Source organism: Methylobacterium sp. E-046 (assembly GCF_022829625.1).
Classification (GTDB): Bacteria; Pseudomonadota; Alphaproteobacteria; order Rhizobiales; family Beijerinckiaceae; genus Methylobacterium; species Methylobacterium longum.
Window position 1 is genome coordinate 1 of sequence record NZ_JAKSYP010000290.1, and the last position, 113,653, is coordinate 113,653.

102 protein-coding genes and 1 pseudogene (1 of these 103 cut by a window edge) are annotated in these 113,653 nt (G+C 70.7%); 59 read left to right on the plus strand and 44 right to left on the minus strand.

Going from position 1 to position 113,653, the window contains the following annotated elements; translation table 11 throughout:
• Positions 1-596: 596 nt before the first annotated feature.
• The 3 genes from MKK82_RS31680 to MKK82_RS31690 all read right to left on the minus strand — a co-directional run bounded on the left by MKK82_RS31680 (position 597) and on the right by MKK82_RS31690 (position 11,101).
• The gene (locus MKK82_RS31680) at positions 597-1,964 is read right to left on the minus strand and encodes an aminotransferase class I/II-fold pyridoxal phosphate-dependent enzyme (RefSeq protein WP_238284518.1); all 1,368 of its coding nucleotides are present in this window, start codon (positions 1,962-1,964) and stop codon (positions 597-599) included.
• Positions 1,961-9,403, minus strand: coding sequence for a type I polyketide synthase (locus tag MKK82_RS31685; protein ID WP_243987950.1), 7,443 nt, complete (start codon positions 9,401-9,403; stop codon positions 1,961-1,963). Before MKK82_RS31685 ends, MKK82_RS31680 begins: the two co-directional genes overlap by 4 nt.
• A gap of 357 nt (positions 9,404-9,760) precedes the next feature.
• The gene (locus MKK82_RS31690; protein WP_243987951.1) at positions 9,761-11,101 is read right to left on the minus strand and encodes a UDP-glucose dehydrogenase family protein; all 1,341 of its coding nucleotides are present in this window, start codon (positions 11,099-11,101) and stop codon (positions 9,761-9,763) included.
• 323 nt (positions 11,102-11,424) lie between these two features.
• Between MKK82_RS31690 and argB the strand changes: the two genes are divergently transcribed.
• The 3 genes from argB to rplS all read left to right on the plus strand — a co-directional run bounded on the left by argB (position 11,425) and on the right by rplS (position 13,842).
• Positions 11,425-12,318: an acetylglutamate kinase gene (argB, locus tag MKK82_RS31695; protein WP_020095286.1), complete on the plus strand. Its 894-nt coding sequence runs from the start codon at positions 11,425-11,427 to the stop codon at positions 12,316-12,318.
• A gap of 135 nt (positions 12,319-12,453) precedes the next feature.
• Entirely contained in the window at positions 12,454-13,203 is a 750-nt protein-coding gene (locus MKK82_RS31700) for a pyrimidine 5'-nucleotidase (RefSeq protein WP_238284848.1), read from the plus strand.
• A 240-nt stretch (positions 13,204-13,443) separates the two neighbouring features.
• Positions 13,444-13,842: a 50S ribosomal protein L19 gene (rplS, locus tag MKK82_RS31705; protein ID WP_238284521.1), complete on the plus strand. Its 399-nt coding sequence runs from the start codon at positions 13,444-13,446 to the stop codon at positions 13,840-13,842.
• A gap of 191 nt (positions 13,843-14,033) precedes the next feature.
• Here rplS and MKK82_RS31710 read toward each other — a convergent pair whose 3' ends face one another.
• Both MKK82_RS31710 and MKK82_RS31715 read right to left on the minus strand, forming a co-directional pair.
• A complete protein-coding gene (locus MKK82_RS31710; protein ID WP_238284522.1) occupies positions 14,034-14,417 on the minus strand; it encodes a RidA family protein in 384 nt (127 codons plus the stop codon).
• Positions 14,414-15,628 carry a lytic murein transglycosylase gene (locus MKK82_RS31715; RefSeq protein WP_238284523.1) on the minus strand — a complete coding sequence of 405 codons (1,215 nt, stop codon included), beginning with the start codon at positions 15,626-15,628 and terminating at the stop codon, positions 14,414-14,416. Before MKK82_RS31715 ends, MKK82_RS31710 begins: the two co-directional genes overlap by 4 nt.
• 171 nt (positions 15,629-15,799) lie before the next feature.
• On the opposite strand from MKK82_RS31715, the pseudogene MKK82_RS31720 reads away from it, so the two are divergent.
• Positions 15,800-16,141 (plus strand): annotated as a pseudogene (locus MKK82_RS31720) (carboxymuconolactone decarboxylase family protein).
• A gap of 55 nt (positions 16,142-16,196) precedes the next feature.
• Here the strand turns inward: MKK82_RS31720 and MKK82_RS31725 are convergent.
• Positions 16,197-16,850, minus strand: a complete 654-nt coding sequence (locus MKK82_RS31725) for a TetR family transcriptional regulator (protein WP_238284524.1) — start codon at positions 16,848-16,850, stop codon at positions 16,197-16,199.
• A gap of 94 nt (positions 16,851-16,944) precedes the next feature.
• On the opposite strand from MKK82_RS31725, the gene MKK82_RS31730 reads away from it, so the two are divergent.
• On the plus strand, positions 16,945-17,616 hold the full coding sequence (locus MKK82_RS31730; RefSeq protein WP_238284525.1) for an O-methyltransferase: 672 nt from the start codon (positions 16,945-16,947) through the stop codon (positions 17,614-17,616).
• 66 nt (positions 17,617-17,682) lie between these two features.
• On the opposite strand, the gene leuD is transcribed toward MKK82_RS31730, so the two are convergent.
• A complete protein-coding gene (leuD, locus tag MKK82_RS31735; protein WP_238284526.1) occupies positions 17,683-18,285 on the minus strand; it encodes a 3-isopropylmalate dehydratase small subunit in 603 nt (200 codons plus the stop codon).
• Positions 18,286-18,353: 68 nt separating this feature from the next.
• A complete protein-coding gene (locus MKK82_RS31740) occupies positions 18,354-19,085 on the minus strand; it encodes a HisA/HisF-related TIM barrel protein (RefSeq protein ID WP_238284527.1) in 732 nt (243 codons plus the stop codon).
• Between the two features lie 9 nt (positions 19,086-19,094).
• Between MKK82_RS31740 and MKK82_RS31745 the strand changes: the two genes are divergently transcribed.
• Genes MKK82_RS31745 through MKK82_RS31760 form a run of 4 tightly spaced genes read left to right on the plus strand, consistent with a single transcriptional unit; the run spans position 19,095 to position 21,801 of the window.
• Positions 19,095-20,144, plus strand: a complete 1,050-nt coding sequence (locus tag MKK82_RS31745) for a hydantoinase/oxoprolinase family protein (protein ID WP_243987953.1) — start codon at positions 19,095-19,097, stop codon at positions 20,142-20,144.
• Positions 20,141-20,341 carry a hypothetical protein gene (locus MKK82_RS31750; protein ID WP_238284529.1) on the plus strand — a complete coding sequence of 67 codons (201 nt, stop codon included), beginning with the start codon at positions 20,141-20,143 and terminating at the stop codon, positions 20,339-20,341. The genes MKK82_RS31745 and MKK82_RS31750 overlap by 4 nt, the downstream gene beginning before the upstream one ends.
• A gap of 23 nt (positions 20,342-20,364) precedes the next feature.
• The gene (locus MKK82_RS31755) at positions 20,365-21,147 is read left to right on the plus strand and encodes a hypothetical protein (RefSeq protein ID WP_238284530.1); all 783 of its coding nucleotides are present in this window, start codon (positions 20,365-20,367) and stop codon (positions 21,145-21,147) included.
• A gap of 33 nt (positions 21,148-21,180) precedes the next feature.
• Complete coding sequence (locus tag MKK82_RS31760; protein WP_243987955.1) at positions 21,181-21,801, plus strand: GNAT family N-acetyltransferase; 621 nt, start codon at positions 21,181-21,183, stop codon at positions 21,799-21,801.
• 81 nt (positions 21,802-21,882) lie between these two features.
• On the opposite strand, the gene hpnH is transcribed toward MKK82_RS31760, so the two are convergent.
• Entirely contained in the window at positions 21,883-23,046 is a 1,164-nt protein-coding gene (gene hpnH / locus MKK82_RS31765; protein ID WP_243987956.1) for an adenosyl-hopene transferase HpnH, read from the minus strand.
• A 617-nt stretch (positions 23,047-23,663) separates the two neighbouring features.
• Here hpnH and MKK82_RS31770 point away from each other — a divergent pair.
• Positions 23,664-26,330 carry an MMPL family transporter gene (locus MKK82_RS31770; RefSeq protein ID WP_243987958.1) on the plus strand — a complete coding sequence of 889 codons (2,667 nt, stop codon included), beginning with the start codon at positions 23,664-23,666 and terminating at the stop codon, positions 26,328-26,330.
• Between the two features lie 19 nt (positions 26,331-26,349).
• Here the strand turns inward: MKK82_RS31770 and MKK82_RS31775 are convergent, their stop codons facing one another.
• From MKK82_RS31775 to MKK82_RS31800, 6 genes are all read right to left on the minus strand, one after another.
• Positions 26,350-27,225 carry a helix-turn-helix domain-containing GNAT family N-acetyltransferase gene (locus MKK82_RS31775; RefSeq protein ID WP_243987959.1) on the minus strand — a complete coding sequence of 292 codons (876 nt, stop codon included), beginning with the start codon at positions 27,223-27,225 and terminating at the stop codon, positions 26,350-26,352.
• 32 nt (positions 27,226-27,257) lie between these two features.
• On the minus strand, positions 27,258-28,100 hold the full coding sequence (hpnK, locus tag MKK82_RS31780; protein WP_243987960.1) for a hopanoid biosynthesis-associated protein HpnK: 843 nt from the start codon (positions 28,098-28,100) through the stop codon (positions 27,258-27,260).
• A 122-nt stretch (positions 28,101-28,222) separates the two neighbouring features.
• A complete protein-coding gene (gene hpnJ, locus MKK82_RS31785; RefSeq protein WP_238284536.1) occupies positions 28,223-29,656 on the minus strand; it encodes a hopanoid biosynthesis associated radical SAM protein HpnJ in 1,434 nt (477 codons plus the stop codon).
• 57 nt (positions 29,657-29,713) lie between these two features.
• On the minus strand, positions 29,714-30,922 hold the full coding sequence (gene hpnI, locus MKK82_RS31790) for a bacteriohopanetetrol glucosamine biosynthesis glycosyltransferase HpnI (protein WP_238284537.1): 1,209 nt from the start codon (positions 30,920-30,922) through the stop codon (positions 29,714-29,716).
• An 84-nt stretch (positions 30,923-31,006) separates the two neighbouring features.
• The gene (locus MKK82_RS31795; RefSeq protein ID WP_238284538.1) at positions 31,007-31,618 is read right to left on the minus strand and encodes a phospholipid-binding protein MlaC; all 612 of its coding nucleotides are present in this window, start codon (positions 31,616-31,618) and stop codon (positions 31,007-31,009) included.
• Positions 31,609-32,721: a flippase-like domain-containing protein gene (locus MKK82_RS31800; RefSeq protein ID WP_238284539.1), complete on the minus strand. Its 1,113-nt coding sequence runs from the start codon at positions 32,719-32,721 to the stop codon at positions 31,609-31,611. The genes MKK82_RS31795 and MKK82_RS31800 overlap by 10 nt, the downstream gene beginning before the upstream one ends.
• A 210-nt stretch (positions 32,722-32,931) precedes the next feature.
• Here MKK82_RS31800 and MKK82_RS31805 point away from each other — a divergent pair, with 210 nt between their 5' ends.
• The gene (locus tag MKK82_RS31805) at positions 32,932-34,107 is read left to right on the plus strand and encodes an amidinotransferase (RefSeq protein WP_238284540.1); all 1,176 of its coding nucleotides are present in this window, start codon (positions 32,932-32,934) and stop codon (positions 34,105-34,107) included.
• 197 nt (positions 34,108-34,304) lie between these two features.
• On the opposite strand, the gene MKK82_RS31810 is transcribed toward MKK82_RS31805, so the two are convergent.
• Together MKK82_RS31810 and MKK82_RS31815 are read right to left on the minus strand one after the other, a co-directional pair.
• Positions 34,305-35,315 (minus strand): alpha/beta fold hydrolase, encoded by a 1,011-nt coding sequence (locus MKK82_RS31810; RefSeq protein ID WP_243987961.1) that lies wholly within the window; start codon positions 35,313-35,315, stop codon positions 34,305-34,307.
• A 170-nt stretch (positions 35,316-35,485) separates the two neighbouring features.
• Entirely contained in the window at positions 35,486-36,280 is a 795-nt protein-coding gene (locus tag MKK82_RS31815; RefSeq protein ID WP_243987962.1) for an FkbM family methyltransferase, read from the minus strand.
• Positions 36,281-36,926: 646 nt separating this feature from the next.
• On the opposite strand from MKK82_RS31815, the gene MKK82_RS31820 reads away from it, so the two are divergent.
• On the plus strand, positions 36,927-37,418 hold the full coding sequence (locus MKK82_RS31820) for a hypothetical protein (protein WP_238284543.1): 492 nt from the start codon (positions 36,927-36,929) through the stop codon (positions 37,416-37,418).
• Between the two features lie 10 nt (positions 37,419-37,428).
• On the plus strand, positions 37,429-38,283 hold the full coding sequence (kdsA, locus tag MKK82_RS31825) for a 3-deoxy-8-phosphooctulonate synthase (protein WP_238284544.1): 855 nt from the start codon (positions 37,429-37,431) through the stop codon (positions 38,281-38,283).
• A 4-nt stretch (positions 38,284-38,287) separates the two neighbouring features.
• On the opposite strand, the gene MKK82_RS31830 is transcribed toward kdsA, so the two are convergent.
• Positions 38,288-38,965, minus strand: coding sequence for a class I SAM-dependent methyltransferase (locus MKK82_RS31830; protein ID WP_238284545.1), 678 nt, complete (start codon positions 38,963-38,965; stop codon positions 38,288-38,290).
• 350 nt (positions 38,966-39,315) lie between these two features.
• On the opposite strand from MKK82_RS31830, the gene MKK82_RS31835 reads away from it, so the two are divergent.
• Positions 39,316-39,657 (plus strand): hypothetical protein, encoded by a 342-nt coding sequence (locus MKK82_RS31835; RefSeq protein ID WP_238284546.1) that lies wholly within the window; start codon positions 39,316-39,318, stop codon positions 39,655-39,657.
• Positions 39,658-40,278: 621 nt separating this feature from the next.
• Here the strand turns inward: MKK82_RS31835 and queF are convergent.
• Positions 40,279-40,731, minus strand: coding sequence for a preQ(1) synthase (gene queF / locus MKK82_RS31840; RefSeq protein WP_238284547.1), 453 nt, complete (start codon positions 40,729-40,731; stop codon positions 40,279-40,281).
• Positions 40,732-40,873: 142 nt separating this feature from the next.
• Here queF and MKK82_RS31845 point away from each other — a divergent pair, with 142 nt between their 5' ends.
• Both MKK82_RS31845 and eno read left to right on the plus strand, forming a co-directional pair.
• Positions 40,874-41,101: a hypothetical protein gene (locus MKK82_RS31845; RefSeq protein WP_238284548.1), complete on the plus strand. Its 228-nt coding sequence runs from the start codon at positions 40,874-40,876 to the stop codon at positions 41,099-41,101.
• 166 nt (positions 41,102-41,267) lie between these two features.
• Positions 41,268-42,557, plus strand: a complete 1,290-nt coding sequence (gene eno / locus MKK82_RS31850; RefSeq protein WP_238284549.1) for a phosphopyruvate hydratase — start codon at positions 41,268-41,270, stop codon at positions 42,555-42,557.
• A 288-nt stretch (positions 42,558-42,845) separates the two neighbouring features.
• Here the strand turns inward: eno and MKK82_RS31855 are convergent, their stop codons facing one another.
• Entirely contained in the window at positions 42,846-44,081 is a 1,236-nt protein-coding gene (locus MKK82_RS31855) for an adenylate/guanylate cyclase domain-containing protein (RefSeq protein ID WP_238284550.1), read from the minus strand.
• An 80-nt stretch (positions 44,082-44,161) separates the two neighbouring features.
• Between MKK82_RS31855 and MKK82_RS31860 the strand changes: the two genes are divergently transcribed.
• The 7 genes from MKK82_RS31860 to lpdA all read left to right on the plus strand — a co-directional run bounded on the left by MKK82_RS31860 (position 44,162) and on the right by lpdA (position 51,040).
• Positions 44,162-44,473, plus strand: coding sequence for an FtsB family cell division protein (locus MKK82_RS31860; RefSeq protein WP_238284551.1), 312 nt, complete (start codon positions 44,162-44,164; stop codon positions 44,471-44,473).
• 138 nt (positions 44,474-44,611) lie between these two features.
• Positions 44,612-45,700 carry a pyruvate dehydrogenase (acetyl-transferring) E1 component subunit alpha gene (gene pdhA / locus MKK82_RS31865; RefSeq protein WP_238284552.1) on the plus strand — a complete coding sequence of 363 codons (1,089 nt, stop codon included), beginning with the start codon at positions 44,612-44,614 and terminating at the stop codon, positions 45,698-45,700.
• 58 nt (positions 45,701-45,758) lie between these two features.
• Entirely contained in the window at positions 45,759-47,201 is a 1,443-nt protein-coding gene (locus MKK82_RS31870) for a pyruvate dehydrogenase complex E1 component subunit beta (RefSeq protein WP_238284553.1), read from the plus strand.
• Between the two features lie 69 nt (positions 47,202-47,270).
• Positions 47,271-47,558, plus strand: coding sequence for a DUF5076 domain-containing protein (locus MKK82_RS31875; protein WP_238284554.1), 288 nt, complete (start codon positions 47,271-47,273; stop codon positions 47,556-47,558).
• Positions 47,559-47,573: 15 nt separating this feature from the next.
• Entirely contained in the window at positions 47,574-48,167 is a 594-nt protein-coding gene (locus tag MKK82_RS31880; RefSeq protein WP_238284555.1) for a Uma2 family endonuclease, read from the plus strand.
• Positions 48,168-48,171: 4 nt separating this feature from the next.
• A complete protein-coding gene (locus MKK82_RS31885; RefSeq protein ID WP_238284556.1) occupies positions 48,172-49,587 on the plus strand; it encodes a pyruvate dehydrogenase complex dihydrolipoamide acetyltransferase in 1,416 nt (471 codons plus the stop codon).
• A gap of 13 nt (positions 49,588-49,600) precedes the next feature.
• Positions 49,601-51,040 carry a dihydrolipoyl dehydrogenase gene (lpdA, locus tag MKK82_RS31890; protein WP_243987963.1) on the plus strand — a complete coding sequence of 480 codons (1,440 nt, stop codon included), beginning with the start codon at positions 49,601-49,603 and terminating at the stop codon, positions 51,038-51,040.
• Between the two features lie 45 nt (positions 51,041-51,085).
• Here the strand turns inward: lpdA and MKK82_RS31895 are convergent, their stop codons facing one another.
• A complete protein-coding gene (locus tag MKK82_RS31895) occupies positions 51,086-51,310 on the minus strand; it encodes a hypothetical protein (protein ID WP_238284558.1) in 225 nt (74 codons plus the stop codon).
• 224 nt (positions 51,311-51,534) lie between these two features.
• Here MKK82_RS31895 and MKK82_RS31900 point away from each other — a divergent pair, with 224 nt between their 5' ends.
• Both MKK82_RS31900 and MKK82_RS31905 read left to right on the plus strand, forming a co-directional pair.
• On the plus strand, positions 51,535-52,518 hold the full coding sequence (locus MKK82_RS31900) for a threo-3-hydroxy-L-aspartate ammonia-lyase (protein ID WP_238284559.1): 984 nt from the start codon (positions 51,535-51,537) through the stop codon (positions 52,516-52,518).
• A 122-nt stretch (positions 52,519-52,640) separates the two neighbouring features.
• Complete coding sequence (locus tag MKK82_RS31905; RefSeq protein WP_238284560.1) at positions 52,641-53,018, plus strand: HesB/IscA family protein; 378 nt, start codon at positions 52,641-52,643, stop codon at positions 53,016-53,018.
• Positions 53,019-53,042: 24 nt separating this feature from the next.
• Here the strand turns inward: MKK82_RS31905 and MKK82_RS31910 are convergent, their stop codons facing one another.
• From MKK82_RS31910 to MKK82_RS31920, 3 genes are all read right to left on the minus strand, one after another.
• Positions 53,043-54,101, minus strand: coding sequence for a GGDEF domain-containing protein (locus MKK82_RS31910; RefSeq protein ID WP_243987964.1), 1,059 nt, complete (start codon positions 54,099-54,101; stop codon positions 53,043-53,045).
• Positions 54,102-54,204: 103 nt separating this feature from the next.
• Positions 54,205-55,710: a DEAD/DEAH box helicase gene (locus tag MKK82_RS31915; protein WP_238284562.1), complete on the minus strand. Its 1,506-nt coding sequence runs from the start codon at positions 55,708-55,710 to the stop codon at positions 54,205-54,207.
• Positions 55,711-55,898: 188 nt separating this feature from the next.
• Entirely contained in the window at positions 55,899-56,297 is a 399-nt protein-coding gene (locus MKK82_RS31920; RefSeq protein ID WP_238284563.1) for a hypothetical protein, read from the minus strand.
• Positions 56,298-56,715: 418 nt separating this feature from the next.
• On the opposite strand from MKK82_RS31920, the gene MKK82_RS31925 reads away from it, so the two are divergent.
• Complete coding sequence (locus MKK82_RS31925) at positions 56,716-57,582, plus strand: outer membrane protein (protein WP_238284564.1); 867 nt, start codon at positions 56,716-56,718, stop codon at positions 57,580-57,582.
• A 189-nt stretch (positions 57,583-57,771) separates the two neighbouring features.
• Complete coding sequence (locus MKK82_RS31930; protein WP_238284565.1) at positions 57,772-58,263, plus strand: PRC-barrel domain-containing protein; 492 nt, start codon at positions 57,772-57,774, stop codon at positions 58,261-58,263.
• Positions 58,264-58,360: 97 nt separating this feature from the next.
• On the opposite strand, the gene parE is transcribed toward MKK82_RS31930, so the two are convergent.
• On the minus strand, positions 58,361-60,421 hold the full coding sequence (gene parE, locus MKK82_RS31935) for a DNA topoisomerase IV subunit B (RefSeq protein ID WP_238284566.1): 2,061 nt from the start codon (positions 60,419-60,421) through the stop codon (positions 58,361-58,363).
• Between the two features lie 373 nt (positions 60,422-60,794).
• On the opposite strand from parE, the gene MKK82_RS31940 reads away from it, so the two are divergent.
• Entirely contained in the window at positions 60,795-60,983 is a 189-nt protein-coding gene (locus tag MKK82_RS31940) for a hypothetical protein (protein ID WP_238284567.1), read from the plus strand.
• A gap of 18 nt (positions 60,984-61,001) precedes the next feature.
• On the opposite strand, the gene MKK82_RS31945 is transcribed toward MKK82_RS31940, so the two are convergent.
• Together MKK82_RS31945 and MKK82_RS31950 are read right to left on the minus strand one after the other, a co-directional pair.
• Positions 61,002-63,581, minus strand: a complete 2,580-nt coding sequence (locus MKK82_RS31945) for an ABC transporter permease (protein ID WP_238284568.1) — start codon at positions 63,579-63,581, stop codon at positions 61,002-61,004.
• Entirely contained in the window at positions 63,581-64,282 is a 702-nt protein-coding gene (locus MKK82_RS31950; RefSeq protein WP_373323234.1) for an ABC transporter ATP-binding protein, read from the minus strand. Before MKK82_RS31950 ends, MKK82_RS31945 begins: the two co-directional genes overlap by 1 nt.
• Before the next feature lie 120 nt (positions 64,283-64,402).
• Here MKK82_RS31950 and MKK82_RS31955 point away from each other — a divergent pair, with 120 nt between their 5' ends.
• The 10 genes from MKK82_RS31955 (at position 64,403) to MKK82_RS32000 (ending at position 75,062) form a co-directional block, all read left to right on the plus strand.
• Positions 64,403-65,098, plus strand: coding sequence for an arylesterase (locus MKK82_RS31955; RefSeq protein WP_373323235.1), 696 nt, complete (start codon positions 64,403-64,405; stop codon positions 65,096-65,098).
• A complete protein-coding gene (thpR, locus tag MKK82_RS31960; protein ID WP_238284569.1) occupies positions 65,098-65,637 on the plus strand; it encodes an RNA 2',3'-cyclic phosphodiesterase in 540 nt (179 codons plus the stop codon). The genes MKK82_RS31955 and thpR overlap by 1 nt, the downstream gene beginning before the upstream one ends.
• 356 nt (positions 65,638-65,993) lie before the next feature.
• Positions 65,994-67,721, plus strand: a complete 1,728-nt coding sequence (locus MKK82_RS31965) for an ArnT family glycosyltransferase (RefSeq protein ID WP_238284570.1) — start codon at positions 65,994-65,996, stop codon at positions 67,719-67,721.
• A gap of 5 nt (positions 67,722-67,726) precedes the next feature.
• Positions 67,727-68,485 (plus strand): glycosyltransferase, encoded by a 759-nt coding sequence (locus MKK82_RS31970; protein WP_238284571.1) that lies wholly within the window; start codon positions 67,727-67,729, stop codon positions 68,483-68,485.
• Complete coding sequence (locus MKK82_RS31975; RefSeq protein WP_238284572.1) at positions 68,479-68,811, plus strand: lipid-A-disaccharide synthase N-terminal domain-containing protein; 333 nt, start codon at positions 68,479-68,481, stop codon at positions 68,809-68,811. The genes MKK82_RS31970 and MKK82_RS31975 overlap by 7 nt, the downstream gene beginning before the upstream one ends.
• Positions 68,808-69,410 carry a pyridoxamine 5'-phosphate oxidase family protein gene (locus MKK82_RS31980; RefSeq protein WP_238284573.1) on the plus strand — a complete coding sequence of 201 codons (603 nt, stop codon included), beginning with the start codon at positions 68,808-68,810 and terminating at the stop codon, positions 69,408-69,410. The genes MKK82_RS31975 and MKK82_RS31980 overlap by 4 nt, the downstream gene beginning before the upstream one ends.
• A gap of 226 nt (positions 69,411-69,636) precedes the next feature.
• Positions 69,637-71,328 (plus strand): methyl-accepting chemotaxis protein, encoded by a 1,692-nt coding sequence (locus tag MKK82_RS31985; RefSeq protein WP_238284574.1) that lies wholly within the window; start codon positions 69,637-69,639, stop codon positions 71,326-71,328.
• 116 nt (positions 71,329-71,444) lie between these two features.
• Positions 71,445-72,341 (plus strand): EamA family transporter RarD, encoded by an 897-nt coding sequence (rarD, locus tag MKK82_RS31990; protein WP_243987966.1) that lies wholly within the window; start codon positions 71,445-71,447, stop codon positions 72,339-72,341.
• Positions 72,342-72,393: 52 nt separating this feature from the next.
• Complete coding sequence (locus MKK82_RS31995; protein ID WP_238284576.1) at positions 72,394-74,784, plus strand: PAS domain-containing hybrid sensor histidine kinase/response regulator; 2,391 nt, start codon at positions 72,394-72,396, stop codon at positions 74,782-74,784.
• Positions 74,781-75,062 (plus strand): hypothetical protein, encoded by a 282-nt coding sequence (locus tag MKK82_RS32000; RefSeq protein ID WP_238284577.1) that lies wholly within the window; start codon positions 74,781-74,783, stop codon positions 75,060-75,062. The genes MKK82_RS31995 and MKK82_RS32000 overlap by 4 nt, the downstream gene beginning before the upstream one ends.
• An 89-nt stretch (positions 75,063-75,151) precedes the next feature.
• Here MKK82_RS32000 and MKK82_RS32005 read toward each other — a convergent pair whose 3' ends face one another.
• Entirely contained in the window at positions 75,152-75,418 is a 267-nt protein-coding gene (locus MKK82_RS32005) for a GCG_CRPN prefix-to-repeats domain-containing protein (RefSeq protein ID WP_238284578.1), read from the minus strand.
• A 106-nt stretch (positions 75,419-75,524) separates the two neighbouring features.
• A complete protein-coding gene (locus MKK82_RS32010) occupies positions 75,525-76,547 on the minus strand; it encodes a P1 family peptidase (protein WP_238284579.1) in 1,023 nt (340 codons plus the stop codon).
• Between the two features lie 108 nt (positions 76,548-76,655).
• Between MKK82_RS32010 and MKK82_RS32015 the strand changes: the two genes are divergently transcribed.
• Positions 76,656-77,522, plus strand: coding sequence for an NAD(P)-dependent oxidoreductase (locus MKK82_RS32015; protein ID WP_238284580.1), 867 nt, complete (start codon positions 76,656-76,658; stop codon positions 77,520-77,522).
• A gap of 36 nt (positions 77,523-77,558) precedes the next feature.
• Here the strand turns inward: MKK82_RS32015 and MKK82_RS32020 are convergent, their stop codons facing one another.
• On the minus strand, positions 77,559-78,422 hold the full coding sequence (locus tag MKK82_RS32020; RefSeq protein WP_238284581.1) for a S49 family peptidase: 864 nt from the start codon (positions 78,420-78,422) through the stop codon (positions 77,559-77,561).
• 218 nt (positions 78,423-78,640) lie between these two features.
• Between MKK82_RS32020 and MKK82_RS32025 the strand changes: the two genes are divergently transcribed.
• Complete coding sequence (locus tag MKK82_RS32025; RefSeq protein ID WP_238284582.1) at positions 78,641-78,973, plus strand: hypothetical protein; 333 nt, start codon at positions 78,641-78,643, stop codon at positions 78,971-78,973.
• A gap of 175 nt (positions 78,974-79,148) precedes the next feature.
• Positions 79,149-81,884, plus strand: coding sequence for a DNA gyrase subunit A (gene gyrA, locus MKK82_RS32030; protein ID WP_238284583.1), 2,736 nt, complete (start codon positions 79,149-79,151; stop codon positions 81,882-81,884).
• A 207-nt stretch (positions 81,885-82,091) separates the two neighbouring features.
• Here gyrA and MKK82_RS32035 read toward each other — a convergent pair whose 3' ends face one another.
• A complete protein-coding gene (locus MKK82_RS32035; protein ID WP_243987968.1) occupies positions 82,092-83,396 on the minus strand; it encodes an RsmB/NOP family class I SAM-dependent RNA methyltransferase in 1,305 nt (434 codons plus the stop codon).
• Between the two features lie 143 nt (positions 83,397-83,539).
• On the opposite strand from MKK82_RS32035, the gene MKK82_RS32040 reads away from it, so the two are divergent.
• Positions 83,540-83,761: a DUF1674 domain-containing protein gene (locus MKK82_RS32040; RefSeq protein WP_238284585.1), complete on the plus strand. Its 222-nt coding sequence runs from the start codon at positions 83,540-83,542 to the stop codon at positions 83,759-83,761.
• A 204-nt stretch (positions 83,762-83,965) separates the two neighbouring features.
• Here the strand turns inward: MKK82_RS32040 and MKK82_RS32045 are convergent, their stop codons facing one another.
• Positions 83,966-84,976, minus strand: a complete 1,011-nt coding sequence (locus MKK82_RS32045; protein WP_238284586.1) for a 2-keto-3-deoxygluconate permease — start codon at positions 84,974-84,976, stop codon at positions 83,966-83,968.
• A 200-nt stretch (positions 84,977-85,176) separates the two neighbouring features.
• Here MKK82_RS32045 and MKK82_RS32050 point away from each other — a divergent pair, with 200 nt between their 5' ends.
• Positions 85,177-85,482: a cupin domain-containing protein gene (locus MKK82_RS32050; RefSeq protein ID WP_238284587.1), complete on the plus strand. Its 306-nt coding sequence runs from the start codon at positions 85,177-85,179 to the stop codon at positions 85,480-85,482.
• A 7-nt stretch (positions 85,483-85,489) separates the two neighbouring features.
• On the opposite strand, the gene MKK82_RS32055 is transcribed toward MKK82_RS32050, so the two are convergent.
• Together MKK82_RS32055 and bluB are read right to left on the minus strand one after the other, a co-directional pair.
• Positions 85,490-85,999 (minus strand): L,D-transpeptidase, encoded by a 510-nt coding sequence (locus MKK82_RS32055; RefSeq protein WP_373323236.1) that lies wholly within the window; start codon positions 85,997-85,999, stop codon positions 85,490-85,492.
• 182 nt (positions 86,000-86,181) lie between these two features.
• The gene (bluB, locus tag MKK82_RS32060) at positions 86,182-86,820 is read right to left on the minus strand and encodes a 5,6-dimethylbenzimidazole synthase (RefSeq protein ID WP_238284589.1); all 639 of its coding nucleotides are present in this window, start codon (positions 86,818-86,820) and stop codon (positions 86,182-86,184) included.
• Between the two features lie 377 nt (positions 86,821-87,197).
• On the opposite strand from bluB, the gene MKK82_RS32065 reads away from it, so the two are divergent.
• Positions 87,198-87,572: a DUF2794 domain-containing protein gene (locus MKK82_RS32065; RefSeq protein ID WP_238284590.1), complete on the plus strand. Its 375-nt coding sequence runs from the start codon at positions 87,198-87,200 to the stop codon at positions 87,570-87,572.
• A gap of 13 nt (positions 87,573-87,585) precedes the next feature.
• On the opposite strand, the gene MKK82_RS32070 is transcribed toward MKK82_RS32065, so the two are convergent.
• From MKK82_RS32070 to MKK82_RS32090, 5 genes are all read right to left on the minus strand, one after another.
• Positions 87,586-88,479 carry a dihydrodipicolinate synthase family protein gene (locus MKK82_RS32070; protein WP_238284591.1) on the minus strand — a complete coding sequence of 298 codons (894 nt, stop codon included), beginning with the start codon at positions 88,477-88,479 and terminating at the stop codon, positions 87,586-87,588.
• A gap of 97 nt (positions 88,480-88,576) precedes the next feature.
• Positions 88,577-89,347: a Bax inhibitor-1/YccA family protein gene (locus tag MKK82_RS32075; protein ID WP_238284592.1), complete on the minus strand. Its 771-nt coding sequence runs from the start codon at positions 89,345-89,347 to the stop codon at positions 88,577-88,579.
• 614 nt (positions 89,348-89,961) lie between these two features.
• Positions 89,962-92,646 (minus strand): type I DNA topoisomerase, encoded by a 2,685-nt coding sequence (topA, locus tag MKK82_RS32080; protein WP_238284593.1) that lies wholly within the window; start codon positions 92,644-92,646, stop codon positions 89,962-89,964.
• Between the two features lie 397 nt (positions 92,647-93,043).
• Positions 93,044-93,976, minus strand: coding sequence for a molybdopterin-dependent oxidoreductase (locus tag MKK82_RS32085; protein ID WP_238284594.1), 933 nt, complete (start codon positions 93,974-93,976; stop codon positions 93,044-93,046).
• Complete coding sequence (locus tag MKK82_RS32090) at positions 93,973-94,836, minus strand: cytochrome b/b6 domain-containing protein (RefSeq protein ID WP_238284595.1); 864 nt, start codon at positions 94,834-94,836, stop codon at positions 93,973-93,975. The genes MKK82_RS32085 and MKK82_RS32090 overlap by 4 nt, the downstream gene beginning before the upstream one ends.
• A 163-nt stretch (positions 94,837-94,999) precedes the next feature.
• Here MKK82_RS32090 and MKK82_RS32095 point away from each other — a divergent pair, with 163 nt between their 5' ends.
• From MKK82_RS32095 to MKK82_RS32125, 7 genes are all read left to right on the plus strand, one after another.
• Complete coding sequence (locus MKK82_RS32095; protein WP_238284596.1) at positions 95,000-95,947, plus strand: aspartate carbamoyltransferase catalytic subunit; 948 nt, start codon at positions 95,000-95,002, stop codon at positions 95,945-95,947.
• Between the two features lie 124 nt (positions 95,948-96,071).
• Complete coding sequence (locus MKK82_RS32100; RefSeq protein ID WP_043356782.1) at positions 96,072-96,395, plus strand: phosphoribosyl-ATP diphosphatase; 324 nt, start codon at positions 96,072-96,074, stop codon at positions 96,393-96,395.
• Positions 96,392-97,381 carry a type I pantothenate kinase gene (gene coaA, locus MKK82_RS32105; protein WP_238284597.1) on the plus strand — a complete coding sequence of 330 codons (990 nt, stop codon included), beginning with the start codon at positions 96,392-96,394 and terminating at the stop codon, positions 97,379-97,381. Before MKK82_RS32100 ends, coaA begins: the two co-directional genes overlap by 4 nt.
• Positions 97,382-97,617: 236 nt before the next feature.
• Positions 97,618-98,121: a pantetheine-phosphate adenylyltransferase gene (gene coaD / locus MKK82_RS32110; protein ID WP_238284598.1), complete on the plus strand. Its 504-nt coding sequence runs from the start codon at positions 97,618-97,620 to the stop codon at positions 98,119-98,121.
• 20 nt (positions 98,122-98,141) lie between these two features.
• Positions 98,142-98,690: a peptidylprolyl isomerase gene (locus tag MKK82_RS32115; RefSeq protein ID WP_238284599.1), complete on the plus strand. Its 549-nt coding sequence runs from the start codon at positions 98,142-98,144 to the stop codon at positions 98,688-98,690.
• A 7-nt stretch (positions 98,691-98,697) separates the two neighbouring features.
• Positions 98,698-99,195 (plus strand): hypothetical protein, encoded by a 498-nt coding sequence (locus MKK82_RS32120; RefSeq protein ID WP_238284600.1) that lies wholly within the window; start codon positions 98,698-98,700, stop codon positions 99,193-99,195.
• Between the two features lie 84 nt (positions 99,196-99,279).
• On the plus strand, positions 99,280-99,738 hold the full coding sequence (locus tag MKK82_RS32125; RefSeq protein WP_238284601.1) for a peptidylprolyl isomerase: 459 nt from the start codon (positions 99,280-99,282) through the stop codon (positions 99,736-99,738).
• A gap of 119 nt (positions 99,739-99,857) precedes the next feature.
• On the opposite strand, the gene mobA is transcribed toward MKK82_RS32125, so the two are convergent.
• Both mobA and MKK82_RS32135 read right to left on the minus strand, forming a co-directional pair.
• Complete coding sequence (mobA, locus tag MKK82_RS32130; RefSeq protein ID WP_279603394.1) at positions 99,858-100,511, minus strand: molybdenum cofactor guanylyltransferase MobA; 654 nt, start codon at positions 100,509-100,511, stop codon at positions 99,858-99,860.
• Entirely contained in the window at positions 100,504-101,652 is a 1,149-nt protein-coding gene (locus tag MKK82_RS32135; RefSeq protein ID WP_238284856.1) for an Mrp/NBP35 family ATP-binding protein, read from the minus strand. Before MKK82_RS32135 ends, mobA begins: the two co-directional genes overlap by 8 nt.
• A gap of 642 nt (positions 101,653-102,294) precedes the next feature.
• Here MKK82_RS32135 and MKK82_RS32145 point away from each other — a divergent pair.
• The 8 genes from MKK82_RS32145 (at position 102,295) to MKK82_RS32180 (ending at position 112,639) form a co-directional block, all read left to right on the plus strand.
• Positions 102,295-102,798, plus strand: coding sequence for a pyridoxamine 5'-phosphate oxidase family protein (locus tag MKK82_RS32145; RefSeq protein WP_238284602.1), 504 nt, complete (start codon positions 102,295-102,297; stop codon positions 102,796-102,798).
• Between the two features lie 125 nt (positions 102,799-102,923).
• Complete coding sequence (pncB, locus tag MKK82_RS32150) at positions 102,924-104,216, plus strand: nicotinate phosphoribosyltransferase (protein ID WP_238284603.1); 1,293 nt, start codon at positions 102,924-102,926, stop codon at positions 104,214-104,216.
• Positions 104,217-104,327: 111 nt separating this feature from the next.
• Positions 104,328-105,782: an MmgE/PrpD family protein gene (locus tag MKK82_RS32155; protein ID WP_238284604.1), complete on the plus strand. Its 1,455-nt coding sequence runs from the start codon at positions 104,328-104,330 to the stop codon at positions 105,780-105,782.
• A gap of 114 nt (positions 105,783-105,896) precedes the next feature.
• Entirely contained in the window at positions 105,897-107,942 is a 2,046-nt protein-coding gene (locus tag MKK82_RS32160) for an AI-2E family transporter (protein WP_238284605.1), read from the plus strand.
• A gap of 93 nt (positions 107,943-108,035) precedes the next feature.
• Positions 108,036-108,824: a histidinol-phosphatase gene (hisN, locus tag MKK82_RS32165; protein ID WP_238284606.1), complete on the plus strand. Its 789-nt coding sequence runs from the start codon at positions 108,036-108,038 to the stop codon at positions 108,822-108,824.
• 76 nt (positions 108,825-108,900) lie between these two features.
• A complete protein-coding gene (locus MKK82_RS32170) occupies positions 108,901-110,061 on the plus strand; it encodes a hypothetical protein (RefSeq protein ID WP_238284607.1) in 1,161 nt (386 codons plus the stop codon).
• Positions 110,062-110,133: 72 nt separating this feature from the next.
• Entirely contained in the window at positions 110,134-111,579 is a 1,446-nt protein-coding gene (locus MKK82_RS32175; protein ID WP_243987972.1) for a YcjX family protein, read from the plus strand.
• A gap of 31 nt (positions 111,580-111,610) precedes the next feature.
• Positions 111,611-112,639, plus strand: coding sequence for a YcjF family protein (locus MKK82_RS32180; protein ID WP_238284609.1), 1,029 nt, complete (start codon positions 111,611-111,613; stop codon positions 112,637-112,639).
• Between the two features lie 18 nt (positions 112,640-112,657).
• Here the strand turns inward: MKK82_RS32180 and MKK82_RS32185 are convergent, their stop codons facing one another.
• From MKK82_RS32185 to MKK82_RS32195, 3 genes are all read right to left on the minus strand, one after another.
• The gene (locus MKK82_RS32185; protein ID WP_238284610.1) at positions 112,658-112,885 is read right to left on the minus strand and encodes a hypothetical protein; all 228 of its coding nucleotides are present in this window, start codon (positions 112,883-112,885) and stop codon (positions 112,658-112,660) included.
• Positions 112,886-113,045: 160 nt separating this feature from the next.
• Complete coding sequence (locus tag MKK82_RS32190; protein WP_238284611.1) at positions 113,046-113,597, minus strand: RBBP9/YdeN family alpha/beta hydrolase; 552 nt, start codon at positions 113,595-113,597, stop codon at positions 113,046-113,048.
• A gap of 46 nt (positions 113,598-113,643) precedes the next feature.
• Positions 113,644-113,653 carry the 3' portion of a UV damage endonuclease UvsE gene (locus MKK82_RS32195; protein WP_238284612.1) on the minus strand. 1,064 nt of this gene lie beyond the right edge of the window, so the window shows 10 of its 1,074 coding nt (coding positions 1,065-1,074); its start codon lies off the right edge, out of view — the gene reads right to left on this strand; its stop codon occupies positions 113,644-113,646.

Sequence of the window (113,653 nt, forward strand, 5' to 3'; positions counted from 1 at the left end):
CTCCCAGGCCTTCCGCATGCGCAACCGGGACCTCGTCTACGTCTCCAACGCCCCCTTCACCGAAGTCTCCAAGGTGCTCGCCGCCTTCAACGGCGTCACAGGACCCCTCGCCTCCGCGGCAACCGCGTACGCCTACGCGAAATAGGCCGCGTCGCCGGTTCCGGGCCGGCGATCAGCGCGGCGCCGGCCCCGCGGGGGCTTGCGCCGCCGCGGCGGAATCGGCCCGCAGCGGGCATCGCCCGGTCATCCCGGCGACGCGCCACCGAGCCCGGGCCTCCGACTGGTGGACGCGCCAGCGGCTAGCCCGACCGCACATCCCCGGCGTGCGGACCCGTCTCCGCTGCTTTTCCACGGCCGGAGTGAGCATCCAGTCCGCGCCAGGTCCTCTCCGACCACGCCGCCCCGGATCACCCGGATCCACGCGCCGCGAGAGGACGCGCTGCGTCGAGCGAAGTTTTCGATCCGACGCCGGTTCGCCGCCGATGCCTGTAGCCTGAACGCAAATCGGGCGCGGATGTCATCCGCGCCCGATCGCCCTGCATCATACTGCTCGGTGGCTCCGGGGCCCGCGGCCCCGGTTCGATCAGAGCCTTCGATCAGACCCGCTTGGCCAGCAGCTGCTCGATCAGCGAGCCGCCCTTGTCGATGGCCGCCAACTCCTCGGCCACCGCGTTCACGGTGTCGCGGATCTGGTCGGGCGTGTGCTCGGAGGTCAGGAAGAAGCGCAGGCGCGAGGCCCGCTCCGGCACCGCCGGGTGGATGATCGGCTGCACGTTGATGCCCCGGCGGAACAGCCGGTCCGACAGGGTCACGGCCTTCAGTGAGTCGCCGACGATGATCGGCACCACCGCGAGCCCGAGGCTGAAGCCGGTGTCGAGGCCGAGCTTCTTGGCGGTGGCCAGGAACAGGGTGCCGTTCTGGCGCAGGCGCTCGACCCGCTCCGGCTCGGCATGCATCACGGCGAGGGCCGCCTCGGCCGCGGCGGCGAGCGGCGGCGACATGCCGACGCTGTACACGAAGCCGCCGGCCGTATGCTTCAGGTACTCGATCAGCGCGATCGGGCCGCAGATGTAGCCGCCGCAGGTCGAGAGCGTCTTCGACAGCGTGCCCATCCAGATGTCGACCTCCCGGGGGTCGACACCGCAATGCTCGAACAGGCCCGCGCCGGTGCGGCCGGTGACGCCGAGGCCGTGCGCCTCGTCGACCATCAGCCACGCGTCGTAGCGTTTCTTGAGGGCGACGAGCCCCGCGAGGTCCGGCGCGTCGCCGTCCATGCTGTAGAGGCCCTCGACCACGATCAGCGCCCGGCGATGCTCGTGACGGGTCGACTGGAGCAGGGTCTCCAAGGCGTCGAGGTCGTTGTGCGCGAAGGAGCGCCGCTGGGCACCCGAGAGCTGCGCGCCCGTGACGATGCTGTTGTGGGACAGGGCGTCGTGGAAGATCACGTCGCCGGCTTCCAGAAGGGCGCCGATGGTCGTGACGTTGGTGGCGTGCCCGCTCACCATCACGATACAGCCCTCGGACTGGTAGTGCTTGGCCAGAGCCTGCTCGAGGCTGATATGGCCGGGCCGCTCGCCCGCCACCACCCGGCTCGCCGACGCGGAGGTGCCGTAGGCGTCGATCGCCTCGCGCGCCGCGTTGCTTACCCGCGGGTGGCCGTTCAGGCCGAGATAATCGTAGGACGAGAAGTTGGTGAAGCTCTTCTGGTCGATCCGCGTCGTGGCGCCGGCCTTGGCGTCATGGACGCGGAAGAACGGGTTGCCCAGACCGATCAGCTCGGCCGCCTGACGTTGCAGCTTCAGTTCGCGGTAGCCGGGCAGGTTCTCGAAGTTCTGCGCCGCCGACTTGCCGGCCGGCGACGCCGCCTTGACGGGGGCCGGGCGCGGCGTCGCGCGCCCGAGCCGGTTGGTCACGAAGCCGGCGAGCGCCGCGCGCCCGCCATCCGGCCGTGCCGTGTCGGTCATGAGTGAGTCTCTTTGATACCGATGGATGTCTGCTCGATGAGTTCCTTGAGAGGCGCGATCATCTGCGCATCGACCTCACCGCCGACATGCTTCGAGACGAGGCTCATCGCGACGCCGGCCGTCTCGTCCATGGGCGCGGAAACCGCCTGAATTAAGGACTCGGACAGTTCGTTGACGGTCATGCCCGACGACAGGCCTGCCGGCGGCGCGTCGAGGGCGAAGCGCTCCTGCAGGCTGGCCCCCAGCTCGACACCCATCAGCGAATCGAGGCCGATCTCCGAGAGCTGGCGCACGCGGCTGATGTCGTCCTTCGGCAGGCGCAGGATGCGGGCGATGTCCTCGACGATCGCGTCCGACACGGTCTTGCGGGCCGCATCGAGGTCGCCGCCCTTGAGCAGGGCGCCGATGTTGATCGCCTGAACGCCGCCGGCCTCGGCCTGCTGGTCCGACCCGAGTTCCGCGTAGCTCGGCGAGCGCATGGTGGCGAGCCGCTCACGCGCCTTGCCCCAGTGCATCGCGGCGATACCGATCACCGCCTCGTCCGGAGACGTGCCCTGGCTCTCCAGCGCCTCGGCCATCAGGTCCAGGCAGCGGCGCGCCTCCATCGGGGTGACGCCGACGCGGCCCGCGAGGCCTTCCATGACGGCCCTGTTGCGGGCGAGCATGCCGACGTCTCCGATCGCGCCCCAGGCCACCGCCAGGGCCGGCAGGCCGCGGCGGCGGCGCTGCCGCGCGAGTCCTTCCATGAAGCCGTTGGCGGCCACGTAGGAGCCCTGGCCCGGATTGCCGATGAAGGTCGTCGCCGAGGAGAACAGGACGAAGTAGTCGAGGCTCCGGTCGCGGGTGGCGGCGTCCAGGTGCTGGGCGCCGATCACCTTCGGGCCGATCACCGCGTCGAGTACCGCGGCGTCGATGTTGGAGATCAGGCCGTCCTGAAGCACCGCGGCGGCGTGGAGCACGCCCGCGAGCTTCTTACCGCCCTGCTCGATGCCGGCGATCAGGCGGTCCACCGACGAGCGGCTGGTGATATCGACGGCCTTCGCCTCGACCGTCACGCCCCGTCCGGCGAGTTCCGCGACGATGGCCTTGGCCTCGTCGGTGGCCGCACCCTTGCGGCCGGCGAGCACGAGGTGCTTCGCGCCCCGGTCGATGAGCCAGCGCGCCGCCTCCAGGCCGAAGCCGCCGAGGCCGCCGGTGAGCAGGTGGACCCCGGAGTCCGAGACCGTGAACGACCGGCCGGTCTCCTTCATGATCGTGCCGGCCTTCGGCGGGCTGATCACGATCTTCCCGATATGCCCGGATTGCTGCATCAGCCGGAACGCGTCCGAGGTCTCGGCCGCCGTGAAGGGCTGGTAGGGCAGCGGCTTCAGGCCGCCGTCGTTGAACAGGGCCATGACTTCGCGGAACATCCGCGCGCCGTCATCGCCCTGGTGCTGGATCACCTGATCGAGGTCGACGCCGAAGTAGCTCAGGTTCCGCCGGAACGGGCGCAGGCCGATATGGGTGTTGGCGACGTAGTCGCGCTTGCCCAGCTCGACGAAGCGGCCGAACGGCCGCAGCGCGTTGAGCGAGCGCTCCATGGCCTCGCCGAACAGGCTGTTCAGCACGATGTCGACGCCGTCGCCGGTGATCGCCCGGACCTCGTCCACGAAGGCGAGCGAGCGGGAGTCGAGCACGTGCTCGGCGCCCAGCGCCTTCACGAGCGCCCGCTTCTCGCGGGAGCCGGCGGTGGCGATAACCCGCGCGCCCTTCAGCTTGGCGATCTGCAGGGCCGCGAGGCCGACACCGCCCGCGCCGCCATGGACCAGCACCCACTCGCCGCGCCGCATCCGGGCGCAGGAGACGAGGCCGTAATAGGCGGTGAGGAAGGCGACCGGCACGGTGGCCGCCGCCATCGGGTCGAGGCCCTGCGGCATCGGCGCGACGACGAGGTCGGGCACGACGATGTGCGTCGCGAAGCCCGACTGGGCGAAGGCGACCACCGGATCGCCGACCTTGAAGCCCTTCACGCCCGGTCCGACGGCCGTGACGCGGCCGGCGCATTCGAGGCCGAGGCGCGGACCGGCGAAGCCGTCCTCCAGGATTTCCTCGGGGAGCATCGAGAGCGCCCAGAGAACGTCGCGGAAGTTGAGGCCGGTGGCCTCGACCGCGATTTCCATCTCGCCCTTGCCGGGGGTGCGGCGCTCGGCCGGTCCCCAGATCATCTCGCTGAGGCCGCCGGTGTTGCTGCGCTCCAGCCGCGCGGCCTCGGCCGGGACGGCGTCCGCCGGATCCCGGTGCTTCGGCCGGCCGGCATGGAAGCGCACCACCTGGGTCCGCTCGTCGTCCAGCACGATCTCGGTCTCCGGCGTGCCGGAAAGGATCAGGTCGCGCAGGCGCTCGGAGGCGCGCTTGGACGACATCTCGGGCGAGAGGTCGATGCGGCGGATGTCGAGGTTCGGGGCCTCGTTGGCGAGCGTGCGGGAGAAGGCCCACACGCCGGCCTCGATGTTGGTGGTCTGGCCACCACGGTCCCGGGTGGCGCCCGGCGCCACGACCCAGAGGCGGGTCTGGCGGGCGCCGAGATGCTCGGTGCAGCGCTTCAGGCTGAGGCAGCGGTCGCGCAGCCGCTCGGCCGCCTCGCCGCCGCGGGTGAAGGCGCCGGCCAGGAACACCACCGTGTCGGGGGTCTCCCGCTCCAGCTCCATCAGGGAGGTCTCGGAGTCGAGGATGATCGAGACGTGCACGCCGCCCGCGACCAGCAGGGTCGCGAGGGAGGAGGCGGTCTCGGCCGCGAACTCGTCATCCGAGCCGATGATGAAGGCGAAGCTCTGCGCCGGCGCGGGTCCGGGCCGGACCGGCGCCTCGGCGGTCAGCAGCAGATCGTTGCCGTTGGCGGACGCGGCCCGCTCGACCTCGACCTTGACGAGGCCATGGGCGCTGAGCGTGCGCTGCCAACCCTCGATATCCTCGAGCCGGCCCACGGGCATGCCGCCCACCGCCTCCTCGAACCAGCCCGCCGAGAGGCCGAAGACGAGGTCGCGGAACAGGGAGGCGCTGGGCTCCACGGCCACCAGGAGGCCGCCGGTGGCGAGTGCCCCGGCGAGCTGACCCGGCAGGGCCCGGTCGCCGCGATGCAGGCTGCCGGAGGCCAGGATCAGGTCGAAGCTGCCGGGCGCCAGCTCATCGGCCGCCTCGATGACGGCGGCGGCACGGCCCAGGGACAGGCGGGCGCGCTCGGCGAGCCTGCGGTCGGTCTCGAACACCGTGAGCCGGGCTTCGGCAGCGGACGCGAAAGTCGCGGCCTGGGCCGAGAGCGGGCCGAACCCGACCTGAAGGATCCGGAGCGCCCGCTCCTTCGGGAGTTGCGCACGGCTCCGTTCGATCAGGTTCGCGACGACGTCGGCGCCGTGGCGCGCGGTGGCCGAGCGAAGCGCGAAGGCGTCGATGGCACCCTGCGGCAGGCTCGGCGCGTCCGTCAGCTCGCCCGCGAGGAGACGGTCGACCATGGCGCCGACGTCGGCGATCAGCACGAGTTCGGCGGAGAGATCCGGGTGGTCGCCCGCGATCCAGCGCATGATCTCGTCGGGCGCCGGCAGGGCGGAGCCGTCGCCCAGCGACCAGTTCTGGCCGACCCGGTCGGCGAGGCCGCTGCTCTCGAGGGCGTAGAGGGCATTCAGCAGCCAGGGACGCAGGGTCTCGGGCACGCGCCGGTCGGCGGACGAGACGGTCTCACCCTCCGCCAGCCCGGAGGCGAGGCGGTAGGCCAGCGAGGTCGCCCAGCCTTCCAGGAGGAGATGCCCCGGCGACAGGGCCGCGTCGGCCGGCCCCTTCGCCTCGGCAGCCAGCGGCCGCAGGCGTGCGGCGACGCTCGGCCGGCGCTCCATCGGGATAGCGGTCGGCTCGGTTGCCAATTCCGGCATCTGCGAGATCGCGAAGGCGGCGAGGTCCCCGCCGGCCTTCGCGCGCAGGGCCTGGAACCGCCCTTCGCGGATCGTCGCGACGATGCCGCCCTCGGCGTCGAGCAGGGTGAAATCCGCCAGGATCGAGCGCTCGTTGCAGCGACGGGTGCGGATGATCGAGCGGGCGATCACGGCGCCGGGGCGCAGCAGGCGCACCTCGCCGAAGCGCACCGGGATATAGGCCTTGCCGCCGTTCTCGCCGAGGAGGTCGGCGAAGAGCAGGATCAGCCCGTGGAAGCAGGCGTCGAGCCGGTTCGGCACCAGGGCGTAGCGGGTGTCGGGCTGGGCCGGCAGCAGGTCGGACACGATGGTGCTGTCATCCAGCCGGGCGCTCATCGCCACCTGCTGGAAGCTCGGGCCGAAGCCCAGGCCGGAGGCGAGGGCGCGGGCGTAGAGCGCATCGCCGGTCAGCACATGGTCGCCGGCGGTCTCGAAGCTGAAGCCGTTCAGGTCGGGCGCCTTCGGGGCGGAGAAGCTGCCCTCGACGATCTTGGCCTGGGCATGGAGTTGCCACGGCGTCTGCGTCAGGCGGGGGCGGCTGAGAACCTGGATGCCGTTGCCGGATCCCGACAGGCGCACCGCGACCTCGCGCAGGGCCTCCTCGGTGAAGACCATCGGCGCCACGATCTCGAAATCGGCCAGCACGACCTCGTCGTCGCGCAGGGCCTCGCGGACGCAGGCGAGGGCCATCTCGACGAAGCCGGCGCCCGGCATGATCACCTGGCCGTCGACCTTGTGGTCCTCCAGCTCGGGCACGGTCGCCGGGTCGACGAAGCCGTTCCATTCCAGCCCGTCGAAGGTCGTGCGCGAGCCGATCAGCGGGTGGTAGGGACGGGCGCTCATGGCACCGACGCCCTCGGTGGTGTCCGCGAGGCGGAACGGGCGGCGCTGCCAGGGATAGGTCGGCAGGCGCACGTCGCCCTTCGGCGCGTCGCCGAACAGCAGGCTCTCGTCGACCTGCGCGCCCTGGACCAGGGCGGCGCTGACCGCCTTGGCGATCGGATCGCCGCCGGAGGCCTTCCGGTGCATCACGCCGACCGTGGCGGTCTCGATGCCCAGTGGCTCGACCGCGTCGCCGACATGGGACATCAGGGTCGCGCGCGGGCCGACCTCGACGAAGACGCGGGCGCCGCGACGGGTGGCGTCCTGCACGGCCTCGCAGAAGCGCACCGGCTCGCGGATGTTGCGCCACCAGTAGCCGGCGCCGAAATGGGTCCCGTCCAGCACCGAGCCCGTGACGGTGGAGACCATCGCGGTGGTGCCGGCCTTGGCCTTCAACCCGGCGAGGTCGCGCAGCAGCGGCTTCTCGGTCGGATCCATCAGCCTTCCGTGGAAGGCGTAGGCGAGGTCGAGCTTGCGGCCGCGGCGGCGCTTGCGCGACAGGGCCTTGAGGGCCGCGTCGATATCGGCCACCGGCCCGGCGACCGTCACGGCCTTCGGGCTGTTGTAGGCGGCGATGTCGAGGGTCGGGAAATCCTTGAGGAAGGTCTCGACCTCCTCCGACGGCATCAGCAGCACCGCCATGGTGCCCTGGCCGTGCGTCGTCTCCTGATGGTGGCTGCGGTAGTAGATGACCCGGACCGCATCCTCCAGGCTCAGGACGCCGGCAGCCTCGGCGGCCGCGATCTCGCCGACGCTGTGGCCGAGAACGTAGGACGGGACGAGGCCCTTGGCCTTGAGCGCGGCCGTGGAAGCGCTCTCGATGGCGAAGATCAGCGGCTGCGAGACGCTGGTGAGCGCGAGGCGCTCGTCCAGGTCGTCGGCGTAGAGCGCGTCCTTCAGCGACCAGTCGGAGTAGGCCCGGAACAGGGTGTCGACCCGGTCGAAGGCGGCGCGGAAGGAGGGGTTCTCCTCGTAGGCCTCGCGGCCCATGCCGGCCCACTGGCTGCCGTTGCCGGAATACACGAAGGCGACTTCTGCGACGCGATCGACCGCCGTGCCGGTGAACGCGTCCTGGCTGTCCTCACCCTCGCCGACGGCCCGCAGGGCTGCGGCGACGTCGGTCTTGCCATCCAGGGAGACGGCGAGGCGGGCCGGCATGCGCTCGCGGCGATGCGCGACGGCGGCAGCCACGGTCGCGACCTGGTCCGGCTCGGCCTCAAGGCGCTCGGCGTAGTCCAGGGCGAGCTCGTTCAGGGCCGCCCGGCTCTGCGCCGAGAGCAGCAGCACCTGCGCGGCCGGCTGAGGAGCCGGTTCGGCAGGCCTCGCCCAGGCGGGCGCGTCGGTGATGACCACGTGGGCGTTGGTTCCGCCGAACCCGAAGGAGTTCACGCCCGCGAAGCGCTCGCGCGCGCCGCGGCTGATCGGCAGGGCCTTGCGCACGACGTGCAGGTTGAGGTCGTCGAAGGGAATGTCGGGATTCAGCTCGGCCGCGTGCAGCGACGGGGGCACGAGGTCGTGCTCCAGCGCCAGCGTCGCCTTCATCAGGCCGGCGAGGCCCGAGACCGGCTCGGTGTGGCCGATATTGGTCTTGATCGAGCCGATCGGCAGCGGCGCCTGCCGGCCGCGGCCGAGCTTCGAACCGATGGCCGAGGCCTCGATCGGGTCGCCCACCGGCGTGCCGGTGCCGTGCGCCTCCATGAAGGCGAGGTCGTCGAGCCCGATCTCGGCCTCGCGGTAGACCTTTTCCAGCAGGGCGCCCTGGGCGTAGCCGGAGGGGAGCGAGATGCCGGTGGTGCGCCCGTCGGAGTTGATCCCCGACGCCGCCACCACGGCGCGGACCGTGGCGCCGTTGCGCCGCGCGGCCTCGGCCGATTGCAGCACGAACACCACGCCGCCCTCCGAGCGCACGTAGCCGTCGGCGTTCTTGGAGAACGCCTGGCACAGGCCGGTGCGCGAGAGCATCTGCGCGGTGGAGAAGCAGATGAAGTTGAACGGGCTGGCCAGCACGTTGACGCCGGCGACGACGGCGGTGTCCACGCGGCCCGACCGGATCGCCTGGACGGCGTTGTCGAAGGCGACGAGCGAGGACGAGCAGGCCGTGTCGACCGTGAAGCTCGGGCCCTTCAGGTCGAAGATGTAGGAGATGCGGTTCGAGATGATCGAGAGCGTGTTGCCGGTGGCCGCGTAGGCGTCGCCCGACGGCGCGTCGAGGATGCGCAGATTGCCGTAATCGAGCGAGGACGCACCGACGAAGACGCCTATGTTGCTGCCGGCCACGCTCGACGGGCGCAGGCCCGCATCCTCAAGGGCTTCCCAGGTCAGCTCCAGCAGCATCCGCTGCTGCGGATCCATCTGCTCGGCCTCGCGGGGCGAGATGCCGAACACCGCCGGGTCGAACGACCAGACGTCGTCGATGACGCCCGCCGCCCAGGTGTAGCTCTTGCCGCGCTCATGGGCGCGGGGGTGCGCGAACCGCTCCAGGGAGAACCGGTCGGCCGGCACCTTGCTGACGGCGCAGCGCCCTTCGGACAGGAGTGACCACAGCCCATCGACGCTGGGGGCTCCGGGCAGTCGGCATGCGCGTCCGACGATCGCAATGTCTGTACGTTGTGTCACGTTCGGTTCGCACACGCTCGTTATCGGAAGTCGGCTCGGCTCGCGACGAGTGAGTACCCTGTCACCCCTTACTGTGGCACCATTGCGGTGTCCAACCGGCCTACACGCGAGGTCATCCCTGCGCAGTGAAATTGCCGTCGGCTGTGACATGTATTCATCAGGCGCTTATCCAGTGCCAACGATTGGATTGCCAGGATTGAACAGCGCGGCGGCCCGCCGAGACGCTGAGACGATCATCAGAAAGCCACAGTTGCGTTCCGGCAGCCGGGACCCGTCTAGGCGCACCCGGAAGGAGATCTTCGCGACGCCGCACGGATCTGATGCGGCAATACCGGTGCGCGGCACTTGCTGCGACGATCAGGACGCGCTCACCGCCGCGTTCTCCTTGCTTCGTCCGACGCCGCAATAGGTGAAACCGTACCGGGCGGCGCTCGCCGGGTCGTAGATGTTGCGCAGGTCGACCAGCACCGGCGCGGATCCCGACGACATGGTTCTGCGCAGGCGGTCGAGGTCGAGGGCCCGGAAGGCGTTCCACTCGGTGACGATGACCAGGGCGTCCGCGCCCTCCGCGCAGGCATAGGCGTTCTCGGCGTAATCGACGGCCGGCATCAGCGCCCGCGCGTGGTCCATGCCCTCCGGATCGTAGGCGCGCACCTTCGCGCCCGCATCCTGCAGCCCGGCCACGATGGCCAGCGAGGGCGCGTCGCGCATGTCGTCGGTATCGGGCTTGAACGTCAGCCCGAGCAGCGCGATCGTCTTGCCCCGCACGGAGCCGCCGCAGGCCTTGATCACCTTGCGGGCCATGGCCCGCTTCCGCTGCTCGTTGACCGCCACCACGGTCTCGACCAGCCGCAGCGGGGTGCCGGCATCCTGGGCGGTCTTGACCAGCGCCAGCGTGTCCTTGGGGAAGCACGAGCCGCCGTAGCCCGGGCCGGCATGCAGGAACTTCGGCCCGATGCGCTTGTCCAGCCCGATGCCGCGGGCGACCTGCTGGACGTCGGCGCCGACCTGCTCGCAGAGATCCGCGATCTCGTTGATGAAGGTGATCTTGGCGGCCAGGAAGGCGTTGGCGGCGTACTTGGTCAGCTCCGCCGTGCGCCGGTCGGTGACCAGGATCGGCGCCTGATTTAGGTAGAGCGGCCGGTAGACTTCGCGCATCACCGCCTCAGCGCGGGCGTCACCGGTGCCGACCACGATGCGGTCGGGGCGCTTGAAATCTGCGATGGCCGCGCCCTCGCGCAGGAACTCGGGATTCGACGCCACCGAGACGTCCGCGCCGGGGTTGGCCTCCCGGATGATCCGCTCGACCTCGTCGCCCGTCCCCACCGGGACCGTCGACTTCGTCACCACCACGGTGAAGCCCGAGAGCGCCCCGGCGATCTCCCGGGCGGCGTCGAACACGAAGCTGAGGTCGGCGAAGCCATCGCCGCGGCGCGACGGCGTGCCCACCGCGATGAACACCGCGTCGGCCTCGGCCACGGCCTCCGGCAGGGCGGTGTGGAAGGCGAGCCGGCCCTGCCTGACGTTCTCGGCGACCAGGGCGTCCAGGCCCGGCTCGTAGATCGGCATGCGGCCGGCGTTCAGGCTCGCGACCTTTTCGGGCTCCCGGTCGATGCAGACGACGCTGTGGCCGAAATCGGCCAGGCACGCTCCGGAGACCAGGCCGACATACCCGGCTCCAATCATCGCGATCCGCATCCGGCCCTCCCGGCAGCCCGATCTGAGCTTGTTGCAACGCAGCATGATCCGGGTCGCACGGTGATGCAACCCGGGCGACCCTGGATCCGGTCCAATCTGTCGCCTGCGAGCAACACTCCGGAAGGGTGACTGTTTTTTGACAGCGTGGCCTTGGCGGCGATCCCGACGCGCGTCCCGAGGCTGGCCCGGTTCTGGCCCGGTCCTGCGCCGCGCGTCGCGCGGCTTCGCAGCGCGGGCGGCTTCCTGTAGAAGCGCCCCCGCCCGACGGGGGGCCGCAGATCCGCCCCCAACGGACCCGACCCAAGGATCGGTGAAGGACCGCGATGACCGAATTGCCGAACGTGCACGTGCGCGCCGAGGTCCTGGCACAGGCGCTGCCCCACATGCAGCGCTACGACCAGGAAATCGTGGTGATCAAGTATGGCGGCCACGCCATGGGTGACCGGGCGGCCGCGGAGGACTTCGCCGAGGACATCGTCCTTCTGGAGCAGTCCGGGCTGAAGCCGATCGTGGTCCACGGCGGCGGACCGCAGATCGGCAAGATGCTCGACCGGCTCGGCATCCAGTCCGAGTTCCGCGGCGGCCTGCGCGTCACCGACGAAGCCACCGTCGAGGTGGTCGAGATGGTCCTGGCCGGTCTCATCAACAAGCAGATCGTCGGCTGGATCTCGGCCGAGGGCGGCCGGGCCGTCGGCCTGTGCGGCAAGGACGGCAACATGGTTCGGGCCAAGCGGGCGATGAAGACCGTCGTCGATCCCGAGAGCCGCGTGGAGCAGACCGTCGATCTCGGCCTCGTCGGCGAGCCCGATCACGTCGAGCGCGGCGTCCTCGACGCGGTGCTGAAGGCCGAGCTGATCCCGGTGCTGGCGCCCGTAGCCTACGGGGCGGACGGGCAGACCTACAACGTCAACGCCGACACCTTCGCGGGGGCGATCGCCGGGGCGCTCCGGGCCAAGCGCCTTCTGCTGCTCACCGACGTCCCGGGCGTGCTCGACAAGGACAAGAAGCTGATTCCCGAACTCACCGTCGAGGATTGCCGCCGCCTGATCGCGGACGGCACCATCACGGGCGGGATGATCCCCAAGATCGAGACCTGCATGTACGCGATCGAGCGTGGGGTCGAGGCCGTCGTCATCCTCGACGGCAAGGTCAACCACGCGGTGCTGCTGGAGCTGTTCACCGATTACGGTGCCGGCACGCTGATCCGGCGCGGCTGACGGCGAGCGGGGCGGCAACTTCCGCCCCGCTCGCACATTGTCGTTCCCCGGACAAGGCTCGCGCAAGCCAGCCTTGCGAGCGTGGCCGTGAAGGTCCAGACTCGGCCGCAGGGGACCACGAGCCAAAGGGATCCTGTGCATCACCCCGGCAAGGCGCAGTTCACCACCGCCGCGGCCCGCGGGTTCGCCGACGTCGACACCTGGGTGTTCGACCTCGACAACACGCTCTACCCGAGCGATGCGCAGGTGTGGCCGAAGGTGGACGAGCGCATCACCCTCTACGTGATGCGGCTCTACGGTCTCGACGGGATCTCCGCCCGGGCCCTGCAGAAGCACTTCTATCACCGCTACGGCACGACCCTGTCGGCGCTGATGCAGGAGGAAGGGGTCGATCCGCACGACTTCCTCGACTTCGCCCACGACATCGACCATTCGTCGATCAGGCTCGACAAGGACCTCGGCGATGCGATCGAGCGGCTCCCGGGCCGCAAGCTGATCCTCACCAACGGCTCGCGCCGCCACGCCGAGAACGTCGCGGCCAAGCTCGGCATCCTCGACCATTTCGAGGACGTGTTCGACATCGCGGCCGCCGACTTCGTGCCGAAGCCGGAGCGCTCGACCTACGAGCGCTTTCTCCGGGCTCACGAGGTCGAACCGACGCGCGCAGTCCTGTTCGAGGATATCGCCCGCAACCTAGCGGTGCCGCACGACCTCGGCATGGCGACCGTGCTGGTGGTGCCCAAGATCGTCGACCCCTACCGGGAGGCGTTCGAGCAAGAGGCGGTGCGCGAACCGCATATCGACCACATCACCGACGATCTCGCCACGTTCCTCACCGCCTGCGTGCTCCCCCAGGCGGAACGCGAGCCCGACGAGCACCGCTGACGAGCATCGGCGCCTCATCGCGGATCGTCCGATGAAGCCGGACGGTCGAGGCGCATCGCTGAGGCACCTGTCCTCGACCCGACCGGATCTGCGAAGCGGAACCGCGGACCGATCTCGGCAACCCAATCGACAAGCCGGCGGTGATCCTGTAGAGACCCGCGCAACTCACAACAGGATCGCCGAAATCCTGGTGCCGATCGCCCATGAGGGGCGGAACGGCGCGACGGCTGGAGCTATGCCATGAACATCATCGAGCAGCTGGAGCGCGAGGAAGTCGCGCGCCTTGCCAAGACCATCCCGGATTTTGAGCCGGGCGACACGCTCATCGTCAACGTCCGCGTGAAGGAAGGCGAGCGCACGCGCGTCCAGGCCTACGAGGGCGTCTGCATCGCCCGCTCGGGCGGCGGCCTGAATGAGAGCTTCACGGTGCGCAAGATCTCGTACGGCGAGGGTGTGGAGCGCGTTTTCCCGGTGCATTCGCCGATGATCGATTCGATCAAGGTGGCCCGCCGCGGCAAGGTGCGCCGTGCCAAGCTGTACTACCTGCGCGACCGCCGCGGGAAGTCGGCCCGCATCGTCGAGCGGACCGATCGCTACAAGGCCAAGGAGGCCCCGGCGGCGCCCGCCGCCGCCGAGTAAGCAGTCCGCCTGCGCCGCAGGATCGACCGCGTCACAGACCGGTCCGGCTCAGCCGGGCCGGTTTTCTGTTTCGGACCACTCGAACGCATCGACGGAGGGGGAGCGAGGCGGCCGGCAGGTCTGTGGCTGGGGTGATTGGGGCCATTTCCAGCGCCTTGGCCGTCGCGCGCGGCCGCAAGGAAGCTCGGCGCCTATCCGATGCGTGCGGTGACCTCGATCTCGACCCGCATCTCAGCACGCAGGAGCCCGGCCACCACCACGATCGTGGCGGCCGGGCGCACGTCGGCCAGCACCCGGCCGCAGACCGCCAGCACGGCATCAGCGTCGGCCCGGTCGGTGACGTAGTAGGTGGCGCGTACGATCCCGGCGAGGCCGGCTCCCGCCTCTGCCAGGACGTCCCGGATCGTCCGCCAGCAGGCCTCGGCCTGCGCGCCGCCGCCCTCCGGCATCGTCATGGCGGCGTAGTCGTAGCCAGTGGTTCCGGAGACGTAGACGAAGTCCCCATCGACCACCGCCCGGGAGTAGCCGTAATCCCGTTCGAACGGCGAGCCGGACGAGATCAGCCGCCGGTTCATCCGCCGCGCAGCGCTTCCAGTACCTTGCCGCCGGGGCGGCCCGTCGGCGCCATGCCCAGCCGGCGCTCCACGTCCTTGATGGCGTCGCGGGTCTTCTGGCCGACCTTGCCGTCCGGTTCGCCGACGTCGTAGCCACGGGCGGCCAGCCGGGTCTGGAGGTCGCGCCGTTCGGCCCGGGACAGGGGCGGGTCGTCGGTCGGCCAAGCGGCCTGGACGCCGGCCTTGCCGCGCAATCGGTCGGAGAGGACCGCGATGGCGAGGCCGTAAGATTCGGCGGCGTTGTACGAGTAGATCGCGTCGAAGTTCCGGGTCACCAGGAAGGCCGGGCCGTCGATGCCGGCGGGCGCGATGATCCCGGTCGGGCCCTCGCCCGAGAGCGGGCGACCGTCCACACGAGTTACACCCAGCGACGCCCAGTGGGCAACCGGCTTCTTGTTCTTGCGCCCGGCGGCGGCGACGTTGAAGCTGCGCGGCAGCTTCACCTCGTAACCCCAGACCTGCCCGTTCTGCCACTTGGCGACGTGCAGGAAGTTGGCCGTCGAGCCGACTGCGTCGGCCACCGAATCGACGACGTCGCGCCGCCCGTCGCCGTCGCCGTCGACGGCGAGGCGATGGTAGGTGGTCGGCATGAACTGGGTCTGGCCGAAGGCGCCCGCCCAGGAGCCGGTCAGTCGCTCCGGCGCGATATCGCCGCGCTCGATGATCCGGAGGGTGGCGATCAGCTCGCCGCGGAAGAAGTCCCGGCGGCGGTTGTTGGAGCAGGCCAGCGTCGCCAGCGACTGCACCAGCGGCATCTTGCCGAGGTTCTTGCCAAAATTCGATTCCACGCCCCAGACCGCCGCGATCGTGTAGCGGTCGACGCCGTAGCGGCCCTCGGCCTGGGCCAGGGCCGCCGCGTGCTGGCGCATGGCCGCGCGCCCGTCCTCGACCCGCTCGTCGTCGACCAGCGCCGCCATGTAGTCCCAGATCGGCGTCTTGAACTCGGGCTGCGCCTGGGACAGCTCGATCACCTTGTCGTCGAAGCTGATGCCGCTCGTGGCCGACCGGAAGGTCTGCGCCGAGACGCCGGCCGCGGCGGCCTGACCCTGGATGCCGGCGAGGCAGCTGTCGAAATCGGCCCGGGCCGGAAGGGCTGCCAGCGGCAGTGCCGCGATGCCGGCGAGAAGCCCGAGCGCGCGCACAGTCCTCGGTCCCGTCGGGTGCTTCGGCATACTGGCGATCCTCACGATGCGGGACGGAGTCTGGGCGCGGATTCAGGCGACATGTGGGTTAACGAAGCATGAGGAAAGCCGCCGCGCCTTCATCCATTTGCCTACCAATCGATAGGTTGATCCGGAGCCGGTCCACCAGCGGCCGGCCCATGGAGTCGGGAGGCGGGACGCATGATGAAGGATTGGACTCAGCACGGCGCCGCGCTCGTCAGCACGCTCGGGCGTATCGGTGCTGTGAGCCCGGACCTCCTCGAAGCCCATGACCAGCTGGCCGCGGCGGCCCCGACCGAGCGCTAGCCGGACGCCAAGACCCGCGAGCGGATCGCCCTCCCGGTCGCGGTCACGACGCGGTGCGACGGCTGCATCGCCGTGCACTCCGACTTCGCCCGCACGGCCGGCGCGAGCAAGGAGGAGGTCGTGGAGGCGCTCGGCGTCGCGGTGGCGCTGAACGCCGGCGCCGCCCTGGTCTACACCGCCCGCGCCTTCGAGGCGTTCAGCGGCGAGTCCGGCTGAACCGGCCGAGCCGGGCCCGCGCCCCGGAACCTCCAGCGGAGCCGGGGGCTGGTTATCAGGACGGTGCGCCAGCCCGGTCTCCGCCTCCCAGGCGGTCCAGATAAGCACAGAGCATGTCGGCCAGGGCGCCCGCGAGGACCTCCACGGCCGCTTCGGTCCGGACCGCCTCCGAGATGCGCTCGCCGACCTCGCCGAGCGTCATCGCGATGATCTCGCCCGCGACCTGCAGCTCCGCTTCGGGAACCGCCGGAAGCGCCGCGCGGAGAAAATCGCGGAACGCCTGCGTGCCGATCAGCTGCGGCTCCGCGGCCTCGGGCGCATCGCGGTAGGCCGGGGCGGCTTCGTCGAGGGCCCGGCGCATCGCGGCCTCGGCGCATTCCGAGCGCACGAAGGCGTGGACGGCGCGGCGCAGACGCTCGCCGGGCGCCGTCTCGGGATCCGTCAGGATCCCGGCCAGCAGGGCGGTCGTGTCCCGCCACTCGTCGCTCTGCAACTCGAACAGGACCGCCGCCTTGTTGGGGAAGTACTGGTAGAGCGAGCCGATGCTGACGCCGGCGCGCTCGGCGACTCGCGCCGTCGTGAAGCGCTCCGCGCCGACCTCCGCCAGAACCTGAGTGGCCGCCTCCAGAATAGCCGCGACAAGGTCGCTGGAGCGGGCCTGTCGGGGCTGCTTTCGCCTGGAAATCCCGAGACTTGGCCGATCAGGCATGGGGTGGTGCTCGGAACGCGAATAGGCGCGGGCAGGGGGCGCCGGTATTCTGCGTCGTGTTCAGTTGAACACGCAAGACGGAAAGCAACACGCCATGTCACGCTCAGCGTCTAAACTCACTGAACCGCGCGTCGCGTCGCTGTTGGACAGTCTCTTCGTGCAGGCGGAGGCATCCTCACCCCTGAACATCGTCGGCGATCTTTCGGCCGGAGAGCGGACGCGTCTCATGGGCAGCCGCACCGGCTACCGAGACTTCTACAGCCGGCTCAAGGACATGCCGCTCGCGGTCTCGCGAGAGACCGGCCGGCTGCTCTACATGCTCGCCCGGAGCTGCCGAGCGCGGACGATCGTCGAGTTCGGCACCTCCTTCGGCCTCTCAACCCTGCACCTCGCCGCGGCCCTGCGCGACAACGGCGGCGGCCGGCTCATCACCTGCGAGTTCGAGCCCTCCAAGGTGGTGCGGGCGCGAGCGAATCTGATGGAGGCCGGACTGGCGGATCTGGTCGAGTTCCGCGAGGGCGACGCCCTGCAGACCCTCGGCCTCGACCTGCCCGACTCGGTCGACCTGCTGCTCCTTGACGGAGCGAAGGGTCTTTATCCGGACATTCTGAGCCTCGTGGAGAGCCGCCTCGGACCGGGTGCCCTGGTGGTCGCCGACAACGCGGAATACAGTTCCGATTATCTGGCCCGGGTGCGCGCGCCGAGCCGCGGCTACCTGTCGGTGCCGTTCGCCGAGGATGTCGAGCTGTCGATGCGGCTCGGATGAGGCAGGGCCCGGTATCCAGGCCGGACCGGCGGTCGCCTCAGCGCGCCGCGACCGCCGTCGGGATGCTCAGGCCCATTCCCGCTGGGCGAGCTTCTGCTCGTAGGCGTCGATGGACGCGGCGCGCGCCAGCGTCAGGCCAATCTCGTCGAGCCCGTTCAGCAGGTTGTGCTTGCGGCCCTCGTCGATGTCGAAATGCAGGGTGCCGCCATCCGGCCCCCGGATGGTCTGCGCCGCCAGATCGATCGACAGGGTGGCGTTCGCGCCGCGCTCAGCATCCTCGAACAGCTTCTCCAGATCCTCGGGCGATACGACGATCGCCAGGATGCCGTTCTTGGCGCAGTTGTTGAAGAAGATGTCGGCGAAGCTCGTGGAGATCACGCAGCGGATGCCGAAATCGGCGAGCGCCCAGGGGGCGTGCTCCCGGGACGAGCCGCAGCCGAAATTATCCCCCACGACCAGGATCTTGGAGTTCCGGTAGGCGGGCTGGTTGAGCACGAAGTCCGGGTTCTCCGAACCGTCCTCGCGATAACGCATCTCGGCGAACAGGCTCGTGCCGAGCCCGGTCCGCTTGATCGTCTTGAGGTACTTGGCCGGGATGATCCGGTCGGTGTCGACGTTGATCGTCCGAATGGGCGCGGCGACGCCCTCCAGGGTGGTGAATTTTTCCATCGTCTGACAGCTCGTGCCGGTGGTCTCTCCGGGAAGCGTTTAGCAGCCGCCGGCCCGGGCCGGAAGCATCACGCGAGGTCGGGGGCCGTCGCCCGGGACAGGGTGCCGTCGTGGAGCGCGGAGGCGACCAGCGCGCCGGCGATCCCGGCTCCGTGAAGCGCCCGCAGGTCGTCGGGGCCGCGCACGCCGCCGGCCGCGTAGAGGCGGCGATCCGGAGCCCGCGCCCGCAGGACGGCGAGGGCGGCGAGGTCGGGCCCGGCTCCGGCGCCCACCCGCGCGAGGGTCATGGCGATCACCTCGGGCGGCCAGAGCGACGGGTCGTCGTGGAGCATCGGCGGCCCGAGGCGCTCCGCGCCGCGCGTATCCAGGGAGAGCACGGCGCGATCCGCGAGGCGCGTCACGAGGCCGGCATCCGCCTGGCTCTCGCTGCCGATCACCGGTCGCCCGAGGCCGGAGACCAGGAAAGCCTCCGCGGCCGCGGCGTCCGCGAAGCCCGCATCCACCCACAGCGCAGTGCCCGGGCACGCGACCGCGATCGCCTCCAGCGCGTCGAGATCGGGCCCGGTCCCGTCCATGATCGCGTCGAGATCTGCGACGTAGAGAATCTCGGCCGGCCACGCGTCGAGGAGCCCGCGCGCCACCGCTCCGGGCGCCGATCCCTTTGCCAAGGGCGTCTCGATCGGGGCATAGGAGGAGCGCTCGCCCCGGCGCGCCCGCACGACGCGGCCACCCCGCAGGTCGAGCACCGGGATCACCGCGAAGCCGGGGCGCCCGATCCTGTGGTCCATCGAGGCGCTCATCGCGGTCCCATGCGCTCACCAACCTCAAAGACCATCGGGTGGGACCTCGGCGGGGTCCACGTCAAGGCTGCGCTGGTTGCGGACGGGCGGATCGTCGCCGCCGCACAGGTGCCGTGCCCCCTCTGGCAGGGTGTCTCGGCCCTCGACCAGGCGCTCGCCGCCGCACCCGACTGGGCGCGCGGCGAGGCTCTCCACGCCGTCACCATGACCGGGGAGCTGACCGACTGCTTCGCCGACCGGCACGCGGGCGTGGCTTCGCTCTCGGAATGGGCGGAGGCCCATCTCGAGGGCTCCGTACGCATCTATGCCGGCCGTTCAGGCTTCGTCGCCCCCGCGGCGGCCGCTGCGGTCTCCGCGGACGTCGCATCGGCCAACTGGCACGCCACTGCGGCGCTCGCCGGATACAGCGTGCCGGACGCGCTCCTCGTCGATGTCGGCTCCACGACCGCCGACCTGATCCCGATCGTGCGGGGTCGCCCCTCCGCGACCGGCTACAGCGACGCCGAGCGCCTGGAGACCGGCGAGCTCGTCTACACGGGGGTGGTGCGCACGCCGGTGATCGCGCTCGCCGACCATGCCCCCTTCGCGGGACGTCGGACCCGGCTGATGACCGAGACCTTCGCCCACATGGCAGATGTCTATCGGATCCTCGGACTTCTCCCCGAGGGCGCGGACCAGCAGGCGAGCGGCGACCGCAAGGGCAAGTCGATCCCGGAGAGCGAGACTCGGCTCGCCCGAATCGTCGGCCGTGACCGGGGGGAGGGGACGGCCAAAGCCTGGACGGCGCTCGCAGACCACTTCGCCGAGGCGCAGTTGCGGCTGATGCACGATGCGGCTTCCCTCCTGCTGACCCGGCCCGACCTGCCGCCGGACGCGCCGCTGATCCTGTGCGGCGCCGGCACCTTCCTGGGCGAGCGCCTCGCCGGGCGGCTCGGGCGCCCGGCGAGGCTCCTGGTATCGCTCCTGAAGAATCGGATCGCCGGCGCGGACGCGTGGATCTCAACCTGCGGACCGGCGGTTGCGGTCGGGCTGATCGCCGCGGAGGATGCACACGCATGAGCGCAATCAAGATTTTGGCCCGGATCCTCACGGCCCGGGTCGGCCCGCATATCGAGCTGGCCATCGAGGCGGAAAGCGGCGAGATCCTGAAGGTGCTCGCGACCCAGGATCAGATCGACCGGCTGGTGGATGAGCTGGAGGACATCCTCAACTCCCCTGCCGAGCCCGAGGATGACGGTCCCCCCGAGGCGGCCTGAAACGCCCGGAGGCGAGAGTCGCCATGAGCCTCATCGCCGCCAAGATCATCGTCACGCCGACGCTGATGTGGGCCGTATCGGCGGCCGCGCGCCGGTGGGGCAGCCTCGTCGGCGGCCTGCTGTCGGGCCTGCCGCTGACCTCGGCACCGATCTCGATCTACCTGGCGGCCGAGCAGGGGGAGCGTTTCGCCGCCGATGCCGCCGTGGGGTCGGTGGAGGGGCTGGGCGCGGTCACCGCCAGCTATCTCGCCTACACGACCTGCGCGCCGCGGCTGGGGAGTCTCGCGTCCGTCCTCCTCGCCCTAGCCGCCTTCGTCCTTGGAGGCGCACTCCTGCACGGCGTGATCCAGCCCAACCTGTGGCTCGCCACGGCGATCGACCTGCCCGCGATGGTGCTGGTCGTCGTCCTGGGCCGGCCGTCCGCCGACGCGGGGGTGACGACGCGCAGGGCGCGACCGCCGCGCTGGGACATGCCGGCCCGGCTCGCGGCAGCCACCGCCCTGGTCCTGGTGGTGTCGACGCTGGCGCCGCACCTCGGCTCCGGCCTGAGCGGCGTGCTGGCGCCGATCCCGATCATTTCCTGGCCGCTCATCGTCTTCGCTCGGGCGCAGGACGGGGTCGACGCCGCGCTCGCCGTGGTGCGGGGCAGCGCCCAGGGCGCGTTCGGCGTGCTCGCCTTCTATGTCTGCGTGCACCTGCTGCTCGGACGGATCGATCCGGTCGCGGCCTACGCCGCGTCCATCGCGGGGTCGGCCGCCTGCGTCCTGCCCTGGCTGGTGGCGCGACGCCGCCCGCGGGCGGCGTGACGAAGCTGCTCCGGAAGGACCTCGGAGGACGCCATGCTGCCGAACACGGGCATCCCGACCCTGGCGCCGGGATACGCGGCGGTGCCGCCCGGCCATATCGCGACGATCGTCACCAGCCTGGAGATGCTCCGCCCACCGCCCCCGCGTCCCGGGCGCCCGTTCCCGCCCGGGCTCGCCCTGGAGCCGCTGCTGCGCCCCGAACCGGAGACCTACCGGGCCCTGTTCCGGGAGGTCGGGGCCGACTGGCTCTGGTTCTCGCGACTCACCCTGGCGGAGGGCGCGCTGGCGACGATCCTCACCGACAGGGACGTCGAGATCTTCGCGCTCCGCCGGGAGGGCCGGAACCTCGGCCTGCTGGAACTGGATTTCCGACAGCCCGGCGCCTGCGAACTCGTCTTCCTCGGATTGACCGGAGACGTGGTCGGAACGGGGATCGGCCGCACGCTGATGGACGCGGCGACAAGCCGGGCCTGGGCGCGCCCGATCACGCGGTTCTGGGTGCATACCTGCACCCTGGACCATCCCGGCGCGCTCGCCTTCTATCGCCGCGCGGGCTTCGCTCCCTTCGCCGTCCATGTCGAGGTCGCCCCCGATCCGCGGCTCGACGGGACCCTGCCGCGGGATTGCGCACCGCACGTGCCGCGGCTCGGCTGACGCGCCTGCGAAGACCTTGAAACGAAAGAGACCCGCGGGCCTCGCGGCCGCGGGTCTCGTGTCGTCAGCGGCGCGCGCCGCTCAGGCGGCGGTGCGCTTGCGGGCTTCCTGCTTCGTGTCGACGCCGGCCGCTTTGATCTCGGACAGCTTCTGCGCGACGTTGCGCGAGAACACGAACTCGGCGGGCCGCTGGTGCTCGAGGCTGACCTCGGGAGCCATCGCGCCCTCGGTCTTGATGCCGCGAATCGCGTGCACCAGCGGCTTCCAGGGCTTGCGGACCGAATCGACCACCGAGGAGGCCTCGTAGCCCGAATGCACCATGCAGTCGGCGCACTTCTCGTAGTTGCCGGTGCCGTAGGAATCCCAGTCGGTGGATTCCATCAGCTCCTTGAAGGTCGCCGCGTAGCCCTCGCCGAGCAGGTAGCAGGGCTTCTGCCAGCCGAACACGGTACGGGTCGGGTTGCCCCACGGGGTGCAGTGATAGGTCTGGTTGCCGGCGAGGAAGTCGAGGAACAGGCCCGACTGCTGGAAGGTCCACTTCTCGCGGCCCTTCTCGTTGCCGTGCCGGAACACGCCGCGGAACAGTTCCTTGGTCGCCTTGCGGTTCAGGAAGTGCTTCTGGTCCGGGGCGCGCTCGTAGGCGTAGCCGGGGGAGACGGTGATGCCGTCGATGCCCATCCGGGTCACGCTGTCGAAGAAGTCGGCGATCTTCTCAGGCGCGGAATTGTTGAAGAAGGTGCAGTTGATGGTGACGCGGAAGCCCATCTCCTTGGCCTTCGCGATCGCCGCCACCGCCTTGTCGTAGACGCCGCGCTGGCACACCGACTGGTCGTGCATCTCCTTGTCGCCGTCGAGATGGATCGACCACGTGAAGTACGGGCTGGGCTTGTACTCCTTGATCTTCTTCTCGAGGAGCAGCGCGTTGGTGCAGACGATCGCAAATTTCTTCTGGGCGATGATGCCCTCGACGATCTGCGGCAGATCCTTGTGCAGGAGCGGCTCGCCGCCGGCGATCACCACCACCGGGGCGCCGCACTCGCGCACCGATTCCAGGGCGTCGGCGACCGGCAGGCGCTTGTTGAGGATCTCGTCCGGGTAATCGATCTTGCCGCAGCCGGCGCAGGCGAGATTGCAGCGGAACAGCGGTTCCATCATCATCACGAGCGGGTAGCGCTTACGACCCGTCAGGTGCTGCTTGAGGATGTAGCCGCCGATCTTCGCGACGTACCGGAGGGGGATACCCAAGATTGCGGCTCCTTCACTTCGTCGACCCCGGGGCGTCGGGGTGCTTAACGCGAAAAAATATCGATTTCCAGCGACCTAGCTTGGAACTAATCTCAAACGACCCCGTTTCGGCGGGATCATGACATCTTATTCCGCGCCTGACGCAACGCTGCCACACGGCCCGCCTGCGCGGACGTGCGGGACGGGAAAGCTCGGTCGCTGAGGTCAGCACGCGCAATGCGTCGGCAATGCGACCGGACATCCATGATTTTGGTCGCCCCGCCGATATCGATGTGCGCCAGCGCACATGGACGAGTGCAAGGACCACGCCGGGGCGGTCGCGTTGCATTCTGGCATCGCTCTCTTTACTGAGCCACGTGGCTGCAACGCAAGAGCGACCCGTGGCGGATCGCGGCGCTGGAGCCCATATCGGTCGCGATTTGCGCGCACAAGCGTGGCGGACGGCCGGAGCGGACGGTACGGCGTTTCCCGAACCTGAGGCGTGTTCGAGCGGAGCGCGGGGCGGCCGACACCGGGGCTTCGGGCCCCGGCCGCGCCGGTCACCGTGGGTCCGCTGAGCCGGATTGGATGAGCCGGATGCGCCGACAGCGCATCCGAGGCGAACAGGCAGGATACTCGTGATCGAAAGTCTCGTCGCGTTCTCGGTGCGGTATCGGTGGATCGTGATTGCCGTCCTGGCGTTCGTCACGGTCGCGAGTGCCGGAGTCGCGGCGCACCTGTTTCGAATCAATACCGACGTCGAGCGGCTGATCGATCCGAAGGAGCCGTGGCGCCAGGACGAGATCAACTACGAGCAGGCTTTCCCTCAGCGCACCAACACGATCGTCGCGGTGATCAACGGGCAGACGCCGGAAGAGACCGAGGAGGCGGCCGCCAGCCTCGCCAAGGCGCTGACCGCTCACAAGAACCTGATCGAGACCGTCTATCGCCCGGACGGCGGACCGTTCTTCGACAAGAACGGGCTGCTGCTGATGCCCCAGCCCGAACTCGACAAGACCCTTGAGGCACTGACCCAGCAGCAGGGGCTGCTCGGGCCGCTTGCCGCCGATCCGTCGCTGCGGGGCGTGATGCGCGTGCTGACGCTGGGCGCCCGTGGCGTGAAGACCGGCGATGCCAAACTGGACGACCTCGAGAAGCCCATGGGGCAGATCGACGCCACGCTGCAGAAGGTGTTGGCGGGCGAGCCGGCGCGGATGTCGTGGCAGGAACTCCTGTCCAATGGCGAAGGCCACGTCACGGACAAGATGAAGTTCGTGATCATCCAGCCCGTGCTCGACTTCAACGCCTTGGAGCCGGGCTACCAGGCGACCAAGCTGATCCGGAACGTCGCCCAGGATCTCAAGATCGATGCGCAGCACGGCCTGCGCATGCGGTTGACCGGCACCGTCGCCGTGGCGGACGAGGAGTTCGCGACGCTCTCAGAGGATGCGGGCCTCAACAACAGCATCATCGTCGGCGCGATCGTGCTGTTCCTGTGGCTCGCCCTGCGCTCGGGCAAGCTCGTCGGCGCAGTCATCATCACGACCTTCGCGGGCCTTGTCGTCACGGCGGCGCTGGGCCTCGTCATGGTCAAGGAGCTGAACCCGATCTCCGTGGCCTTCGCGGCCCTGTTCGTGGGACTGGGCATCGATTTCGGCATCCAGTTCTCGGTGCGCTACCGCGCCGACCGCTACGAGCAGCCGAGCTTGGACAGCGCGATCCGCGCTGCCGCTCGGGGTGTCGGCTGGTCGTTGACGCTCGCCGCCGTATCGCTGGTCGCGGGCTTCTTCGCGTTCCTGCCCACGGCGTTCCGGGGTGTGTCGGAACTCGGCCTGATCGCCGGCGTCGGCATGGTCGTGGCCTTCCTGTTCTCGCTGACGCTACTGCCGGCGCTGATCGCGGTGTTCAAGCCGGAGGGCGAGAAGACGGCCGTCCAGACCGCGTGGCTGGTGGGCGTCGATCCGTGGATCATCCGCCACCGCAAGGCGATCCTGATCGGCGTCGGGCTCGTGACCCTGGCCGGTGCGCCGCTTCTCTGGCACCTGCCGTTCGACTCCAATCCGATGCACCTGCGCAGCGCGAAGACGCAGTCGATCGCCACCTATCTCGACCTGATCAAGAACCCCGAGACCAGCCCGAACGTCATCGACGTGCTCGCCCCGAGCGTCGAGGCCGTTCCGTCGCTCTCGAAGACGCTCACGGCGTTGCCGGTCACTGCGTCGGTCAACAGCATCGACACCTTCGTGCCGCGCGATCAGGACAAGAAGCTCGCCCAGATCGCCGACACGGCGCAGCTCCTCGACCCCGTCCTCAACCCGGGCCGCCGGCCGCCGCCGCCCACCGACGCCGACAACGTCAAGGCGCTCAAGGACGCCGCGACGGCGCTCAACGGCGTCGGGAGCGAGGCGAAGGGCGACGCGACGGGCGCTCAGGCGGCCAAGCAGCTTGCCGGCACCCTGGACAAGCTCGCGACCAGCCCCGTGGCGCAGCGCGAGGCGGCCTCCGTCGCCCTCACGAAGGATCTCGGACCGCTGCTGGCGCATCTGCGCGACCTGCTGCATCCCGACAAGATCACCCTCGACAACCTGCCACCGCAGCTCAAGGCCGACTGGGTGGCGGCCGACGGCCGCGCCCGCATCGAGGTCCATCCCAAGGGGGATTCGAACGACGATCAAGTGCTGCGCACCTTCTCCGATGAAGTCCTGAAGGTCGCGCCCCATGCCACCGGCGCTCCGGTCGCGACCACGCAGTCAAGCTACACGATTCTGGGCGCCTTCGTTCAGGCGGCGGTGACGGCCTTCGTGCTGATCTTCGTCATCCTGTCGGTGGCCCTGCGCAAGCCCTGGGACGTGGCGATGACGCTCGGCCCGCTGGTGATCGCGACCCTCTGGACGCTGATGGCCCTGCGCATCATCGGCATGCCGCTGAACTTCGCCAACATCATCGCGCTGCCGCTGATGCTCGCGGTGGGCGTCGCGTTCCACATCTACTACGTGATCGCCTGGCGAGCGGGCGTGAACGACATGCTCGCGTCGAGCCTGACCCGAGCGATCTTCTTCTCGGCGCTGACCACCGGCAGCGCCTTCGGCTCGCTGGTCCTGTCCAGCCACCCGGGCACGGCGAGCATGGGCAAGCTGCTCGCGCTCTCGCTGTTCTTCACCCTGGTGGCGGCCTTCTTCGTCGTGCCGGCGACCCTCGGCGAGCCGCCGGCGCAGCCCGACGAGGACCGTCCGGAAGCCGAGAAGGCCGCCGGTGCCGCCTTGCGCAAGAGCGTCGCGCAGAAGGATCCTGTGCCGGCCAAGTAACGGCCGGCACCCCGAGGCCCTAGAGGGCCTTCTCGAAGAAATGGTCCGGGTAGGGGTCGTCGTTGAAGCGGTCGATCTCCACCCAGCCCGTGCCCCGGTAGAGCATCAGGGCTTCCGGAAGTGCGCTGTTGGTGTCGAGCCGCAGCATCCGGATGCCGAGCTCGCGAGCGACCCGCTCGGCCTCGTGCATCAGGCGCTTGGAGAGGCCCAGCCCGCGGGCCGCGGGATCGATCCAGAGCCGCTTGATCTCCGCCTCGGGGCCACCCCACCCTTTGAGCCCGACGCAGCCGACCGGCAGAACGTCGGCGACGGCGAGCAGGAAGGCGCCACGCGGCCGCACCATGTCGCCGGCCTCCGGATCGCAGGACCGCGCGACGTCGAATCCTCCGGGAAATCGGGCAGCCAATTCGGCGTAGTAGGCCGCAAGGCAGACCCGCGCCGGCGCGTCGACGGGATCGGCCGCGACGATCGTGATGGCGTCGCGGCCCAGGACGAGAGCGACACGATCCATGGCCTGCAGGAGGGCGTCGGCCCGCGGCGCGCGCTCCAGCAGCGCTGTGGCGCGGGCATCCGACAGGGCTTCATAGGCCTCGAATTCCCGCTGGCCGGCCTCGGTCACGGACGCGATCCGGCGGCGGGCATCCGCAGGATGCGGCGCCGTCGCGACCAGCCCCTCGTCCTCCAGGCTCCGCAGGAGACGGCTCATCAGGCCGGAATCCAGGTCCAGATAGGCGCGAATCTCGGCGATCTCGGTGCGTCCCGCACCGATGGCGTTGAGGACGCGGGCCGCGCCCAGGGGACGGCCCCGGCCGAGGAACGAGGAATCGAGGGCTCCGACCTCGGCGGTGACGGCGCGGGCGAACCGGCGGACGCGGGCGATGTCGGCAGGTCTCATGATATCTGACTAAAGTCAGATATCAACGCCGGTCAACCGAGGAAGTCGGAGAAGCCGCCGCGGATCGCGCCCGACGCGTCGGCGGCAGATCGGGAGGCGGGGGCGATCAGCGCGTCCCGCTCGTCCGCGTAGCGGTAGCCCGGCGCCTCGCCGGGGAAGCCGCCGGCGGTCGCGGGATGGGTGTAGAGTTCGGTCAGACCGTCAGGAAGTTCGGCCAGCAGCGCGGCGACGCGGGCCGGCGTCATGGCGCCGGACCAAGCGAGGCCGAGGGTGCGGTCCGGGATCAGCAGCCCAGCCTGCCGGGCGCGCACGGCCAGCAGCGCCGCCCAGGGGGCGATGTCGAGGGCGGCCGAGGGGCGGGCACCGGGCTCGGCGCGGCGGAGGATCTCCCGCGGCTCCCGAGGCACGCGCAGGGCGCGCATTCCGAAGTGGCGGCCGATGCGCAGCACCGCGCCCGCGATCAGCGGGTGGACGTGGAAGTGCTTGTGGGCGTTGACGTGGTCGAGGGGCAGGCCGGTGGCCCGGTAGGCTTCGAACTGGGCCCGGATCTCGGCGGCGAGCTGACGGCGCGCGGCGGACTTGCGGGCGAAGTCGAATCCGAGACGACCCATGTCGGCGCGCATCAGGCCGGCCGCATCGGTCAGGTCCGGCAGCTGAGTCGCCGGGAGAGTCGGCCATGCCTCCACGAGGACGAGGTGCAGCCCGACCCGCAGGGACGGCATCCGCCTCGCCCGCGCCACCGCATCCGCGGCGGCCGGCGCCGAGACCATCAGGCTCGCGGCGGTGAGGATCCCGTCGCGATGCGCCTGCTCGACGGCCTCGTTGACCTCGGGGCTCAGCCCGAAATCGTCGGCGGTGACGACAAGACGCTTCACTGGGACCTCGGTCACGGGTGTCGAGAGGGCGCGCCCTCTCGCGGGTCCAGGGCGGAGCCCTGGAAGAGGCGCGGGGCTCCGCCCCGCTCCCCGCCGGGGCCGTAGGCCCCGGACCCCTGACGTCAGGCCGCTTTGGCGGTGCCCTGGCGCTCCTTGAGGAAGCGGTAGAACTCCACGCCCTCGCGCAGGCGGCGCTTCATCATGTCGGGCGAGCGTACCATCTCGCTGACGATCGAGGCGATCTTCGGAGCCCGGAAGTAGAACTTCTTGTAGAACTCCTCAACCGAGGTGAAGATCTCGGTGTGCGAGAGGTGCGGGTAGTGCAGCGGCGCGACCTGCACGCCGTTCTCGTCGACGAGCTCGGCGTTCTCGATGTCGAGCCAGCCGTTCTCTACCGCCTGCTTGTACAGGAAGGTGCCCGGGTATGGGGCCGCGAGCGAGACCTGGATCGTGTGCGGGTTGATCCGCTTGGCGAAGGCGATCGTCTCCTGGATCGTCTCCTTCGTCTCGCCCGGCAGGCCGAGGATGAAGGTGCCGTGGATGGCGATGCCCAGGTCATGGCAATCCTGGGTGAACTTCTCAGCGACCTCGACCCGCATGCCCTTCTTGATGTTGTGCAGGATGGCCTGATTGCCGGACTCGTAGCCGACCAGCAGCAGGCGCAGGCCGTTCTCCTTGAGCACCTTCAGGGTCTCGCGCGGCACGTTCGCCTTGGCGTTGCACGACCACGTGACGCCGAGCTTGCCCAGCTCGCGGGCGATCTCCTCGGCGCGCGGCAGGTTGTCGGTGAAGGTATCGTCGTCGAAGAAGAACTCCTTGGTCTGCGGGAACTCCTTCAGGCAGTACTTGATCTCCTCGATCACGTGGGCGACCGAGCGGGTGCGATAGGTGTGGCCGCCGACCGTCTGCGGCCAGAGGCAGAAGGTGCAGCGGCTCTTGCAGCCCCGCCCCGAGTAGAACGAGATGTAGGGGTGCTTCAGGTAACCGATGAAGTACTTCTCCATCTCCAGGTCGCGCTTGTAGACGCTGGTGACGAAGGGCAGCTGATCCATGTCGGTCATGATCTCGCGGTCCTCGTTGTGGACCACGACCCCGTTGGCATCGCGATAGGACAGCCCCTTGATCTCCGACATCGGCACGCCGTCGGCGACTTCCTTGACGGTGAAGTCGAACTCGTTGCGGGCGCAGAAATCGACCACGGGGGCCTGGGCCATCGCGCCGGCGGCGTCGACCGCGACCTTGGCGCCGATCAGGCCGGCGATCAGCTTCGGGTTGGCGGCCTTCAGCGCCTCGATGGTCTTCACGTCGGATTTGAACGACGGCACCGAGGTGTGGAGCACGACGAGGTCGAAGTCGTTGGCCTGGGCCACGATCTCGGCGAGCTTGATGTTGTGCGGCGGCGCGTCGATCAGCTTCGAGTTCGGCACCAGGGCGGCCGGCTGGGCCAGCCAGGTCGGGTACCAGAACGACTTGATCTCGCGCTTGGCCTGGTAACGGGAGCCGGCACCGCCGTCGAAACCGTCGAAGGTGGGGGCCTGGAGGAAGAGCGTGCGCATGGGGTTCAAGGCCTCAGGGCAATGCCGGGGGGAGGGCGGAGGACGAGGAAACCGGGTTCAGCGGAGCGGCGCGCCGGCATCGCGGCCGAGTTCGGCGTCCGGGATCAGGGTGCCATCCGCAACCACGTGATAATCGTGACCTTTCCATGTCACCGCCCCCGACACGAAGGCCCAGGAGAAGTTCAGGAAGGAGAGGATGTCGCGGATCGGCAACAGTCCGTAGGGGTGCGGGGCGAGACCGAAGGCGCGCTCCAGCTGGCGGCAGAGCAGGATCCGGCTGGCCAGCGCGGCGGCGGCGACCCACAGCGCGCCGGTTCCGGCCCCCGGCAGCAGGGCGCCCACGAGGGCGAGGGGGAAGGCGTGGGTGACGATTGAGCCGGCATAGCCGGCGGGATCGACGGTGCGAATCGTGCGGTTCCACCGCAGTTCGTGCCGCCACAGGCCGGAGAGATCGGTGTCGACGCTGGTATGGCCGATGGTGAAGCTCGGGATCACCACCCGGCCGCCGAGGCCGCGCAGGGCGGCGCCGATCGCGTAATCGTCCGCGAGGTCGTTGCGGAAGGTGCGGAAGCCGCCCACCGCCTCCAGGTTCGCCCGGGTGAACGCCACGGTGGAGCCGAAGCACGGCTTGGCCAGTCCCAGGCTGAGGCCCATCACGACGTTCGGCAGGAACTGCGTGTCGATCGCCAGGGCGGAGAGTTGATCGTAGAGGCCCCGGAAGGCGGGAACGCCGTGGTAGAGGCAGGTGACGCCGGTTACCCCCTCCTGCGACAACTCCGCGACGAGGCGCTCCAGGTAATCGGGCCGGACCACCATGTCGCTGTCGGCCAGCACCACCACGTCGTGGGCGATCGCCTCGGCCATGTTGATCAGGTTCGAGACCTTGCGGTTCGAGCCATGCTGGCGGCCATCGATCACGAGGTCGATGCGCGCTTGCGGATAGGCCTGCTTCAGCCGCTGCACGACGGCAATTGCGGGATCACCGGCCTTCTGGACGCCGAACACCACCTGCACCGCGCCGGCGTAATCCTGGCGCAGCACGGTCTCGAGGTTCTCGTAGAGGTTCGGTTCGAGGCCGCAGAGCGGCTTGAGCACGGTCACGGAGGGCGCGGCGCAGCCGGACGCCAGAACCGGAACGTCGCGCGCCACGTAACGGCCCGCGCAATAGGCCGCGGCCAGCCCGTAGAGGCAGCCCGCCGCCGCCAGGATCAGGCAGAGCAGCGAGAGCCACGAGAGGCTGAGCAGTGCCAGCGAGGAGAGGTCCATCCGGTCGGGTCCGTGCGATCGTCCGGCCGCTTCGGGCGGCGATGGCCGCGTGCGGCCGGTTCAGTGGGCCCCTGTCGGCTCGGCTCAGGGCGTCGGCTTGGCGGCGAGCATGCCGTCGGCCCGCTGGCGGAGGAACTTGACGACGCCGTCGGCGCCCCCGGACTTCAGCGGCGCGGACAGCGCATTGCGCTGCGCGGCGATCTCGCTGACGTCGCCGTTGAGCAGGACATCCTGGATGCGGTTGCTGTCGTTCACCACGAAGTCGACCGCGGAATCGTCGCCGTCCGAGGTGGTGACGCGGGTCGGCACCACGCGCTGCGAGCCGCGCTCCTCGATCTTGGGCGTGACCTCGAACTTGCCGCCGGCGGCGCGGGCCAGCCGGTTCGCGTAGGTGACGATCAGGCTGCGCTTGAACGCGTCGGTCACCGCCTCCTGCTGATCCGGGGTGAAGCTCGACCACTTCGAGCCGACGGCGACGCGGGCCATGGCGGGGAAGTCGAATGCCTTGTCGAGGGCCGGCCCGACGGCGTCGACCCGCGCGGGCAGCGGACCGGGACCGTCCTTCAGGGCGGTGGAGAAGGCCGCGTAGAGGTCGCGGACCGTCTGAACGGCGGGGTCGTCCGCGGCCCATGCCTGGACCGGGACGAAGATTGACGCGGCGATGAGGGTGGCCGCGAGGCGGCGGGTCAGGCGCACTTCTTCAACTCCTCGCCGTCGCCGAGCCGCGCGACCATGCGGGGCGGGGCGTAGCTGTAGAACGGCCCGAGAGTCGCGGGCTGGGACACGCGCTGAGCCGTGCGTCCGACCGCGGAATCCGCCTCCCGCTCTTCGTCCTCCGGCGCCTCGGCGCGGAGCTTGGCCTCGATCCGATGCCAGAGCAGCAGGCTCGGCAGCCCGACTCCGAGATCCGCGAAGCGCTTGACCAGGGACAGGGCGAGCGCCGCCTCGGCCGGGATGTCGAACAGGCCGCAGAGGGCGATCAGGCCGCCTTCCTGGGCACCCAGCGCGCCCGGTACCGCGAAGGCCGCGCCGCGCACGGCCTGGGCGAGACTCTCGATCATCAGCGCCTGCGCGAAGTCGATGGGATACCCCATGAACCGCAGACAGACATAGACTTCCAGCGTTCCGATCACCCAGCCCACGAGGTGGACCAGCAACGCCACCGCGAAGCGGCCGTGGTTGCCGTAGAGGCGGCGGAGGCTGTCGTAGAGCTGGTCGATGGCACCGAAGGCCCGCCATTCGCGGCCGGAGGCGAAGCGGCTGAGCAGACCCTGGATGAGCCGGTGCCCGGCACGCCTCTGGATCAGGTAGAAGGCGCCGAGCGCGGGCACCGCCAGGGCGAGACCGCCCTCGACCGTGTGGGCGATCGGTCCGTTGCCGGAGATCATGACCAGCAGGGCGAGGCCGGCCACGGTGAACAGGAGCTGCGTCAGGGCCTGGGTCATCAGGTCGACGAACATGCTGGCACCTGCGAGAGCCCCGGGGACGCTGCGCTTCGCCAGAAGGCGCGCGCCGACGAAATCCCCCCCCACGGTGGCCACCGGCAGCAGCGTGTTGATGCCCTCGCGCACGAACCGGAGGGAGACGCAGTCGCGCAGCTTGGCCGTTCCGGCCGGAAACACGACGTGCCACCCGAGCCCCGCCCAGGCGACCGCCACGATGCGGGCCAGGACCACGAGGGCGGCGCCCCAGCCGGCACTTAGGACGGCGGCCGACACGTCTTCCAGGCCGGAGGACATGAACAGGCCCACGACCGTGCACAGACCGGCGATCAAGGCCAAGGTCGTCAGGCGCTTCATTATCGTCTTTCAAGCTCGCAGAAGGCTTGATGCGGGAAATCGGTCACGGTCGCGGCAGAAATAGGTCCGCCGGGCCGAGAACGTTTCTGCCACGTTGCAGCATGGATTAGCGGTGTCTATCACCCGTTTGACACACCGAGGGCCAAAGCGGCGGCGGAGCTGAACAGCCCGCGTAGAAGGCCGCGCCACGTCGCAGAAGGGGCACACGTCATGGAGCGCGAATCAACGATCACGGCCGTCGAGGCCGTGACGGAGGACACGCATGCCGGCGGCGTCCACGGCGGAGCGGGCCCGGGCGCGCCGGCGCCGCAATCGCCGGTGATGGCCTGGAACGAGTGGGATCCGCTCGAGGAGGTGATCGTCGGCTCGCTGGACGGCGCCACGATCCCGACCCACCACCTGACCGTGATCTTCAACCTGCCGCGCGCCGCGCAGCCCTTCTACCGGCTGGCGAGCGGCTGGAAATATCCGAAGTTCATGAAGAAGCTCGCCCAGGCCGAGCTCGACAACTTCATCACCATCCTGGCTGGGGAAGGCGTGAAGGTCCGCCGCCCGGACACGGTGGACTTCTCCAAGAAGTTCAAGGCACCGCGCTGGACCTCGCGGGGCTTCTGCGTCGCCTGTCCGCGGGACCCGTACCTCGTCATCGGCGACGAGATCATCGAGAGCCCGATGTGCTGGCGCTCGCGCTACTTCGAGGGCGATGCCTACCGGTCGCTGTTCAAGGAGTATTTCCGAGCCGGCGCCCGCTGGACCTCGGCTCCGCGTCCGCAACTGACCGACGACCTCTACAACTACGATTACCGGGTGCCGGACCTGAAGGCCGGCGAGCCCATGCAGTTCACGGTGAACGAGTTCGAGCCGGTCTTCGACGCCGCCGATTTCGTCCGCTGCGGCCGCGACCTGTTCGTGACCCGCTCCAACGTCACGAACCTGATGGGCATCGAGTGGCTGCGCCGCCACCTCGGCCCGGGCTTCCGCATCCACGAGATCGAGAGCCGCTGCCCGCAGCCCATGCACATCGACTCGTCGTTCATGCCGCTGGCGCCCGGCAAGGTGCTGGTGAACCCGGACTACGTCGACGTCGAGAAGCTGCCCGCCGTGCTCAAGAAGTGGGACGTGTTGATCGCCCCGCGCCCCGACCCGGTCGAGGGCTTCATGAGCAAGATCTCGATGTGCTCGCCCTGGACCTCGATCAACGTCCTGGCGATCACCGAGAAGAAGATCGTTGTCGACCAGAGCCAGCCGACGCTGATCAAGGCGCTGAAGGATTGGGGCTTCGACCCGATCCCGGCGCCGTTCCTCAGCTACGGCCCGTTCGGCGGCTCGTTCCACTGCGCGACCCTCGACGTGCGCCGCCGCGGCGTCCTGAAGTCGTATTTCTAGGGGCTGAACCGTCACCCTCCCGCCCGGCTGCGGGAGGGTGAACCCGCGACGGGGCATGCCTGCGCGCAGATCCCGAAGACCACGTCGTGTCGTCCCGGGGCGCCGCACGCGGATCCGGGATGACGAGGCGGGCGTTCGAGCCCCTGCGCGGGCTCGGCCGGTGTGACGGGTCGGATCCACGCCTCCGACCGGGCCGATCAGGGCGCCGCGATGCCCTCGATGAGCGCTGTGTTGAACCCCTCGGGATCCGACATCTGCGGCGCGTGGCCGAGATCCGGAAACTCGATGAGCCGCGCCCCCGGGATCGCCTTCGCGGCGGCCTTGCCGAGTTCGGGGTAGTTGCCGAGGCCCGCCCGCATCTCCGGCGAGGCCAGATCCTTGCCGATCGCCGTGTTGTCCTTCTGGCCGATGAGCAGGAGGGTCGGCACCGCGATCTGCGGGAACCGGTAAACCACCGGCTCGGTGACGATCATGTCGTAGAGCAGCGCCGAATCCCAGGCGACCGCCTCCTTGCCGGGACCGTTGTTGAGGCCGGCCAGCATCGTCACCCAGGGCTCGTAGCGGGCCTCCCATTTTCCCGCGTAGTAGGTCGCAGTCTCGTAGGCACGGATCGCGTCCGCCGAGACCTTCAGCTCGCGCTGGTACCATTGCTCCACCGAGGTCGGCGGCACGCCCTTGGCGGCCCAGTCCTCCAAGCCGATCGGGTTGACCAGTACGAGCTGCCCGACCGCTTTCGGGTAGAGCAGGGCGTAGTGCGCGGCGAGCATGCCGCCCGTGGAATGACCGACCAGGATCGGGCGCTCGATCCCGAGCTTGTCCATCAGGGCGTGGGTATTCTCTGCGAGTTGGCGGAAGGTGAACTGGTAGGCCGCCGGCTTGCTCGACTTGCAGAAGCCGATCTGGTCCAGAGCGATCACCCGGTAGCCGGCCGCGCTGAGCGCCCGGATCTGGCTTTCCCAGGTTGCGGCGCAGAAGTTCTTGCCGTGGAGCAGGACGACCGTGCGGCCGTTTGGCGATCCGGGCCGGATGTCGAGATACGCCATCTGGAGCGGCTGACGCTGCGACGTGAGCAGGAAGCGCTCCACCGGGAACGGGTAGGCGAAGCCTTCGAGCTCCGGGCCGTAGGCCGGAAGCGGCAGAGGTTCTGCCGAGGCGCCGCCGGGAAGGGCGATGACCATCAGGAGAGTGGCGAGGACGGATCGGAGCATGGCGGTGCCGGGACCTGATCTGCGGGCGCCGCAGGACGCCGCGCCGCCCGCTCAGATCGGACATCGCGCCGATCCTGTCTACGCCGCGCACCACGACGCCTGACCATCGCGCCTTCGGCGATCCCGCTCTTCGCCGGACGATCGGCGCCATGCGATCGGACGTCCCAGGCCTACACAGACGCCGATGACGCCGAAGCGCTGTCGACGTTGACGTACCAGTCCTCCGAGGCGGAGAACGTCTTGAATCTCGAAACGTAACCTTTTTGAGTCATGAATTCGCGAACCTCTCGACCTTGATCAGGATCCCCGGCCGCGATACTCAGAAGCTTGACGTCGTACTCAGAAAACTCGAAGTGTTGCAGGACATCGAGGGAGTCGTCCTCGATACCGATACTCAGGTAGTCGATGACCCGCGGTGCGTCGGCAGCCTGCAGGAAGCCGCGCAGCGAGAGAGTTTCGACCTCGTACCGCTTCCCGGCCCGGCGCACGCGCCCGGCAGGATCGGCACCGGCGGATACGCCCGTTGCCGCATCCTGCGATCTGTCCGCGTCGCTGAACAAGATCTTCAGCCCGTCATCCTTGTAGATGAATTTGTCCGTGATGTAGCAGTCGCGATGGGCGCGGAGCGTCTCCTGCCGACTCCGGGCAGGCTCGGCAATGGCGCCGCTCCATCCATAGAACTTCTCCAACAGCAGCGTGTTGCGCCCGGCCCCATCGCCCGAGCCACCGAATTCGACGAAATACCCGTTCCGCTTCTCACCCCGCTCGAACAGGACCCAGAGATCCTGCAAGCGGCTCGCGCTCGAGAGCGGCGCCCGTCGCGCCGCGAAGATCAGGAACTCGATCTCGTCGCGGTGCGCAGCCTCCCCTTCGTGGACGAGAGTTTTGATGTCTCCTATGGATGTCTCGAGAGTGTCTTTGATCCCCAAGACAGAAGTGAAGACGTTACCGAGAACCTGATCCACGACGCAACTCCCAGTTCAATCCGTGAGTTCAGAATGCCTGCACGGCATTTGTAAAAGACTTGCACAGAAACTGATCTGTGGCGCGATCCTGCGCCGCGCGATCTCTCGGACGCGCATTGGACACCCCCGATACGCTGGGCATTTCCGGGAACGAGGCTCTCGATCCCGGCGGATCCGCGTCCGATCCGGGGCTCCCGGCACAGATCGCGGTGGCGGGAACGCGCAGGGACGAAGCCCGCCTCCGCGTCACGCCCTCGCCGTCGGACCCGCGATCTTCTATGGCCGGAGATCGACGACCGGCCCGTGCCACCGGACGACGGTCGATGGCGTGCCCGATGCTCGCCGGAGGTAGGAAGGCGCGTCGCCGCTCAGCATCGATCTCACTTCCATGAACCATGATGACCTGATCACACTCAAGAGCTCAGCCGACACCAACAGGACCGCGCCGCCCCGTAATCAGATCGCGTAGCAAATCCATTCCTCGGCTATTCACGTGCATTTGCGCTTATCAGATCGACATTTGCAAATTATACACGCATATTCACAATTATATACACAAATTATACTAGTATTTAAATCGATATCGCGATCGACGTACAAGACATTCGTTACAGGTCCGCTCTTACAGGGAGTCAAACTCAAGTCAATGACACGCCTCATCGGAACAGCCCTGTTTTCTATCTTCCTTTCCGGACTGTCACCACATCCGGCACGCTCCGCGGATGCTTGCGACATCCTGGCCGCCAGGATCATCCACGACACCGGCGCCTCCCTTGCCGGCAGGGCCGGCCCCGTCGCGGTGTTCCGGGCGCAGGCTGCCGAGCGGATGAGCCTCGATTGCCGCGCCCCCGCACGGATGACGGTAGCGTCCCTCGATCGCGAGCCGTCGCCGACCTACTTCGCTCTGGTAGGCCTCGCGTCCCATGCGCTCGCCGGGGCGGATGCCGATGCCGCGGAGGGGCTGGCGCTGAACCTCCATCAGGACAGCCTGCGCGCGCGCGCGCCACGGCGGGGTGTCACCGGCCGGGCGGCTATGCTGTGTGAGACCGGCCCGCGCACGGACGCACTGCAGGGCGAACGCACCGTCTGCCGTATCGCGGCCCGGTCCGGGCTTTCGCGGATCCGCCGCAAGGGCTAGACCGGCGCCCATGTCGAGCCTTCCTGTCCCCGGTCCCGTCGTCGAAGTCGGCGGCGTGCGCGTCGCCAACCACCTGCCGCTGACGCTGATCGCCGGCCCGTGCCAGCTCGAAGGGCGCAACCACGCCCTGGAGATCGCCGCGGCCCTCAAGGAGATGGCCGCGGATCTGGGGCTCGGCCTCGTGTTCAAGACGTCCTTCGACAAAGCCAACCGCACCTCGGGCGGCGCCGCCCGGGGCATCGGCCTCGATGGGGCGCTCCCGGTCTTCGCCGAGATCCGCGAGACCCTGCGGCTGCCGGTGCTGACCGATGTGCACGCGGCCGAGCAGTGCGCCCGCGCCGCGGAGGCGGTGGACGTGCTGCAGATCCCCGCCTTCCTGTGTCGCCAGACAGACCTGCTCCTGGCGGCCGCCGCCACCGGCCGGGCGGTCAACATCAAGAAGGGCCAGTTCCTGGCGCCTTGGGACATGAAGCACGTGGCCGCCAAGGTGACCGAGGCCGGCAACCCCAACGTCATCGTGACCGAGCGGGGCGCCTCGTTCGGTTACAACACCCTGGTCTCGGACATGCGGAGCCTGCCGATCATGGCCCAGGTCACGCAGGGCGCGCCGGTGGTGTTCGACGCCACTCATTCCGTGCAACAGCCGGGCGGGCAGGGGGCAAGCTCCGGCGGCCAGCGGGAATTCGTCGCCGTCCTGGCTCGGGCCGCCGTGGCGGTGGGCGTCGCCGGCGTGTTCATCGAGACCCACCCGGATCCCGATCGGGCGCCGTCCGATGGACCCAACATGGTGGCGTTGAAGGACCTCCCGGCGCTTGTCGCGGAACTGCTTGCCTTCGACCGTCTCGCCAAGCAGCGTCTCGCCTGACGGCTCAGGCGCCGCCCTTTTCCAGCACGTGGATCCGCAGGGGCTGGACGAGGCCGTAGCGGCCGTCCGTCTCGCGTGCGGCCGCTGCTAGGAAAGCCGCCTCGACCACAGGACGCCGCGCGCGGATCGTGGTCTCGCGGGCCGGGTCTACGGCGCTGACGCGGGCGAGAAACGCGTCAAGGGAGGCGAAACTCTCCCGCCTCTCGATGGTCTCGTCACGCCGACACACGAAAGCGCCGCGGGACAGCGCGGCCGCGATCGCCTCCTGGGCGGAGGCCCTGACCGCCGTCTCGTCCTCGATCGGCCGCAGGGCGTCGAAGAAGCTGCCCTCTGCGAGGGGCTCCACCACGACGAGATGCCCACCCGGCACCAGCACGCGCGCGGCCTCGACGAGGGCGGCCCCGGGGTCCGGCACGTGGTGCAGCGCATTGAGCATGACCGCCCCGTCGAAACCCGCATCGGGAAAAGGCAGGGCCTCGCCGGCGGCAGCCTCGAACCGCGCTTCCGGCACGGCGGCGCGTGCCGTGGCGAGTGCGGTCAGGCCAGGGTCGATGCCGACGACCGCCGCCCCGGCATCGACCAGCCGTCTCGCGAGCGTCCCCGGTCCGCAACCGATATCGAGGATCCGCTTGCCCGGAAGGGGCGCGAAGGTGTCGCGGATCAGGGTCAGGGCGTCCATCATCGGTCCTCTGGGGCTTCTGGTAGCATGACGCTGGCAGGGCGTATTTCACCGGACCCCCGACCGATCGTCGCCATCCGCGCGACCGTTCCCCGCGATCGTTCCTGGCGACCCTGTTCCCAATCCGCCTGTTCGACCGCGCTCGGCTCTGGGAGTCTTCGCAAGAGTTCAAGCCTGATCCGCATACAGAGTTTTAAGCTTGACCGTCGTCGCCCGAACGCCGCCGACGATGAACGACGGTTCAGGATCGCGGCCCTGTGCGGATCCGCACCCAAGACCGATGTGAGATCTGGAACTGTCTGGCTGCGGCCACGTTATTGGGCATGTTCGATCGAGGATCGAGAAGGAACACTATGCGCAAGATCGGTATCATCGCCACCGCCGCCGCCCTGGCCCTCGGTAGCGTCGCTGCCACCACGAGCGCCGAGGCCCGTCCGTACGGCTACCACGGTGGCTACGGCGGTTACGGTCACGGCGGTTACTACCGTGGCCGTCGCGGCATCGGCACCGGCGCCGCCATCGGCCTCGGCATTGCCGGCCTCGCGGCCGGCGCGATCGCCGCCGGCGCCGCCCGCGACAGCTACTACGGCGGGGGCTACGGTTACGCTCCGTCCTACGGCTACGGCTACGCCCCGGTCTACGGCGGCTACGGCTACGCCAACCCGGGTTACGGCTACTACGGCTACGGCTACTGAGATCTGAGATCCGCGAGGGTCGAGAGGGGCGACCGGCACAAGCCGGCCGTCCCTTTTTCGTTGGCTTCCTTCGAGACCTTCGACGCGCACCACTCGGGTTGCAGGCCGCCTCCCGGCAACGCCACGCCCACCGACACCGTGGCAAGGTTCCAAGCCCAGAATTGTGAATCTAGTCCGCGAGAATCTGGACCACCGCGTACCCGGTGCGGTCCGTCGGAGGCGGACGATGCTGATCACGACGGCCGTGGCTGGAGCGGCCAGTACCGGGCTATGCGCGCCGCTCCCGTCCGATGACTGAATAGGCTCGACCGATTCGGTACCTGAACGTCACCGTTTTGCTGACGAGATCCCATCCGAGGGTTGAGACGCTCCTTCGCGCCGCGCCGGTCCGGACCGCGTCGTAACGCAGTCGATGCCGCCGGCGTGCTGATCGTACGCGGCTCGGGATCTCGGGCGGTCATGCCGCGAGATGCCCGTTCCGTGCGAGTTCGCTGACCGCGGACGGTGCCCCCGGTGCTGTGGCCACGCCCCTTCGAGAGCTGGGCACAGGACCCGGGAATCGCGCAAGCCGTCGGGGACCTGACGGCTGTGGCACGTTTCGGGCCCGACGGCGGTCGTGCTTCAGCGGCCCCGGTAGGGCGGAACCCCGGGGTCGGGGAGCCAGACGCTCTTGGGCGGTTCGCCCGTCTGCCAGAATACGTCGATCGGGATGCCGCCGCGGGGGTACCAGAAGCCGCCGATGCGGAGGTAGCGCGGCTCCAGCAGATCCCGGAGCCGCTTGCCGATCGCCACCGTGCAATCCTCGTGAAACGCGCCATGGTTGCGGAACGAGCCGAGGTAGAGCTTGAGCGACTTCGACTCGACCAGCCAGTCTCCGGGCACGTAGTCGATCACCAGGATCGCGAAGTCCGGCTGGCCGGTGACCGGACAGATTGAGGTAAATTCAGGCGCGGTGAAGCGGGCCACGTAGTCGGTGTCCGCATGCGGGTTCGGGACACGGTCGAGCCGCGCCTCCTCGGGCGAGGAGGGGAAGGGCGTCGGCTGGCCGAGCTGAAGAGATTCGGGCGTCGTCATGACGCGCATATAAACCGGCGCGTGCAGCGACGCACCCGCTGGCGCCGCGACGAAATCTTCACCTGCGCGTGGGCGATATCGGCGCCGCTGGGCTTGGAACACCGGGCCCGCGCCGCAGCCGCGTTTCAGTCAGGCCGACCAGATGCGCGATTCGATCTTCGGACTCGCCGCGACGGTATCGATCCTCGTCACCCTCCCGCTCGCGCCGAGCCGTGCCGCCGAGCGCGGCAGCGATCGCGCGAGCCAGCGCCTGCTCGACGACATGACCCGTCACGATCTGTGCGCACGCGATGACAAGCAGTTGCAGAAGTTGAGTCGCTCCCTCGCAGGAGGCGTCAGCCGCCAAGCGGATGCAAAGCGCGCGCGGTAGGTCCGAGGACGTCGTGCCTCCGGCCAGTCGTCACGGCATCGGCACAGACGAAGACTATCCCGACGCTTGCCGCAGGCCACGGCTTGACCGATAAGCCGCCGCGATGCGCCCACCGCCCCGCTCACGGGGCGATTGCCGACCCGCGGCCCCCGCGAGAGGACCTTCCATGACCGCGATCACCAATATCAGCGCCCGCGAGATCCTCGACAGCCGTGGAAACCCCACGGTCGAGGTCGACGTCATCCTGGAGGACGGCTCCTTCGGCCGTGCGGCCGTGCCGTCCGGTGCTTCCACGGGGGCCCACGAGGCGGTGGAACTGCGCGACGGCGACAAGAATCGCTTCCTCGGCAAGGGCGTGCTGAAGGCGGTCGAGGCGGCGCAGACGGAGATCCTCGACGCCATCGGCGGCATGGAGGCCGAGGATCAGGTCGCGGTCGACGAGGCGATGATCGAGCTCGACGGCACGCCCAACAAGGCACGGCTGGGTGCCAACGCGATCCTTGGCGTGTCGCTGGCGGTGGCGAAGGCCGCGGCCGAGGCCTCCGGCCTGCCGCTCTACCGCTACGTCGGTGGCGTGCAGGGCCGGGTGCTGCCGGTGCCGATGATGAACATCATCAACGGCGGGGCGCATGCCGACAACCCGATCGACTTCCAGGAATTCATGATCATGCCGGTGGGCGCGGATTCGATCGCCGAGGCCGTGCGCATGGGCTCCGAGGTGTTCCACACCCTCAAGGGCAAGCTGAAGAAGGCCGGCCACAACACCAATGTCGGCGACGAGGGCGGCTTCGCCCCGAATCTGCCGTCGGCCGAGGCGGCCCTCGATTTCGTGATGGACGCGATCAGCGCCGCCGGCTTCAAGCCGGGGCAGGACATGGCCATCGCGCTCGACTGCGCCGCCACCGAGTTCTTCAAGGACGGCGCCTACGCGTACGAGGGCGAGGGCACGACCCGCACCATCGAGGCGCAGGTCGACTACCTCGCGCAGCTGGTGGCCACCTATCCGATCGTCTCCATCGAGGACGGCATGTCGGAGGATGACTGGGCCGGGTGGAAGCTCCTGACCGACAAGATCGGCGACCGATGCCAGCTCGTGGGCGACGACCTGTTCGTCACCAACGTCGAGCGCCTCTCCCGCGGGATCGCGGAGGGCACCGCCAACTCGATCCTGATCAAGGTCAACCAGATCGGCTCACTCACCGAGACGCTGGCGGCCGTCGATATGGCCCAGCGCGCCGGTTACACCGCGGTGATGTCCCACCGCTCGGGCGAGACCGAGGACTCCACCATCGCGGATCTCGCGGTCGCCACCAATTGCGGGCAGATCAAGACCGGCTCGCTCGCCCGCTCGGACAGACTGGCCAAGTACAACCAGCTGATCCGCATCGAGGAAGGCCTCGGCCCGCAGGCCCTCTACGCCGGCCCGTCGGCGCTCAAGCAGCTCGCCCGCCGCTGATCCGGCGGACTCTGCTGGCCGGTCCGCTCCCCCCGGAGCGGCCGGCCGAGTCTGCGGTCGCCGTCGAGGCAAACTGCAACCGGCAACGACACCGGCGGACCCTCGGGCTCGGACACGCCCCCGCCGAAGTATGACCGGCGCTGCCTTCCCCGTGGGACCGGACATCCGCACGTCATCCGGTAGCGGGCGAGCCCGCCTCGGATGCCGACCCGGACAGGCCATATTCGGGTGAGGCTGGGGCGCGGAGCCCGTCGCTTCTCGTCTCCGGACCGGATCCCCGTGTCTCGGTCACACCGTCCTCGCCGGTGAACCCGTGCCCTGTTCGGCGGAGGCGGCGCCGGACGGCTCCTCGGGCACCGTCCAGACCCGCATCGGTCGCGACAGGCCCCGCAAATCGATCGTTCCGACCGGCTCGAGCCTCCGGGCGCAGCGCTCGGCGAAGGAATCCGACACCAGCAGTTCGTGGCCGAGTGCCGCGCATTGGCTCTCGATGCGGCTGGCCTCGTTGACCGCTCGCCCGATGATCGTGAAGTCGAGGCGCCGTTCGGTCCCGACATTGCCGTAGATCACCGTCCCGAAATGCACGACGCATTCGGCCGCGAGTTCGGGCAGTCCCGCCGTGCGGCGGCGGGCATTCAGCGCCGCGTTCGCGGCGAGGCCGTCGATCGCGGCGTCCAGGGCGCCGCCGCAGACCGGGCAGGGGAGGGTTCCGGCGTCCGGCACCGGGAAGATCGCCAGGAATCCGTCACCGAGGAATTTCAGGATCTCGCCGCCGTGCCGCGCCACCGGGTCGCCGAGGGCATCGAAATGCTCGTTGAGCCACGTGACCATGTCGGCCGGGTCCACCCGGTCGGCCAGGGCCGTGAAGCCGCGCAGGTCCGTCAGCAGGATGGCCGCCGGCACGGCGCGCCCCTCGCCGCGCCGGATCTGGCCGTTGAGGATGCGCTCGGCGGTGGAGCGGCCGAGATAGGTCGCCGACACCTCGCGGAACGTGTGAGCCAGGCCGATCTTGGCGATCGCCAGGGTCAGGAACGGGAGGACATCGGCGATGGCCGACAGGTGGCCCTCGGTGAAGCCGGACACGTCGCGGGTGCAGAACGACACCGCGATGCCTTGCAGCGCCGTACCGGGTGCGAACTCCACGATGTGAAGCACGTAGTCGACCCCACCCTGTGCGCCGAGCGCCTTCAGGACCGGGAAATCCGCCTCCAAGTCCGGTGCATCGAGGCGCCAGCGCCCGAAGGTCTCGCCCTTCTCCACCAGCGCGTAGACGGGGCTGAACAGCCAGTCGCTCTCCTCGTCGGAGCCGTGGGCGTTGGCCACGAAGGACATCCCCTCGCCCGCGTGCCAATTCAGGCTGACGCCGCGCAGCATCGGGTCGAGCGCCGGGGTCATCACGCTGACCCGCCAGACCGGGATGCCGGCGCCGGCCAGCGCCTCGCAGAAGCCGGTCAGCAGGAGGTCGTGATCGTCCGTCGCCGTGGCGTGCTCGGCGATCCAGCGGCCCAGAAGCGTCAGGTCCATCCCTCGAGATTATCCTCTGTTCGTACTGGTCGTGGCGCGACCGACAGGATCCATTAACCTTTCCGCGCCACGGTCGCGCCATGGTCGTGCGCCGCCGAGTCAGAATGGTCGTGTTGCCGCTGGGTCTCTGGACCCTGTCGGCGCTCGTGGTCGGCTACTTCGTGTGGCAGGCCGAGAGTGGCAACCGCGGCCTGGAGGCCAAGAAGGCCCTCAAGATCCGGGCCTACGGTCTGAACCAGGAACTGGCCGCCGTCAGGGCCGAGCGCGCCACCTGGGAACACAGGGTGACGCTCCTGAAGAGCGATCAGATCGACCGCGATCTCCTGGAAGAGCGCGCGCGGATCGTGCTCGGGCGTGTGCACGCGAACGACGTGGTCATCATCACGCCCTGACCGTCCGGACCGAAGTATTCCCTAGTCCCCGCGACCCTCTGACAAGAGCGGCCTCCTGTCAGAGCGGCAGCCCTCGCTTTCCCCTCAGCGCTGTCCTACACCCCCACGAAGTCGCGTGGAATCACGGGGAGAGCGCCGATGGATGCCGCCAAGGAGCCTGCCAAGGACGCACCGTCCTCGCAAACGCAGGCCGCGAGTCCTCCGGCCGGAAGTCCTCAGGTCGTCGAGGCCCACAAGCCGGCGCCCAACATGCCGCAGTTCACCCGCGAGGAAGACCTCCACGCCTACCACGAGATGCTGCTGATCCGGCGTTTCGAGGAGAAGGCCGGCCAGCTCTACGGCATGGGCCTGATCGGCGGCTTCTGCCACCTCTACATCGGGCAGGAAGCCGTTGTGATCGGCATGCAGATGGCCTCGGTCGAGGGCGACCAAGTCATCACCGGATACCGCGACCACGGCCACATGCTCGCCTGCGGCATGGACCCGAAGGGCGTCATGGCCGAGCTGACCGGACGCCGCGGCGGCTACAGTCGCGGCAAGGGCGGCTCGATGCACATGTTCAGCCGCGAGAAGCAGTTCTTCGGCGGCCACGGGATCGTCGGCGCCCAGGTCTCCCTCGGCACCGGTCTCGCCTTCGCCGACCATTACCGGGAGAACGGCAAAGTCAGCCTGACCTACATGGGCGACGGCGCCGCCAACCAGGGTCAGGTCTACGAGAGCTTCAACATGGCGGCGCTCTGGAAGCTGCCGGTGGTCTACGTCATCGAGAACAACCGCTACGCCATGGGCACCTCGGTTGCCCGGGCCTCGGCGCAGACGGACTTCTCGAAGCGCGGCCTCTCGTTCGGCATCCCGGGCGAGCAGGTCGACGGCATGGACGTGCGCACGGTGCGCGAGGCGGCCACGCGGGCGATCGAGCACGCCCGCACGGGCCAGGGCCCCTACATCCTGGAGATGCAGACCTACCGCTACCGCGGCCACTCGATGTCCGACCCGGCCAAGTACCGGACCAAGGACGAAGTCTCGAAGATGCGCGACGAGCACGACCCGATCGAGATGGTGCGCAAGCGCCTGCTCGAACTGCACGGGGTGCCGGAGGCGGATCTCAAGGCGACCGACGCCAAGGTCCGCGAGACCGTCAACGCCTCGGCCGAGTTCGCCACCAACGATCCCGAGCCGGATCCGTCGGAGCTCTGGACCGACATCCTGCTGGACGCGCACGCCTGAGCGCGTCGCCGACGACGCTGGCCGCCCCCCCATCGAGACGACGACCGCAGAGCTGAGCATGGCGACCGACATCCTGATGCCCGCCCTCTCGCCCACCATGGAGGAGGGCAAGCTCGCCAAGTGGCTGAAGAAGGAGGGCGATCCGATCAAGTCCGGCGACGTGCTGGCCGAGATCGAGACCGACAAGGCCACCATGGAGGTGGAGGCGATCGACGAGGGCGTCCTCGCCAAGATCCTGATCGCCGAGGGCACCGAGGGCGTCGCGGTGAACACGCCGATCGCCATCATCGCCGGCGAGGGCGAGGATCCGGCGAGCGTCCAGTCCGGCGGCGGCGCCAAGCCCAACGGCACCGGCGGCCACCCGGCCCCGACCCCCGACATGCAGGCCGAAGGCATGGCCGACACGGCCGCGCCCGCCGCCAAGACCGGCGAGGACGCCCCGAAGGCGCCGGCAGCTCCGGCCGTCATCACCAACAAGGCCGACGAGCCGGTGATGGAGGAGTTCCCGGCGGGCACGCCGATGGTCACCACGACCGTGCGCGAGGCCCTGCGCGACGCCATGGCCGAGGAGATGCGGCGCGACGGCGACGTGTTTGTGATGGGCGAGGAGGTCGCTGAGTATCAGGGCGCCTACAAGATCACCCAGAACCTCCTGCAGGAATTCGGCGCCAAGCGCGTGGTCGACACGCCGATCACCGAGCACGGCTTCGCGGGAATCGGCGTCGGCGCGGCGCTCGCAGGCCTGAAGCCGATCATCGAGTTCATGACCTTCAACTTCGCCATGCAGGCGATCGATCACATCATCAACTCGGCCGCCAAGACCCTCTACATGTCCGGCGGCCAGCTCGGCTGCCCGATCGTGTTCCGCGGACCCAACGGCGCGGCCGCCCGCGTCGGCGCGCAGCACAGCCACGACTACGCCGCGTGGTACTCCAACGTCCCGGGCCTGAAGGTGATCGCGCCCTACACGGCCTCGGACGCCAAGGGCCTGCTCAAGGCCGCGATCCGCGACCCGAACCCGGTGATCTTCCTCGAGAACGAGATCCTGTACGGGCAGTCCTTCCCGGTGCCGCAGCTCGACGATTTCGTGCTGCCGATCGGAAAGGCTCGGATCCACCGGCCCGGCACGGACGTGACCATCGTGTCGTTCTCGATCGGCATGACCTACGCGCTCAAGGCGGCGCAGGTGCTCGCCGAGCAGGGCATCGAGGCCGAGGTCATCGACCTGCGCACGATCCGCCCGATGGATTCTGAGACGGTGGTCAAGTCGGTGAAGAAGACCGGCCGCTGCATCACCGTCGAGGAGGGGTTCCCGCAATCCGGCATCGGCGCCGAGATCGTGGCCCGCCTGATGGTCGACGCGTTCGACTACCTCGACGCACCGGTCCTGCGCATCACCGGCAAGGACGTGCCGATGCCCTACGCCGCCAACCTGGAGAAGTTGGCGCTGCCGAACGTGGCGGAGGTCGTCGAGGCGGCCAAGAGCGTCTGCTACAAGTGACCGGTGCGCGGGCGGGATCCATGATCCCGTCTCCGTCTCGGCAGGGGGTCAGGGAATAGCCGGCGCACCATGAGCCAAGATTCCAGCAGCGACTTCGCCGAACTCGCCATCCCGCCCGACGCCCAGGAACAGGGTGGCATCGAGGTGCTGCGCGCGGCCGTGGTCGATGGCGCGGTCAGCGTCGCGCTCCGCCGCTCCTTCGACGACCCAGCGACCTGGGGCCGGCTGCTGGCCGACCTCGCCCGGCAGGCCGCCCGCGCCTACGCGCTGGAGACCGACATGTCGGAAGAGGAGGCGGTCGAGCGCATCCGTGCCGGCTGGGAGGCCGAGGGGCTCGACCCCGGCGGCCTCAACTAGCGATGGTACCCGACCATGGCTGAGGCGGCGGTCCGGCAGGCGAGCTACGCGGATCTCGAAGCGGTTTCGGAGCATCGCGTCGCCGAGATCATCGACGGGGTGCCGGAGACGCATCCGCGTCCGCGGCCCCGGCAAGGGATCGCAGCAGCCCGCCTGTCGGGAGAGTTGAATCGGCCCTTCGCACGCGGCCGTGATGGTCCTGGCGGACCGGTGTTCTTCATCGAGCCGGAACTTCACCTTGGATCCCAGGTGGTCGTGCCCGATCTGGCGGTCTGGCGCCGCGCGCGGATGCCGACCGACCCCCAGGACACCGTCATCGAGAACGCCCCGGACATGGTCTGCGAGATCGTCTCGCCGTCGACCACCCGCCTCGATCGGGGTCCGAAGCGCCGGATCTATGGGGATGCCGGGATCGGCCATCTCTGGCTGCTCGGCCCGGCCGCGGGCGTGCTCGAAGGCTTCGGGCTTGCGGACGGGCGGTGGGTGCTCCCCGCCACCATCCAGCGCGGCGAGACCGTAGAGCTGCCACCCATCGACGCCGTGCCGTTTCCCCTCGACGACCACTTCCCCTTCGACGATCCGGCCGCCCCGGCCTTGCCCGAGACCTGATGCCATGCCGATCAACGTGCTGATGCCCGCCCTCTCGCCGACCATGGAGAAGGGCAACCTCGCCAAGTGGCTCAAGAAGGAGGGCGACGCGATCAAGTCCGGCGACGTGCTGGCCGAGATCGAGACCGACAAGGCCACCATGGAGGTGGAAGCGATCGACGAGGGCGTCCTCGCCAAGATCCTCGTGCCCGAGGGCACGGCGGACGTGCCGGTCAACGGCCTGATCGCGATCATCGCCGCCGAGGGCGAGGATCCCTCGAGCGTGCAGGCCGGCGGCGCGCCCAAGGCGGCGTCCAACGGCGAGGTCAAGGCGGAGAAGGCCGAACCGTCGGCCGCCTCGCAGAATACCACGCCCGGCGGCGGTCACATGTCGTACGAGCGGGTGAACGCCGCGCCGGAGGGCGCACAGCCGACCGGAGCCCCACAGGCGGCCGGGCAGGCCGGCTCGGGCGGCCGTGTCTTCGCCTCGCCGCTCGCCCGGCGGATCGCCAAGCAGGAGGGGGTCGAACTCGGCGCCGTCCAGGGTAGCGGCCCGCACGGCCGCATCATCGCCCGCGACGTCCAGGCCGCGAAGGCCTCCGGCACCACAAAGGCGCCGGCGCCTCAGGCCGGAGCGGAGGCGCCCAAGGCGGCAGCCCCCGCTCCCAAGGCTGCCCCCGCGGGCGGCGCACCGGCCGGGCTCACGACCGATCAGGTCAAGGGCTTCTTCGCCAAGGATGCGTACGAGGAAGTGCCGCTCGACGGCATGCGCAAGACCATCGCCAAGCGCCTCACCGAGGCGATGCAGGTGGCGCCGCACTTCTACCTGACGGTGGATTGTGAACTCGACGCGCTGATGAAGCTGCGCGAGACCCTCAACGGCTCCGCCGGCAAGGACAAGGACGGGAAGCCCGCCTTCAAGCTCTCGGTCAACGACTTCGTCATCAAGGCCATGGGCCTCGCGCTCACCCGGGTGCCGGCCGCCAACGCGGTCTGGGCCGAGGACCGGATCCTGCGCTTCAAGAACGCCGAGGTCGGCGTCGCGGTGGCGATCGACGGCGGGTTGTTCACCCCGGTGATCCGCCGGGCCAACGAGAAGACGCTGTCCACCATCTCCAACGAGATGAAGGATTTCGCGGCCCGGGCGCGCGCCAAGAAGCTGAAGCCCGAGGAGTACCAGGGTGGCGTCACCTCGGTGTCGAACCTCGGCATGTTCGGAATCAAGCACTTCACCGCGGTGATCAACCCGCCGCAATCGAGCATCCTGGCGGTGGGCGCGGGCGAGAAGCGCGTCGTCGTGAAGGACGGGGCGCCGGCGGTGGTCCAGGTCATGACCTGCACCCTGTCGTGCGACCACCGGGTGCTCGACGGGGCGCTCGGGGCGGAGCTGGTCTCGGCCTTCAAGGGGCTGATCGAGAACCCGATGGGCATGCTGGTCTGAGCCGGAGCACACGATGTCCGACACCTACGACGTCCTCATCATCGGCGCCGGCCCCGGCGGCTACGTCACGGCGATCCGCGCGGCGCAGCTCGGCTTCAAGACCGCCGTGGTCGACCGCGAGCATCTCGGCGGCATCTGCCTGAACTGGGGCTGCATCCCCACCAAGGCCCTGCTCCGCTCGGCCGAGATCTACCACTACTTCCAGCACGCCGGCGATTACGGCCTGACGGCCGAGAAGGTCGGGTTCGACACCGCCGCGATCGTGAAGCGCTCCCGCGGCGTCTCGGGCCGGCTCAACGGCGGCGTCGGCATGCTGCTCAAGAAGAACAAGGTCGACGTGATCTGGGGCGAGGCCGCGGTCGACAACGTCGCCAAGGGCAACCAGCCCGGCCAAGTCACCGTGAAGGAGACCAAGCGCGCAGAGGCGCCGAAGGGCGCCAAGGGCGCCGGCACCTATCAGGCCAAGCACATCATCGTGGCGACCGGCGCCCGGCCCCGGGCGATCCCCGGCATCGAGCCCGACAAAAAGCTGATCTGGACCTACTACGAGGCCATGGTCCCCGAGACCATGCCCAAGAGCCTGCTGGTGATGGGCTCGGGCGCGATCGGGATCGAGTTCGCCTCGTTCTACCGGACCATGGGCGCCGAGGTGACCGTGGTCGAGCTGCTGCCGCAGATCCTGCCCGTGGAGGATGCCGAGATCGCGGGCCTCGCCCGCAAGCGCTTCGAGAAGCAGGGCATCAAGATCCTCACCGGCGCCAAGGTGACCAAGGTCGAGAAGGGCGCGAACTCGGTCACCGCCACCGTCGAGGGCGGCGACGGCAAGACCCAGCAGATCACCGCCGAGAAGCTGATCTCGGCCGTGGGCGTCGTGGGCAACATCGAGAGTATCGGCCTCGAGAAGCTCGGCGTGACGATCAATCGCGGGATCGTCGTGACCGACGGGCTCGGCCGCACCAACGTGCCCGGCCTCTACGCGATCGGCGACGTCGCCGGGCCGCCGATGCTCGCCCACAAGGCCGAGCACGAGGGCGTCATCTGCATCGAGACCATCAAGGGCCTGCACACCCATCCGATGGACAAGGCCAAGATCCCGGGCTGCACCTATTGCCAGCCGCAGATCGCCAGCGTCGGTCTGACCGAGGCCAAGGCCAAGGAGCTGGGTTTTGCCGTCAAGGTCGGCCGCTTCCCATTCGCGGGCAACGGCAAGGCGATCGCGCTGGGTGAGCCGGACGGGCTGATCAAGACCGTGTTCGACGCCAAGACCGGCCAGCTGCTCGGTGCCCACATGGTCGGCGCGGAAGTAACCGAGCTGATCCAGGGCTACGTGGTGGCGATGAATCTGGAGAGCACCGAGGAGGAGCTGATGCACACGGTGTTCCCGCACCCGACGCTCAGCGAGATGATGCACGAGAGCGTGCTCGATGCGTATGGGAAGGTGATCCACACGTAGGAACAGGGTCGCGGCGCCCGGCCGAAGGCGGTCGCGGCGCCCGGATCACCCCCGCCCGGCCTCTACCGGCTCCGCCTCCTCCGGGGACGGCACGTAGGCGCACCATTCGCAGATGCCCCGCTCGGCTCCCCGCTGCGCGTTGCGCTGCGAGCAGAGCGGGCAGACGAGCAGGATCAGCCGCGTGCCGGACCGGAGCGCCAGACCCCGTCCCCGGAACGTGACCTCCGTCTCCCCGTCGCCCGAGGCCCGGTCCCGCGCCCAGGCACTCATGCGATCCTGCTCGGCGCATGCCGGCTGACCGGCGCGCACTGACCGTCCGACGATTCCATCCGCATCCCGATCACGCCCCCGGCGTTCCGGCCAAGTTTGCCCTGCAGCGACAATCCGTGAGTTGCCGAATGGCTCCGCTTCGGACACGCGGCTCGGGTGGGATGCGCCCGACGGCAATCGGCCCTATGGGTAGCGCAGCGGCAGACAGGGAAGTTGCGAATTCGATGCGGGACGCGGACACGGACGGCCTTCCCACCTTCGCGGATGTCGAACGCGCCGCGGAGCGCATCGCGGGCATCGCGCACCGTACCCCCGTCCTGACCTCGCGCACGGCCGACGCGATGACCGGCGGGAGACTGTTCTTCAAGGCCGAGAACCTCCAGCGGGCCGGCGCCTTCAAGTTCCGCGGGGCCTACAACGCCATCAGCGCCCTGCCGGAGGCGTCTCGCACTCGCGGTGTGCTCACCTTCTCGTCGGGCAACCACGCCCAGGCTATCGCCCTGGCGAGCCGGCTCCTCGGCGTCCCCGCGACGATCATCATGCCGGGCGACGCGCCGGCCGCCAAGATCGCCGCCACCCGCGGCTACGGCGCCGAGGTGGTCCTGTACGACCGCTACAGCCAGGACCGGGAGGCGCTGGGACGGGAGATCGCGGGCCCACGGGGCCTGACCGTCATCCCGCCGTTCAACCATCGCGACGTCATCGCCGGGCAGGGGACGCTCGCGCAGGAGCTGATCGAGACGGTGGGCCCCCTGGACGTTCTGGTGGCCTGCCTCGGCGGCGGCGGCCAGCTCGCGGGCTGCGCACTGGCCGCCGCTGCGCTCTCGCCAGGCTGCCGGGTCTTCGGCGTCGAGCCGGAGGCCGGTAACGATGGCCAGCGCTCGTTCCGGGAGGGGCAGGTGGTGACGATCCCGGTGCCCCGCACCATCGCCGATGGGGCGCAGTCGACAGCGCTCGGCGACCTCACCTTCGCGATCATCCGCCGGCACGTCACCGACATCCTCACCGTCACGGACGGGCAGCTCGTCGAGACTATGCGGTTCTTCGCGACCCGGATGAAGATCCTGGTCGAACCGACCGGCTGCCTGGCGGCGGCGGCTTTGCTCCACGGGCTCGTGGATGTGAAAGACAAGCGCGTGGGCGTGGTGATCAGCGGCGGCAACGTCGACCTCGCCACTTTCGCGCGTCTCACCGCCGCGGATGCCTGACGCGCCGAATGCCGGGCGGGTGTGACCCCGCCGCGGTGGACCGTCCGCGGACGGATGCTTATCTTGTGGCTGTCAGAATGCGCGTCCCCGGGCCTTGAACCCGGCTGGGCGGGAGGGTGACGATGTCGACTGGGTTCAAGGTTCTCTCGCTGACCGATCGCGCCGCCGATCGGATCAAGGCGATCATGGCGGAGGCCGACCGGCCGATCGCGGGCCTGCGGGTCGGCGTCCGCAACGGCGGCTGCGCCGGCATGTCCTACACGATGGAGTATGCCGAGGCGGTCAAGCCCGGCGAGGACGTGGTCGAGGATCGCGGCGTCCGGGTCTTCGTCGATCCGAAGGCGGTCCTGTTCCTGCTCGGCACCGAGATGGATTTCACCACCAACAAGCTGGCGTCGCAGTTCGTGTTCAACAACCCGAACCAGACCTCGGCTTGCGGCTGCGGCGAATCCGTCGCGATCACGCCGGTCGACGCCGACCGGATGCCGGCCCGGGCCTGAACCGGCCGCCACTCGGGCGGCTGCTCAGGCCACCTGAGACAGCGACTCGGCCGTGTCGTCCACGGCACGGTTTCGACCCGCGCGCTTGGCCGCGAACATGCACAGGTCGGCCCGCTCCATGAGCGAGGCCGGCGTGTCGCCCTGGCGGAGCACGGCGATCCCGAGGGACACGGTGATCTTGCCAAGCGATTCTCCCGTCGAGCGCTTGACCAATTCGCGTCCCATCACGCTGGCCCGGACCGTCTCGGCCAGCTGCCGGGCCGCGGCTCGATCCACGCCGGGCAGCACGATGCCGAACTCCTCGCCGCCGAACCGCGCCAGGAACGCCTGCTTGCCCGCGCTCTCGCGCATGACGATGGCCACGAGGCGCAGGACCTGATCGCCGGTGAGATGACCGTACAGGTCGTTGAAACGCTTGAAGAAGTCGATGTCGAGGATGATCAGGCTCATGGGCGTCGCCCGTCCGCGGGCGGCGTCGATCGTGGCCTTCAGGGTCTCCTCGAAATGCTTGCGGTTGAACAGGCTGGTGAGCGTGTCGGTGAGGCTCTCGAGCCGGGTCGCTTCGAGCTTCTCGCGCAGGGTCTCGATCTCGCCGCGGGTGTCGCGCATCCGGGCCTCCAGGATGCGATTGTTGGCGACGACCTCGCGGGTGGTGGAGACCAGCGTCGAGAGGATCTCGCCGAGGCGCGCGCGGCTCGGGACCCCCTGGGCGAGGTCCTGCGCCAGGCCACGCAGGGATTCGCCGTACTGGGCGGTGGAGCCGAGCGAGAGGTCCAAGATTTCGGTCACCGCCGCGATCTCGCTCAGCACGACGCGGCTGACGTCGTCGGCGGCGCTCGCCAGCCTCCGGCCGTCCAAGTGGGTTTCGTGCAGGGTGTCGATGTCGGATTCCGTCAGGCATCCGTTCTGCGCGGTCAGGCGCTTCACGGCGTCGCCGAGCAGCGGCAGATCGCCCGACACGTAGGAATACCAGACGGCGTAGGCGCGCGGCGTCGCGCAGGGGCCGTAATCGTGAATCAGATCGTTGGCGCGCTTCGCCAGGGCGAAGCTGCGATCGCGATCCGAAGGGGTATCCTGGCTCATCCTGTCCCGCCGCCCGGAGTCGCCGACGTTCCGATACGCCGTGGCTCGAAGATCAATCTAGAGCAGGATGGTAGCCGGAGAGTTAAACCCGAAAAGGCTGCTGTTACTTCTCTTTTTTTGCCAAGACTGGACGAAGCAGGAAGGCAGGAACGTGAGAGCCGAGGCCTACGGGCGTCTCGCCATCCGTCTCGGGGCGGCGTCCCCGCTCCTCGCGGTTGATGTCGCGACGCGGGGCAGGACGAGCCTCGGCGCGCGATGCGGGGGGACGGGCCTCGGGCCGCGATGCCGGAGGCCGCGCCTCGGCGCGCTGCGCCGTCGCGGCGCCGCGGCTGCCCCGGGCGCTGGTACGATCCGCGCCCTCGTCGGCGGCCTTGGCGGGGGCGCTCCGGCCAGTGCCCTTGGCCGTTCGCCCGCCGCGACGGGCCTCGCCGGACCGGCCGCGATGCCGGGTGCCGGTATCGGCGGACGCGTCCGCCATCGTCGACAAGTCGCCGTCGAACCAAGGAACCGGCTGGCCGATCAGCGCCTCGATGGCGCCCAGCGAGCGCGAATCCTCCGGGGATACGAGCGTGTACGCGGTGCCCGACCGTCCGGCGCGCCCGGTGCGCCCGATCCGATGGACGTAATCCTCGGGATGGTGCGGCACGTCGAAGTTGAACACGTGACTGACCGCCGGGATGTCGAGGCCGCGGGCGGCGACATCGCTGGCCACCAGCAGGGCGGTTTCGCCGTTGCGGAACGCGTCGAGGGCGGTGGTGCGGGCCCGCTGGTCCATGTCACCGTGCAGCGCCGCGGCGTCGAAGCCGTGGCTGACCAAGGATTTCTGCAGTAGGGCGACGTCGCGCTTGCGGTTGCAGAAGATGATCCCGTTCTTGAGTTCGCCCTCGCCGCGGATCAGGTCGCGCAGGCGCTCGCGCTTGGCATGCCCCTCCGAACCGGTTGCGACCAGCCGCTGCGTGATCGTCGTCGCCGTGGAGGCTGGCCGGGCCACCTCGACCCGCTGCGGGTTGTGCAGGAACATGTCCGCCAGCCGCTCGATCTCCGGCGGCATGGTCGCGGAGAAGAACAGGGTCTGCCGGGTGAACGGCACCATCTTCACGATGCGCTCGATGTCGGGGATGAACCCCATGTCGAGCATGCGGTCGGCCTCGTCGATCACCAGGAGCTCGACACCGGTGAGCAGCAGCTTGCCGCGCTCGAAATGGTCGAGGAGTCGGCCGGGTGTCGCGATCAGCACGTCGGTGCCGCGCATCAGCTTGGCGTCCTGGTCGGCGAACGAGACGCCGCCGATGATCAGGGCCACGTTGAGCTTGTGGTTGGTCCCGTAGCGGTCGAAATTCTCGACCACCTGCGCGGCCAGTTCCCGCGTCGGCTCCAGGATGAGCGTGCGCGGCATCCGGGCGCGGGCGCGGCCGTTCTCCAGGAGCGTCAGCATCGGCAGCGTGAACGCTGCGGTCTTGCCGGTACCCGTCTGGGCGATGCCGAGGACGTCGCGGCGAGCCAGCACGTGGGGGATGGCTTCCGCCTGAATCGGCGTCGGCTCGGTGTAACCCGCCGTCTCGACGGCGTTCAGGACTTTATCGCTCAGTCCCAGGTCGGAAAAAGGCATCTGCGTTCAGGAACCGTTGCGCGCCCGGCCGGCGCGATGGACACCGTCGCGGCAACGGCTGGGGAAGGCACGCACGGGAATGCTCGGATGCTCCCGGGGCCGCAGGGCGCATGGTTCCTGTCAGTTAGGGGCTTGGCGCGTCTTGTCAATCACGCAATGCGCGCCACGTCGCCGCCGCGCACAGCCGATCAGGGCCGGAGGTGGTCCGCGGCCGGGACGAGGCACGGGTTGAGCCGGGTCGCCCGGGCAGCTCCGGCCGGCAGGATCGCGCCTGTCGTGTCCGGGTCGGCTGGCACAGCAGCGGCATTCAGGGTGACGCGGACCGGGGTCTCGTCCGATCCGCTCAGCCGGGCGAGCTGCATCGTGGCCACCACGGCGAGGAGTCCGACACCCGCCGACACGCGCAGGGCCCAGGCGAGGGGCGTCGCCGCGCGGCCGACGCTCCCCAAGTCGGAGCCCAGGACGTCGGAGCCCGGAACGTCGGAGCGGACAAGATCGGAGGTCCGGAGCCCCCCCGGGCCGGTCGAGCCGTCCGGGGGCCGGCGCCTGCCGAAGGGCTGGACGCCCCGGTCGTCGCGGCTGTGCATGGGCGGATTCCTCGGCGGTCCTTCCGGCCCGACATGGTGCCGGCCCACGCGCACCATTCAGCAACACGGTTAACCGCACGCTTACGGCCGAGCCGACCCCGCGGCGTCGCATGTGCCAAAATACAACGGCAGCCTTCGCCGTGCGTCAATGAAGAGATGAACCATCGCATCGGATCCGGCCCGATCTTCCGGAACATCGTCGCATCGAGACCCAGCAAGTGTCGGACGGTTTCACCACCTTCTACCCGATCCGCATGGCGCGTCCGCGGCGGGTGCTGAGGTTGGGTTCCGTTAGTCTTCACCTTTCGTTGACGTGATCGTCCTAGTCTCAACTGGCTTGTTGCAGGAAAGCGACAGACCTGCCGACCGAGAGCGCCTAGAAGGCTGCCGGCTCAAGCTAACCAGGACCTTTGGAACCATGAAGAAGCTTCTCCTCGCATCGACCGTCCTCGCCGGCATGTCCGCTGCAGCATCCGCGGCCGATCTGCCCCGCCGCGCCGCGCCGCCGCCAGTGTTCACGCCGGTCCCGGTCTTCACGTGGACTGGCTTCTACTTCGGTGTGAACGCCGGCTACGGCTTCGACGCCAGCAGCCGCAACACCGCCAACTACGGGCTGCCCGCCGGCTCGCTGATCAATTCCGGCAACACCAACGCCGTGGTCAGCGTCAACAACCGCAGCAACAACGACGGCTTCACCGGCGGCGCGCAGATCGGCTACAACTACCAGTTCACGCCGGGCTCGGGCGTCGTGATCGGCTTCGAGGCCGACGCCCAGTATGTCGACTTCGCCCGCCGCGCCAACGCCACGCAGAACTACGGCGTGGTCGGCGCTCCCGGCGTCGCCTTCTCGGCCCCGCGCGCCTTCGTCGCCACCAGCGGCAACGGCCTCGACTACTTCGGCACCGTGCGCGGCCGCCTCGGCTACGCCTTCGACCGCACCCTCGTGTACGGCACCGGCGGCTTCGCCTACGGATCGGGCCAGGACGACCAGAACTTCGCCGGCAACCGCTTCCGCGACAGCTTCCGCACCGGCTACGCGGTCGGCGGCGGCATCGAGTACGCCCTGCCCACCGACTCCTTCCTGAACTTCTTCCGCTCCTCGGCCGTCACGCTCAAGGTCGAAGGCCTGTACGTTAACCTCGAGCGCCAGAAGAACGCCGCCGGCGGCGTGTTCTACCCGACCCTGCTGGCCCCGAACGGCACCGCCTACCTCAACGGCGCCGCCGCCAACACCGAGTTCGCCGTCGTCCGCGCCGGCCTGAACTACAAGTTCGGCTCGTACTAGGATCGCCGACCGGAGCCGGCTAGGCCGGCTCCACGCCTCGGGAGGGTCCGGCTTCACGGCCGGGCCCTTTCGCGTTTTCGGACCGCGGGCCCGGCGGCGGGTGCGACATGCGGCTCCGGAACCACGCCGGCGCCGGCCCATTGGCCCGGCAGCGCCGCGACGAGCCTGGGCGCTCGGGAGCGACCAGCCGTGCGCAGCTCAATCCTTCTCCTCTCGCTGACGGCCCTGGGATTGGCGGGCGCACCGGCCCGCGCCCAGGATGCCACCGTGATCGGCAGGAACACGGTGCTGCCGGGGACCGGACCCGGGACCGCCACGGACGGCAGCGGCGCCGGCCGGCTCATGGAGGCCGCGAGCGCCGAGGACGCCGCCAAGCGTCAGGGGCTCAAGCCCGTGACCTTCCTGACCACGAAGATGATCGGCGTGACGGTTCGGAACGCCGGGGGCGACAGCGTCGGCAAGATCGACGACCTTCTGATCACCGAGGGCGGGATGCTGAAGGCGGTGGTGATCGACGTCGGCGGCTTCCTCGGCCTCGGGAGCAAGGTCATCGCGGTGGAGCCCGGCGCCCTGGTGCTGAGGCCCGGCGGCGACCGGTACTCGGCGGTCCTCAACCTGAGCAAGGACGCCGTGGCGGCAGCCCAGCCCTTCGACCCGGCCAAGGTGATGACCCCGCCCTGACGGGCCGCCCGCGAAGGCGTGACGCCGTCGCGGGCGAGGCGATGGCACGCGGGCCCTGCGTTCGCGGCGCCGAGCCCGCGCCGCCGCGAACCCGCCGTCAGATGTCGAGGTCCGCGCCCTCGGCGAAGGCCGCCCGCTCGCTGATGAAGGCGAAGCGCGCCTCGGGCTTGTTGCCCATCAGGCGCTCCACGGTGTCGCCGGTCGATTCCCGGGCCTCGTCCAGGATCGCGACCCGCAGGAGCGTGCGCTTCTTCGGGTCCATGGTGGTCTCCTTGAGCTGGGCCGGCATCATCTCGCCCAGGCCCTTGAAGCGCCCGATCTCGACCTTGCCGCCCTTGAACACCGTCTTGGTGATCCGCTCCCGATCGGCATCGTCGCGGGCATAGGCCACCTTCGAGCCCTGCTGCAGCCGGTAGAGCGGCGGGATCGCGAGGTAGAGATGCCCGCGGTCGATCAGCTTCGGCATCTGCCGGTAGAAGAAGGTGATCAGCAGCGAGGCGATGTGGGCGCCGTCGACGTCGGCGTCCGTCATGATGATCACCTTGTCGTAGCGCAGGTCCGCCTCGCGGAAGGCCGCGCCGGTGCCGCAGCCGAGCGCCAGGGTGAGGTCCGAGATCAGCTGGTTGGCGCCGAGCTTGTCCCGCGAGGCCGAGGCGACGTTGAGGATCTTGCCGCGCAGCGGCAGGATCGCCTGGGTGGCCCGGTCGCGGGCCTGCTTGGCCGAGCCGCCGGCGGAGTCGCCCTCGACGATGAAGATCTCCGAACCCGCGGTGCCGGCCGCCGAGCAGTCGGCGAGCTTGCCGGGCAGGCGCAGCTTGCGGGTGGCGCTCTTGCGGGCGACCTCCTTCTCCTGGCGGCGGCGCAGGCGCTCCTCGGCCCGGTCGATCACCCAGTCGAGCAGCTTGTTGGCCTGGGCCGGGGAGGCGGCCAGCCAGTGGTCGAACGCGTCGCGCACCGCCGTCTCGACGATGCGCTGCGCCTCCACGGTGGCAAGCTTGTCCTTGGTCTGGCCCTGGAATTCGGGCTCGCGGATGAAGACCGACAGCATCGACGCGCAGGTCGCCATGACGTCGTCCGTGGTGACGGCGGTCATGCGCTTGGCCTGATTCACGCGCTCGGCGTGCTCGCGCAGGCCGCGAAGCAGGGCGACCCGCAGGCCGGCCTCGTGGGTGCCGCCCTCCGGCGTCGGGATCGTGTTGCAGTAGGAATGCGAGAACCCGTCCTCGGTGACCATCCAGGCCACCGACCATTCCAGCGACCCGTGGGAGCCCGGCTTGGTGATCTTGCCGGAGAACATCGCCTCGGTGACCAGTTCCTTGCCGTCGATGTCCCGGGCGAGGTAGTCGCGCAGGCCGTCGGGGAAGCGATGCACGGCCTCGGCTGGGACATCCTCCAGCCCTTCGAGGAGCGCGGGGGCGCAGCGCCAGCGGATCTCGACGCCGCCGAACAGGTAGGCCTTCGACCGCGCCATCTTGAACAGGCGGCGCGGGTCGAACTTCAGCGAGCCGAAGATCTGGGAATCCGGGTGGAAGCGGACCCTGGTGCCGCGGCGGTTCTGCACCCGGCCGATCAGCTCCAGCGCGCCCTGCGCGTGGCCCCGCGAGAAGGTCTGACGATAGAGGGTCTGGTTGCGCGCGACCTCGACCTCCAGCACGTCGGAGAGCGCGTTCACCACCGAGATGCCGACGCCGTGCAGGCCGCCCGAGGTCTCGTAGACCTTCGAGTCGAACTTACCGCCGGCGTGCAGCGTGGTCATGATGACCTCCAGCGCCGACTTGCCGGGGAATTTCGGGTGCGGGTCGACCGGGATGCCGCGGCCGTTGTCGGTGACCACGAGGGCGCCGGTCTCCTCCAGCTCCACCTCGATGAAGCTGGCATGGCCGGCCACCGCCTCGTCCATGGAATTGTCGATCACCTCGGCGAAGAGGTGATGCAGCGCCCGCTCGTCGGTGCCGCCGATATACATGCCGGGCCGGCGCCGGACGGGCTCCAGTCCCTCCAGCACCTCGATGTCGGAGGCGGTGTAGCCGGCTTCCGGCTCGGCCGCCGCGATCGCCGCCACCGAGGCCGAGGCGGCGAGCCGCCTGCGGGGCTCGGGTAGCCGGGCGGCCGTTCCCTTGCTGCCCGGTCCGAACAGGTCGCGCGCCGTATCGCTCACGCGCGGCCTCCGCGCCCGCGGCGCATCGGCCGGCTCCGGCTCGCGCACACGGTTCTGGGGAGAATGAGTCCGGGATTGTGGAGCATGCGCCTTCATCCCCGCATGATAGCGGAACAAAACAGAAACATCAAAGCCGTTCGCCCCCGGGCGATGCGGACCCATCATCGCATGCTGCGCCGCCGCGAGCGAGGGCCGCCGCGCCACGCCCGGCCGGAACGTCGAATCCGTCTGTCATCACGACGTTGCACAAATCGGGGTTAAGGCTTCGTCGTGACCCGCCCGTACGGCCTCGGCAGTTCTCCCCCGGAACCGTTCCACGGGATCGACGTTGAAGGCCAGAATAATCTTGACCGTGGTCAGGGAGCCGCAGTCGATGAGTGACGCCGCGATCGAGGCCCGCCGCCTGACCCTGATCCGCTTCGAGCACGCGGCCGGTGCCGCCTTCGGATGCGAGGACGAGGCGACCGGCGTGCCGCCCGTCCGCGCTCTGGTGATGTCCACGACGATCGCGCTGGCGACCTTCGCGACCGTGGTCGCGGCGACGATCACCTACCTGGTCTGAGCCGGGCGCGCGCGGCCCTCAGATCTGTCGCAGGTAGGGCGCCGGCTTCTGCCCCAGGATCCGCCACGTGCCGGCGAGGCCCAAGAGGATCGCCAAGGCCACCGCGGCCCCCGCCGCCAGGAGCGCTCCGGAGAGGTCGAGCCGGAAGTCGAGGTGCATGACCTTGGCGACGATCACCCAGCCGGCGAGGGTTCCGGCGGCGAGGCCGAACAGGGCCGTCACGAGGCCGAGGGCTGCGTATTCGAGTCCGTAGGCGGTCAGAAGCCGCGCGCGGCTCGCCCCCAGCACCTTGAGCACCACGGCGTCGTAGAGCCGCGCCCGGTGACCGGCCGCGATGGCGCCAGCCAGCACGAACAGGCTCGCCAGGACGGCCACGGCACTTGCCCCGCGGATCGCCAAGACCAGCCGACCGACGAGGTCGCCGATGGCGTCCAGGGCGTCCTTGACCCGCACGGCGCTGACCGACGGGAAGGTCTTCGCGACATCCCGCAGGATGTGGTTCTCGGTCGGCGCGTCGGTGCCGCCGGGGAGCGTCAGCGTGGCGAGGTCGGAATGCGGCGCCCCCCGGAAGGTGCCGGGCGAGAACACCATCACGAAGTTGATGCCGAGGTTGCGCCACTCCACCCGGCGCAGGTTGAAGATCGTCGCGGTGAGGTCGCGCCCGAGCACGTTGACCGTGATGGTGTCGCCGAGCTTGAGGCCGAGCTGGCGGGCGAGGTCGGCCTCGAAGGAGACCAGGGGCTTGGCGCCCTGCTCGGCGCTCCACCACGCGCCGTCGGTGAGGCTCGAACCCTCCGGAACGGTGTCGGCGTAGGTGATGCCCCGGTCGCCGTCGAGCACCCAGGCGGCGTCCTCCGGGGGCCGGATCTTGTTGGCCGGCACGCCGTTCAGGGCGACGATCCGCCCGCGCATCATCGGCACGTCCTCGATCTTCGCGTTCGGCGCGGAGCGCGCCAGGAACGCGCGGAACGCATCCGCATCCCGGGACGGAACGTCGAGGAAGAACAGGTTCGGCGCCCGGGCCGGCAGGGTCGCGCTGATCGTGCGGCGGACATTGGCGTCGATCAGGCTGAGCGTCACGAGGAGCGTCACGCCGAGCCCCAGCGACAGGACGATGGCGGGCGTCAGGGCGCCGGGCCGGTGGAGGTTGGCGAGCGCCATCCGGGGCGCCGGCCAGCGCGGATGCGGCAGGCGGCGGGCGAGGGCCATCAGGCCGAGCGCCACCCCGTGCAGCAGGCCGAACGCGATGGCGGCGGCCGCGATGAAGATCAGCGCCACACGCCGGTCGAAGGCGGTGGCCACCGACAGGCCGACAAGGGCGGCGAGACTCGCGGTGAGCCAGATCCGGTAGCGCCAGCGCGGGCGCACCCGGGACGGGTCGACCGTGTCGCGGAACAGGCCGGAGACCGGCACGTCGTGGGCCCGGCCGAGCGGCGTGATCGCGAACGCGAAGGCGGTGATCAGCCCGTAGGCGGCGGCGAGCGCCAGTTCCCCGGGGGCGAGCGTCGGGTTGAGCGGCAGGGGCAGATCGGCCGCGAACAGGGCGTCCAGGAGGAAGGGCAGGCTCGCGCCGATCGCGAGGCCGATCCCGGTGCCGAGGCCGGCGATCAGCATCACCTGCGTCAGGTAGAGAACGACCACCTGCGAGCCCGGCGCGCCGACGCTCTTGAGGGTCGCGATCGAAGGCCGCTTGCGCTCCACGAAGGCGTGGACGGCGTTGCCGACGCCGACGCCGCCGACGATCAGGGCAGTCAGGCCCACCAGCGTCAGGAACTGCGTGAAGCGCTCGATGCTCTTGGAAAAGCGCGGATCGGCATTGGTGCGCGACCGGATCTCCCACCCCGCCTCCGGGGTCGACGCGCGGATGCGGGCCTGGGTGGCCTCGAGGCCCGCCGCCCCGGCGGCGTCCTGGGGCAGGACGATCCGATAGCTCCAGCGGTTGAGGCTGCCGGGCTGGACGAGGCCGGTGGCGCGCAGCGTCGGCTCGGAGATCATCAGCCGCGGCCCGAAGCCGATGCCGCCGGCGATCTTGTCGGGCTCCGACACGATGGTGCCGCGGATCGTCACGTCGTGCCCGGCCAGCGCGATACGGTCGCCGACCTTCACGTCGAGGCGGGTCAACAACGCCGGATCGGCCAGGGCCCCCGACTGGCCGTCCCGGTCCGCCAACAGGTCGGCGAGCCGACCGGGCGGCTCGGTGACGATCTCACCCGCGGCCGGGTAGGTGGCGGGATCGACGGCCTTCAGCTCGACCAGGGCGGCGTCGCCGCTGCCCGCCACCGCCATGGCGCGCAGGGACGCCACCACGTCGAGCCGGCCCTCCCGCGAGAGGGCCTGCCGCTCCGCCTCGGTCGCCTCCCGGTTGATCAGGTTGTAGGCGAGGTCGCCGCCGAGGATCCGGCGCCCCTCCCGGCCGAGCCCGTCCGACAGCGAGCGCGAGATCGACGCGACGCCGGCGATCGCCGCGACGCCCAGCGCGATGCAGGCGAGGAACACCGCGAAGCCGCCGAGGCCGGCGCGCAGTTCGCGCAGCGCGAGCCGCACGGTGAGCGGGATGCGGCGGGGCGCAGGGCCGGGGCGGGTGAGGGTACCGTGCATCAGGCGGTCACCGCGTCCTCGATCCGTCCCGAGCGCAGCCGGACGGTGCGGTCGCACAGGCGTGCGAGGCCGTTGTCGTGGGTGACCAGCACGAGCGTCGCGCCGCGGTCGCGCTTGAGCCGGAACAGGAGATCGACGATCTGCCGGCCCGTGGCCTCGTCGAGGTTGCCGGTGGGCTCGTCGGCCACCAGGATCGCCGGGTCGGGGGCGACGGCGCGCGCGATGGCCACGCGCTGCTGCTCGCCGCCGGAGAGCTGCGCCGGGTAATGGTGCAGCCGGTGCCCGAGGCCGACAGCTTCCAGCTCGGCGCGGGCGCGCTCCAGGGCGCCGGGCCGGTCGGCGAGTTCCAGCGGCAGCGCCACGTTCTCCAGGGCCGTCATGGTCGGCACCAGGTGGAAGGCCTGGAACACGATGCCGATCCGCCGGCCCCGGAACCGGGCCAAGGCATCCTCGTCGAGGCGGACGAGGTCGGTTTCCTCGATGACGACGCCGCCGGAATCGGGCCGCTCCAGGCCGGCCATGACCATCAGCAGCGTCGACTTGCCGGAGCCGGAGGGGCCGACGAGGCCCACCGCCTCGCCGCGACGGACGGTGAGCGAGATGCCGCGCAGGACGTGGACCCGGGCGGCGCCGCGGCCGAGGCTGAGGTCGATGTCCGACAGCGCGATCGCCGGCTCACGCAACACCTTGTCTTGGCTCACCGGTGAGCCGATCTGTGGGCGATGACGAGCATGGTGCGCGAGGTCCTCACGTGGGGTCGATCCCCTTGGCTGCGATCTTGGCTGCAATCTCGGCTGTTCGGGCCGCGGGTGCATCGCGATATGGGTTCGGCATTGGGGCCGCGCCATGACGGCGGCGCCGTGTTCCGGCGCACGGCCCTGTTTGCCGCAGCGCTCGCGGCCCTGATGGTTCCTTTCATGACGGGTGCGCGGGCTGCCCCGGACGGCCCGATCAAGCTCGTCGCCCTCGGCGACAGCCTCACCGCCGGCTACCGGCTTCCGGCGGATGCCGCCTTCCCGACCGTGCTGGAGCGCCTGCTCAAGGCCAAGGGGGCTGACGTGACGGTGGGCAATGCCGGCGTCTCCGGCGACACCGCCACCGGCGGCCTCGACCGGGTCGACTGGTCGGTTCCGGACGGGACCGCGGGCGTGATCCTCGAGCTCGGTGCCAACGACATGCTGCGCGGCACCGACCCGAAGGTGACCGCGGGCGCCCTGTCGGCGATCATCGAGCGGCTGAAGGCGCGGGGCATCCCCGTTCTCCTCACGGGCATGCAGGCTGCGCCCAACCTCGGACCGGACTACAAGGCCCGGTTCGACGCGATCTTCCCGGCGCTCGCCAAGCGCTACGGCCTGACCCTCTACCCGTTCTTCCTCGACGGGATCATCGGCGACCGGGCGCAGCACCTCGACGATGGGCTGCACCCGAACCGTCAGGGCGTCGAGACCATCGCGGCCCGCATACTGCCGACGGTCGAGTCATTTCTGGGGAGCCTGCGGCAGGGGGCGACACGGTAATGCCGCGCCTGTTCACCGGTCTGGCGGTACCGCCGCACGTCGCCGACGCGCTCAAGGCCTATCAGGGCGGCCTGCCGGGCGCCCGCTGGATCGAGCCGCGGGACTTCCACGTCACCCTGCGCTTCCTCGGCGACGTCGAGGCCACCGTCGCCGACGATGTCGTGGAGGCGCTCGGCGAGATGCGGACGCGCCCGCCGCTGACCGTGAGGCTGACGGGCCTCGGCATCTTCGGCGGCGACAAGCCACGGGCGCTCTACGCGTCCGTGGCGGCCGACCCGGCGCTGACCGATCTCCAGGCCGAGCAGGAGCGGCTCGCGCGCCGGACCGGGATCGATCCGGAGCGGCGAAAATTCACACCGCACGTGACCCTCGCCCGTCTGAGGCGGGACGCGACACCGGAGGCGACGGCGATGTACCTGTCGCAGGCGCCGGTCTTCGTGCCGCTGACGTTCACGGTGGATCGGGTGACGCTGTTCTCGGCCCGGGAGTCGACCGGCGGCGGCCCGTACCTGGCGGAGGCGCAGTTCCCGTTCGCGTGAGAGGCCGCACCGCGATCGCCGGACGGGCGGAGGGGCCGCACCGCCCCAGCATCCGGAACGCGGCGCCGGTCGCTCCAGACGAGGGATCCGCCGGCCGGCGAGGCCCCGCGATCCCCACGCCCGTCGCCCCGACCACAATCCTGGATGAGGCCCGTGTGCGCAGACCGCCGCGTCACCCGCAACCGGACGGCCGCGCCACGAACCGGCGCGCGCGAGCGCGGGACCGTCCGCCGGGCGCCGTCCCCATCCTCCGCGCCGCTCGGAGAGAGCCGTTCGTGATTTCCGGACCGCCGCGCCGCACCGGTGCGCCCGGGCGCATTTGACCTTCCGACGCGTTCCTGATTGACCGGCCCGGCATGACCACGAGCCTCTCCGCCGGCGGAACGCCGCGCCTCGCACCCGTCGTCGACCGGATCGGCCGCGGGCTCGACGTGCTGAGCCTGACCCATGGCCGGGCCGTCGCGGCCCTGCTGGTCCTGTGCCTGATCGTGTTCCTGCCGGGCCAGATCTCGCTGCAGCCGATGGACCGGGACGAGCCCCGCTTCGCCCAGGCGTCGAAGCAGATGCTGGAGACGGGCGACCTCGTCGACATCCGCTTCCAGGGTGAGGCGCGGCACAAGAAGCCCGTCGGGATCTACTGGGCGCAGGCCGCCGCGGTGGCGGCCGGCGCGGCGCTCGGCGTGCCCGAGGCGCGCACGCAGATCGCCCTGTACCGGATCCCCTCCGTGATCGGCGCGACGGCCTCGGTGCTGCTGGCCTACTGGGCGGCGCTCGCGTTCCTGCCCCGCCGGTCCGCGCTGCTGGCCGCGGCCCTCTACGGCGGATGCCTGATGCTCGCGGCCGAGGCGCATCTGGCCAAGACCGACGCGCTTCTCGTAGCCTGCGCCACTGCGAGCCTCGGGGCTCTCGCCCGGGCCCGGCTGGCGTCGCGGGACGGCGGGCGGGCGCTGTCCGGGCCGACCTTCGCGGCGTTCTGGCTCGGCATGGCGATCGGCATCCTGGTCAAGGGGCCGATGGTCCCGCTCTTCGTGGGTCTGCCGGCCCTGATCCTCTCGATCCGGATGCGCTCCGGCCGCTGGCTCCTCGCCCTGCGCCCCTGGCCCGGCCTCGCCCTGACGCTCCTGCTGGTCGCGCCCTGGTTCGCCGCCATCGCCTGGAAGAGCGGCGGCGCCTTCTACGCGGAGGCGGTCGGGCACGACATGCTGGCCAAGGTCGGCGGCGGCGCGGAGCGCCATTGGGGACCGCCCGGCCTCTACGCGCTCGCCTTCTTCGCGACCTTCTGGCCGGGCGCGGCCTTCGCCGCCATGAGTCTGCCCTTCGCGTGGCGCGCGCGGCGCGAACCGGCCGTATCCTTCCTGATCGCCGCCGTGCTTCCCGCGTGGCTGATCTTCGAGGCCGTGCCGACCAAGCTGCCCCACTACGTCCTTCCGCTGATGCCCTGGCTCGCGGTCCTCACCGTGTTGGCCCTGTCGCGGGGGGCGCTCGATCCCCGGCTGCGGGGGGCGCGCCTGACGGCCCTCCTGCTGCCGGCCATTCCCGTGGGTCTCACGCTCGGCCTCTGCCTGGCCGGCTGGCGGCTCGATGCCCACACGCTCCCGTGGCCGGCCCTGCCCCTGCTCGCCGCCGCCTGCGCGGTGGCGACGCTGGGCTGGCTGGCCTTCGCGCAGGGTTCGGGCGAGCGTGCCCTCGTTCTCGGCGTCCTGGCGGCCTGCCTGCTCGGCCCGGCCGTGCTCGGTGTGGCGCAGCTGTCGCTCCCGGCCCTCAAGGTCTCACCGCGGCTCGCCGCCCTGCGCGACAGGGTGCCGTGCCCGAACCCGCAGGTCGCCAGCCTGGGCTACCGCGAGCCGAGTCTCGTGTTCCTCGTCGGCACAGGCCTCGCCCTGCCGCCGGACGGCGCCGCCGCACGCTCCTTCCTGGAGGGCGGCGGCTGCCGCCTGCTCTTCGTCGAGGCGCGCGAGCGCGACGATTTCAACGCCGCCTGGCCCGTGGGTCGCGGCGTGCCGGCGCCCCTGGCCGAGGTCGAGGGCTTCAATCTCAACACCGGCCGGCGCGTGTTCGTCACGGCCTACGCGGTGTCCCCGTGAGCGACATGCCCCATCTCAGCGTCGTGGTGCCGGTGAAGAACGAGGCCGGCAACATCGCGCCCCTGGTGGCCGAGATCGAGGCCGCCTGCGCGGGCCTCGCCTTCGAGCTGATCTACGTCGACGACGGCTCCACGGACGCCACGCCGGCGGCTCTCGCGGCGGCCCGGGCGGGGCGGCCGTGGCTCCGGGTGCTGCGCCACGCCCGGAGCGGCGGCCAGTCGGCGGCGGTCCGCAGCGGCGTGCGCGCCGCCCGCGGCACCGTCATCGCGACCCTCGACGGCGACGGCCAGAACGATCCGGCCTTCATCCCCATCCTGCTCGCGGGCCTGGAGGCGGCCGGGCCGGGCGCGGGCCTCGCCCAGGGGCAGCGGCGCGGCCGCAAGGACGGGCGCTTCAAGATGCTCCAGTCGCGGATCGCCAACGGCGTCCGCGGGCGGATCCTGAAGGATTCCACCCGCGACACCGGCTGCGGCCTCAAGGTCTTCCGCCGCGCCGTCTACCTTCGCTTGCCGTACTTCGATGCGCTGCACCGGTTCATGCCGGCCCTGGTGGCGCGGGAGGGCTTCGCGGTGGTCCACCGCGACGTGGTCGATCGGCCGCGCCTCACGGGCGTGTCGAATTACGGCCTGTTCGACCGCCTCTGGGTCGGACTCCTCGACCTCGCCGGTGTGTGGTGGCTGATCCGGCGCAAGCGCGCGGACCCGCGGCCGGAGGAGATCGCCATCCCGGCCGGTGCGCCGGCAGACCAGGACGTCGGATGCTGATCCAGCTCGCCCACGACCTTCCGGACTACTTCTACGACGTGTTCGTCACCCGGATGGATTTCTGGCTGGTGTTCGGCATCGTCGCCCAGCTGGTGTTCGGCTCGCGCTTCATCCTGCAATGGATCGCGAGCGAGCGCGAAGGTCGAAGCGTCATGCCGCTGTCGTTCTGGTTCCTGTCGATCCTCGGCGGGCTGATGACCCTGGTCTACGGCTTCGTGCGGCGGGAGCCCGTGATCATCATCGGCCAGGGCCTCTCCACCGGCATCTACCTGCGCAACCTCGCGCTGATCTTCCGCGAGCGCCGCCGCAACCGGGGCGCGGCATGAGCCGCGCGCCGCTGCCCCCCTTCTACGACGATCTCGACGCGACTTTCGCCGAGCTGTGGCGGATGCTGGCGGACGGCGTCGCGCACGGCCGCAGCGGATTCCACCTGCCGGGGCTGGCGACGCTCGGCGCGGACGGCGCCCCCCGGCTTCGCACCGTGGTGCTGCGCGCGGCCGATGCCGCCGCGGGCGCCCTCCGGTTCCATTGCGATCGCCGCTCCGACAAAGCCGCCGAGATCCTGGCGCACCCGGCCTGCGCGCTGGCCGCCTACGACGACGCCGCGAAGGTCCAGATCCGGGCCGAGGGCCGCGCCGGCCTGCACACCGACGACGCGGTCGCCGACGGGGCCTGGGCCGAGTCCCGGCCGATGAGCCGGGTCTGCTACGGGAGCGAGCCGGCCCCCGGCACAGGCCTGGCCGCGGGCGGGGCCTATGCCGTGCCGGACCCCGCGGTGGCCGGAACGCCCGGCCGGCCGCACTTCGCCGTCGTGGTGGTGGCGGTGGAGCGCCTCGACTTCCTGTATCTCGACCGCCGGGGACACCGGCGGGCGGCCTGGCGCCGGAGCGAGGCGGGCTGGCAGGGCAGCTGGCTCGCCCCCTGAGGGCGCAGCACCGCGTCTCACGCGTCTCCCACAGCCATCACGGACGCGGCGAAGCGGCCCGGCGATGCACGCATCGGACGTTGAGACGTGGATCACCGCCGCCAGCGCAGGATGAAGCACCGGTCCCACCATCCCATTCACGGTTCGGCGCGTCCCATTTTGTTGCGCCCGCATCGACTCCTCTGTCCTATGCTGGATAAGCAACGGCCAACCGGGAGTATTTTCCGTGCGTCGCTTCGTAAGATTACCTATCGAATACAAGATTGTCCTTGCCTTCGCTTTCATAGCCGCGAATTCGATCGGCTACCTCTGGTACATCTCCAAGCGCATGGTCGCGGCCGACGCCGCCTACAGCGCGTATCTCGTCAACGACGCCGCGGCGGCAACGATGGCGGCGCGCCTCGGCGGGATCGTCCATCAGATGAGCTACGTGGCCTTCCGCGCGCTCGGCGAGGCCGACCCCGACGCATCCGACCGCGTCGGGGCCGCGTTCGAGCCGCTTCCGGCCGTGGCCGCGGGGCTCCTCGACGGCGTGCGCCGGAACGCTCCGGCGTTCCAGGACCGGACCGGCCGGATCACGGATCTGCTCGACGCCTACGCCGCGCTCACCGGCGAGATGTGTGCCCTGGCCAAGAAGGGGATGAGCGCCCAGGCGCTGACCCTCGCCCACAGGAAGGTGGACCCCGTCCAGAAATCCCTGTTCGCGGAACTCGACGCCTTCGCGGACGACCTCGGCGCGTCGATCCGCACCGGCTCGGGGGCGCTGAGCGCCGGGACCCGCACGACCCTGCACTGGGTCATCGGATTGTCGGCGGGCGGCATCGTCGCCAGCATCCTCGTCGGGGTGATCCTGGTGAATGCCGGTGTCACGCGCCCGCTCGGCCGGCTCGCCCTCGCCCTGACGACCATGGCGGCCGGCCAGATCGACACGGAGGTCCCGGAGGCGCGGCGCGGGGACGAGATCGGCGCCATCGGCAAGGCCGTCGAGGGCATCAAGGACCTGATCTTCCGCCGCGCCGCCGAGCAGGCCGAGGCCGAGCGGCTGCTCGACGAGACCGCCGCGGGCATGCGCCGGCAGGCGCTGCTCGAGCTTGCCGGCGGCTTCGAGGACACGGTGGGCCGGATCACCGGGCTCGTTTCGGGCTCGGTGGCCGCCCTTCAGGCGACGGCGCGCGCCATGACCGACACCGCCGCGCGGACGGCCGACCGATCCACCCTGGTGACGGCCGCCGCCGAGGAGGCCGCCGGCAACGTCGACACGGTCGCGGCCGCCGTCGAACAGCTCGGCTCGTCGGTCCAGGAGATCGGCCGTCAGGCCAGCGGCTCGGCGACCCTGGCCCAGGAGGCCGTCTCCGAGGCCGCGCGGACCGCCGCCCTGGTCGGCGATCTCAGCGCCGCCGCCGCCCGGGTCGGTGACGTCGTGACCGTGATCGCGTCCATCGCGAGCCAGACCAACCTGCTGGCCCTGAACGCCACCATCGAGGCGGCGCGGGCCGGGGAGGCGGGCCGCGGCTTCGCGGTCGTGGCGGGCGAGGTGAAAGACCTCGCCGCGCAGGCGGCCCGGGCCACAGGGGAAATCGCGGGGCAGATCGGCCGCATCCAGGACGCGACCGATCAGGCGGTCTCGGTGATCGCCTCGATCACGGCCCGCATCCGCGAGATCGACGTCGCCGCCGCCGGGATCGCGGCCGCAGTGGCGCAGCAGGGGACGGCCACCCGGGAGATCGTGCGGAACGTCGCGCAGGCGTCCGCGGGCGCGACCGCGGTCACCGCCACCATGGCGGGCGTCGCCACCGCCGCCGGCGAGACAGGGACCGCCGCCGGTCAGGTCCTGGCCTCCGCCTCCGCCCTGGCACGCCAGTCGGAGGAACTCGGCGGCGAGGTCCGGCGCTTCCTCGACACGGTCCGGGCGGCCTGAAGCCCCGGCCGCATCCCCCGGATGGCAGCCCTGCACCGCTCCCCCTGACGCGGAGCGGCCGGCCGGGTTAGACGCATGGCACCCGGCCGCCCATCCGGGCCGAACGGGAGGACCTCGTGGGCCTCGTCTACGCGCTCGCCGCCTATCTGAGCTGGGGCCTCGTGGTCCCGCTGCACTTCCGGCTGCTCGGAGCCTACAGTCCGAACCACATCCTGGCCGAACGGATCGTCTGGTCGAGCCTGTTCGCCGGCACGTTGGCCCTGATCCTCGCGGTGCGCCACCGCCTGAATCTGCCGCTGCCGTTGCGGCGGCGCCACGCCCTCCTGCTGCTCTCGGCCGCGATGATCGGCGTGAACTGGCTGCTCTATCTCTACGCGATCAGCAGCGGGCACCTGCTCGACGCGAGCCTCGGCTACTACATCAACCCCCTGGTCAGCGTGGCGCTCGGGCGGGTGGTCCTGGGCGAACGCCTCCGCCCGCTGCAGGCCGCCGCCGTCGGAATCGCCACCGCTGGCGTGGCGGTGGCCGTGGTCTGGGCGGGCGAGCTGCCCCTCATGTCGCTGTCGCTGGCGGTCTCGTTCGCGCTCTACGGGCTCGCCCGGAAGATCGTCGGGGTCGACGCCCTCGTCGGGTTCCTGGCCGAGACGCTGCTCCTCCTGCCGGCGGCCATCGCATGGCTCGTCCTCACGCCCGAGCCCTTCCTGCCGGCCGAGTCCGCGAGCCTCGCGCTCCTGATGCTCACCGGCCTCACCACCGCCCTGCCGCTGATCTGGTTCGCCGCCGCCGCGGTGCGCCTGCGGCTGACGACCCTCGGGTTGCTGCAATACGTCGCCCCGACCTGCCTGCTCGGCCTCAGCGTCCTCGCCTTCGGCGAGCGCGTGGAACCGCCGCGGGCGGCGATGCTGGCCCTGATCTGGGCCGCGCTCGCCCTCTACACCCTCGATGCCGTGCGGGGCCGCCGCACGCCGGCTCCGGTGCCGGCGCGGTCGGATCCGGACCCGATGCGTGTATAAGGCCTTCCGGTAGAGGCCGCCGATGGGCGGATGATGGGACGTCGCGTGGCCGATGAACGAGACTGAGGACGGCGCACAGGCCGTCACGGACGCAGACTACCGGAACCTCGCCGAGACGCTTCCGCAGCTCGCCTGGATCGCCGAGGCCGACGGGACCATCGTCTGGTACAATCAGCGCTGGTACGACTACACCGGCACCTCGCTGGAGGAGATGCGCGGCTGGGGCTGGCGGATGCTCCACCATCCCGACCACGTCGACGCCGTGACCGAGCGCTACCAGGCCGCGATCCTGCTGGGGCGGTCCTGGGAGGACACGTTCCCGCTGCGCGGCCGGGACGGCACCTATCGCTGGTTCCTGTCCAAGGCGCTTCCCCACCGCGACGAGGCCGGGCGGATCCTGCGCTGGTACGGCACCAACACCGACATCACCCGCCGTCGCACCGTCGAGGAGCGCCTGCGTCATTCCGAGGAGCGCTTCCGGGCGCTGGTGGATGCCTCGGCGGCGGTGATCTGGAACACCAACGCGGCGGGCGAGCTGATGCCGCCGCAGGTCCGCTGGAGCACCTATACCGGCCAGGGCGAGGAGGCCTACCAGGGCTGGGGCTGGCTGGACGCGATCCACCCCGACGACCGGGCCCGCGCCGCCGACGCCTGGGCGGCCTGCGTGGAGGCGCGGGCGACCTACGAGGTCGAGTACCGCCTGCGCCGCCACGACGGGCTCTGGCGCACCATGGAGGTGCGCGGCGTGCCGGTGGTCGCCCAGGACGGCTCCCTGCGGGAATGGGTCGGCACCTGCGTCGACGTCACCGAGCGGAAGGAGGCCGAGGAGGCGGCGGAGCGCGCCCGGCAGGCGGCGGAGGCGGCCAACCGCGCCAAGAGCCAGTTCATCGCCAACATGAGCCACGAACTGCGCACGCCGCTCTCGGCCGTGATCGGCTACTCGGAGATGCTCGGCGAGGAGCTGGAGGATATCGGGCAGGCCGCCCTCCTGCCCGACCTGCGCAAGATCGAGGCGGCGGCGCGCCACCTCCTGTCGCTGATCAACGACGTCCTCGACATCTCGAAGATCGAGGCCGGCCGCATGACCGCCTCGGCCGAGACGTTCGCGGTGGCGGATCTGCTCCGGGACGTGCGCGACTCCACCGGCTCCCTGGTGGAGAAGAAGGGCAACCACTTCGTCCTCCGCGCCGGCGAGGGGGAGGGGGCCGATCTCGGCTCCATGCACCAGGACCAGACCAAGATCCGCCAGTGCCTCCTGAACCTGATCGGCAACGCCGCGAAGTTCACCGAGGCGGGGACCGTCACCCTGACAGTGCGCCGCCACCGGGAAGAGGGGGCCGACTGGCTGTCCTTCGCGGTCAGCGACACCGGCATCGGCCTGAGCGAGGCGCAGATCGGGCGCCTGTTCGAGCGCTTCGTGCAGGCCGACGACTCGACCACGCGCCAGTTCGGCGGCACCGGCCTGGGGCTCGCCATCACCCGGGCGTTCTGCCGGACCATGGGCGGCGACATCAGCGTCACCAGCAGTCCCGGCGCGGGCGCGACCTTCACGATCCGCCTGCCCGCGACGCTCAGCCCCGAGGACGCGCCGGCGGCCGAGGTCGAGGCCCACAACCCGGTGGAACCGCACGAGCAGCACGAGACCGTGCTGCTGGTCGACGACGACCCGGCCGCCCGGGAGCTGCTGCAACGCTTCCTGGAGCGCGAGGGCTTCCACGTCCGCAGCGCCAATGACGGCCGCGCCGGCCTGACGCTCGCCCGGGCCCTGAAGCCGCGGGCGATCCTGCTCGACGTCGAGATGCCGCGTATGGACGGCTGGGCGGTGCTGCATGCGGTGCGCAACGACCCGGACCTCGCCGGCACGCCGGTGATCATGACCTCGGTGGTGGCCGAGCAGGGCCTCGGCCACGCGCTCGGAGCCACCGACTACTTCGTCAAGCCGATCGATTGGGACCGGCTGAAGGGGCTGATGGAGCGCTACAGGCCCGAAGCGCCCGGCGAGGCGCGCATCCTGGTGGTCGACGACGACGCCGATGCCCGCGAGCGCCTGCGCCGCTCCCTCGGCCGGGAGGGCTGGACCGTCGACGAGGCGGAGAACGGCCGGCTCGCCCTCGAGCGCGTCAGCCAGGTCCGGCCGAGCCTGATCCTCCTCGACCTGATGATGCCCGAGATGGACGGGTTCGGCTTCCTGCGGGCGCTGCGGGCGAGGCCCGACGGGGACGTGCCCGTGGTGGTGCTCACCGCCAAGGAGATCACCAGCGCCGAGAAGGCGAGCCTCGGCGCTCAAGCCGACCGGGTGATCGCCAAGGGCTCCATGAGCCTCGCCGAGATCGGCAGGCAACTGCGCGTGCTCTACGCGCGTTCGGCGAGCGAGCCGGTGTCGGGGCAGCTCCAGGGCCTGATCGCGCGGCTAGCGGAGCAGGACGGGGAGGACGGGACATGAGCGGCGAGGGGATCGATCCCGACAAGGCGGCGGCGATCCGCCTGCGGGCACGGCTGGCGGTCGTGGAGCGGGCGGCGTGGTTCGGCCTCGTCCACGCCATGAAGACGCGGCCGGCCGAGACGGAGGCCTACATCGCCTCGGAGCGGGCGCGCTGCACGGAGGGGTTCGGCGGCGGCACCTGGGCGAAGGATCTCTCGGACGCCGAGCGGCGGATGCTCGCCGAGGAGGTGGATGCCGGGCTGGCGCAGCTGATCGAGGACGCCCGCGGAGAGATCTGACGCGCACAGGCCGGGAGCTGCGCCGGCCGGCACGAGTGCCGTTCATCGATGGGATGCCGCCCGATCCGATCGAGCGGCATCGACGGGTCTCAGCGGTGGCAGTAGCCGCGCGGGCCGCGATAGAGGCCGGGCGGGCAGCCCCGGGGGGCACCGGTCATGGCCCGGCGCATGGCGCCCCGGGGACCGCGGTTCAGGCGACAGCCGCCGTACGGACCGCGATGCGCCCCGAACCCGCATCCGCCGCGAACGAGGGTGATCGAGGTCTCGCCGCCGGAGAGCGGCGCTACCGGCATCGCCTGGGCCCCGCCGGCGAACAGCGCGACGGATGCGGCGATGATCAGGCCGGTCATTCTCATGAGCATTCCTCCCGTTTCGCAGGTCGCTGCCCGGCGAGGTTCCGGCCGCGACACGGCCGTCGGCCGCGGCCTGTAACTCCGTTCCCGGTGCTTCGTTCCGCGCGGATCACGGGCCGAACAGGTCGCGCCAAGCCGGTGGAAGGCCGACGGCCGCCAGGGACGGCGACGGCGGGCGGCCCGGCAGGCTGGTCGCCGAGAAGACCCCGCGCGCCACGGCGCGGGCCAGCACCCGCGCGGCGGCGTCGCCCAGGCGGGCGAGGTCGACGACGGGATCGGCGAGGGGCACGGCGCCGGTCGCCGCCGCGAAGACCAGATCGCCGTCCAGCGGCGTATGGGCCGGCACGAGGGCCCGGGCGAGGCCGTCCTGCGCCGCCACGGCGAGGCGCCGGCACTGCGCCTTGGTCAGCGCCGCGTCGGTCGCCACCACGGCGAGCGTCGTGGCGGCCCCCGGCAGCGTCCGGCCCGGGAAGGCGAGGGCGTCTTCCGGCACCCGGTTCGGGGCGCCCAGACCGCCGAACTCGGTCCCCTCCTCGAAGGGCGCGGCCCAGAAATGCGGCCCGTCCCCGATCGTCGCATTGCCGAAGGCGTTCACGGCCACGAGGCCGCCGACCCGGAAGCCGGTGCCCGCCACGAGGGCCGAGGCCGACCCGATGCCGCCCTTGAGCCGGCCCGTGCGGGCGCCGGTCCCGGCCCCCACCGATCCAAGGGCCACGTCCTCCGCGGCGGAGGCCGCGGCCTGGAAGCCCAGCTCGCGGTAGGGCGGGAAGCGGCCCCACTCCTTGTCGCCGCCGTTCAGGAGATCGAACAGGATCGCGCCCGGTACGATCGGAACCCGCATGCCGCCCACCGGGAAGCCCCGCCCGGCCTCGGCGAGCCACGCGGTCACGCCGGCCGCGGCATCGAGGCCGAAGACCGAGCCGCCCGACAGGACGAGGGCGTCGATCCGCTCCACCGTGCGCTCGGGGTCGAGCAGGTCGGTCTCGCGGGTGCCCGGCCCGCCGCCGCGCACGTCCACCGCGGCGACGACCGGCGCGTCGAACAGGATCGCGGTGACGCCGCTGGCCAGCGCCGCGTCGCCGGCGTGGCCGACCCGCAGGCCGGGAATGTCCGTGATGCAGTTGCGCAGCATGCGCCGACCTTGCCACGCCCGCCGATCGGCGCAAATCCGGCGTGCCGGCGAACCCCGGCCCGGGTCGGCCCGGTTGGCATGGCATCACAGCGCGGCGAGGAGCACGGCATGGACGTCGGAATCATCGGGATGGGGCGGATGGGCCGCGGGATGGCCGCCAGCCTCGCGCGGGCGGGCCACCGGGTCCGGGCTTGGAACCGCACGCCGGACGCCGCGCGGGGCATCGATGGGGTCACCCCGGTGGGCAGCGCCGCGGAGGCCTTCGCGGGGGACGCGGTGGTCACCATGCTGGCCGACGACGCCGCCCTGGAGGCCGTGATCGTGGCGGGGGGCCTGCTCGACCGCGCCGAACGCCCGGGCCTCCATATCGGCATGAGCACGATCTCGGTGGCGCTCGCCGGGCAGCTCGCCGCCGTGCATGAACGGGCGGGCGTGCCGTACATCTCGGCCCCGGTCTTCGGGCGGCCGGACGTGGCGGAGGCCGGCAACCTCAACATCGTGGCGGCGGGCGCCGCCGACCTGATCGACCGCGCGGGGCCGCTCCTCGACGCCATGGGTGCCAGGACGTGGCGCTTCGGCGACGAGCCGACACGGGCGAACGCCGTCAAACTCGCCGGCAACTTCATGCTGATCTCGGCGATCGAGGCCATGGGCGAGGCCTGCGCCCTCACGGAGGGGCACGGCGTCGCGGGCGCCGACTTCCTCGACCTGATGACCAACACGCTGTTCGCCTCGCCGGTCTACAAGGGCTACGGCGCCTCGATCGCCCAGAACCGCTACGAGCCGCCGGGCTTCATCCTCAAGCTCGGCGCCAAGGACGTGCGGCTCGCCCTCCAGGCCGCCGAGGGTGCGGGCGTGCCGATGCCCTTCGCCAGCGTCCTGCGCGACGGTCTCATCGAGGCGATCAGCCACGGTGACGGCGAGAAGGACCTCGCGGCCCTCGCGCGGGTCTCGGCGCGGCGCGCCGGGCGGTAGCGGGCGTCCGAAGGGCTGCGCCCTCCGGTTGGTGGCTCAGAGCCCGAATCGGGCGTAGGCCGCGCGCTCCTCGAAGGCGGCCACGGCGCCTTCGGCGAGCCCGGACCCGATGCCACCCGGGGCGCCGCCCCGGCGCAGCAGGCGGGAGAGCAGACCGCCGCGGGCCTCGGCCACGAGCCGCAGGTCGACCTTCTCGCCGAAGCGCGCGCGCATCGTGGTGCGCACGTCGCCCAGGGCGTCGACGAGGCCGAGCGGCAGGGCCTGCCGTCCGGTCCAGACCGCGCCGGTGAACAGGTTCTCGGACGACGACAGGGTTGGACGGCGGGTCGTCACCAAGCCGGTGAACAGGTCCTGCACGTCGGCTTGGATGCGCTTGAGCCGCTCCACGTCGGCGGGATCCTCCGGGCGGAACGGGTCGAGCATCGACTTGGCCTCGCCCTGCGTGTGGACGCGGCGCTCGACGCCGAGCTTCTCCAGGAGGCCGGGGAAGCCGAACCCCGCCGAGACCACGCCGATCGACCCGACGATCGAGGTCGGGTCGGCGACGATCTCGTCGGCCGCGCAGGCGATCATGTAGCCGCCCGACGCGGCGACATCCTCCACGAAGGCGACCACCGGCAGGCGCTTCTCCTCGGCCAGGGCCCGGATGCGGCGGTGGATCAGGTGCGACTGCGCCGGGGACCCGCCGGGCGAGTTGATGATGATCGCCACCGCCTTGGCGCCCGGCATCCCGAAGGCCCGTTCCAGGCTGCCGGCCACGCCGCCGATGGAGAGGCCGGGGCGGATCGGCGAGACCGCCCCGATCGTGCCGGACAGGCGGACCACGGCGACCCGGGGGCGGCGGTCCCGGAAGCGGCGGGGCAGGAGGGCTCGGAGGGTTTCGGACAACGCGAACGCCATGGAGATCTTACGCGGCTCGTCGGAGGGCCGGGCGGGGAACGGCCCGGATGCGCCTACCGGAAACTGGGCGTTCCTTAACCGCAAGCAAGAGTGGCGTGTCTGCACAGTCAGGACGGATCGAACCGTTTGCCGACCTTGGCGGTTTCTGGCGACGGCGCGGCCTTCGTGCCGGCCCGGATCCGCTGGACTCGGACGGGTGCTCACACGGGAGAGAAACGATGCGACCCTGGCCGATCCTGGTCCTCCTCGCGGCGCTGCTCGGCGGGCTGGCGAGCGCACCGGCACGCGCGGCGCCCCTTCCGGTCCCGGCGACCGCCGAGGCGGCGGCGCCCGCCCCCGCGATCCAGCAGGCCCGCTGGCACTACCGGCGCCACTGGCACCGGCATCACCATTGGCGGCGTCACTGGCATCACCGCCGGCACTATTGGCATCGGCGGCACCATTATCACCGGCACCACTATCGGCGGCATCACTGGCACCGCCGTCACTTCCAGCGGCACTACGTCGGGCACAGCCCCCGTTTCGGCCATCGGCACGTGACGTTCTACTGAGCGACGGGAGCCGCGTCCCGACCGGATCCGGCCGGGACGCGGCCTTGCGGGCGGCCTTGGAAAACCTTATTTAACCGTCTGATATCACTGCTCTTCCGCAAGGCCGTGGCGGCGCATGGCGCGTCGCTTGGCCGCCGCGAGCACCGCCCGTCCGGGCCTCAGAACGGAAATCGACTTGGCCGAGAACGCTCCGACTGGCGCAGCCCCGCCCGCCAGCGACATCCGCCCCGTCTCCATCACCGACGAGATGCGCCGCTCCTACCTCGATTACGCGATGAGCGTGATCGTGAGCCGGGCGCTTCCCGATGCCCGGGACGGGCTCAAGCCGGTGCACCGGCGCATCCTCTACTCCGCCTTCGAGTCGGGACATCTGCCCGAGCGGAAATACGTCAAGTCGGCGCGCATCGTCGGCGACGTGATCGGCCTCTACCACCCGCACGGCGACCAATCGATCTACGACGCCTTGGTGCGGATGGCGCAGGACTTCTCCATGCGCCTGATGCTCATCGACGGGCAGGGCAATTTCGGTTCGGTGGACGGCGATCCGCCGGCCGCGATGCGCTACACCGAATCGCGGCTGGCCAAGCCCGCCACCGCGCTGCTCACCGACATCGACAAGAACACCGTCGATTTCGGGCCCAACTACGACGAGTCGCGCGAGGAGCCGACCGTCCTCCCGGCCCGCTTCCCGAACCTGCTGGTCAACGGCGCCGGCGGCATCGCGGTGGGCATGGCCACCAACATCCCGCCGCACAATCTCGGCGAGCTGATCGACGCCTGCGTGGCGCTGATCGACGAGCCCGGCCTCACCATCGAGCAGCTCACCGAGATCGTACCGGGCCCCGACTTCCCGACCGGCGGCATGATCCTCGGACGGGCCGGCACCCGGCAGGCCTACGCGACGGGCCGCGGCTCGGTGATCATGCGCGCCAAGTCGCATGTCGAGGAGCTGCGCAAGGAGCGCGAGGCGCTGATCTTCACCGAGATCCCCTATCAGGTGAACAAGGCGACCCTCGTCGAGAAGATCGCCGAGCTGGTGAAGGAGAAGCGCGTCGAGGGCATCTCAGACCTGCGCGACGAGTCCGACCGCTCGGGCATGCGCATCGTCGTCGAGATCAAGCGCGACGCCATGGCGGATGTCGTGCTGAACCAGCTCTACCGGTTCACGCCCCTGCAATCCTCCTTCGGCTGCAACATGGTGGCGCTGAACGGCGGCCGCCCCGAGCTGATGAACCTGAAGGACCTGCTCCAGGCCTTCGTCGACTTCCGCGAGGAGGTCGTCTCCCGGCGCACCAAGTTCCTCCTCGGCAAGGCCCGCGAGCGCGCCCACGTCTTGTGCGGGCTGGCCATCGCGGTCGCCAACATCGACGAGGTGATCCGGCTGATCCGCACCTCGCCGGACCCGAACACGGCCCGCGAGGCCCTGATGGACCGCGACTGGCCGGCCCACGACATCGCGCCGCTGATCGCGCTGGTCGACGACCCGCGCCACCGGGTCGCCGAGGACGGCACCTACCGTCTGTCCGAGACCCAGGCCCGCGCCATCCTCGACCTGCGCCTGCAGCGCCTCACGGCCCTCGGCCGCGACGAGGTCGGCGACGAGCTGAAGACGCTCGCCGACGAGATCGCCGACTACCTGGACATCCTGCGCTCGCGGGAGCGGATCCAGGGGATCGTGAAGCACGAGCTCGCGGAGGTGCGCGCGCTGTTCGCCACGCCGCGCCGGACCGAGATCGTCGACTTCGACGGCAGCGTCGAGGACGAGGACCTGATCGCCCGCGAAGACATGGTGGTGACCGTGTCGCACGCGGGCTACGTCAAGCGCGTGCCGCTCTCGACCTACCGGGCCCAGCGGCGCGGGGGGAAGGGCCGCTCCGGCATGGCGACCCGGGACGAGGATTTCGTCACCCGCCTGTTCGTGGCCAACACCCACACGCCGGTGCTGTTCTTCTCCAGCCAGGGCCAGGCCTACAAGGAGAAGGTCTGGCGCCTGCCGATGGCCGCCCCGAACGCCCGCGGCAAGGCGCTGGTGAACATCCTGCAGCTGCAGGACACCTCCGAGCGCATCACCACGATCATGCCGCTGCCCGAGGACGAGGCGTCCTGGGAGACCCTCGACGTGATGTTCGCGACGGCGAGCGGCAACGTCCGGCGCAACAAGCTGTCGGACTTCGTCCAGGTGAACCGCAACGGCAAGATCGCCATGAAGCTCGATCCGGGCGACCACATCGTCCACGTCGAGATCTGCCGGCCGGAGCAGAACGTGCTGCTGACCACGGCGCTCGGCCAGTGCATCCGCTTCCCCGTCGAGGACGTGCGCGTCTTCAAGGGCCGCGACTCGACCGGCGTACGCGGCATCCAGCTCGCCAAGGACGACCGGGTCATCTCGATGACGATCCTGAACGCCTTCGACGCCACCGCCGAGGAGCGGGTCGGCTATCTGAAGATGCGCCGCGCGGTGACCGGCGAGGCGGAGGAGGGTGGCGAGGTTGAGGCCGAGGACGGCGCCGAGGCGGCCGCGATTTCGCCGGAGCGCTACGCCGAGATGGGGGCGGCCGAGCAGTACGTGCTCACCCTGTCGGAGCGGGGCTTCGGCAAGCGCTCCTCGTCCTTCGAGTACCGGACCTCGGGCCGGGGCGGAAAGGGCATCACGGCGATGCGGGTCAATGCCCGCAACGGCAGCCTCATCGCCTCCTTCCCGGTGGAGGCCTCCGACCAGATCATGCTGGTGACCGACGGCGGTCAGCTGATCCGCGTGCCGGTGGACGACATCCGCATCGTCGGCCGGGCCTCGCAGGGTGTGACGGTGTTCAACACCGCCAAGGACGAGAAGGTCGTCTCGGTGGAGCACATCGAAGGCGAGGATGAGAGCGGCGTGGAAGGCGGCGACGAGGCCGTCGCGGAGGCCTGAGGCGCCGCCGCGCGGCCCCGGCGGCGCGCCGCCCCGCGGCGGGCCGCGTGCCCGTCCCCGGGGCGCGCCCGGCGGCGGCGGCCGGGGAAGGCATAGGCTTCCCTCCGCGCCCCCCTGTCGCGGACCGGTTCGGCGCACCCGAACCCGACCGGAAAGTCGGCACACGATGCGGCGCCCAGCGACTCGGCGCCGCGCGGTTCCGCGGCGTCACCCGTGACGGCGCAGCCGGCTGGCGAAGAAGCCGTCGAGGCCGCCGCGGGCGCCCGGGACCTCGGGGAGGTGGCACGGCAGGGTGCGCAGGTCGCCGTTGCCGTCGATCAGCGCGGCGACGCCGCCGACCTCCTCGGGCCGGATCGGGACGCGGGTGAACCCCGCCTCGCGGGCCAGGAACGCCGCGATCTGCGCCTCGCCCTCCTCCGGCTCCAGCGAGCAGGTGCAGTAGACCAGCAGGCCGCCCGGTCGGACCAGCGCGGCCGCGTGGTCCAGGAGCCGGGCCTGGAGCCCGGCGAGGCGGGCGATGTCGGCCTCCGCCTTGATCCAGGCGACGTCCGGGTGGCGCCGGATCGTGCCGGTGGCGGAGCAGGGCGCGTCGAGCAGGACGGCGTCGTGGTCCTGCGGCACCAGCGCGAAGGCGTCGGCCACCAAGATCTCCACAGCGAGGCCGAGCCGCGCGACGTTCTCGCGCAGGCGCTCCAGCCGCGGCGCGGAACGGTCGACGACGGTCACGCGGGCGCCGGCAGCGGCGAGCTGCAGGGTCTTGCCGCCGGGGGCCGCACAGAGGTCGAGCACGCGGGTGCCCGGCTCGGGTGCCAGGAGCCGGGCCGGAAGCGCCGCGGCGGCGTCCTGCACCCACCACGCGCCCTCTTGGAAGCCGGGCAGTTCGGGGATCGCCGGCCCGTTCTCGGGCAGCCGGAGGGAGCCGGTGGGCAGCGTCACGGCACCGAGCCGCGCGGCCCAGTCGGCCCCGTCACCGCGCGGCGTCAGGTCGATCGCCGCACCCGCGAGATGGGCCTGCGCGATCAGGCCGGCCTGCTCCGGCCCATAGGCCGCGCTCCACCGGCGGGCGAGCCAGTCCGGCGTGTTGACCGTGAGCGCGTCGGCATCCTCGGCCAGGATCGCGTCGCGCTCCCGGGCGACCCGGCGCAGCACCGCGTTGACGAGGCCCGCGAGGTGCGCGGTACGGGTGTCCGCCTTGGCGAGCCGCACCGCGAGGTCGACCGCCGCGTGGTCCGGGACCGCGAGATCGAGGATCTGCGCCGTCGCCGTGGCGAGCAGCGCCGTGAGCTGCGGCTTGGCGGCGGGAAGGCCTTGCTCCAGCCGCCGGCCGAGCGCCGCGCGGATCAGCCCGTAGCGCCGGAAGGTCGCCACCGCGATGGCCCGCGCCAGGGCCGCGTCGGCGGGTGCCAGCGATGCGGAGCGGGTCGCCTGCGCGACGGCGTCGTCCAGGGCCGGCGGGCGCTCCTGCCCGATCAGGGCGGCGACCGCCTGCAACGCGGCGCGGCGCGCGCCCAAGCCCGCGGTCTCTGGGCCCGCCTCTGCGACCGGCCCGCCCGTCGAAGCGACGACCCGCCTGTTGCGACCTTTGTCCCGCGATGCCACTTCTGCTCCGGAGCCGAATTCCTGACGGCTCACGCCCTCACACCCGAGCGAGCGCGATGCAAGACCCCAACAGACCTGACCGGGACGATCCCGGGGCCGCCCCGCGTCCCTTGAGCCCCGCGGCACAGCGTGCCCTGGCCGAGGCGGCCGAACGCCGCGCCGCCATCGACGCCCATGCGGCCGCGATCAGCGCCAAGCCCGAGCGCCTGGGCCGCGGCGGCCTCGAGCCGGTGCGCTACGACGACTGGGAGGTGAAGGGCCTCGCGGTCGACTTCTGAGGGTCAATCGGCGCGGATGCCGGGGCGCTCGCGCCCCGCTCCGTCCTCCCCCTCATCCTCCCGTCGTCGCCCTGATTTCCAGACGCCGGAGCGTCCTGGAGGCCTCGAAGGCGGCCTCGAACTGCCTCCTTCGCGCCTGCTGCGCCGCATCCCGGGAAGCGGGCGGGAGCGGGTAGGCCCGGGAGTGGTCGAACGCCGGTCCTTCTACTCGGCCGGGAAACCGCCATGGGTTCGGAGCGGCGCCTCCCGCTCGGACTCTGCGGCGGCGCCGCCGAAGCGCCGGTACCAGAGGCCGGTCAGGATCGGGACGAGGATCGAGGTGACGATGATGCAGATCGTCACCAGCACCGTCGCCGTCTGCGCCGCCGGGGCGAATTGCGGGGCCACGGCGGCGATCGCCAGCGGGTTGGCGGCCGCCGCGCCGGCCGTGGATGCGGCCGCGAGCCCCGCCGTCCCGGTGCCGCCGCCGATGGTTCGATCGGCCAGGATCAGCGGGATGCCGGTCAGCACGATCACCGCCAGCGCCAGAACGACACCGAGCCCGGCGAGCGGCGAGAGCAGGTTGTTGAGATCGACCGTGTTGCCGAGCGCGAAGGCGAAGAACGGGATCATCAATTGGCCGCCCGGGGCGAACAGCGCCCGCAGCTTGGGGTCGAGGTTGCCCAGCGCGAAGCCGACGAGGAACGGCAGCACCGCGCCGACGAAGATCTGCGGCTCGAAATGCGCCGCCCCAGAGGCGCCGAGGATGATCATGCTCATCAGCGGGCCCGACTCGATCGAGGTCAGGATGAAGGCGCCAGCCTCCTCCCGGCTGCCGTAGGTCTGCATCAGCGAGGCGTAGAGGCCCCCGTTCGTCATATCCATCGCGCAGACGAGCGCCAGGATCGACAATCCGGCGAAGAAGCCGGTCTGGATCCCCTCGGGGGGGATGAACAGCGACGCGACCATCACGATCGCCCAGGCCGCCAGGAGCTTCGTCAGCACCAGCGTGCCGGATTTGCGCAGGACCGTGCCGGTCGCGCCGAGGCGCAGCGACGCGCCCATGCAGAAGAACCATACGGCGAGGATCGGGATCACGCCGGTCATGATCCCCTGCGTGAAGCCCTTGAAGTAGGCCGGGGCGCCCGGCGCGAACGTCTTGCACAGGGCGCCGAGCAGGAGCGGCACCAGCATCAGCCCGCCGGGAATCCTGTCGATCGCCGCCTTGATCCGCATCGTGCGCCCCCCAACCGTCCGGCGTCTCGCCGACGCTCCGGATCCCCGAGGGCGTCGTGCCGGTCCGCGCCTCTGTCGGGCACCGTGGTGGACCGGTGTGGCATCCTGTCGTGGGCCCTCGCCGGGCGTCAAGCGCCGCTCCGGGGGCGGAACGGCCGCCCCGCGACACCGTTGGCCCGGTTCATCCAGCGAGGTTCGAGATGGCGACGAAAGTTTCGGCACGGGGCGCGGCCGAAGGGCCGCACGGCGAGATCACCCTGGCCCGCGGCGAGCGGCTCGGGATGCGGATGTGGCGGGGCGAGGAGCCGAACGCCGACAAGCCGATGACCACCTCGGCCCACGAGACCGTGGGTTACGTGATCAGCGGCCGGGCGGAACTGGTGGTGGGGACCGAGACCGTGGCCCTCGCGGCCGGCGATTCGTACAGCGTGCCGGCCGGCGTCGAACACACCTACCGGATCCTGGAGACCTTCACGGCCGTCGAGGCGACGGCCCCGCCGGCCTGAACGGGCGTCAGTGGGTCATGTAGACCTGCGTGCCCACGTCGACCCGTCCGTAGAGGTCGACCACGTCCTGGTTGTACATGCGGATGCAGCCATACGACGCGTAGGTGCCCACCGAACTCGGGCGGTTGGTGCCGTGGATCGCGTATTCGCCGCCCGCCAGGGTCATGGCCGCCGCGCCCATCGGGTTGTGCGGCGAGCCGCCCGCGATGAGGTTCGGCAGGCGCGGGTTGTCGCGCCTCACTTCGGCCGGCGGTGACCAAGCGGGGGCGACGTACTTGCCGTCGATGCTCGCCGTGCCGAACCATTGCTTGCCGGGCCGGCCCACCGCCACGGGATAGCGGATCGCCGTCCCGTCGCCGTTGACCAGGTAGAGCTTGCGCTGCGACACGCTGATCACGACCGAGCCAGGCGCGACGCCGTTCTGGAAGGCCACGACCTCGCGCGCCTGAGTGGGTCCCAAACAACCGGCCAGCATCGCGCCGGCCCATCCGAATAAAGCCGCCATCCGACCCGACATCACCTGTTCCTCGACAAGCAAGACCCTCTGCGGCCAAGTAATCCACGGCCGCGCTTGTCGTTCCAGGAAAAGCTATGGTTGACGGGGGCTGGGTCCCCGAAACTGTCGGGCACGGTAAAAGAGCATCGTAAACCAGATGATCGGGGACGCGTCGCCGCCCGCAAGTCTGAGCCGGGCCGCGCTCAGCGCTCGACGAGGGTGCAGCCGCGCGTGTCTTCCGCCTGCCAGCCGTGGCGTTCCAGCTCGGGGTCGCTGTGTTCCTCCACGGGTTGGCCCACGCAGAGATAGGCCACGAGCCGCCACGCCGGCGGCACCGCCAGGATCGCGGTCACCGAATCGGGTTCCAGGATCGACACCCAGCCGACGCCCAGCCCCCGGGCCCGCGCCGCCAGCCAGAAACACTGCACGGCCCCGACGACCGAGTAGGCCAGCGTCTCCGGCATGCTCGCCCGCCCGAGGCCGAGGCCGGTCTCGGTTGCCCCATCGCAGAAGGCCGCCAGATGAACCGGCGCCTCGTGCAGGCCGGCAAGCTTGAGGGTCCGGTAACGGGCGGCCCGCTCCGCGTCGTAGCCGGACGCCGCCGCGGCGTTGCAGCGGGCGAAGCTCTCGGCCACGGCCGCCCGCCGGCCGTGATCCGAGACCCGGACGAAGCGCCAGGGGCGGCTGTTGCCCACGGACGGCGCCCGGTGGGCCGCGGCCAGGCAGGCGCGCAGGACCTCCTCGTCCACCGGATCGGTCCGGAAGCGACGCACGTCCCGGCGCCACGCGAACAGCGCGTCGAGGTCGTGCACGAAGGCGTCGTCGAAGGCGGGCGGGCCCATGATGACGGCATACCCGCATCCCGGTGCGAACCGGAACCAGAAAAAAGGCCGCCCGGAGGGGCGGCCTGAAGTCCTTGGGTCTCGAAACCTCGGAGTGCCGGATCCTGGGATCCCGAAGGGCGACCGCGGGCTGGGGAGCTGGGTTGCGGGCGCCGACCGGGCAGGGCCCGGCGAGGTTCAGACAATGTTGTGACCCGGCAACGCGGCCCGGCAAAGGCGCGAATGGGGCGGAAGCGTGTTTTTTGTCGCTTGCGCGTGTCTCGGACGACACGCTCGGACCGCATGCCCGGACGATGCGGACCTCACCCACCCCCGCCCTTGCGGGCCGCTGCGGCGAAGCCCATCATCCGGCAAAGGATCGATGCACGGGAGCGATGATGACCGAACGGACGAGCGCCGGGTCGAGGCCCGACGAGGCGGCAGGGCATGTCATCCCCTTCCCAGCCCGCGCGGCTCCTCCGCAGGTCGCCTTCAACCGGGACGAACTGCGCACGATCTTCAATCTCTACGGCCGGCAGGTCGCCGCCGGCGAGTGGCGCGACTACGCCCTGGATTTCCGCCGGGACAAGGCGGTGTTCTCGATCTACCGCCGCGCCTCCGAGATGCCGCTCTACCGGATCGAGAAGGACCCGAAGCTGGCCCGCCGTCAGGGCGCCTTCGCGGTGATCGCCGCGAGCGGCCAGATCCTGAAGCGCGGCGCCGACCTGGCCCGGGTGATCGCCGTGCTGGAGCCGGCACCCAGGGCGGTCTGATCGGCTGGGCCCCTCACTCCAGGCTCAGCGCGCGGACGGTGGCGGCGATCTCGGCCCGGATCTCCATCGGGAGGGGCCGGATTGGCAGCGGCGGCGCGGCCCGGCACAGGCTCATGTGATCGGCCAGGGCGTAGACCACCCGCAGGCTGGAATGCGCCCTGAACAGCGCCCAGAGGGGCTCGAGCCCGGCATTCAGGGTGCGCGCCTGCGCGGTATCGCCCGCCGCGACGGCCCGCACGATCGCCAGGCAGGCCCGCGGGAACAGGCCCGCCGCCACGCTGAACCACGCCGCGCCGCCCGCGATCAGGGATTCGGTGACGTTCCAGTCGCCGCTGAAGCCGAGGGGAACATCCGGCGGAACCGCCTCGCGCAGCGCGGCGAGGTTGGCCGCCGCGGCCGCGGGTTCCGGCGCCGGGCACTTCGCCGCCACGATGCCGGGCAGGCGCGTGATCCGGCCGATCAAAGCCGGTGAGAACCGGAAATGCGTGGTGGCGGGATTGTCGTACAGGACCAGGGGCAGCCCGCCGGCCTCGGCCACGGTCTCGAAATGCGCGACGACCTCATCGTCCGTGAGCGGCGTGTACGAGACGGGCGCGAGGAGACCCATATCGGCCCCAGCCGCACGCGCGTCCTGCGCCAGCCGGACCGCGTCGTCGGTCCGCAGGGCGCCGATGCCGACCAGTAGCGGCACCCGCCCGCCCACGGCCTCGGCAGCGATCGTCACGGCCCGGCGACGCTCCTCCCGCGTCAGATAGGCATAGGTCCCCGTACTGCCGAGGAGACCGATAGAATCGACGCCGGCCTTCACCAGCGGCGCGAGCAACCGGCGCAGACCGTCGGCGTCGATGCGGCCCGCCGCATCGCTCGGCGTGATCGGGAAGGCGGCGAGGCCGGTGATTCGGGGCATGGCGCCAGCGTAGCCTATCCCGGCGCGTCGGCGCGGCCAAAAAAAAGCCCCGGCGGTTTCCCGCCGGGGCTCTTCGGTTCGCAGTTCGGGCTGGCGGTTAGCGGCGGTCGCCGATCAGGCTCAGCAGGAACTGGAACATGTTGATGAAGTCCAGGTAGAGCGTCAGGGCGCCGTTCACCGACATCTTGGCCGCCATCTCACCGTCGAAGCCGCCGTAGAGATACATCTCCTTGAGCTTCTGCGTGTCGTAGGCGGTCAGGCCCGCGAAGATCAGCACACCCAGCACCGAGATGGCGAACTGGAGCGCCGAGGAGGCGAAGAAGATGTTCACCAGCGACGCGAGGATGATGCCGATCAGGCCCATCATCAGGAACGAGCCCATGCCCGACAGGCTGCGCCGGGTGGTGTAGCCCCAGAGGCTGAGCGAGCCGAAGGCCGCCGCCGTGATGAAGAACACCTGAACCACGCTGCCACCGGTGAAGACCAGCAGGAGCGAGGACAGCGAGGCGCCCATCACCGCCGCGAAGGCCCAGAACATCGTCCGCGCCGACGAGGCGGACATCCGGTCCATGCGCATGGAGAAGACGAAGATGAACGCCAGCGGGGCGAGCATCAGAACCCACTTCAGCGGGCTGAGGTAGAGCGTCTGACCGAAGGGGGTCAGGACCGGACGCGTGCCTTGGTAGGCCGCCACGGAGGCCATGTTCAGGCCGAGCGCGACGAGGCCCGAGATACCGAGGCCGACGACCATGTTGTTGTAGACGCCGAGCATGAAGGTCCGCAGGCCCTGGTCGACTTCGACCTGGGTACCGGCGTAGCCGGCGGGCTGCTGGGCGCCATACCGGAAGGGACTGTTCTCGAATGCCATGGGAGTTTCCTTGCGGAGGCTCTCTCAGCGTGGTGTTCGGTCGAGGCCCACGCAGGACCTCTGGCGCCGGACTGGCGCCTCGGTCAGGAATATGTTGCGCCCCGGTCCCCGACACAAGTCCCCGGCCACGGTTGAGACGGCGCTTTTCGGCGTCCGGACGATGTAATTTTGTCCATGCGGCCACGGATTAAAATGCATTCCCGGTCGTCCGGCCGGGCGTTTGACTAGCGGTTGCGCCGGGGCGACCGCCGCGAAATCTTGGCAGCTTCCGAATGCCGAGTCGTACGGCCGCACACCGCTCTCCGGCATCCGCGCGAGAACCGTCCCATGGCAGCGATCCGGGTCGGGCCGAGCGACGCCAGTGGCCCGGCAGTGGGTCATGCCGCCCCCCCGTGGAAGCCCTGGCCGGTTCCGGGCGGGGTCAGTCCGCCTGCTCGGATCGCGACCCGGCCGTTGCCCGCCTTCTCCCCGGTGCGCCGAGCGTGATCGTCCGTCGGACCTGCGGTGGCGCACGACCCGATCCGGGCGCGCCCGGTCCTACCGCCGCCGCGTGGCCTGTCGGGATCGGAGGCGCGTCGGGACCGCCCTCGTCCCGGTCCCGAGCCTCCGAAGCCTCAGCCGGCGCCCGACTTCTTCGCCGGCGCCTTCTTGGCCGCCGGCTTCTTGGCGGCGGTCTTCTTGGCCGCCGGCTTGTCGCCGGTCGCCTTCCGGGCCGACGTCTTACGGGCCGCACCGCGCTTCGCCGGCTTGCCACCGCCCGCCGCCCGCTTGGCGTTCACCAGGGTGATCGCCTCGTCCAGCGTCAGCGCCTCGGCGCTCACGGTCTTCGGCAGCGTGGCGTTCACCTCGCCGTCCGTGACGTAGGGCCCGTACTTGCCGGCCTTGACCACGAGGTCGCGCCCGGTGGCCGCGTCCGTGCCGAGCGGGCGACCCGGATCGGCGGCCGGACGGCCGCGCCCTCCGCCCTGCTCCTTGGCGACGATCAGGTCGATGGCGCGGTTGCCGCCGATCTCCAGCACATCGTCATCCTTGCCGAGATTGGCGTAGGTCTTCCCGTGCTGCACGTAGGGTCCGAAGCGGCCCAGATTGGCCAGGATCGGCTCGCCGGTCTCGGGATGGCGCGCCACCTCGCGGGGGAGCGACAGCAAAGCCAGCGCCTTCTCCAGTTCCACCGCCGAGGGTGCGAGCCCCTTGGGCAGCGACGAGCGCTTCGGCTTCTCCGCGCCCTTCTCGGTGGAGGCCTCGCCGAGCTGGACGAACGGGCCGAAGCGGCCGTCGCGGATCGTCACCGGCAGGCCCGTGGCCGGATCGTTGCCCAGCACCCGGACGCCCGGCTGGCCACCCTCGGCCGAAGTGCCGTCACCGTCGCCATCGATGCCGGTGGCCGAGAGCTGGCGAGTGTACTTGCACTCCGGGTAGTTCGAGCAGCCGATGAAGGCACCGAACTTGCCGAGCTTCAGCGAGAGCTGGCCCGCGCCGCAGGTCGGGCAGGTGCGAGGGTTCGAGCCGTCGCCCTTGTCGGGGAAGATGTGCGGTCCGAGGAGGCCGTTCAGAGCCTCCAGTACGTCGGTGACGCGCAGCTCCTTGGTCTCGCCGATCGCCGCCGAGAAGTCGCGCCAGAAGTCGCGCAGCACCGCCCGCCAGTCGATCTCGGCGTTGGAGACGCGATCGAGCTGCTCCTCCAGGTCCGCGGTGAAATCGTACTCGACGTAGCGCCGGAAGAAGCTCTCCAGGAAGCCCGTGACGAGCCGCCCCTTGTCCTCGGGCTGCAGCCGCTTCTTCTCGATCTTGACGTATTCGCGGTCGCGCAGCGTCTGGAGCACCGCCGCGTAGGTCGAGGGCCGGCCGATGCCGAGTTCCTCCATGCGCTTCACGAGGCTGGCCTCGGAGTAGCGCGGCGGCGGTTCGGTGAAGTGCTGGGTCGAGCTGATGCGCTCGCGGGTGAGCGGGTCGCCGGCCTTCATCGGCGGCAGGCGGCGGCTCTCCTCGTCCTCCTCGTCGTCCTTGCCCTCCTGGTAGAGGGTCAGGAAACCGTCGAACTTCACCACCTGGCCGGTGGCGCGCAGGTCGATCTGCCGCGGGCCGACCTTCGCGGTGACGTCCACGGTGGTCCGCTCCAGCTCGGCCGATTCCATCTGACTCGCCATGGTGCGGGTCCAGATCAGGTCGTAGAGCTTGGCCTGCTCGGGCTCGAGGTGCCGCGCCACCGCCTTCGGCAGGCGACCCATGTCGGTGGGCCGCACCGCTTCGTGAGCCTCCTGAGCGTTCTTGGCCTTGACGCTGTACTTGCGCGGCACGTCCGGGACGTAGCGGTCGCCGAACTCCTTCCCGATCACCCGGCGGGCGTCCTGGATCGCCTCCGGCGCCATGTCGACGCCGTCGGTCCGCATGTAGGTGATGATGCCGACCGTCTCGCCGCCGATATCGACGCCCTCGTAGAGCCGCTGGGCGACCCGCATGGTCTGGGCCGGCGCCATCCCGAGTTTGCGGGAGGCTTCCTGCTGCAGCGTCGAGGTCGTGAAGGGCGGCTGCGGGTGGCGCTTGGCGGGCTTCGCCTCGACGCTCACCACCTGGAAGGTCGCGAGTTCGAGGTCGCGCTTGAAGGCGGCCGCCTCCTCGCCGGTCCCGACATCGAGGCGCTGGATGCGCTTGCCGTCCGCACCGACGAGGCGGGCCTCGAAGGTCGCGCCGTCGGCGGTGGTCAGCGTGGCGATGAGCGTCCAGTACTCGCGCGGCTTGAACCGCTCGATCTCCATCTCGCGCTCGACCACGAGGCGCAGGGCCACCGACTGGACTCGTCCCGCCGAGCGGGCGCCCGGGAGCTTGCGCCACAGGACCGGCGAGAGGTTGAAGCCTACGAGATAGTCGAGCGCCCGGCGCGCCAGGTAGGCGTCGACCAGGGCCTGGTCGATCTCCCGGGGCTTGCGCATCGCCGCCTCGACCGAGGACTTGGTGATGGCGTTGAAGGTGACGCGCTCGACCGGTATGCCCTTGAGGGCCTTGCGGGCGGTGAGCGCCTCCAGCACGTGCCAGGAGATCGCCTCGCCCTCGCGATCCGGGTCGGTGGCGAGGATCAGCTTGTCGGCGCCCTTGACCGCCTTGGCGATCTCGGAGACCCGGCTCGCCCCGCGGTCGGCCAGCTCCCAGACCATGTGGAAGTCCTGCTCGGGATCCACCGAGCCGTCCTTGGGCGGCAGGTCGCGGATATGCCCGAAGGAGGCGATGACTTCATAGTCGCGGCCGAGATACTTATTGATCGTCTTGGCTTTGGCCGGCGACTCGACGACGACGACTTTCATACAGACCTCTGCCCCTGACGGAGCCTGGGCGCGACGGACGAATTCTGTTCGAGATTCGCGTGGGACAGATGCCCGCCGTCGGGCCGGGGCCGCGCGCCGGGGACAAGTGGGTCACGGGCGGCGGGATGTCAAATGGCGGGGGCGACGCAGGTCGAGGCGGGATCGGGGCCGGCAGCGCCTCGGAGCCGGCGCAGCAAGTCCACTCCGCATCTCGCGATCGGACCGAGCCCCGGGCCCCCGGACCACCTCGTCCGGGCCATCCCTCCGCCGCACGGCCGGCTCCCGGGCGCACGGGGTCCTGCCCGTCTCCCGAGGTGCCGAAGCGCGACGTGTCCGTTCGGGATGTGACGAAGCGGGCCGGGCGAGGCCGACGACACCGGTTCCGGTCGACCGGATGTCAGATCCCGGCGTACCACTCGTAGCCGCGATCCTCCCAGTAGCCGCCGCCGCCCTGGCCGAGGCCTTTGAGCGACTCCACCAGCTCGACCCGCATCACGTACTTGGCCTGCTTGTAGCCGAGCTGCCGCTCCACCCGCAGGCGCAGCGGCGCGCCGTTGGAGACCGGCAGCGGCTTGCCGTTGAGGTCGTAGGCCAGGATCGTCTGCGGGTTGACGGCGTCGTAGAGGTCGATGCTCTCGTAGTAGCGGATCGGCCTGCCCTTATCGTCGGGCTCCGGATCCGGGCTGCCCTGGCCCCAATCGGCCGCGGGGGCATCGGTGGCGGTGGGCGCGCCGCCCCAATCCTCGGCGGCGGCGAGCTGGACGTAGGCCTCGCGCACCGCGCCCGGTTGACCGGGCCTCAGGAAGGCCCCGTCCTGGCTGCCGGCATATTCGAGCGTGTCGGCGCAGTGGAACACCGCGTAGCGTGCCTGCGGCTTGAGCCCGGTCCGCTTCAGCAGCTCGGCGAGGGGCACCCCGGCCCATTGCCCGATGCAGCTCCAGCCCTCCACGCAATCGTGACGGGTGATCTGCGTCCGCGACGGCAGGGCGCGCAGGTCCGCGAGGCTGAGCGACAGCGGGGTCTCGACCAGGCCGTCGACGGTCAGCTTGAAATCGGCGAAGGCCTTCGCCGCCAGCGCCCGGTAGGCCCGGTCCGGCGGATCGATCGTGCCGTTCGGCTTGAACCAGGGCGAGATCATCGCGGCCGGGAATTCCCGCGCGAGGGTCGCGGGACCCATCAGCAGGCGCTGGACGTACAGGTTGGCGTCCTCGCCGACCTGGAGGGTGCGCCGGCCCGTATCGGTCCCGGCAAAGCGGTCGCAGCCGCCGAGCAGGGCGGTGCCCATCAGGCCGGCGCCGGCGGTGAGGAGCTTGCGGCGGTGGAGGATCATCGCGCGGTCTCCCGGTCACGGCCGAGGCTGAACCAGCCGGTGATCATGCCGCGCATGTTGTTCACGAGGCCGGAGACCAGGACCAGGAGCACGTGGACCACCACGAACAGCACGATCAGGCCGGCGGCGATGAAGTGGACGCTCCGCGCCGATTGGCGCCCCCCGAACAACTCGGTGAGCCAGGGCCAGGCGGCGTCCATCCCGGGCGACATGGCGAGGCCGGCCAGCACCATCGCGGGCAGCAGGCCCAGCACCAGCACGAGGTAGGTGAGCTTCTGGATCACGTTGTAGCGCTTGGCCTCCGTGCCCTCGGGGAAGCGCAGGAGCAGGTGCTCCTTCACGGAGCCGCCGAAGTCGCGGATCTGGTCCCCGTCCGGGATCAGCCGGCGGCGGAGCTGGCCGCTGAACAGGCCGTACAGCAGGTACACCGCGCCGTTGATCACCAGGAGCCACGCGAACAGGAAGTGCCAGCGCCGGCCCGTGGCGAGGTCCTGATCGGCCGGCAGGGTAGCCCAGGCCGGGAAGGCCCGCTCCACATCGGCGCCGCCCGCGCCGCGGGACAGGCCGAGCACCCCGGTCGTGTCGAGGCTGTGCGTGCCGACCGTCACAACCCCGCGGCTCTTGCCGTCGCCACCCTGCTCGCTGGTGATGGCCAGCGCCGGATCGTCGAAGGTGGAGACCGCGCCCCAGTAGAGGGCCGGATGGGCGTTGAAGATCTGCAGGCCGCTCATCAGCAGCACCAGCAGCACGACGGCGTTGATCCAGTGCGCCAGCCGGATCACCAGCGGGTGGCGGTAGAACCACCGGCGCCCGTGCCGGTCGACGGTCTCGGGGGCTTCGAGGGCAGGGGAGGCGGCCAAGCGTCTGGATCCCGGGCATGCGGCGCCGGGAGACGTCTGATTCCCGACCGTTCGGGCAGATACGTGGCGCGCGGAGCGCGGGTTACCATCCGCCGGAAAAAAAGACCGCGGGCGCCCCCCGCCTTGCCGGGACGGCGCGCCGCACCTACACCCGGGCCTCATCATGACGACGCCCGCGCCCCCGGCCTTCCCGCACCGTCACCTCCTCGGCATCGAGGGCCTGACCCGGCCCGACATCGAGGCCCTGCTCGACGCCGCCGATTCCGCCGTCGACATTTCGCGGCAGGTGGAGAAGAAGCGCACGACCCTGCGGGGCCGCACGCAGATCAACCTGTTCTTCGAGCCCTCGACGCGGACGCAATCGTCCTTCGAGCTCGCCGGCAAGCGACTCGGCGCCGACGTGATGAACATGTCGGTGGCCTCGTCCTCGGTGAAGAAGGGCGAGACCCTGATCGACACCGCCGCGACGCTCAACGCCATGCGGCCCGACATCATCGTGGTCCGGCACGAATCGGCCGGCGCCGTCCACCTCCTCGCCCGCAAGGTCGATTGCGCGGTGGTCAATGCCGGCGACGGCGCCCACGAGCACCCGACCCAGGCGCTCCTCGACGCGCTCACCATCCGCCGCAACAAGGGCCGGATCGAGGGCTTGCGGGTGGCGATCTGCGGCGACGTCCTGCACTCGCGGGTGGCCCGCTCCAACATCATCCTGCTGCAGGCCATGGGCGCGCGGGTCCGCCTGATCGCCCCCTCGACGCTGCTGCCCGCCGGGATCGAGCGCTTCGGCGTCGAGACCTTCACGGACATGCGCAAGGGCTTGGTGGGCTGCGACATCGTGATGATGCTGCGCCTTCAGCGGGAGCGCATGAACGGCTCGTTCGTGCCCTCCGTGAAGGAGTATTTCCGCTATTTCGGCCTGGACGGCGAGAAGCTGGCGCTGGCCGAGCCCGACGCCCTGGTGATGCATCCGGGGCCGATGAATCGCGGCGTCGAGATCTCCTCCGAGATCGCCGACGGGGCGCAGTCGCTGATCCGCGAGCAGGTCGAGATGGGCGTCGCCGTGCGCATGGCCGTGCTGGAGGCGCTAGCCCGGCACCTGCCGAACGAGTGAGCCCCGGACAAAGCCGGGCGGCCTTCACCCGCACCGCTTGCCCGCGGAGCGGCCGTAGCGCAGTTTCCTGCCGAAATCCGGTCCCGGTCCGTATCAGGGGCCGGTCCAACATGCAGATCGCTTCATGACCGCCTACACGCTCGCCGACCTCGCCGCCCTCGTGGCGAGCCGCGCCGGGACCGATCCGGCCACCTCCTACACGGCCAAGCTCCTGTCGGAGGGGCCCGCCAAGGCGGCCAAGAAGCTCGGCGAGGAGGCGGTGGAGGCGGCGATCGCGGCCGTGCAGGGCGACAAGACGGGCCTGCGGAACGAGGCCGCCGACGTGCTCTACCACCTCGTCGTGCTGCTCCGGGCCGGCGGGGTCGAGCTCGAGGCCGTGATGGCCGAGCTGGAGCGCCGCACCGCTCAGAGCGGCATCGCCGAGAAGGCCGCGAGGCGCCACGCGTGAACGCGGCCACGCTGCCGGGCTCGGTCGAGGCGATCCTCGACGCGTCGGACCGGCTCTCGCCGTATCGCCGCTTCAGCCGCGAGGAATGGGCGCAGCTGCGCGCCGACACGCCGCTCACCCTCAAGCAGGAGGATCTCGAGCGGCTGCAATCGATCAACGACCCGATCTCGGTGGAGGAGGTCGAGGCGATCTACCTGCCGCTGTCGCGGCTGCTCGCCCTCTACGTCGCGGCGACGCAGGGGCTGTTCAAGGCGACGCAGCGCTTCCTGCTCGCCGAGCGCGAGACCAAGGCGCCCTACATCATCGGGCTCGCCGGCTCGGTGGCGGTGGGCAAGTCCACGACCGCCCGCATCCTGACCGCCCTGCTGGCGCGCTGGCCCAACACCCCGAAGGTCGACCTCGTCACCACCGACGGCTTCCTGCTGCCCAACGCCGAACTCGCCGCCAACGGCCTGATGGAGCGCAAGGGGTTCCCGGAGAGCTACGACACCGCCGCGCTGCTGCGCTTCCTCCACGACGTGAAGGCCGGCCACAAGCGCGTGACCGCGCCGCTCTACTCGCACCTCGTCTACGACCGGGTTCCCGGGGAGGAGCGGGTGGTGGAGAGCCCCGACATCCTGATCGTCGAGGGCCTGAACGTGCTCCAGCCCGCCCGCCTGCCGCGGGACGGCACCGCGATCCCGTTCGTCTCCGACTTCTTCGACTTCTCGATCTACCTCGACGGCCACGAGGACGACCTGCACCGCTGGTACGTCACGCGCTTCATGAAGCTGCGCCAGACCGCCTTCCGAGACCCCCGTTCCTACTTCCGGAAATACGCCGAGATCGCGGAACCCGAGGCGCTCGACATCGCCGACCGGCTCTGGACCACGATCAACCTGCCGAACCTGCGCGAGAACATCGTGCCCACCCGCCAGCGGGCGAGCCTGATCCTCACCAAGGGCGCGAGCCACCGCATCGAGAGCGTGGCGCTGCGGCGGCTGTGACCTGTGGGCACGCCGCCCTGCGCGGGGAACGCAGCCTGCGGCAGCGGCGGAGCGGCGGCGGACCGGCCGGCAGGCCCTGGAGGCTCATCCGGCTCGCCCCGCCCGCGCCCCCTGGCACCGCGGAGAGGCGCGGCCCCGGGCAGGGGGCGCGAAGCCGCGTGATCGGGCCGCCGGCCGGGCGGCCCCTCCGAGACCCAGGTTCCGTCCGGCGCGAAAATGCTCTAGGTCGGGCGCCGATGACCCGCACCGCCCTTTATGCCGGCTCGTTCGATCCGGTCACGAACGGCCATCTCGACGTGATCCGCCAAGCCTGCCGGCTGGTGGACCGCCTCGTGATCGCCATTGGCGTGCATCCCGGCAAGTCGCCCCTGTTCTCAGCCGAGGAGCGGGCCGTCCTGCTGACCGAGACCTGCGGGCCGGTGGCGCAGGCCGAGGGCGCGGCGCTGGAGATCGTCACCTTCGACGATCTCGCCGTCTCGGCGGCCCGGCGCTGCGGCGCGGCGATCTTCATCCGCGGCCTGCGCGACGGCACCGACCTCGACTACGAGATGCAGCTCGCCGGCATGAACGGCGCCATGGCACCGGAGGTGCAGACCGTGTTCCTGCCCGCCTCCACGCAGGCGCGCCCGATCACCGCGACGCTGGTGCGCCAGATCGCCGGCATGGGCGGGGACGTCTCGCCCTTCGTGCCCGCCGCGGTGGCCGAACGCCTCCGGCAGCGCTTCGCCGCCCGTTCCTGACCCTGACCTGGAAGAACCCGATGAATCGACGCCACACCCTTCTCGCGCTCGTCCTCGCGCTCGGCACCGCCGGCGCGGCCCAGGCCGCCGACGCCAACACGGTCTATCTCCAGACCAAGGACGGGCGGATCACCGTCGAATTGCGGCCGGACCTCGCGCCCAAGCACGTCAAGCAGATCAAGACGCTGATCGGCCAGGGCTTCTACAACGGCCTGAAGTTCCATCGGGTGATCGACGGCTTCATGGCCCAGACCGGTGACCCGAAGGGCAACGGCACCGGCGGATCCAGCCTGCCGAACATCCCGGCGGAGTTCTCGCAATCGGCGCAGTTCCGCCGCGGCACGGTGGGCATGGCCCGCTCGTCCGACCCGAACTCGGCCAATTCTCAGTTCTTCATCTGCCTCGGCGATGCGCCCTTCCTGAACGGCCAGTACACGGTCGTGGGCGCCGTCACCGACGGGCTCGACGTGCTCGACAAGATCAAGCGGGCGGCCCCCGGCGCACCCGGCGGCGCCGTGCAGGACCCCGACAAGATCGTCAGCATGACGCTGGCCGAGAAGGCCAAGTAGCGGCCGCATGCCGGGCTGGCGCGCCGCCTCGGTCCTCCTGCTGAGCCTGGCTCCGGCGGCCGCCGCGCCTTACGAGGGCAGCCCCTTCTACGGCTACGCCTTCGAGCCCGGTGGCGCCTATCCGCTGAGCCTGCCGCAGACCCTCCGGGGCACCGTCGCGGTACCCCTGTCCCGGATGGCCACCCGGCCCGCCGACACCCTCGTCGCGCTCTACCCGGCCCTGGCCGCCTGCTGGCAGGTGCCGGCCGGGCTCGGGCCGCCGAGCCCGGGGGCGGACGACATCGAGATCACGCTCCGCCTGTCGCTGCGCCGCGACGGCAGCCTGATCGGGCCGCCGCGCGTCACCTACGCGGCCGGCGTCTCCGGCAGCCAGCGGACCGCCCTGGTGCGCGGGACCCTCGACGCCCTGGCGCGCTGCACCCCGGTCAACCTGACGCCAGGCCTCGGCCGGGCGATCGCGGGCCGGCCGGTGGCGCTCCGCTTCGTCTACCGCCCGCCGGCCTGAACGCCGGCGATCCCCCCTCTCTCACGGGCGCTGGCCGGATGCGGCGCGCGCCGATACAGTTTCATCAACCGGAAGGATAGAGTTATGGCCGACAACGAAACCATCGTCCTGGAAACCACCAAGGGCCGCGTCGTGATCGCGCTGCGCCCCGACCTTGCCCCCGGCCACGTGGAGCGCATCAAGACGCTGGCCTCCCAGGGCTTCTACGACGGCGTGCCGTTCCACCGGGTGATCGACGGCTTCATGGCCCAGACGGGCGACCCGACCGGCACCGGCTCGGGCGGTTCGGACCTGCCGGATCTGAAGGCCGAGTTCAACGCCGAGGCGCACGTGCGCGGCACCTGCTCGATGGCGCGGACCAACTTCCCGCACTCGGCGAACTCGCAGTTCTTCATCTGCTTCGACGACGCCCGCTTCCTCGACAAGCAGTACACGGTGTGGGGCAAGGTCGTGGAGGGCATGGACGTGGTCGACACGATCAACAAGGGCGAGCCGCCGCGCTCCCCGGACAAGATCGTGAAGGCGACCGTCGGCGCCGCCTGAGGCTGACCTGAGTGCCGGGCCGCCCGTACCCGCGGGTGGCCCTCGCATCTCCCATCCACCTCCTCCTGAGGCGCCCGCGGCACTTCAGGAGGTGGGCGTGGCCGGGATCTGGGTCGGGCTCACTTACCCGCCGATCGCCCGCCCCCACGACCGGCGGCTTCCGATCTCGGCGCGGCATCCTCCGCCGCCGCCAGATCCTCCGGCGTGTTGATGTTGAGGAACGGGTCCATCGGCTGGACCGTCCACGACGCCACCGCTGCGGTGTTTCGGTCGATGAAGGCGCCGACGCGCCGCTCGCCCCGCTCCAGATAGGCCCGCAGGTCATCGCGCAGGGCCGACGGCCAGAGGGCGATCGTGTAGTGCCGCCGCTCGCCCGACGCCGCCAGCGCGATGCCACCCTGCGGCTCGGCAGCCTGGAGCCGCGCCACCAGGTCCTCCGGCAGGAACGGCGCGTCGCCCGATACGCTCACCACGCGCGCGATGCCCCGCGCTCCGGCGTGCTCCAGCCCGGCGAGGATGCCGGCGAGCGGGCCCGGCTGATCCGGAACCGGGTCCGGCAGGATCGGACCCGGAAACCCGGAAAACCGCGCCGGATCGCCGTTGGCGCTCAGCGCCAGTCCCGCCCCGCATTGGGGTGCCAACCGCGCGACCACGCGCTCGAGCAGCGTCAGGCCTCCGAGGCGCAGCAGCGGCTTGTCGCCGCCGCCCATCCGCCGCGCCTGCCCGCCGGCCAGGATCAGGCCCAGCACCGGCGGAGCCACGGCCTCACTCAATGACGATCTTCGGCGCCGTGCGCCCGGCCGGTGCGCCGGACAGGTTCGCCCAAAGCTGCGCCGCGATGTCCCGATAGACCTTGGCGTGCGGCCCCCCCGGATCCGTCGCCACGACCGGCTGGCCGGAATCCGAGGTCTCGCGGATGGTCATGTCGAGCGGGACCTCGCCGAGGAACGGCACGCCGAGGCGCTGGGCCTCGATCCGCGCGCCGCCGTGCCCGAAGATGTGCGAGGCGTGGCCGCAATTTGGGCAGACGAAGGTCGCCATGTTCTCGATCACGCCGAGGATCGGCACCGCGACCTTCTTGAACATGGTCACGCCGCGCCGCGCGTCGATCAGCGCGAGATCCTGGGGTGTCGAGACGATCACGGCGCCGGAGAGGGGCGTCGCCTGCGCCATGGTGAGCTGGGCGTCGCCGGTGCCGGGCGGCATGTCGACGAGCAGCACGTCGAGCTCGCCCCACAGCACGTCGCGCAGCATCTGCGTGATGGCCGATTGCACCATCGGGCCGCGCCAGATCATGGCGGTCTCGGGTTCGATCAGGAAGCCGATCGACATGACCTTGAGGCCGTAGCCGACCATCGGCTCCATGGCCTTGTTGTCGACGACGTTGGGCTTGCCCGAGAGGCCGAACAGCTTCGGCACCGACGGGCCGTAGATGTCGGCGTCGAGGAGGCCCACCTTCAGCCCCTGCGCCTGCAGGGCGAGGGCGAGGTTGCACGCGGTGGTGGACTTGCCGACGCCGCCCTTGCCTGAGGCGACCGCCACGATGTGGCGCACGCCGGCGATCTGCGGCCCCTGGTTCGGCGGCGCGCCGGGGCGCGGCGGCGCGACCGGCGGCGGCGTGACGGGCTGCGGGGCGGCGCCGCTCTGGGCCGGGTGGCCCGGTCCCCGCTCGGACGTGAGGCTCGCGAACACGCCCGAGACGCCCGGCATCTGCAGCACGCGGCCCTCGGCCTGCCGCCGCACCGGCTCGAACCGCTCGGCCTCGCTGGGATCGACCAGGATCGAGAACATCACCCGGCCGTTCGGATCGACCACGACCTCGGAGAGCCGGCCGGAGCCGGGCAGGGTGGTGCCGGCGGCATCGACGGTGACGCTGGCGAGCGCCTTCACTACGTCGTCGCGGGTGATCGCCAAGTCGTCCTCCAAGGGGGCAAGCAGGTATGCCAGCTGCATGTAACCGCGCGGGACGAGAACACCAGACCCCAATCCGCAATCGACGACCGCACCCCGATCGCCCGCTTGCCCATGCCCGCGCCCACCCTGGGCCGGTTCGGCCGGGCATGACCCGCGGGATTCCGGTTGCCCCGCCCCGGTCTTCGTCGTGCCTTCATCGCGGCCTCGGTCGCACTTGCCGCATCGCCCCTCAGCGCGGGCGGACGATGAGGGTGCCGCCTCCATGGTGCCGCGCACCCCGGTCCCGTCGCCGCGCCTGTAGGATCCGTCGCGCAGGCGGCGGCAACCGAGCGGGCCGCGCAGGCGCTGCGCGCGCGATAGGGACGCCGCCGTAGCGCCGGTGCGAGACGTCGTGGCCGCCGACGCGCATGCCGGGGCCGAAGCGCATCTCGGCCGCCACCGGCCGACCGGTCGGACCGAGCGCACCCAGCATCAGCGCCACCGCTGCGCGGACGATCACCCGACCCCGCCGCATCCGAACCTCCGTCCCCGCGCACGCAAGCTGAACCAACGGGAGATTGATCCGTTGTCGGGGCAGCCTTCAGGCAGGCCCCCTCCGGGGAGACCCGCCGGGACCGACACGACGCTCAGGAGACCACTTTCATGCATCAGGGCAACCACCGCGACCACGAAGGCGCGAAGAAGCTGTTCGAGCTGATCAAGGACGTGAAGATCGCCATGATGACCACCGTCGACTCCGACGGCACGCTCAACAGCCGCCCGATGTGGAACAACGACGCGGACGAGAACGGCGACCTGTGGTTCTTCACCAAGCTGCACTCGCCCAAGACCGCCGAGATCAGCAGGGACAACCAGATCAACCTCGCCTATTCCGACCCGTCGAGCCAGAACTACGTCTCGGTGGCCGGCAAGGCCGAGATCGTCCGCGACCAGTCGATCATCGACGCCAAGTGGAATGAGAGCCTGAAGACCTGGTTCCCCAACGGCAAGAACGACCCCGAGGTGGCGCTGATCCGCGTCCACCCCGAGAAGGGCGAGTACTGGGACAGCCCGAACAGCACGATGCTGCACCTCTACGGCTACGTGAAGGCCTCGCTCACCGGCGAGAGCCCCAAGACCGAGACCAAGAAGGTCGATCTGGGCTGAGGCCCGGGTTTCAGGACGCACCGTTTTCGCGGGCGGTCTCCGGAAGGTGGCCGCCCGTCTCCTTGACGGGTGCCGGCTCGCCATGCGCTCTGCGGGACGAAAGTGCGCGGCAGAGTCCCAGAAGCATGCTTGATCTGGCGAAGCGGGTCTACGATCACAGCTTCCGCATCGACCCGATCGTGCGGTCGCTGCTCGACACCGATTTCTACAAGCTCCTGATGGCGCAGACGATCCTGCGCCGGCACCCCGACATCCAGACCACCTTCGGCATCACCAACCGCACGCGGCGCATCCGGATCGCCGACGAGGTCGACGCGGCCCACCTGCGCGAGCAGCTCGATCATGCCCGGACGCTCCGCCTCAGCAAGGGCGAGGTCACGTGGCTGCGCGGCAACGTGTTCCGCGGCCAGGGACGCATCCTCGAGCCCGACTTCGTGGCCTGGTTCGAGAACTTCAGGCTTCCCGATTACGAACTCGCCGTCCATGACGGCCAGTACGAGCTGACCTTCCACGGGTCGTGGATCGAGACCACGATGTGGGAGGTCCCGGCGCTGGCCATCCTCAACGAGCTGCGGGCGCGGGCCGTGCTGCGGGGCCTCGGCAAGCTCGACCTGCAGGTGCTCTACGCCCGGGCCATGACGCGGGTCTGGGAGAAGATCGAGCGCCTCCAGAAGCTGCCGGACCTGTCGGTGGCCGATTTCGGCACGCGCCGGCGCCACGGCTTCCTCTGGCAGGATTGGTGCGTGCAGGCCATGGCGGAGGGACTGGGCGGCGCGTTCCTCGGTACCTCGAACTGCCTGATCGCGGCCCGGCAGGAGGTCGAGCCGGTGGGCACGAACGCCCACGAATTGCCGATGGTCTACGCGGCCCTCGCCGAGGACGACGCGGACCTCGCCACCGCCCCCTACGCCGTGCTGGCCGACTGGCAGGAGGATTACGGCGGCAACCTGCTGGTGATCCTGCCCGACACCTACGGCACGAGCGGGTTCCTCGCGAACGCCCCCGACTGGGTGAGCGACTGGACCGGCATCCGCATCGACTCGAAGGACCCGATCGACGGGGGCGAGGAGGCGATCCGCTTCTGGCAGGATCGTGGCCACGATCCGCACGACAAGCTCGCGATCTTCTCCGACGGCCTCGACATCGATGAGATCGAGCGCATCCACGCCCGGTTCCACGGACGCATGCGCATCGGCTACGGATGGGGCACGCTGCTCACCAACGATTTCCGCGGCCTCCTACCCGACGGCAAGCTCGATCCGGTCTCCATCGTCTGCAAGGTCACGGAGGCGAACGGCCGCCCCACCGTGAAGCTCTCCGACAATCCCACCAAGGCGCAGGGACCGGCCGACGAGGTCGCCCGCTACCGGCGGGTCTTCTCCGTGGGCGAGCAGGAGGCGCTGCCCGTGATGGTCTGACGGGTGTCAGAGCCCGCGCGGTGAAACGCGAAGGCTGACGGTCGGCGATCGAATACATTATCATGTCGACAAATCGGCGCCGCCGCGGGCGGCCCCGCCTGGGAGACCGCCATGTCGATGAACCGTCGCCTGCTCATCGGGGCCGCAGGCCTCGCCCTTACGGCGCCCGCACTTCAGGGGGGGCAGGCCGCCGACGCGGCGAAGCCGGCCGCGAAGGCGCCCCCGCCGCCAGCGACGAAGATCCTGGCCCAGTGGATCCTGGCCTCGTCCTACGACGCGCTGCCGGAGGCCGTCCGTCGCGAGGGTGTGCGCAGCTTCTTCAACTGGGTGGGCGTGGCGATCGGCGGGTCGCACCACGAGACCGTGGACGTGGCCGTCTCGGCGCTGCAGCCGTTCTCGGGGCCGCCGCAGGCCGGGCTGTTCGGCCGGACAGAGCGGTTCGACATCATGAATGCCGCGTTCCTCAACGGCGTGTCGAGCCACATCTTCGACTTCGACGACACCCACCTGAAGACGATCATCCACCCGGCCGGCCCGGTCGCCTCGGCGATCCTGGCCTACGCCGCGATGAGGCCCGTCTCCGGCAAGGATTTCCTCGACGCCCTGATCGTCGGCATCGAGGCCGAGTGCCGGATCGGCAACGCGGTCTACCCGAACCACTACGATGCGGGCTGGCACATCACCGGCACCGCGGGCGTGTTCGGGGCGGCGGCCGCCGCGGGCAAGCTGATGGGGCTGACCGAGCAGCAGATGGTCTACGCCCTGGGGCTCGCCGCCTCGCAGCCGGTCGGCCTGCGCGAATCGTTCGGTTCCATGAACAAGAGCTTCAATCCCGGCCGGGCCGCATCCAACGGCCTGTTCGCCGCGATCCTGGCGGCGAAGGGCTTCACCTCGTCGGACGGCATGATCGAGGCCAAGCGCGGCTGGGCCAACACGATCTCCACCAAGCAGGACTGGTCCGAGATCACCGAGGGCCTCGGCACACGCTACGAGGCGCAGCTCAACACCTACAAGCCCTTCGCCTGCGGGATCGTCATGCATCCGACGATCGACGCGGCGGTGCAGATCCGCGACGAGGACCACGTCAAGCCGGACGACATCAAGCGCGTCGATCTCAAGGTTCACCCCCTGGTACTGGAGCTGACGGGCAAGACCGCGCCGCGGACCGGCCTGGAGGGCAAGTTCAGCATCTACCACGCGGCGGCGGTCGCCTTCGTGGAGGGCGCGGGCGGGGAGAAGCAGTTCAGCGACCGGGCGGTCAACGATCCCCGCGTGGTGGCGCTGCGCCAGAAGGTGGTGCCGGTGATCACCCCCGGCATCGACGCCGCGCAGGTCGACATGACCGTGACGCTGAACGACGGGCGGACCTTCCACCGGCACATCGAGCACGCCATCGGCAGCGTCGAGAAGCCGATGTCGGACGCGCAGCTTGAAGCGAAGTTCGCCGACCTCGCCGCCGGGATCCTGCCGGACGCGCAGGCCAAGCGGGTGATGCAGCTCTGCCGGTCGCTGCCCGAACTCAAGGATGCGGGCGACGTGGCGCGGGCCGGCACCGCGGGGGCATAAGCATCGCGCCGGGCCCGGGGGATCGTTTTCGGCCCCTGTGCCGTTCCCCGTCCGCGCGGCTTTCGTTGCTCCCGGCGGCTGCCCGCGCGTGGCGTTCGGGACGCAGGTTACGGTATGGGCACGAGAACCCCGGTCGGGGTCGAACCGGCAGTGCGGACCGAGACCCCGCTGATCCCGCCGCGGCCGACCCGCGTCGCCGCGGCCGAGACCCCGCGGACCGCGATGGCGTCGCCGGTGGTGGTTGGGGCCACCATCATCGCGGCCCTCTATTTCGGCCGCGAGATCTTCATCCCGATCGCGATCGCGCTGCTCCTGTCCTTCGTGCTGACGCCGCTGGTGAACCGCCTGCGGCGCCTCCGGCTGCCGCGGCTCGTGGCGGTGGGCGTCAGCGTGCTCCTGACCGTGGGCATCGTGGCGGCGCTCGCGACCCTGATCGGCATCCAGGCGGCCGACCTCGCGGGCGACGTGCCGCGCTACCGGACCACCATCGAGCGCAAGGTCGAAGGGCTGCGCGACTCCCCCGTCGGCCACGCGACCGCGTACGTCGCCAACATCGGCCGGGCGCTCCACGGCGGCGCCAAGGAGGCCGGCAGCGCCGAGGCGCCGCGGGCCGCTCCGCCGCCTCCGAGTTCCGAGCAGGCCCAGCCCGGGCCGAAGCCCGTCCTGGTCGAGGTCGCGGCCTCCCAGCCGGGACCGCTGGAGATGATCTCGACGGTGCTCTCGCCGGTGATGCACCCGTTGGCCACGGTCGGCATCGTCTTCGTGGTGCTGCTGTTCGTGCTGATGCAGCGCGAGGACCTGCGCGACCGGATGATCCGGCTGGCGGGATCGAGCGACCTGCACCGCACCACCGTGGCGATCGACGACGCGGCCAAGCGGCTCAGCCGTTACTTCGTGGTGCAGCTCGCCCTCAATGCCGCCTTCGGCGTGGTGATCGGCATCGGGCTCTACGTCATCGGCGTGCCGAACCCCGTGCTCTGGGCGATCTTCTCGGCCCTGATGCGCTTCGTGCCCTATCTCGGGGCGGTCCTGTCGGCGCTCCTGCCGATGGCGCTCGCCGCCGCGGTCGATCCCGGCTGGAACATGATGATCGCCGTCGCGATCCTGTTCGTCGTGCTGGAGCCGCTCACAGGCCAGGTGATCGAGCCGATCTTCTACGGGCAGTCCACCGGGCTCTCGCCCTTCGCGGTGCTGGTCTCGGCTCTGTTCTGGACGTGGCTGTGGGGGCCTGTCGGCCTGCTGCTCTCGACGCCGCTCACCGCCTGCCTCGTGGTGCTCGGCCGCCACGTCGACCACTTGGAATTCCTGGACGTGCTGTTCGGCGACCGGCCGGCGCTCACGCCCGTGCAGAACTTCTACCAGCGGATCCTGGCGGGCGATTCCGAGGAGGTGCTGGGCCATGCCGAGCTGATCCTGCAGCAGTGCTCGCTCTCGTCCTACTACGACGAGGTGGTGCTCAAGGCCCTGGAACTCGCCGCCCGCGACGCGGCCCGGGGCGTGCTGACGGCCCAGCAGAAGAGCTCGATGCGCGCGGCGCTGGCCGAGCTGATCGCCGACCTCTCCGACCGAAGCGACGCCGTCACGGGCGCCGCGGGAGACGGCGAGGAGGGCGCCTGCAGCCCGCTTCCGATGGGTCCGGCCCCGGAGGCGCTACCCGCGGCCTGGACGCGCCAGGGGGCGGTGCTCTGCATCGCCGGCCGCGGCTTCCTGGACGAGGCCGCGGCCGCCATCCTGGCCCAGATCCTGGAGAAGCGCGGCATCGGCGTGCGCACGGTGCCCTTCGCGGACGCGGCCTCCGCGCGGATCGATCGGTTCGAGGCGGGACCGGCGCGCATGGGCTGCGTGATCTCCCTGGCGCTCGATGGCGAGCCGACGCACCTGCGCCGGCTGATCCGCCGCCTCAAGGGCCGGATGCCCAGCGTTCCGATCCTGCTCGGACTCTGGCTGGCCCAGGACGCCGGGGCCGCGCGGCTCGCCGGCGGACCGGGACGAACCGCCGAGGCCGACGGGCAGGCGGGATCGCTGCGCGAGGCCGTCGAGGCGGTGCTGGCGGCCGCGCAGGAGCACGTCGACGGGGAGGCGGCTCACGGGACGGGGCCGGATCGGGCGCCGGATCACCGGGACGGCACGCCGCGACAGCCGGCATCGGCCGAGGCGTGAGGTCGGGGGCTTGACGAAAGGTCGCGTGCCCCGGCTTCGTTGCGCCGCCGCCGGGCGACCGCGCGGGATGCGGGTGAACGGGGAAGTGAGCCGATGAGCGTCGTCGAACTGGGGCGGTTCATGGACGACCTCGCGGACGCGTCCGGCAAGGCGATCCTGCCGTTCTTCCGCGCCCAGTTCGGGCTCGACGACAAGGCCCGCGGCGGCGCGCCCTTCGACCCGGTCACCGAAGCCGACCGGGCGGCCGAAGTGGTGCTCCGGGCGATGATCGGCCAGACCTTTCCGGGCCACGGCATCCTCGGCGAGGAGTTCGGCTCCGAGCGCACCGACGCCGAATGCGTCTGGGTCCTCGACCCGATCGACGGCACCCGGGCCTTCATCGGCGGCCTGCCGACCTGGGGCACGCTGATCGGGCTGACGCGCCACGGCGTGCCGGTCCGCGGGATGATGCACCAGCCCTATCTCGCGGAGCGATTCACCGGGGACGGCCGCAGCGCAATGCTCCGTGCGCCGTCCGGCGAGCGGACCCTGCTCACGCGCCGCTGCGCCGACCTCGCCCAGGCGATCCTGGCCACCACGGATCCCCGCCTGTTCGCGGCGGGCGAGGAAGCCGAGCGCTTCCGCTCTCTGGAAGGCCAGGTGCGGATGTCCCGCTACGGCGCCGACTGCTACGCCTACTGCATGCTGGCGGCCGGCCAGATCGACCTCGTCGTCGAGGCCGGGCTGAAGCCCTACGACATCGTCGCGCTGATCCCGATCGTCGAGGGAGCCGGAGGGCGGGTGACGGCGTGGGATGGCGGACCAGCGACCGGGGGCGGCCGGGTCGTGGCGGCGGGCGACCCGCGCCTGCACGCGGCGGCGCTCAAGGTGCTGAATCCGTGAGGGCAGGGCCTCCATCCGCAGCCCGGTGCGTCCGGGGGGATCTTGCTGTCCCGAGCCAGAGAGAAGGCGTGTCCGCGTGCTGCTGAACGCGCTGATCCTGTTCACGGCCCTGGTACCCCGCGCCGAGGCGGGCGCCGACGTCCTGCTCGACGCCCTGCCGCCTCTGACCGCGACCGTCGCCTCCGCGGAGCCGGAGCCGGCGCCGCCGCGCTTCGACCCCGCGACGCGCTCCGTCTCCAACTGGCATGCCCAGACGGGCGCGCAGCTGATGCCGCGGGCACTGGCGCTGACGGCCTCGCTGGCGGAGGATCCGCCCTACGTGGCCCGCTGCGTGCGGCTCAACAACGGCTGGTGCATCAAGTCCGCCCGCTGGCCGGGCGAGATCGGCGCCGACGGGGAAGGCCACACCGCCTTCGCCAGCCTCGATGACGGCGCCGACGCGGCGGCGAGCCTGCTGCGGCGCTACTATCGCGAGTACGGCCGGCGCACGGCCCTCGCCATCGTGCGCCGCTGGGCGCCGGCCGAGTGCCGCGTCGCGTCAGCGCCGGCGCGGCAGGGACGGACCGTGTCGACGCCCGCCGTCTCGTCGGCGCTCGCGCCCCGGGGTCTCGGGCGAACCCTGCGAGCCCGTTTCCTCGCCGCGCACCGGCCCGGCGGCGCGCCCCGGGGCCGGGCCGCGGCCCTGCGGGTGCAGCCCTGGTCGCCACTCGCCCGGATGGCGGGCCGCTCCGGGCGGCGTCCGAGTGCCGTGCCGCGGGTGGCGATGCTCCAGCCCGGACCCGACATCGCGGCCGGGATCGCCCTGTCGGCCGGAGCGCCGCGGCAATCCGCGGGACGCGCCCCCCAGGGTGCGGCCGACCCGGCGGCGCTGCTCGACCGGAGGGCGGAGCGCGGTGTGCCGAACGCCGACCGGATGGTGGCCGAATCCGCGCTGCTGCCGGCCATCGCCACCGGTCTGCCGATGCTCGACCTGCGCCTGCCGGCCCCGCTCTGCACGGGCGACCCCGTTCGGATCGAGGCCTATGCCGGCCGGATCAGCGGCAGCGTCGGCCTGAAGCCCGGCGACGACCTCGACCTGTTCGGGCCGGACGGCACGCCCCGGGCCAACCTCGCGACGGTGATGCTGGCGATGTCGGCGGTGGAACTCGGCACACTCCGGGCCGGACCGGACCTCGTCGCCGGGGCGATCGCCCGGCTGAGACCGCTCACGCCGGCCGCCAACGGCGCGTCACCCTAGCGGCAAGCCTTGCGGTCCGGCCCTGGCCGCGCCACCTCTGCCCCGCCTATTCCCCTCACGACGAGCCCGCCCGTGCCCCTGATCGACCTTGCCGCGCGCGCCGGCTCGGCCGTCAAAGCCTTCGCCGAAGCCTCGCACGATCTCCTGATCCAGCCGACGCTCCGGCTCGGGGTCACCGGGCTCGCGCGGTCCGGCAAGACCGTCTTCACGACGGCCCTGATCCATCATCTCGTGGAGACGCATGCCCTGCCGGCCTTCGCGCCCGCTCAGGAGGGCCGGCTGCGTCGCGCCCGCCTCGTGCCCCAGCCCGACGACGACGTGCCGCGCTTTCCCTTCGAGGAGCATTTCAGCACGCTCACCGAGGCGCGGCGCTGGCCCCGCTCCACCGATCGGATCAGCCAGTTCCGCCTGGAGATCGCCTACGAGCGCGCCGGAAGCTGGCGCACCGGCCCCGCGACCCTGATGCTCGACGTGGTCGATTACCCCGGCGAATGGCTCCTCGACCTCGCCCTCATCGAGACCAGCTACACGGCGTGGTCGCGGTCCACGATCGGCGGCACCCGCCGCCCCGGCCGGGCCGCCGTGGCGGCACCCTGGCTCGACGCGCTGAAGAGCTTCGATCCGAACGGTCCCCTCGACGAGGTCGCGGCCGAGCGGGCGAGCGACGCCTTCAAGGCCTATCTGGCGGGCCTGCGCGCCGGCCCGGAATCGGTGGCGACGACGCCCCCGGGCCGCTTCCTGATGCCGGGCGACCTCGCCGGATCCCCGGCGCTCACCTTCGCACCGCTGGACGGGCTGACCGAGACGATCGCGCCCGACAGCCTCGCCGGGCTGATGGAGCGGCGCTTCGAGGCCTACAAGCACAAGGTCGTGACGCCGTTCTTCCGCGACCATTTCCAGCGGGTGGACCGGCAGATCGTGCTGGTGGACGTGCTCTCGGCGGTCGATGCCGGGCCGACCGCCCTGGCCGAGTTGGAAGAGGCGCTGGACGCGGTGCTGCTCAGCCTCAACATCGGCCGCAACACGGTACTGTCCCGGCTGTTCGCGCCGCGGGCCGACCGGGTTCTGTTCGCCGCCACCAAGGCCGACCACCTCCATCAGACGAGTCACGACCGGCTCGACGCGCTGCTGCGGCTGCTCGTGTCGCGGGCCATGCGGCGGACCGAAGCGGCGGGCGCCCGGGTGGGCACCGTGGCGCTGGCCTCCGTGCGCGCCACCCGGGAGACCACCGTCCACGACGGCACCGAGACGCTCCGCGCCGTCGCCGGGACCCCCGAGGCCGGCGAGGTGGTGGGTGACGAGGTCTTCGACGGGAACAGCGAGGCCGCGATCTTCCCCGGCGAGCTGCCGGCCCGCGCCGAGGCGGTGCTGGAGGGTGCGGTCGAGCCGGGCTCCCTGCGCTTCCCGCGCTTCCGCCCGCCGCTGGTCCGGCCCGACGGGCTCGGGCGCCCCGGCCACCTGCCGCAGATCCGGCTCGATCGGGCGATGCAGTTCCTGATCGGCGACCGTCTGACATGACGATGCGTGCGACTCCGCGGAGCCTTCGAGCATGACCTCCGGCCAGAAACCCCGTGCCTTCCGGATCACGCCCGAGCCGTCCGCGGAGCCGAGCGTCACCACGACCCCGCTCGCCGCCCGGCCGCCGCAGGCGCGGATCGTGGAGGAACCCTTCGAGATCGTCGACGCCGCCGACGGCGTGGCCGTGCCGGTAGCCCCGCGGCGGCGCTCGCCCTGGGGGCCGCTGTTCCTGTCGGCGGTCGGCGGCCTGGTTTCGTTAGGCGTCGGCCTGTCGGTCGAGCGGATGATCGCCGACCTGTTCCAGGCCGCGCCCTGGCTCGGCTGGGTGGCCCTGGCACTCCTGGGCCTCGCCGCGCTGGCATTGCTGGCGATCGTGGTGCGGGAACTTGCCGGCCTGCGGCGCGAGCGCAAGATCGAGCGGCTGCGCCAGTCGGCGCTGGACGCCCTCGCCACCCGCGACCACACCGGCGCGCAGGCGGTGGTGCAGGCGCTCTCGACCTTCTATGCGGACCGCGACGCCCTGTCGGCGGGCCGCGCCCGGATCGACGCCGCCGCCGACGCGATCCTCGACGTCGACGACCGGATCGGGCTCGCGGAGCACGAATTGCTCGCCGGACTCGACCGGCAGGCGCGCAACGCCATCGCGACGACGGCCAAGCAGGTTTCGGCGGTGACGGCGCTCAGCCCGCGGGCGATCGTCGACGTGGCCTTCGTGGTGTTCGCGGCCGTGCGGCTACTGCGCCGGATCGCCGCGATCTACGGCGGCCGGCCGGGTTTCCTTGGCTTCCTGCGGCTCGGGCGCGCGGCGCTCGCGCATCTCACCGTCACCGGCGGGATGGCGGTGGGCGAGAGCGTCATGCAGCAGGTTCTGGGGCTCGGCATCGCCGCACGGGTCTCGGCCAAGCTCGGCGAGGGCGTGCTCAACGGGCTGATGACCGCCCGGTTCGGTCTCGCGGCGCTGAACGTCTGCCGGCCGCTGCCCTTCGTGCGCGAGGCGCCGCCGCGGCTCGCCGACGTCGCCGGCGAGTTGCTGCGTCCGACGGAGTCCGCGCCGACATAGAAGCGGCCTGCGCGCGGGCTACTTGCCGCCCGCGGCGGCGCGGCGGTTGGCGATGCGGGAGAACATGTTGCCGGTGTAATCGGCGGTCTTCGGCTTCTCGGGCTCGCCCAGCTTGGCCTCGAAGGCCTCGATCCGCTTGAGCAGCGTCACGTCGTTGAACAGCGAGCTGTTGAAGTTGCTCTGGGCCCGGGGGCCGAGGGCGGTCTGCACCGATTCGAGTCGTTCCAGAAGCTCTTTGCGCGTCACGGTGCTCTCCAGGGGCGGCTTCGGGACGAAGGACCCGCCCGTACCGCCACTGAACGGGGCGGTGGTAAACGCGGCGTTAACGCGACCCGGCCCGAGGCCCCGGAACCCCGCGGAAGCGCGGCGTCCCTGCGCGCATGTCGGTGCGCCCGCGAGGCCGGCGTCAGAGCCCCTTCAGGAACCCGGCCAGCCGCATCAACCCCTCGGGCCACGGGCCATGACCGCTCGCCACGTTGATGTGGCCGGACTCGCCCGCATCGACCGTGAGCGCCCCCCAGGCATGGGCGAAATCGTCCGCCCGCTCGTAGCGGCAATGCGGGTCGGTCCGGCTCGCGACCAGCAGCGACGGGAAGGGTAGGGGATCCCGCGGCATCGGCGCGAAGGCGCGCACCGAGGCCGGCAGGTCCGGTGCCTCCTCGACGTCGGGCAGGGCCACCAGCAGGGCACCGCGCACCACGCCGGCGGGGAAGCGCGGCGCCGCCTCGACGCAGGCCACCACACCGAGGCTGTGGGCGATCAGGATCACGGGCCGGGTCGCGGCCGAGACCGCCGCGACGATGCGCCCGCACCACGCCTCGGGCGTCGGCGCGTGCCACTGATCCTGCGCCACCAACCGGGCCGTGGTGAGCCGGCTCGCCCAGCGCGCCTGCCAATGGTCCTCCTCGGAGCCCCCGAGCCCCGGGACGATGAGGATGTCGCAATCGGCGGTCTTCATGTCGCGATGCCTAAAGCGGTCCGGCGGACGCGTCGAGACCGGCCGTTCACTCCGCC

Bases quoted from the DNA above. Each gene is read 5' to 3' on its own strand.
- MKK82_RS31680 (WP_238284518.1), bottom strand. From the start codon at position 1,964: ATGACCGACACGGCACGGCCGGATGGCGGGCGCGCGGCGCTCGCCGGC.
- MKK82_RS31690 (WP_243987951.1), bottom strand. From the start codon at position 11,101: ATGCGGATCGCGATGATTGGAGCCGGGTATGTCGGCCTGGTCTCCGGA.
- argB (WP_020095286.1), top strand. From the start codon at position 11,425: ATGACCGAATTGCCGAACGTGCACGTGCGCGCCGAGGTCCTGGCACAG.
- rplS (WP_238284521.1), top strand. From the start codon at position 13,444: ATGAACATCATCGAGCAGCTGGAGCGCGAGGAAGTCGCGCGCCTTGCC.
- MKK82_RS31710 (WP_238284522.1), bottom strand. From the start codon at position 14,417: ATGAACCGGCGGCTGATCTCGTCCGGCTCGCCGTTCGAACGGGATTAC.
- MKK82_RS31715 (WP_238284523.1), bottom strand. From the start codon at position 15,628: ATGCCGAAGCACCCGACGGGACCGAGGACTGTGCGCGCGCTCGGGCTT.
- MKK82_RS31725 (WP_238284524.1), bottom strand. From the start codon at position 16,850: ATGCCTGATCGGCCAAGTCTCGGGATTTCCAGGCGAAAGCAGCCCCGA.
- MKK82_RS31730 (WP_238284525.1), top strand. From the start codon at position 16,945: ATGTCACGCTCAGCGTCTAAACTCACTGAACCGCGCGTCGCGTCGCTG.
- leuD (WP_238284526.1), bottom strand. From the start codon at position 18,285: ATGGAAAAATTCACCACCCTGGAGGGCGTCGCCGCGCCCATTCGGACG.
- MKK82_RS31740 (WP_238284527.1), bottom strand. From the start codon at position 19,085: ATGAGCGCCTCGATGGACCACAGGATCGGGCGCCCCGGCTTCGCGGTG.
- MKK82_RS31745 (WP_243987953.1), top strand. From the start codon at position 19,095: ATGCGCTCACCAACCTCAAAGACCATCGGGTGGGACCTCGGCGGGGTC.
- MKK82_RS31750 (WP_238284529.1), top strand. From the start codon at position 20,141: ATGAGCGCAATCAAGATTTTGGCCCGGATCCTCACGGCCCGGGTCGGC.
- MKK82_RS31755 (WP_238284530.1), top strand. From the start codon at position 20,365: ATGAGCCTCATCGCCGCCAAGATCATCGTCACGCCGACGCTGATGTGG.
- MKK82_RS31760 (WP_243987955.1), top strand. From the start codon at position 21,181: ATGCTGCCGAACACGGGCATCCCGACCCTGGCGCCGGGATACGCGGCG.
- MKK82_RS31775 (WP_243987959.1), bottom strand. From the start codon at position 27,225: ATGAGACCTGCCGACATCGCCCGCGTCCGCCGGTTCGCCCGCGCCGTC.
- hpnJ (WP_238284536.1), bottom strand. From the start codon at position 29,656: ATGCGCACGCTCTTCCTCCAGGCCCCCACCTTCGACGGTTTCGACGGC.
- hpnI (WP_238284537.1), bottom strand. From the start codon at position 30,922: ATGGACCTCTCCTCGCTGGCACTGCTCAGCCTCTCGTGGCTCTCGCTG.
- MKK82_RS31800 (WP_238284539.1), bottom strand. From the start codon at position 32,721: ATGAAGCGCCTGACGACCTTGGCCTTGATCGCCGGTCTGTGCACGGTC.
- MKK82_RS31805 (WP_238284540.1), top strand. From the start codon at position 32,932: ATGGAGCGCGAATCAACGATCACGGCCGTCGAGGCCGTGACGGAGGAC.
- MKK82_RS31810 (WP_243987961.1), bottom strand. From the start codon at position 35,315: ATGCTCCGATCCGTCCTCGCCACTCTCCTGATGGTCATCGCCCTTCCC.
- MKK82_RS31820 (WP_238284543.1), top strand. From the start codon at position 36,927: ATGACACGCCTCATCGGAACAGCCCTGTTTTCTATCTTCCTTTCCGGA.
- kdsA (WP_238284544.1), top strand. From the start codon at position 37,429: ATGTCGAGCCTTCCTGTCCCCGGTCCCGTCGTCGAAGTCGGCGGCGTG.
- MKK82_RS31830 (WP_238284545.1), bottom strand. From the start codon at position 38,965: ATGATGGACGCCCTGACCCTGATCCGCGACACCTTCGCGCCCCTTCCG.
- MKK82_RS31835 (WP_238284546.1), top strand. From the start codon at position 39,316: ATGCGCAAGATCGGTATCATCGCCACCGCCGCCGCCCTGGCCCTCGGT.
- queF (WP_238284547.1), bottom strand. From the start codon at position 40,731: ATGACGACGCCCGAATCTCTTCAGCTCGGCCAGCCGACGCCCTTCCCC.
- MKK82_RS31845 (WP_238284548.1), top strand. From the start codon at position 40,874: ATGCGCGATTCGATCTTCGGACTCGCCGCGACGGTATCGATCCTCGTC.
- eno (WP_238284549.1), top strand. From the start codon at position 41,268: ATGACCGCGATCACCAATATCAGCGCCCGCGAGATCCTCGACAGCCGT.
- MKK82_RS31855 (WP_238284550.1), bottom strand. From the start codon at position 44,081: ATGGACCTGACGCTTCTGGGCCGCTGGATCGCCGAGCACGCCACGGCG.
- MKK82_RS31860 (WP_238284551.1), top strand. From the start codon at position 44,162: ATGGTCGTGCGCCGCCGAGTCAGAATGGTCGTGTTGCCGCTGGGTCTC.
- pdhA (WP_238284552.1), top strand. From the start codon at position 44,612: ATGGATGCCGCCAAGGAGCCTGCCAAGGACGCACCGTCCTCGCAAACG.
- MKK82_RS31870 (WP_238284553.1), top strand. From the start codon at position 45,759: ATGGCGACCGACATCCTGATGCCCGCCCTCTCGCCCACCATGGAGGAG.
- MKK82_RS31875 (WP_238284554.1), top strand. From the start codon at position 47,271: ATGAGCCAAGATTCCAGCAGCGACTTCGCCGAACTCGCCATCCCGCCC.
- MKK82_RS31880 (WP_238284555.1), top strand. From the start codon at position 47,574: ATGGCTGAGGCGGCGGTCCGGCAGGCGAGCTACGCGGATCTCGAAGCG.
- MKK82_RS31885 (WP_238284556.1), top strand. From the start codon at position 48,172: ATGCCGATCAACGTGCTGATGCCCGCCCTCTCGCCGACCATGGAGAAG.
- lpdA (WP_243987963.1), top strand. From the start codon at position 49,601: ATGTCCGACACCTACGACGTCCTCATCATCGGCGCCGGCCCCGGCGGC.
- MKK82_RS31895 (WP_238284558.1), bottom strand. From the start codon at position 51,310: ATGAGTGCCTGGGCGCGGGACCGGGCCTCGGGCGACGGGGAGACGGAG.
- MKK82_RS31900 (WP_238284559.1), top strand. From the start codon at position 51,535: ATGCGGGACGCGGACACGGACGGCCTTCCCACCTTCGCGGATGTCGAA.
- MKK82_RS31905 (WP_238284560.1), top strand. From the start codon at position 52,641: ATGTCGACTGGGTTCAAGGTTCTCTCGCTGACCGATCGCGCCGCCGAT.
- MKK82_RS31910 (WP_243987964.1), bottom strand. From the start codon at position 54,101: ATGAGCCAGGATACCCCTTCGGATCGCGATCGCAGCTTCGCCCTGGCG.
- MKK82_RS31915 (WP_238284562.1), bottom strand. From the start codon at position 55,710: ATGCCTTTTTCCGACCTGGGACTGAGCGATAAAGTCCTGAACGCCGTC.
- MKK82_RS31920 (WP_238284563.1), bottom strand. From the start codon at position 56,297: ATGCACAGCCGCGACGACCGGGGCGTCCAGCCCTTCGGCAGGCGCCGG.
- MKK82_RS31925 (WP_238284564.1), top strand. From the start codon at position 56,716: ATGAAGAAGCTTCTCCTCGCATCGACCGTCCTCGCCGGCATGTCCGCT.
- MKK82_RS31940 (WP_238284567.1), top strand. From the start codon at position 60,795: ATGAGTGACGCCGCGATCGAGGCCCGCCGCCTGACCCTGATCCGCTTC.
- MKK82_RS31945 (WP_238284568.1), bottom strand. From the start codon at position 63,581: ATGCACGGTACCCTCACCCGCCCCGGCCCTGCGCCCCGCCGCATCCCG.
- MKK82_RS31955 (WP_373323235.1), top strand. From the start codon at position 64,403: ATGGGTTCGGCATTGGGGCCGCGCCATGACGGCGGCGCCGTGTTCCGG.
- thpR (WP_238284569.1), top strand. From the start codon at position 65,098: ATGCCGCGCCTGTTCACCGGTCTGGCGGTACCGCCGCACGTCGCCGAC.
- MKK82_RS31965 (WP_238284570.1), top strand. From the start codon at position 65,994: ATGACCACGAGCCTCTCCGCCGGCGGAACGCCGCGCCTCGCACCCGTC.
- MKK82_RS31970 (WP_238284571.1), top strand. From the start codon at position 67,727: ATGCCCCATCTCAGCGTCGTGGTGCCGGTGAAGAACGAGGCCGGCAAC.
- MKK82_RS31975 (WP_238284572.1), top strand. From the start codon at position 68,479: ATGCTGATCCAGCTCGCCCACGACCTTCCGGACTACTTCTACGACGTG.
- MKK82_RS31980 (WP_238284573.1), top strand. From the start codon at position 68,808: ATGAGCCGCGCGCCGCTGCCCCCCTTCTACGACGATCTCGACGCGACT.
- MKK82_RS31995 (WP_238284576.1), top strand. From the start codon at position 72,394: ATGAACGAGACTGAGGACGGCGCACAGGCCGTCACGGACGCAGACTAC.
- MKK82_RS32000 (WP_238284577.1), top strand. From the start codon at position 74,781: ATGAGCGGCGAGGGGATCGATCCCGACAAGGCGGCGGCGATCCGCCTG.
- MKK82_RS32005 (WP_238284578.1), bottom strand. From the start codon at position 75,418: ATGAGAATGACCGGCCTGATCATCGCCGCATCCGTCGCGCTGTTCGCC.
- MKK82_RS32010 (WP_238284579.1), bottom strand. From the start codon at position 76,547: ATGCTGCGCAACTGCATCACGGACATTCCCGGCCTGCGGGTCGGCCAC.
- MKK82_RS32015 (WP_238284580.1), top strand. From the start codon at position 76,656: ATGGACGTCGGAATCATCGGGATGGGGCGGATGGGCCGCGGGATGGCC.
- MKK82_RS32020 (WP_238284581.1), bottom strand. From the start codon at position 78,422: ATGGCGTTCGCGTTGTCCGAAACCCTCCGAGCCCTCCTGCCCCGCCGC.
- MKK82_RS32025 (WP_238284582.1), top strand. From the start codon at position 78,641: ATGCGACCCTGGCCGATCCTGGTCCTCCTCGCGGCGCTGCTCGGCGGG.
- MKK82_RS32040 (WP_238284585.1), top strand. From the start codon at position 83,540: ATGCAAGACCCCAACAGACCTGACCGGGACGATCCCGGGGCCGCCCCG.
- MKK82_RS32045 (WP_238284586.1), bottom strand. From the start codon at position 84,976: ATGCGGATCAAGGCGGCGATCGACAGGATTCCCGGCGGGCTGATGCTG.
- MKK82_RS32050 (WP_238284587.1), top strand. From the start codon at position 85,177: ATGGCGACGAAAGTTTCGGCACGGGGCGCGGCCGAAGGGCCGCACGGC.
- MKK82_RS32055 (WP_373323236.1), bottom strand. From the start codon at position 85,999: ATGTCGGGTCGGATGGCGGCTTTATTCGGATGGGCCGGCGCGATGCTG.
- bluB (WP_238284589.1), bottom strand. From the start codon at position 86,820: ATGGGCCCGCCCGCCTTCGACGACGCCTTCGTGCACGACCTCGACGCG.
- MKK82_RS32065 (WP_238284590.1), top strand. From the start codon at position 87,198: ATGACCGAACGGACGAGCGCCGGGTCGAGGCCCGACGAGGCGGCAGGG.
- MKK82_RS32070 (WP_238284591.1), bottom strand. From the start codon at position 88,479: ATGCCCCGAATCACCGGCCTCGCCGCCTTCCCGATCACGCCGAGCGAT.
- MKK82_RS32075 (WP_238284592.1), bottom strand. From the start codon at position 89,347: ATGGCATTCGAGAACAGTCCCTTCCGGTATGGCGCCCAGCAGCCCGCC.
- topA (WP_238284593.1), bottom strand. From the start codon at position 92,646: ATGAAAGTCGTCGTCGTCGAGTCGCCGGCCAAAGCCAAGACGATCAAT.
- MKK82_RS32085 (WP_238284594.1), bottom strand. From the start codon at position 93,976: ATGATCCTCCACCGCCGCAAGCTCCTCACCGCCGGCGCCGGCCTGATG.
- MKK82_RS32095 (WP_238284596.1), top strand. From the start codon at position 95,000: ATGACGACGCCCGCGCCCCCGGCCTTCCCGCACCGTCACCTCCTCGGC.
- MKK82_RS32100 (WP_043356782.1), top strand. From the start codon at position 96,072: ATGACCGCCTACACGCTCGCCGACCTCGCCGCCCTCGTGGCGAGCCGC.
- coaD (WP_238284598.1), top strand. From the start codon at position 97,618: ATGACCCGCACCGCCCTTTATGCCGGCTCGTTCGATCCGGTCACGAAC.
- MKK82_RS32115 (WP_238284599.1), top strand. From the start codon at position 98,142: ATGAATCGACGCCACACCCTTCTCGCGCTCGTCCTCGCGCTCGGCACC.
- MKK82_RS32120 (WP_238284600.1), top strand. From the start codon at position 98,698: ATGCCGGGCTGGCGCGCCGCCTCGGTCCTCCTGCTGAGCCTGGCTCCG.
- MKK82_RS32125 (WP_238284601.1), top strand. From the start codon at position 99,280: ATGGCCGACAACGAAACCATCGTCCTGGAAACCACCAAGGGCCGCGTC.
- MKK82_RS32145 (WP_238284602.1), top strand. From the start codon at position 102,295: ATGCATCAGGGCAACCACCGCGACCACGAAGGCGCGAAGAAGCTGTTC.
- pncB (WP_238284603.1), top strand. From the start codon at position 102,924: ATGCTTGATCTGGCGAAGCGGGTCTACGATCACAGCTTCCGCATCGAC.
- MKK82_RS32155 (WP_238284604.1), top strand. From the start codon at position 104,328: ATGTCGATGAACCGTCGCCTGCTCATCGGGGCCGCAGGCCTCGCCCTT.
- MKK82_RS32160 (WP_238284605.1), top strand. From the start codon at position 105,897: ATGGGCACGAGAACCCCGGTCGGGGTCGAACCGGCAGTGCGGACCGAG.
- hisN (WP_238284606.1), top strand. From the start codon at position 108,036: ATGAGCGTCGTCGAACTGGGGCGGTTCATGGACGACCTCGCGGACGCG.
- MKK82_RS32180 (WP_238284609.1), top strand. From the start codon at position 111,611: ATGACCTCCGGCCAGAAACCCCGTGCCTTCCGGATCACGCCCGAGCCG.
- MKK82_RS32190 (WP_238284611.1), bottom strand. From the start codon at position 113,597: ATGAAGACCGCCGATTGCGACATCCTCATCGTCCCGGGGCTCGGGGGC.